General features: G+C 64.0%; 122 protein-coding genes, 1 tRNA gene, 2 pseudogenes and 1 riboswitch (1 of these 126 only partly in view). Of the genes and pseudogenes, 73 read left to right on the plus strand and 52 right to left on the minus strand.

The window, feature by feature from the left end:
* The 4 genes and pseudogenes from CK227_RS17535 to CK227_RS17545 form a co-directional block, all read right to left on the minus strand.
* Window positions 1–222 (minus strand): annotated as a pseudogene (locus tag CK227_RS17535) (DNA polymerase IV); the annotation flags it as partial.
* Window positions 223–381: 159 nt separating this feature from the next.
* Complete coding sequence (locus CK227_RS36230; RefSeq protein WP_143750510.1) at window positions 382–675, minus strand: hypothetical protein; 294 nt, start codon at window positions 673–675, stop codon at window positions 382–384.
* A 334-nt stretch (window positions 676–1009) separates the two neighbouring features.
* A complete protein-coding gene (locus tag CK227_RS36235; RefSeq protein WP_143750511.1) occupies window positions 1010–1747 on the minus strand; it encodes a hypothetical protein in 738 nt (245 codons plus the stop codon).
* A gap of 253 nt (window positions 1748–2000) precedes the next feature.
* Window positions 2001–2225, minus strand: a pseudogene (locus CK227_RS17545) (DNA polymerase IV); the annotation flags it as partial.
* A 189-nt stretch (window positions 2226–2414) separates the two neighbouring features.
* Between CK227_RS17545 and CK227_RS17550 the strand changes: the two are divergent.
* Window positions 2415–3146 carry a thioredoxin family protein gene (locus CK227_RS17550; protein WP_095773743.1) on the plus strand — a complete coding sequence of 244 codons (732 nt, stop codon included), beginning with the start codon at window positions 2415–2417 and terminating at the stop codon, window positions 3144–3146.
* Between the two features lie 67 nt (window positions 3147–3213).
* Here CK227_RS17550 and CK227_RS17555 read toward each other — a convergent pair whose 3' ends face one another.
* The gene (locus CK227_RS17555; RefSeq protein ID WP_095773744.1) at window positions 3214–3636 is read right to left on the minus strand and encodes a helix-turn-helix domain-containing protein; all 423 of its coding nucleotides are present in this window, start codon (window positions 3634–3636) and stop codon (window positions 3214–3216) included.
* Window positions 3637–3747: 111 nt separating this feature from the next.
* On the opposite strand from CK227_RS17555, the gene CK227_RS17560 reads away from it, so the two are divergent.
* From CK227_RS17560 to CK227_RS17580, 5 genes are all read left to right on the plus strand, one after another.
* The gene (locus tag CK227_RS17560) at window positions 3748–4335 is read left to right on the plus strand and encodes a dihydrofolate reductase family protein (RefSeq protein ID WP_095773745.1); all 588 of its coding nucleotides are present in this window, start codon (window positions 3748–3750) and stop codon (window positions 4333–4335) included.
* Window positions 4336–4457: 122 nt separating this feature from the next.
* On the plus strand, window positions 4458–5339 hold the full coding sequence (locus tag CK227_RS17565) for an SDR family oxidoreductase (RefSeq protein ID WP_095804197.1): 882 nt from the start codon (window positions 4458–4460) through the stop codon (window positions 5337–5339).
* 105 nt (window positions 5340–5444) lie between these two features.
* Window positions 5445–6377 (plus strand): alpha/beta hydrolase, encoded by a 933-nt coding sequence (locus tag CK227_RS17570; RefSeq protein WP_095773746.1) that lies wholly within the window; start codon window positions 5445–5447, stop codon window positions 6375–6377.
* A 2-nt stretch (window positions 6378–6379) separates the two neighbouring features.
* Entirely contained in the window at window positions 6380–6910 is a 531-nt protein-coding gene (locus CK227_RS17575) for a dihydrofolate reductase family protein (protein ID WP_095773747.1), read from the plus strand.
* Window positions 6907–7836, plus strand: a complete 930-nt coding sequence (locus CK227_RS17580) for a sigma-70 family RNA polymerase sigma factor (protein ID WP_095773748.1) — start codon at window positions 6907–6909, stop codon at window positions 7834–7836. Before CK227_RS17575 ends, CK227_RS17580 begins: the two co-directional genes overlap by 4 nt.
* 159 nt (window positions 7837–7995) lie before the next feature.
* On the opposite strand, the gene CK227_RS17585 is transcribed toward CK227_RS17580, so the two are convergent.
* Window positions 7996–8910: an alpha/beta hydrolase gene (locus tag CK227_RS17585; protein WP_095773749.1), complete on the minus strand. Its 915-nt coding sequence runs from the start codon at window positions 8908–8910 to the stop codon at window positions 7996–7998.
* Between the two features lie 120 nt (window positions 8911–9030).
* Here CK227_RS17585 and CK227_RS17590 point away from each other — a divergent pair, with 120 nt between their 5' ends.
* Complete coding sequence (locus CK227_RS17590; RefSeq protein WP_095773750.1) at window positions 9031–9933, plus strand: LysR family transcriptional regulator; 903 nt, start codon at window positions 9031–9033, stop codon at window positions 9931–9933.
* A 9-nt stretch (window positions 9934–9942) separates the two neighbouring features.
* Here CK227_RS17590 and CK227_RS17595 read toward each other — a convergent pair whose 3' ends face one another.
* The 4 genes from CK227_RS17595 to ada form a co-directional block, all read right to left on the minus strand.
* Window positions 9943–10686: a 2OG-Fe(II) oxygenase gene (locus CK227_RS17595; RefSeq protein WP_095773751.1), complete on the minus strand. Its 744-nt coding sequence runs from the start codon at window positions 10684–10686 to the stop codon at window positions 9943–9945.
* Window positions 10683–11234 carry a methylated-DNA--[protein]-cysteine S-methyltransferase gene (locus CK227_RS17600; protein ID WP_095773752.1) on the minus strand — a complete coding sequence of 184 codons (552 nt, stop codon included), beginning with the start codon at window positions 11232–11234 and terminating at the stop codon, window positions 10683–10685. Before CK227_RS17600 ends, CK227_RS17595 begins: the two co-directional genes overlap by 4 nt.
* 145 nt (window positions 11235–11379) lie before the next feature.
* Window positions 11380–11589 (minus strand): hypothetical protein, encoded by a 210-nt coding sequence (locus CK227_RS17605; RefSeq protein ID WP_245318165.1) that lies wholly within the window; start codon window positions 11587–11589, stop codon window positions 11380–11382.
* Window positions 11590–11607: 18 nt separating this feature from the next.
* Window positions 11608–12735, minus strand: coding sequence for a bifunctional DNA-binding transcriptional regulator/O6-methylguanine-DNA methyltransferase Ada (gene ada / locus CK227_RS17610; protein ID WP_095773754.1), 1128 nt, complete (start codon window positions 12733–12735; stop codon window positions 11608–11610).
* A gap of 85 nt (window positions 12736–12820) precedes the next feature.
* On the opposite strand from ada, the gene CK227_RS17615 reads away from it, so the two are divergent.
* Window positions 12821–13042 (plus strand): transcriptional regulator, encoded by a 222-nt coding sequence (locus CK227_RS17615; protein ID WP_095773755.1) that lies wholly within the window; start codon window positions 12821–12823, stop codon window positions 13040–13042.
* A gap of 66 nt (window positions 13043–13108) precedes the next feature.
* Here CK227_RS17615 and CK227_RS17620 read toward each other — a convergent pair whose 3' ends face one another.
* A complete protein-coding gene (locus tag CK227_RS17620; protein ID WP_095773756.1) occupies window positions 13109–13801 on the minus strand; it encodes a helix-turn-helix domain-containing protein in 693 nt (230 codons plus the stop codon).
* A gap of 176 nt (window positions 13802–13977) precedes the next feature.
* On the opposite strand from CK227_RS17620, the gene CK227_RS17625 reads away from it, so the two are divergent.
* Together CK227_RS17625 and CK227_RS17630 are read left to right on the plus strand one after the other, a co-directional pair.
* Window positions 13978–14304, plus strand: a complete 327-nt coding sequence (locus CK227_RS17625; protein WP_095774007.1) for a DUF1330 domain-containing protein — start codon at window positions 13978–13980, stop codon at window positions 14302–14304.
* A 121-nt stretch (window positions 14305–14425) separates the two neighbouring features.
* Entirely contained in the window at window positions 14426–14962 is a 537-nt protein-coding gene (locus CK227_RS17630) for a hypothetical protein (RefSeq protein ID WP_179296472.1), read from the plus strand.
* An 83-nt stretch (window positions 14963–15045) separates the two neighbouring features.
* Here the strand turns inward: CK227_RS17630 and CK227_RS17635 are convergent, their stop codons facing one another.
* Together CK227_RS17635 and CK227_RS17640 are read right to left on the minus strand one after the other, a co-directional pair.
* Window positions 15046–16116 carry a phosphatase PAP2 family protein gene (locus CK227_RS17635; protein ID WP_095773757.1) on the minus strand — a complete coding sequence of 357 codons (1071 nt, stop codon included), beginning with the start codon at window positions 16114–16116 and terminating at the stop codon, window positions 15046–15048.
* A gap of 265 nt (window positions 16117–16381) precedes the next feature.
* Window positions 16382–16831, minus strand: a complete 450-nt coding sequence (locus CK227_RS17640) for an ester cyclase (protein ID WP_095773758.1) — start codon at window positions 16829–16831, stop codon at window positions 16382–16384.
* 229 nt (window positions 16832–17060) lie between these two features.
* Between CK227_RS17640 and CK227_RS17645 the strand changes: the two genes are divergently transcribed.
* Complete coding sequence (locus tag CK227_RS17645; RefSeq protein ID WP_095773759.1) at window positions 17061–19160, plus strand: EAL domain-containing protein; 2100 nt, start codon at window positions 17061–17063, stop codon at window positions 19158–19160.
* Here CK227_RS17645 and CK227_RS17650 read toward each other — a convergent pair whose 3' ends face one another.
* On the minus strand, window positions 19161–19352 hold the full coding sequence (locus tag CK227_RS17650) for a hypothetical protein (RefSeq protein WP_179295858.1): 192 nt from the start codon (window positions 19350–19352) through the stop codon (window positions 19161–19163). It lies immediately after the preceding gene.
* A gap of 189 nt (window positions 19353–19541) precedes the next feature.
* Between CK227_RS17650 and CK227_RS17655 the strand changes: the two genes are divergently transcribed.
* On the plus strand, window positions 19542–20267 hold the full coding sequence (locus CK227_RS17655) for a 3-keto-5-aminohexanoate cleavage protein (protein WP_095774009.1): 726 nt from the start codon (window positions 19542–19544) through the stop codon (window positions 20265–20267).
* A 13-nt stretch (window positions 20268–20280) separates the two neighbouring features.
* Here CK227_RS17655 and CK227_RS17660 read toward each other — a convergent pair whose 3' ends face one another.
* On the minus strand, window positions 20281–21795 hold the full coding sequence (locus CK227_RS17660) for an AMP-binding protein (protein WP_245318166.1): 1515 nt from the start codon (window positions 21793–21795) through the stop codon (window positions 20281–20283).
* A gap of 51 nt (window positions 21796–21846) precedes the next feature.
* Window positions 21847–22662, minus strand: a complete 816-nt coding sequence (locus CK227_RS17665) for a p-hydroxycinnamoyl CoA hydratase/lyase (protein WP_095773762.1) — start codon at window positions 22660–22662, stop codon at window positions 21847–21849.
* Between the two features lie 122 nt (window positions 22663–22784).
* Between CK227_RS17665 and CK227_RS17670 the strand changes: the two genes are divergently transcribed.
* Entirely contained in the window at window positions 22785–23249 is a 465-nt protein-coding gene (locus CK227_RS17670) for a MarR family transcriptional regulator (protein WP_095773763.1), read from the plus strand.
* 7 nt (window positions 23250–23256) lie between these two features.
* Here CK227_RS17670 and CK227_RS17675 read toward each other — a convergent pair whose 3' ends face one another.
* The 3 genes from CK227_RS17675 to CK227_RS17685 all read right to left on the minus strand — a co-directional run bounded on the left by CK227_RS17675 (window position 23257) and on the right by CK227_RS17685 (window position 26215).
* A complete protein-coding gene (locus CK227_RS17675; RefSeq protein WP_095773764.1) occupies window positions 23257–23940 on the minus strand; it encodes a YoaK family protein in 684 nt (227 codons plus the stop codon).
* Complete coding sequence (locus CK227_RS17680) at window positions 23937–25070, minus strand: FAD-binding oxidoreductase (protein WP_095773765.1); 1134 nt, start codon at window positions 25068–25070, stop codon at window positions 23937–23939. The genes CK227_RS17675 and CK227_RS17680 overlap by 4 nt, the downstream gene beginning before the upstream one ends.
* Before the next feature lie 149 nt (window positions 25071–25219).
* Window positions 25220–26215 (minus strand): ornithine cyclodeaminase family protein, encoded by a 996-nt coding sequence (locus CK227_RS17685; RefSeq protein ID WP_179296473.1) that lies wholly within the window; start codon window positions 26213–26215, stop codon window positions 25220–25222.
* A 128-nt stretch (window positions 26216–26343) separates the two neighbouring features.
* Here CK227_RS17685 and CK227_RS17690 point away from each other — a divergent pair, with 128 nt between their 5' ends.
* Window positions 26344–26805 carry an Lrp/AsnC ligand binding domain-containing protein gene (locus CK227_RS17690; RefSeq protein WP_095773766.1) on the plus strand — a complete coding sequence of 154 codons (462 nt, stop codon included), beginning with the start codon at window positions 26344–26346 and terminating at the stop codon, window positions 26803–26805.
* 89 nt (window positions 26806–26894) lie between these two features.
* Here CK227_RS17690 and CK227_RS17695 read toward each other — a convergent pair whose 3' ends face one another.
* Together CK227_RS17695 and gcvA are read right to left on the minus strand one after the other, a co-directional pair.
* Complete coding sequence (locus CK227_RS17695) at window positions 26895–27404, minus strand: DUF2867 domain-containing protein (protein ID WP_095773767.1); 510 nt, start codon at window positions 27402–27404, stop codon at window positions 26895–26897.
* Window positions 27405–27569: 165 nt separating this feature from the next.
* Window positions 27570–28469, minus strand: a complete 900-nt coding sequence (gcvA, locus tag CK227_RS17700; RefSeq protein ID WP_095773768.1) for a transcriptional regulator GcvA — start codon at window positions 28467–28469, stop codon at window positions 27570–27572.
* Between the two features lie 127 nt (window positions 28470–28596).
* Between gcvA and CK227_RS17705 the strand changes: the two genes are divergently transcribed.
* Window positions 28597–29301 (plus strand): SDR family oxidoreductase, encoded by a 705-nt coding sequence (locus CK227_RS17705; protein WP_095773769.1) that lies wholly within the window; start codon window positions 28597–28599, stop codon window positions 29299–29301.
* 168 nt (window positions 29302–29469) lie between these two features.
* Window positions 29470–30462, plus strand: coding sequence for an adenosine deaminase (gene add, locus CK227_RS17710; RefSeq protein WP_095774011.1), 993 nt, complete (start codon window positions 29470–29472; stop codon window positions 30460–30462).
* A 38-nt stretch (window positions 30463–30500) separates the two neighbouring features.
* Here add and CK227_RS17715 read toward each other — a convergent pair whose 3' ends face one another.
* From CK227_RS17715 to CK227_RS17725, 3 genes are all read right to left on the minus strand, one after another.
* Window positions 30501–32936 carry an EAL domain-containing protein gene (locus CK227_RS17715; RefSeq protein WP_095773770.1) on the minus strand — a complete coding sequence of 812 codons (2436 nt, stop codon included), beginning with the start codon at window positions 32934–32936 and terminating at the stop codon, window positions 30501–30503.
* Window positions 32937–33096: 160 nt separating this feature from the next.
* Complete coding sequence (locus CK227_RS17720; RefSeq protein ID WP_095774012.1) at window positions 33097–34377, minus strand: cytochrome c peroxidase; 1281 nt, start codon at window positions 34375–34377, stop codon at window positions 33097–33099.
* 67 nt (window positions 34378–34444) lie between these two features.
* On the minus strand, window positions 34445–34927 hold the full coding sequence (locus CK227_RS17725) for an Lrp/AsnC family transcriptional regulator (protein ID WP_095774013.1): 483 nt from the start codon (window positions 34925–34927) through the stop codon (window positions 34445–34447).
* A gap of 108 nt (window positions 34928–35035) precedes the next feature.
* Here CK227_RS17725 and CK227_RS17730 point away from each other — a divergent pair, with 108 nt between their 5' ends.
* The gene (locus CK227_RS17730; protein ID WP_095773771.1) at window positions 35036–35569 is read left to right on the plus strand and encodes an alpha/beta hydrolase; all 534 of its coding nucleotides are present in this window, start codon (window positions 35036–35038) and stop codon (window positions 35567–35569) included.
* A 6-nt stretch (window positions 35570–35575) separates the two neighbouring features.
* Here the strand turns inward: CK227_RS17730 and CK227_RS17735 are convergent, their stop codons facing one another.
* The gene (locus CK227_RS17735; RefSeq protein WP_245318167.1) at window positions 35576–36169 is read right to left on the minus strand and encodes a DUF922 domain-containing protein; all 594 of its coding nucleotides are present in this window, start codon (window positions 36167–36169) and stop codon (window positions 35576–35578) included.
* Window positions 36170–36310: 141 nt separating this feature from the next.
* Between CK227_RS17735 and CK227_RS17740 the strand changes: the two genes are divergently transcribed.
* Window positions 36311–36769, plus strand: a complete 459-nt coding sequence (locus CK227_RS17740; protein WP_245318168.1) for a hypothetical protein — start codon at window positions 36311–36313, stop codon at window positions 36767–36769.
* A gap of 4 nt (window positions 36770–36773) precedes the next feature.
* Here the strand turns inward: CK227_RS17740 and CK227_RS17745 are convergent, their stop codons facing one another.
* On the minus strand, window positions 36774–38147 hold the full coding sequence (locus tag CK227_RS17745; RefSeq protein WP_245318169.1) for a PLP-dependent aminotransferase family protein: 1374 nt from the start codon (window positions 38145–38147) through the stop codon (window positions 36774–36776).
* A gap of 74 nt (window positions 38148–38221) precedes the next feature.
* Here CK227_RS17745 and CK227_RS17750 point away from each other — a divergent pair, with 74 nt between their 5' ends.
* From CK227_RS17750 to CK227_RS17760, 3 genes are all read left to right on the plus strand, one after another.
* The gene (locus tag CK227_RS17750) at window positions 38222–38974 is read left to right on the plus strand and encodes a pyridoxamine 5'-phosphate oxidase family protein (protein ID WP_179295860.1); all 753 of its coding nucleotides are present in this window, start codon (window positions 38222–38224) and stop codon (window positions 38972–38974) included.
* A 224-nt stretch (window positions 38975–39198) separates the two neighbouring features.
* Window positions 39199–39651, plus strand: a complete 453-nt coding sequence (locus tag CK227_RS17755; RefSeq protein WP_095773774.1) for a GNAT family N-acetyltransferase — start codon at window positions 39199–39201, stop codon at window positions 39649–39651.
* A gap of 169 nt (window positions 39652–39820) precedes the next feature.
* Window positions 39821–40990, plus strand: a complete 1170-nt coding sequence (locus CK227_RS17760) for a PLP-dependent aminotransferase family protein (protein WP_179296481.1) — start codon at window positions 39821–39823, stop codon at window positions 40988–40990.
* A 23-nt stretch (window positions 40991–41013) separates the two neighbouring features.
* Here CK227_RS17760 and CK227_RS17765 read toward each other — a convergent pair whose 3' ends face one another.
* Window positions 41014–41268, minus strand: a complete 255-nt coding sequence (locus CK227_RS17765; protein WP_245318170.1) for a hypothetical protein — start codon at window positions 41266–41268, stop codon at window positions 41014–41016.
* Between the two features lie 334 nt (window positions 41269–41602).
* Between CK227_RS17765 and CK227_RS17770 the strand changes: the two genes are divergently transcribed.
* The 7 genes from CK227_RS17770 to CK227_RS17800 all read left to right on the plus strand — a co-directional run bounded on the left by CK227_RS17770 (window position 41603) and on the right by CK227_RS17800 (window position 48151).
* Window positions 41603–42031 carry a VOC family protein gene (locus CK227_RS17770; RefSeq protein ID WP_095773777.1) on the plus strand — a complete coding sequence of 143 codons (429 nt, stop codon included), beginning with the start codon at window positions 41603–41605 and terminating at the stop codon, window positions 42029–42031.
* Window positions 42032–42239: 208 nt separating this feature from the next.
* Window positions 42240–42755: a hypothetical protein gene (locus tag CK227_RS17775; protein WP_095773778.1), complete on the plus strand. Its 516-nt coding sequence runs from the start codon at window positions 42240–42242 to the stop codon at window positions 42753–42755.
* Between the two features lie 117 nt (window positions 42756–42872).
* Entirely contained in the window at window positions 42873–43490 is a 618-nt protein-coding gene (locus tag CK227_RS17780; protein WP_095773779.1) for a C39 family peptidase, read from the plus strand.
* Between the two features lie 34 nt (window positions 43491–43524).
* Entirely contained in the window at window positions 43525–44598 is a 1074-nt protein-coding gene (locus CK227_RS17785; protein WP_095773780.1) for a D-alanine--D-alanine ligase family protein, read from the plus strand.
* A 210-nt stretch (window positions 44599–44808) separates the two neighbouring features.
* A complete protein-coding gene (locus tag CK227_RS17790) occupies window positions 44809–46797 on the plus strand; it encodes an AI-2E family transporter (RefSeq protein ID WP_179296474.1) in 1989 nt (662 codons plus the stop codon).
* 122 nt (window positions 46798–46919) lie between these two features.
* Window positions 46920–47813, plus strand: a complete 894-nt coding sequence (locus CK227_RS17795) for an aminoglycoside phosphotransferase family protein (RefSeq protein ID WP_095774016.1) — start codon at window positions 46920–46922, stop codon at window positions 47811–47813.
* 107 nt (window positions 47814–47920) lie between these two features.
* Window positions 47921–48151, plus strand: coding sequence for a hypothetical protein (locus CK227_RS17800; protein WP_095774017.1), 231 nt, complete (start codon window positions 47921–47923; stop codon window positions 48149–48151).
* 129 nt (window positions 48152–48280) lie between these two features.
* On the opposite strand, the gene CK227_RS17805 is transcribed toward CK227_RS17800, so the two are convergent.
* From CK227_RS17805 to CK227_RS17815, 3 genes are all read right to left on the minus strand, one after another.
* Window positions 48281–49108: a DUF1236 domain-containing protein gene (locus CK227_RS17805; protein WP_095773782.1), complete on the minus strand. Its 828-nt coding sequence runs from the start codon at window positions 49106–49108 to the stop codon at window positions 48281–48283.
* Between the two features lie 377 nt (window positions 49109–49485).
* The gene (locus CK227_RS17810) at window positions 49486–50490 is read right to left on the minus strand and encodes an aldo/keto reductase (protein WP_095773783.1); all 1005 of its coding nucleotides are present in this window, start codon (window positions 50488–50490) and stop codon (window positions 49486–49488) included.
* 180 nt (window positions 50491–50670) lie between these two features.
* The gene (locus tag CK227_RS17815) at window positions 50671–50970 is read right to left on the minus strand and encodes a hypothetical protein (RefSeq protein ID WP_095773784.1); all 300 of its coding nucleotides are present in this window, start codon (window positions 50968–50970) and stop codon (window positions 50671–50673) included.
* Window positions 50971–51242: 272 nt separating this feature from the next.
* On the opposite strand from CK227_RS17815, the gene CK227_RS17820 reads away from it, so the two are divergent.
* Together CK227_RS17820 and CK227_RS17825 are read left to right on the plus strand one after the other, a co-directional pair.
* Complete coding sequence (locus tag CK227_RS17820; protein WP_095773785.1) at window positions 51243–51482, plus strand: hypothetical protein; 240 nt, start codon at window positions 51243–51245, stop codon at window positions 51480–51482.
* 76 nt (window positions 51483–51558) lie between these two features.
* On the plus strand, window positions 51559–52752 hold the full coding sequence (locus CK227_RS17825; RefSeq protein WP_095773786.1) for a PAS domain S-box protein: 1194 nt from the start codon (window positions 51559–51561) through the stop codon (window positions 52750–52752).
* Window positions 52753–52952: 200 nt separating this feature from the next.
* Here CK227_RS17825 and CK227_RS17830 read toward each other — a convergent pair whose 3' ends face one another.
* From CK227_RS17830 to CK227_RS17860, 7 genes are all read right to left on the minus strand, one after another.
* The gene (locus CK227_RS17830) at window positions 52953–53186 is read right to left on the minus strand and encodes a DUF378 domain-containing protein (protein ID WP_019859308.1); all 234 of its coding nucleotides are present in this window, start codon (window positions 53184–53186) and stop codon (window positions 52953–52955) included.
* A 119-nt stretch (window positions 53187–53305) separates the two neighbouring features.
* Window positions 53306–53551 (minus strand): DUF982 domain-containing protein, encoded by a 246-nt coding sequence (locus CK227_RS17835; RefSeq protein WP_095773787.1) that lies wholly within the window; start codon window positions 53549–53551, stop codon window positions 53306–53308.
* A 1080-nt stretch (window positions 53552–54631) separates the two neighbouring features.
* Window positions 54632–55033: a type II toxin-antitoxin system HicB family antitoxin gene (locus CK227_RS17840; protein WP_095773788.1), complete on the minus strand. Its 402-nt coding sequence runs from the start codon at window positions 55031–55033 to the stop codon at window positions 54632–54634.
* A 6-nt stretch (window positions 55034–55039) separates the two neighbouring features.
* A complete protein-coding gene (locus CK227_RS17845; protein ID WP_095773789.1) occupies window positions 55040–55228 on the minus strand; it encodes a type II toxin-antitoxin system HicA family toxin in 189 nt (62 codons plus the stop codon).
* Window positions 55229–55623: 395 nt separating this feature from the next.
* A tRNA-Gln gene (locus CK227_RS17850) sits at window positions 55624–55697 on the minus strand.
* A 37-nt stretch (window positions 55698–55734) separates the two neighbouring features.
* A complete protein-coding gene (locus tag CK227_RS17855; RefSeq protein WP_095773790.1) occupies window positions 55735–56031 on the minus strand; it encodes a hypothetical protein in 297 nt (98 codons plus the stop codon).
* A gap of 331 nt (window positions 56032–56362) precedes the next feature.
* The gene (locus tag CK227_RS17860) at window positions 56363–57265 is read right to left on the minus strand and encodes an alpha/beta hydrolase (protein WP_095773791.1); all 903 of its coding nucleotides are present in this window, start codon (window positions 57263–57265) and stop codon (window positions 56363–56365) included.
* A gap of 160 nt (window positions 57266–57425) precedes the next feature.
* Here CK227_RS17860 and CK227_RS17865 point away from each other — a divergent pair, with 160 nt between their 5' ends.
* Complete coding sequence (locus CK227_RS17865) at window positions 57426–57728, plus strand: hypothetical protein (protein WP_095773792.1); 303 nt, start codon at window positions 57426–57428, stop codon at window positions 57726–57728.
* A gap of 127 nt (window positions 57729–57855) precedes the next feature.
* Here CK227_RS17865 and CK227_RS17870 read toward each other — a convergent pair whose 3' ends face one another.
* The 4 genes from CK227_RS17870 to CK227_RS17885 all read right to left on the minus strand — a co-directional run bounded on the left by CK227_RS17870 (window position 57856) and on the right by CK227_RS17885 (window position 59320).
* Window positions 57856–58101: a DUF982 domain-containing protein gene (locus tag CK227_RS17870; protein WP_095773793.1), complete on the minus strand. Its 246-nt coding sequence runs from the start codon at window positions 58099–58101 to the stop codon at window positions 57856–57858.
* A gap of 26 nt (window positions 58102–58127) precedes the next feature.
* A complete protein-coding gene (locus CK227_RS17875; RefSeq protein ID WP_095773794.1) occupies window positions 58128–58364 on the minus strand; it encodes a DUF982 domain-containing protein in 237 nt (78 codons plus the stop codon).
* Window positions 58365–58473: 109 nt separating this feature from the next.
* Window positions 58474–58935, minus strand: coding sequence for a GFA family protein (locus CK227_RS17880; RefSeq protein ID WP_095773795.1), 462 nt, complete (start codon window positions 58933–58935; stop codon window positions 58474–58476).
* 205 nt (window positions 58936–59140) lie between these two features.
* Entirely contained in the window at window positions 59141–59320 is a 180-nt protein-coding gene (locus CK227_RS17885) for a DUF3606 domain-containing protein (RefSeq protein ID WP_010910426.1), read from the minus strand.
* A gap of 718 nt (window positions 59321–60038) precedes the next feature.
* Between CK227_RS17885 and CK227_RS17890 the strand changes: the two genes are divergently transcribed.
* Window positions 60039–60998, plus strand: coding sequence for a prohibitin family protein (locus CK227_RS17890; RefSeq protein WP_095773796.1), 960 nt, complete (start codon window positions 60039–60041; stop codon window positions 60996–60998).
* Between the two features lie 57 nt (window positions 60999–61055).
* Here CK227_RS17890 and CK227_RS17895 read toward each other — a convergent pair whose 3' ends face one another.
* Entirely contained in the window at window positions 61056–61424 is a 369-nt protein-coding gene (locus CK227_RS17895) for a VOC family protein (RefSeq protein ID WP_179296476.1), read from the minus strand.
* Window positions 61425–61649: 225 nt separating this feature from the next.
* On the opposite strand from CK227_RS17895, the gene CK227_RS17900 reads away from it, so the two are divergent.
* Window positions 61650–62075 carry a DoxX family protein gene (locus tag CK227_RS17900; protein ID WP_095773797.1) on the plus strand — a complete coding sequence of 142 codons (426 nt, stop codon included), beginning with the start codon at window positions 61650–61652 and terminating at the stop codon, window positions 62073–62075.
* Window positions 62076–62134: 59 nt separating this feature from the next.
* Here the strand turns inward: CK227_RS17900 and CK227_RS17905 are convergent, their stop codons facing one another.
* The 4 genes from CK227_RS17905 to CK227_RS17920 all read right to left on the minus strand — a co-directional run bounded on the left by CK227_RS17905 (window position 62135) and on the right by CK227_RS17920 (window position 63379).
* Entirely contained in the window at window positions 62135–62440 is a 306-nt protein-coding gene (locus CK227_RS17905; RefSeq protein WP_010910423.1) for a hypothetical protein, read from the minus strand.
* Window positions 62441–62511: 71 nt separating this feature from the next.
* A complete protein-coding gene (locus tag CK227_RS17910; protein ID WP_095773798.1) occupies window positions 62512–62634 on the minus strand; it encodes a DUF3309 family protein in 123 nt (40 codons plus the stop codon).
* A 56-nt stretch (window positions 62635–62690) separates the two neighbouring features.
* Window positions 62691–62996 (minus strand): hypothetical protein, encoded by a 306-nt coding sequence (locus CK227_RS17915; RefSeq protein WP_095773799.1) that lies wholly within the window; start codon window positions 62994–62996, stop codon window positions 62691–62693.
* Between the two features lie 113 nt (window positions 62997–63109).
* Window positions 63110–63379 (minus strand): hypothetical protein, encoded by a 270-nt coding sequence (locus tag CK227_RS17920; protein WP_095773800.1) that lies wholly within the window; start codon window positions 63377–63379, stop codon window positions 63110–63112.
* A 332-nt stretch (window positions 63380–63711) separates the two neighbouring features.
* Between CK227_RS17920 and CK227_RS17925 the strand changes: the two genes are divergently transcribed.
* On the plus strand, window positions 63712–64125 hold the full coding sequence (locus CK227_RS17925) for a hypothetical protein (protein WP_095773801.1): 414 nt from the start codon (window positions 63712–63714) through the stop codon (window positions 64123–64125).
* The gene (locus tag CK227_RS17930; protein ID WP_095773802.1) at window positions 64118–64453 is read left to right on the plus strand and encodes a hypothetical protein; all 336 of its coding nucleotides are present in this window, start codon (window positions 64118–64120) and stop codon (window positions 64451–64453) included. Before CK227_RS17925 ends, CK227_RS17930 begins: the two co-directional genes overlap by 8 nt.
* Window positions 64454–64555: 102 nt before the next feature.
* Here the strand turns inward: CK227_RS17930 and CK227_RS17935 are convergent, their stop codons facing one another.
* Window positions 64556–64792, minus strand: a complete 237-nt coding sequence (locus CK227_RS17935; RefSeq protein ID WP_095773803.1) for a hypothetical protein — start codon at window positions 64790–64792, stop codon at window positions 64556–64558.
* An 833-nt stretch (window positions 64793–65625) separates the two neighbouring features.
* On the opposite strand from CK227_RS17935, the gene CK227_RS17940 reads away from it, so the two are divergent.
* Entirely contained in the window at window positions 65626–66096 is a 471-nt protein-coding gene (locus CK227_RS17940; RefSeq protein ID WP_095773804.1) for a GNAT family N-acetyltransferase, read from the plus strand.
* Between the two features lie 95 nt (window positions 66097–66191).
* Here CK227_RS17940 and CK227_RS17945 read toward each other — a convergent pair whose 3' ends face one another.
* The gene (locus CK227_RS17945; protein WP_095773805.1) at window positions 66192–66899 is read right to left on the minus strand and encodes a hypothetical protein; all 708 of its coding nucleotides are present in this window, start codon (window positions 66897–66899) and stop codon (window positions 66192–66194) included.
* A gap of 197 nt (window positions 66900–67096) precedes the next feature.
* On the opposite strand from CK227_RS17945, the gene CK227_RS17950 reads away from it, so the two are divergent.
* Together CK227_RS17950 and msrA are read left to right on the plus strand one after the other, a co-directional pair.
* Entirely contained in the window at window positions 67097–68644 is a 1548-nt protein-coding gene (locus CK227_RS17950) for a glycosyltransferase family 39 protein (protein ID WP_095773806.1), read from the plus strand.
* Window positions 68645–68818: 174 nt separating this feature from the next.
* Entirely contained in the window at window positions 68819–69337 is a 519-nt protein-coding gene (msrA, locus tag CK227_RS17955) for a peptide-methionine (S)-S-oxide reductase MsrA (RefSeq protein ID WP_095773807.1), read from the plus strand.
* Between the two features lie 103 nt (window positions 69338–69440).
* On the opposite strand, the gene CK227_RS17960 is transcribed toward msrA, so the two are convergent.
* Entirely contained in the window at window positions 69441–69734 is a 294-nt protein-coding gene (locus CK227_RS17960) for a hypothetical protein (RefSeq protein WP_245318171.1), read from the minus strand.
* Window positions 69729–69842: riboswitch (TPP riboswitch) on the plus strand. (Overlaps the previous gene by 6 nt.)
* On the opposite strand from CK227_RS17960, the gene CK227_RS17965 reads away from it, so the two are divergent.
* The 15 genes from CK227_RS17965 to CK227_RS18045 all read left to right on the plus strand — a co-directional run bounded on the left by CK227_RS17965 (window position 69833) and on the right by CK227_RS18045 (window position 83515).
* Window positions 69833–70441, plus strand: coding sequence for a YkoF family thiamine/hydroxymethylpyrimidine-binding protein (locus CK227_RS17965; RefSeq protein ID WP_095773808.1), 609 nt, complete (start codon window positions 69833–69835; stop codon window positions 70439–70441). Its footprint overlaps the riboswitch before it by 10 nt.
* A 43-nt stretch (window positions 70442–70484) precedes the next feature.
* Window positions 70485–71303, plus strand: coding sequence for an ABC transporter permease (locus tag CK227_RS17970; RefSeq protein ID WP_179295864.1), 819 nt, complete (start codon window positions 70485–70487; stop codon window positions 71301–71303).
* Window positions 71300–72067, plus strand: a complete 768-nt coding sequence (locus tag CK227_RS17975) for an ABC transporter ATP-binding protein (protein WP_095773809.1) — start codon at window positions 71300–71302, stop codon at window positions 72065–72067. The genes CK227_RS17970 and CK227_RS17975 overlap by 4 nt, the downstream gene beginning before the upstream one ends.
* On the plus strand, window positions 72060–73076 hold the full coding sequence (locus tag CK227_RS17980) for an ABC transporter substrate-binding protein (RefSeq protein ID WP_095774019.1): 1017 nt from the start codon (window positions 72060–72062) through the stop codon (window positions 73074–73076). Before CK227_RS17975 ends, CK227_RS17980 begins: the two co-directional genes overlap by 8 nt.
* Window positions 73077–73250: 174 nt before the next feature.
* Window positions 73251–73946, plus strand: a complete 696-nt coding sequence (locus tag CK227_RS17985) for an isoprenylcysteine carboxylmethyltransferase family protein (protein WP_095773810.1) — start codon at window positions 73251–73253, stop codon at window positions 73944–73946.
* Window positions 73947–74500: 554 nt separating this feature from the next.
* On the plus strand, window positions 74501–74665 hold the full coding sequence (locus CK227_RS17995; protein WP_095774020.1) for a DUF3309 family protein: 165 nt from the start codon (window positions 74501–74503) through the stop codon (window positions 74663–74665).
* A gap of 458 nt (window positions 74666–75123) precedes the next feature.
* Complete coding sequence (locus CK227_RS18005) at window positions 75124–75849, plus strand: GntR family transcriptional regulator (RefSeq protein WP_095774021.1); 726 nt, start codon at window positions 75124–75126, stop codon at window positions 75847–75849.
* Window positions 75850–75852: 3 nt separating this feature from the next.
* Window positions 75853–76881 (plus strand): ADP-ribosylglycohydrolase family protein, encoded by a 1029-nt coding sequence (locus tag CK227_RS18010; RefSeq protein WP_095773811.1) that lies wholly within the window; start codon window positions 75853–75855, stop codon window positions 76879–76881.
* Entirely contained in the window at window positions 76878–77855 is a 978-nt protein-coding gene (locus CK227_RS18015; RefSeq protein ID WP_095773812.1) for a carbohydrate kinase family protein, read from the plus strand. Before CK227_RS18010 ends, CK227_RS18015 begins: the two co-directional genes overlap by 4 nt.
* Before the next feature lie 39 nt (window positions 77856–77894).
* On the plus strand, window positions 77895–78956 hold the full coding sequence (locus CK227_RS18020; protein WP_095773813.1) for an ABC transporter substrate-binding protein: 1062 nt from the start codon (window positions 77895–77897) through the stop codon (window positions 78954–78956).
* Between the two features lie 67 nt (window positions 78957–79023).
* A complete protein-coding gene (locus tag CK227_RS18025) occupies window positions 79024–79893 on the plus strand; it encodes an ABC transporter permease (protein ID WP_095773814.1) in 870 nt (289 codons plus the stop codon).
* Window positions 79893–80681 carry an ABC transporter permease gene (locus tag CK227_RS18030; protein WP_095773815.1) on the plus strand — a complete coding sequence of 263 codons (789 nt, stop codon included), beginning with the start codon at window positions 79893–79895 and terminating at the stop codon, window positions 80679–80681. Before CK227_RS18025 ends, CK227_RS18030 begins: the two co-directional genes overlap by 1 nt.
* Window positions 80681–81745 (plus strand): ABC transporter ATP-binding protein, encoded by a 1065-nt coding sequence (locus CK227_RS18035; protein ID WP_095773816.1) that lies wholly within the window; start codon window positions 80681–80683, stop codon window positions 81743–81745. Before CK227_RS18030 ends, CK227_RS18035 begins: the two co-directional genes overlap by 1 nt.
* Before the next feature lie 73 nt (window positions 81746–81818).
* Entirely contained in the window at window positions 81819–83069 is a 1251-nt protein-coding gene (locus CK227_RS18040) for an aconitase X (RefSeq protein WP_095773817.1), read from the plus strand.
* Window positions 83066–83515, plus strand: coding sequence for a DUF126 domain-containing protein (locus tag CK227_RS18045; RefSeq protein ID WP_095773818.1), 450 nt, complete (start codon window positions 83066–83068; stop codon window positions 83513–83515). The genes CK227_RS18040 and CK227_RS18045 overlap by 4 nt, the downstream gene beginning before the upstream one ends.
* A 4-nt stretch (window positions 83516–83519) precedes the next feature.
* Here the strand turns inward: CK227_RS18045 and CK227_RS18050 are convergent, their stop codons facing one another.
* The gene (locus tag CK227_RS18050) at window positions 83520–84548 is read right to left on the minus strand and encodes a LacI family DNA-binding transcriptional regulator (RefSeq protein ID WP_095774022.1); all 1029 of its coding nucleotides are present in this window, start codon (window positions 84546–84548) and stop codon (window positions 83520–83522) included.
* Window positions 84549–84884: 336 nt separating this feature from the next.
* On the opposite strand from CK227_RS18050, the gene CK227_RS18055 reads away from it, so the two are divergent.
* The 11 genes from CK227_RS18055 (at window position 84885) to CK227_RS18105 (ending at window position 96229) form a co-directional block, all read left to right on the plus strand.
* Window positions 84885–86498 (plus strand): extracellular solute-binding protein, encoded by a 1614-nt coding sequence (locus tag CK227_RS18055; RefSeq protein ID WP_095773819.1) that lies wholly within the window; start codon window positions 84885–84887, stop codon window positions 86496–86498.
* Between the two features lie 81 nt (window positions 86499–86579).
* Complete coding sequence (locus tag CK227_RS18060; RefSeq protein WP_095773820.1) at window positions 86580–87440, plus strand: carbohydrate ABC transporter permease; 861 nt, start codon at window positions 86580–86582, stop codon at window positions 87438–87440.
* The gene (locus tag CK227_RS18065) at window positions 87437–88396 is read left to right on the plus strand and encodes a sugar ABC transporter permease (protein WP_095773821.1); all 960 of its coding nucleotides are present in this window, start codon (window positions 87437–87439) and stop codon (window positions 88394–88396) included. Before CK227_RS18060 ends, CK227_RS18065 begins: the two co-directional genes overlap by 4 nt.
* Window positions 88393–89484: an ABC transporter ATP-binding protein gene (locus CK227_RS18070; protein ID WP_095773822.1), complete on the plus strand. Its 1092-nt coding sequence runs from the start codon at window positions 88393–88395 to the stop codon at window positions 89482–89484. Before CK227_RS18065 ends, CK227_RS18070 begins: the two co-directional genes overlap by 4 nt.
* A 1-nt stretch (window position 89485) precedes the next feature.
* The gene (locus CK227_RS18075) at window positions 89486–90547 is read left to right on the plus strand and encodes an ABC transporter ATP-binding protein (protein ID WP_095773823.1); all 1062 of its coding nucleotides are present in this window, start codon (window positions 89486–89488) and stop codon (window positions 90545–90547) included.
* A 35-nt stretch (window positions 90548–90582) separates the two neighbouring features.
* The gene (locus tag CK227_RS18080; RefSeq protein ID WP_095773824.1) at window positions 90583–91668 is read left to right on the plus strand and encodes a Gfo/Idh/MocA family oxidoreductase; all 1086 of its coding nucleotides are present in this window, start codon (window positions 90583–90585) and stop codon (window positions 91666–91668) included.
* 56 nt (window positions 91669–91724) lie between these two features.
* Window positions 91725–92639 (plus strand): sugar phosphate isomerase/epimerase, encoded by a 915-nt coding sequence (locus tag CK227_RS18085; RefSeq protein WP_095773825.1) that lies wholly within the window; start codon window positions 91725–91727, stop codon window positions 92637–92639.
* A 57-nt stretch (window positions 92640–92696) separates the two neighbouring features.
* Complete coding sequence (locus tag CK227_RS18090; protein WP_095773826.1) at window positions 92697–93878, plus strand: aldose 1-epimerase family protein; 1182 nt, start codon at window positions 92697–92699, stop codon at window positions 93876–93878.
* 85 nt (window positions 93879–93963) lie between these two features.
* Window positions 93964–95046 (plus strand): fatty acid desaturase family protein, encoded by a 1083-nt coding sequence (locus CK227_RS18095; protein WP_095774023.1) that lies wholly within the window; start codon window positions 93964–93966, stop codon window positions 95044–95046.
* Window positions 95047–95073: 27 nt separating this feature from the next.
* Window positions 95074–95385 carry a MocE family 2Fe-2S type ferredoxin gene (locus CK227_RS18100; protein ID WP_095773827.1) on the plus strand — a complete coding sequence of 104 codons (312 nt, stop codon included), beginning with the start codon at window positions 95074–95076 and terminating at the stop codon, window positions 95383–95385.
* A 40-nt stretch (window positions 95386–95425) separates the two neighbouring features.
* Window positions 95426–96229, plus strand: coding sequence for a 3-methyl-2-oxobutanoate hydroxymethyltransferase (locus CK227_RS18105; RefSeq protein ID WP_095773828.1), 804 nt, complete (start codon window positions 95426–95428; stop codon window positions 96227–96229).
* On the opposite strand, the gene hutH is transcribed toward CK227_RS18105, so the two are convergent.
* Window positions 96230–97738, minus strand: a complete 1509-nt coding sequence (gene hutH, locus CK227_RS18110) for a histidine ammonia-lyase (protein ID WP_095773829.1) — start codon at window positions 97736–97738, stop codon at window positions 96230–96232.
* Window positions 97735–98736 carry an ornithine cyclodeaminase family protein gene (locus CK227_RS18115; protein WP_095773830.1) on the minus strand — a complete coding sequence of 334 codons (1002 nt, stop codon included), beginning with the start codon at window positions 98734–98736 and terminating at the stop codon, window positions 97735–97737. The genes hutH and CK227_RS18115 overlap by 4 nt, the downstream gene beginning before the upstream one ends.
* Window positions 98737–98855: 119 nt before the next feature.
* On the opposite strand from CK227_RS18115, the gene CK227_RS18120 reads away from it, so the two are divergent.
* The 9 genes from CK227_RS18120 to CK227_RS18160 form a co-directional block, all read left to right on the plus strand.
* The gene (locus CK227_RS18120; RefSeq protein ID WP_095773831.1) at window positions 98856–100289 is read left to right on the plus strand and encodes a DHA2 family efflux MFS transporter permease subunit; all 1434 of its coding nucleotides are present in this window, start codon (window positions 98856–98858) and stop codon (window positions 100287–100289) included.
* Between the two features lie 271 nt (window positions 100290–100560).
* The gene (locus CK227_RS18125) at window positions 100561–101547 is read left to right on the plus strand and encodes an ABC transporter permease (protein ID WP_095773832.1); all 987 of its coding nucleotides are present in this window, start codon (window positions 100561–100563) and stop codon (window positions 101545–101547) included.
* Window positions 101548–101634: 87 nt separating this feature from the next.
* Complete coding sequence (locus tag CK227_RS18130; protein WP_095773833.1) at window positions 101635–102660, plus strand: sugar ABC transporter substrate-binding protein; 1026 nt, start codon at window positions 101635–101637, stop codon at window positions 102658–102660.
* A gap of 75 nt (window positions 102661–102735) precedes the next feature.
* Window positions 102736–104859: an SMP-30/gluconolactonase/LRE family protein gene (locus CK227_RS18135; RefSeq protein ID WP_095773834.1), complete on the plus strand. Its 2124-nt coding sequence runs from the start codon at window positions 102736–102738 to the stop codon at window positions 104857–104859.
* Window positions 104856–105911 carry a hypothetical protein gene (locus CK227_RS18140; protein WP_095773835.1) on the plus strand — a complete coding sequence of 352 codons (1056 nt, stop codon included), beginning with the start codon at window positions 104856–104858 and terminating at the stop codon, window positions 105909–105911. The genes CK227_RS18135 and CK227_RS18140 overlap by 4 nt, the downstream gene beginning before the upstream one ends.
* Window positions 105911–107407: a sugar ABC transporter ATP-binding protein gene (locus CK227_RS18145; RefSeq protein WP_095773836.1), complete on the plus strand. Its 1497-nt coding sequence runs from the start codon at window positions 105911–105913 to the stop codon at window positions 107405–107407. Before CK227_RS18140 ends, CK227_RS18145 begins: the two co-directional genes overlap by 1 nt.
* 325 nt (window positions 107408–107732) lie before the next feature.
* The gene (locus tag CK227_RS18150; protein ID WP_095773837.1) at window positions 107733–108140 is read left to right on the plus strand and encodes a carboxymuconolactone decarboxylase family protein; all 408 of its coding nucleotides are present in this window, start codon (window positions 107733–107735) and stop codon (window positions 108138–108140) included.
* A gap of 239 nt (window positions 108141–108379) precedes the next feature.
* Window positions 108380–109228, plus strand: a complete 849-nt coding sequence (locus tag CK227_RS18155) for a metallophosphoesterase (RefSeq protein WP_095773838.1) — start codon at window positions 108380–108382, stop codon at window positions 109226–109228.
* Window positions 109225–109566 carry the 5' end (the start) of an ABC transporter ATP-binding protein gene (locus tag CK227_RS18160; protein ID WP_095773839.1) on the plus strand. It continues 810 nt past the right edge of the window, so 342 of the gene's 1152 nt are visible here — the first part of the coding sequence; it begins with the start codon at window positions 109225–109227; the stop codon falls past the right edge of the window. Before CK227_RS18155 ends, CK227_RS18160 begins: the two co-directional genes overlap by 4 nt.

Raw genomic sequence — 109566 nt, forward strand, 5'->3', positions numbered from 1 at the left:
GTGGCTGAAATTGCCGCCGACGAAGATCAGTTGCGGGCAAAGCTCGCGCGCCTTGCGCCCCGGCATGCCGCCGCGCACGCCGAAGGCGCGCGCTTCATAGGAGGCGGCGAGCACCACGCCGCCGCCGACCGCGATCGGCTTGCCGCGCAGCGACGGGTCGAGCAGCTGCTCGACCGAGGCATAGAAGGCGTCGAGATCGGCATGGAGAATGGTGGCTTTCATCCCACTTACCTTGCCGTGCTGCAGCATGAGCCGCATCTGTTTTTAGGGTGCTTCCGACGAACAAATAGAGAACAAACAGGGCCTTATGTCAAGCAGAATGGCCATTTTGTTCAAGGTGGATTTGGCACATTGGCTGTACTAGCCAGCGCTGAAGGAAACCTATAACCCGACTAGACTCAACAATCGTCGCCCAGGCTCGGCGCCGACTCCGAGATCCAATTCGATAATGCGCCTGGAGCACAATGCGTTGGCTATCGTTGGATTGGCCTTGCCCAGCAAGGCGTGGATTTCATCCGCGTTTACCGGGAACGTGCTTGGTAATCCAACCATCGCCTCTTCATTCATGAAGAGGCGAAACCCTCCTGAACAGTAAGCTGCTTCTCCGTTCTCAAGTTCGAATACGACGAAGTTTCGCCCGGGGTGCAGATAAATTGTTTTATCATGACGACCCATCTCATGGTTCCGATGGACCGCACCCTGTGTGTCCGAGGCCGAACTCCCAGGACTTTCGGTGCTCATAGGCCAATAATTGTTGACTGAAACGCGAGAAAAATCATCCGCACCGCCAAGGTCAACTTCAAAATTGCGAACGTCATCCCTGCTAGAAACCCCTGCAGGAAGAGAGACTCTGTGAAATATTCCGAACCCTTCGACCGCTAGGCTTCTAGCTCGAAAATTTTCTCCCCATCCAATAGTTAATACTGTCCCGCTGAGGCAACCAAGAGCGAGTGCGGTTGCAATAGCGAAAACCCTGGATCGAGAATTGACAGGGGGCCTGCGCCTCGCCTTAGCTGGCATGGCTCGACCCCGGTTTCAATACAAGCTGAATTTGGTCGCACGTTCTGTAGGATATATTTTCCAGAACTGTCTCATATCGTAAATAGTCGTGATTACTAGAGGTCGTACTAAATGGTTTCGACAAATGATCGCCGTTGGCAGTATTTAATTCAACATCAATTGAAACATTGCAAGAAGATACGCCGGAATTGTCTACAAAAATTTCAATATGATTTTCAGATCCAGGCTTGGTGGTGAAGCTAAATCGATATGGAAGCGAATTAGGTCCGCACTGTCGATAAAAAACGCAGTCTGCATGGGTTCCAAATATTCTAACATTGTTGACAAATACACGAACGTCGCTATACCCGTCATAACGTACAAGAGATATTTGTCCACCATTCACACCTATGTTGTTGGCCTGCTGGAGCCATTTGGCTTCCTCTGTAGACAAATCACGAAAAAACTGATGCTTGAAAGCCTCGACATCGGGAAGCGGGCCTGCGTACAGTCGTAAAGTAAGCCATGCGGAGAGCGACAGGGTGAAAAGAAAAGAAAGAAAAAGTGCTGCAGCGCGAACAAACTGAACCGGTGGTCGATAGGGAATTTCAGCCGGCATAAACGGCAACGTCGCAAGATCCACACCAAAGAGATAGATCGCACCAATGCCAACCGCAGGAGAAAAGCAAAGAGATGCTAATCTCTGCCAATCCTCAATCGGTAGATAGAACAGTGTCGCGCTATCCATCGTTCAAACCTTACCCTTACCACGCTCTTCTAATATACGATTCGCAACGCCATAACTCGGGAAATTTGAATGACATCTCCCTTTCGAATATTGCGCTGATTAGGCTCTTCAGCGAGCGTTGTGGAGCTTCGCCAGCGATTTCAAAAGCTTGTCATGATTGTCGGACTCGATTTGTTGCCTCAAAGTCTATGCCGCGCTGTGAGCACCTCAAGATCTTGTCGTGATCTGCTGTTTGAAAATCAACATGCTGGTGGCTGAAATTGCCGCCGACGAAGATCAGTTGCGGGCAAAGCTCGCGCGCCTTGCGCCCCGGCATGCCGCCGCGCACGCCGAAGGCGCGCGCTTCATAGGAGGCGGCGAGCACCACGCCGCCGCCGACCGCGATCGGCTTGCCGCGCAGCGACGGGTCGAGCAGCTGCTCGACCGAGGCATAGAAAGCATCGAGATCGGCATGCAGGATGGTGGCTGTCGTTTCCATCCGGCTGCATATCCACGTTTGCTGATGGACCGGAACGAATAGAGAACATAACATGTACATCTGTCAAGCGCCATGTCCGCGCCCGCTGTATCGCCTGTGCTCTTCCCGCGAAAATGGCACAGCCAATGTCGGGTCGCGGTTTTCAACAACGTCCTAGAGACGGGCAAACGAGCCTGTCAGCATGGCTGAATGCGGAAGGAGCACGACATGACCGACCACATTATCGCGCCTTACTCGGACTGGTTTGAAGCGCACAAATCGCATCTCGCAAAAGAGAAGGCGCTGACGCGCCAGCGTCAACAACTCGCGGCGGAGCGGCGCGCACTGCCGTGGCTGCGCATCGACAAGCTCTACGAGTTCGACACGACCCAGGGGAGGAAATCGCTGGCCGATCTCTTCGAGGGTCGCAGCCAGTTGATCATTTATCACTTCATGTTTCCGCCCAATGCGGACTATCGCTGCACTGGCTGTTCATTCCTTTGCGACCATATCGACGCCGCCAACCAGCATCTCAGGCATCACGACGTCTCACTGGTCGTCTGCGCGCGCGCGCCTCTCGCCGAGCTCATGGATTTCAAGGCGCGGATGAATTGGCAGTTCGATTGGATTTCGTCATTCGGCAGCGATTTCAATTTCGACTTCCAGGTGTCGTTCACCGAGGACCAGATCAAAGCGGGCAAGGTGCTGTTCAATTTCGAAGAGGTCGTGATGAAAGGCCGGGATCGCGCTGGCGCGACCGTTTTCTACAGGGATGACGATGGCACGATCTACTGCACTTTCCAGGTGCGGAGCCGGGGCGGCGAGAACCTGATCGGGACTTATAGCTATCTCGACCTCACACCCATCGGCCGCAATGAAAACGGGCCATCGCATACGCTGGGCGATTGGGTCCGCCTTCACGACGAGTATGATGGTCGATGATGAACCGATATCGCCGCGCCGTTAAGCCCCGCCTCGGCCTTGCGGCGTCCATCAAGAGCTTCGGCGATCATGTGTTGGCCAGATGCTCGGCCCGCAACGTCGCCTTCATCCGTTCCAGCGCCGGTTCGCCGCCGGCCGCCAGTTCGTCGGCGATGCGGGCGAGCTGATCGTCGGCCTTGCGGTGCTTGCTGCCCCAGGCGCCGAGCGCGGCCAGCACCGGCAACAGGTCGATGCCGGCTTCCGTCAGCCGGTAGATCGCCTTCAGCCCGTGGCTCGGATCGTCGCTGCGGGTGAGGATGCCTTCGTCCTGGAGCGTCTGCAGCCGCTCGGCCAGCGTGCGCGAGGAGATGCCTTCATCCGATTGCAGGAATTCGCGAAAATGCCTTTTCCCGGCGAAGACCAGGTCGCGGATGATGAGCAGCGTCCAGCGATCACCAAGCAGTTCCAGCGACAGGCTGATCGGGCAGCCGGACCTTTCGCGCGTCGACATGTCTATGGTTCCATTTTTAAATCACTTTACTCTTGACATCGTTTTTGCCTCGCGTCAATGGTTCCAAAAGTAAAGCAATTTCCTTCGGGCGGAACAAACGAGGAGACGACGATGAGGAAGCTCATCTTGCAGATGCAGATGTCGGTCGACGGCTTTGTCGGGGCGAACGAGGACCATCGCTGGCAGCTCTGGGAATGGGGCGACGACATCGGCTGGGACGAAGAGCTGAAGCACGATTTCAACACCGTCTTCGCCGGCATCGACACCATCCTGCTCAGCCGCAAGATGGCCGAGGAGGGCTATCTCAGCCATTGGGGCAATGCGGCGAAGAGGTTTCCACGCGATCCTTTCTACGCCTTCGCCCAGCGCATCGTGGAGGCCCTGAAGGTGGTGCCGAGCGACAGGCTGAAAACCTCGCGATGGGGGCGCACGACGGTGGTGAGCGGCGACCTGCCGCGGGAGGTCAACGCGCTGAAGGCGGGCGAGGGGGCTGATATCGCCGTCTTCGGCGGCGCCGGCTTCGCCTCGTCGCTGATCGCCGCCGGGCTGGTCGACGAGTTCCAGCTGTTCATCAATCCGGCCGTGCTGGGCGCCGGCCGCCGCATCTTCGACCAGGGCGGTTTTCGTAGCCTCCGGCTGCTCGGCTCGAAAGCCTATGCCTGCGGCATGGTGGTCAACCGCTACGCCCCGGCGCAGTGAGTGGAGCACGGCGAAGGTTCCTGTCAAAAAACCGTTTGGGCAGAATCCTTTGCCCTCGTCTCTTCGTCTTCAAGGTGCGGTCGCCGGCGTGGCGGCCGCTTCAATTCCAGACGGAGATGACGATGATCCTGGTGACAGGCGCCACGGGGATGAACGGCAAGGCGATCATGCGCGAGTTCGCGCGGCAGGGGCATGAGGTGAGGGCGCTGGTGCGCGATCCCGACCGGGCGTCAGCGGCAGGGCTCGGCGGACTTGCCGGCGTCGAACTGGTCGCGGGCGACATGCGCCGGGCGGAAACGCTGGGCGCGGCACTTGATGACATCGACCGCGTGCTGATGATTTCGACCGCGGCCGACGACATGACGGAAACGCAGTGCCGCTTCATCGATTCCTGCAGGCAGGCCGGTGTCGCGCATGTGGTGAAGTTCTCCGGCGCCGAATCCAACATCGGCTACGACGCGACGAAGTTCCGCTTCACCCGCATGCATGAGGAGGTCGAGCGCTATCTGGAAGGGGCCGGCATGGCATGGACGCATCTGCGCCCCAGCCAGTTCATGCAGGTGTACCTGCGCGACGCGCCGACCATTGCCGCCGAGGGCGCATTCCATCTCGCGCTCGGCGAGACCGAACTGTCGCCGGTCGATGTCGAGGATATCGCCAAGGTGGCCTTCCGGCTGCTGCGCGATGGTGGCCATGAAGGCGAGAGCCTCGATATGACCGGGCCGCAGGCGCTGACGATGAGCGATATCGCCGTGCTCATATCGCAGGCGATCGGCAAGCCGGTTCGCTATGTCGACGTCAGCCCCGCAGAGCGGCGGCGCAACCTGCTGGCCAGCGGCGTTCCGGCCGGCTTCGCCGATGCGCTGGACGAACAACTGGCCGAGCGGTTGCGACGGCCGAAATCGCGGGTGCACCTGGCGACGCACGACATGTTCGGCGTGCGGCCGACGCCATTCCTTGAATTTGCCCAACGCCACGCCGCGATGTTTCGGGGTGAGGGCTAGCCGGGGCGGAAAAATCGTCCGCGGCGACGTATCCTTTTTGTCGGCCCATCCGTCTTTGCTTCTCGAAAGGTCGCGCGGTCCGCGATCCGTAACCAGGAGAGCATCATGGCGAGCATCGAGAGCGAGGCAAACAGGAACCACTACGCGGCGATCGCCGCCAATGCCGGCAAAATGGGTCCGCAGGCGTTCGTCGAGTTCAACGATGCCAGTTGGACGGCGCTGACCGGAGAACCCGGCGGCGTCGACTATATCGAGGTGGATGCCGGCGGCGTGCCTGCGTTGTGGGCTGTGCCGAAGGGCGCCGACGAGCGGCGCGTGCTGTTTTATGCGCATGGCGGCGGCTTCGTCGGCGGCTCGATCTACACCCATCGCAAGCTGGTCGGCCATCTGGCCAAGGCCGTCGGCTGCCGGGCCTTGCTCTATGGCTATCCGCTGGCCAGCCAGGCCAAGTATCCGGCCCAGCTCGATGCGGCGATGGCCGCCTGGAGCTGGCTCATCGACCAGGGCTTCGACACCAGGCGGATCGTGCTTGCCGCGGATTCCTGCGGCGCGGTGCTGACCTATGGCGTCCTGCAGCGGCTGCGCGCGCAAGGGCGGCCGCTGCCGGCCGCAACGCTGATCATCTCCGGCTGGTTCGACATGGCGCTGACCGCTGCCAGCTATGAAACCAACCGCGAAAAGGATCCCTTCTTCGCCAAGGGCGGCGTCGACTGGCTGGTGACCAACTTCATCGGCGACCGCGACCGGCTGGATCCGGAGGTCAGCCCGCTCTATGCCGATTTGAGCGGCTTTCCGCCCGTCTTCCTGCAGGCCGGCGCCGATGAGACGCTGGTCGACGAAAGCCGCATGTTCGCCGAGCGCGCGCGGCAGGCTGGCGTCGAGACGCGGCTCGACGTCTTCGACGACATGCTGCATTCCTTCCAGATGATGGCCGGCCGGGCGCCGGAAGCCGACGACGCGATCGGCCGCCTCGCCGCCTGGGTGCGGCCGAGGTTGGGGTTGCCGGCTGCCGGGAAGACCGGCGAAAAGGCGGCGTGAGCATGCGGCGGCTGGTCGTATCGAGTTTTGTCTCGCTGGACGGTGTCGTTGAAGGACCGATGGTGTGGGCGTCGCCCTTCTTCGACGGGCAGAACCAGGCGCACGCCTTGCAGGCGTTGTCCTGCGTCGACTTCTTCCTGCTCGGCCGCGTCACCTACGAGATGTTCTCGGCGCGCTGGCCTGACCTCAAGGGGCCCTACATGGACCGCATCAACGGCATGAAGAAGCTGGTCGCCTCGACGACGCTGAAATCGGTAGGCTGGAATGCCACGCTGCTTGACGGCGACGTCGCCGAATCACTCGCCGCGCTGAAGCGGCAGCCGGGCGGCGACATCTTGAAATACGGAGTGTCGCAACTTGACCGCACGCTGCTTTGCGCCGGGCTGGTCGACGAGTATCATCTGTCGATCGTGCCGACCCGCGTCGGGCACGGCAAGCGTGCCTTCGAGGATGTCGGCTCGATCAGCCTCGATCTGGCCGGCACGCATCGCTTCGACAATGGCGTGGTGACCCTGACCTATGTGCCGCGATGAACCAGCAGATCCGCAATCCCCCTGAGACGAGGCAAGGCATCGAGCTGCGACTTGACCCCGAAGGCCTGTTCGACCTTCGCTACCGGGCGTTCCTGGAGACGGTCTCGCATCTGCGCGTCCGTCTCCACCGCTATTGCGCTCGCATGACCGGTTCGGCTCTCGACGGCGAGGACATCATGCAGGAGGCGCTGTTCGACGCCTATCGCAAGATCGGGCTGCTCGACGATGCGCAGGCGCTGCGGCCGTGGCTGTTCCGCATCGCGCACAACAGGTGCATCGACTTTATCCGCACCCGCCGCACGCGGCTCAAGGCCGAAGCAGGCTATGCCAGCGATGAGATCGTGCTGCCCGTCGAACCCGCCGGTGCGGGCGCCGGCCGCGCCGTCGAACGGCTGGTGGTGCACCTGCCGCCGAAGGAGCGCGCCTGCGTGCTGCTCAAGGATGTCTTCGACCATTCGCTGGAGGAGATTGCCGGCCTGGTCGGCTCGACATCGGGTGGCGTCAAGTCGGCGCTCAATCGCGGCCGGGCCAAGCTCGCCGCCTTGCCGGCGCAACCGGTCGCGGCACCCAGGCACGACCCCGAACTGGAGCGGCTGCTGAGCCGCTATGTCGAGCTCTTCAATGCAAGGGACTGGGACGGGGTGCGGGCGCTGACCAGCGCCGACGCCCGGCTGCGGGTTTCGGACTGCTACAATGGCCTGCTCTCCGACTCGCCCTATTTCGTCGAGTATGAGCGTGGCGAGCCCTGGCGCATGCGGCCGGCTGTGGTCCAGGAGGAGGCAGTGCTGGTCGTCGACAGGCTCCATGGCGAGCTCTGGCGGCCAGCCTATTTCGTGCGCATCCATGCCGACGGCGGTGTCATTGACCGCATCGCCGACTATTATGCCTGCCCGTGGATCCTGGAGATGGTGGCTGCCGAAGGATGATGGATTTGTCCGGCAGTGTCTTCTCGCTGGGATCGGCTTTCCCGCTTATTTCACCGAGTCGGCGGCCGCCAGGATGAGATCGGCCGCTTTGCGCGGTTTGGAGAGCATGGGGACATGGCTGGTCGCAAGCTCGGTCACCTTGGTGGCGCCGGGCGGTTGTTACCTGGAGAGGAAATCGGTGATGAGCTTGACCGTGGCATCCGGGTTTTCTTCCATGATCCAATGGCCGGATGCCGGCACGATGGCGCCCGTCACGTCCGACGCGACGAAGCGCAGTGTATCGGCCTGTGTCGTGCCCGCCGATTTCTCCGCGCCGGCCGCCAGCACCGGCATGGGCAATTTGCCGCCGGTGGAAAGCATCGCCTGGTTGTCGATGGCGTCCTGATCGAATGCCTTGAACTGTTCGAAGGCGTCATGCATGGCGTGCGGCCGCGCATAGAGTTTTGCGTAGTGGGCGCGCGTCGCCTCGTCGATCTTCTTCGGGTCGGCCGACAGTTCGTTGTAGAAGCGGTCGAGGTAGATGCGCTCGCGCCCCGCGACCAGGCGCTCCATGTCGGGGCCCCGGAAGTTGAAGTGCCAGAGCAACGGGCTTTGCTTGATCTTGTCCCAGTCACCTATGCCAGGCAGCGGTGCGTCGATGACGACCCATTTGGTGATGCGCTTGGGATATTGCGCGGCCAGCGCATAGCCGACCATGTTGCCGATATCGTGCGTCACCAGCTCGGCCTTGTCGATCTTCAGCGCATCCATCACGCCGGCGATGTCGCCCGCCTGGTTCTTCTTGGTGTAGCCGCTGTCCGGATGCGCCGAAAGGCCCATGCCGCGCAGGTCCGGCACAACCACCGTGTGATCCTTCATCAGCTTTATCGCGACCGGCGCCCACATGTCGCCGGTGTCGCCGAAGCCGTGCAGCAGCACCACCGCAGGCCCTTGGCCGCCGACGCGTACATGCAGGCTGGTGCCGTTGGTCTGGATCGTCTGCGTCTTGAAGCCGGTCGGAAACGGGATCACGCGCGCCGAGGCCGGAGCGGCGAATGACAGCAGACCAAGCACGATGACCAAAGGACGAAACATGACGGATTACCCCGAGCTTTTGCCGCCGCCACATGTATCGCGGTCTTTCCGACTATGGCACCATGCCCTTGGTTTCGTTAGGCGTCGATCGCCTGATTGTGAATTCGGGGAAGCCGAACAATGCTAAAGCTTGAAGCCGCCGCCGCGTTTGTCGCCGTCACGGAATCCGGCTCGATCAGCGAGGCGGCCAGGCGCATGGGCCTGTCCAAGTCCGTCGTCAGCGAGCGGCTGTCGGAACTCGAGCGCAGCCTCGGCACGAGGCTGCTGGACCGCACCACCCGCAAGCTCTTCATCACCGAAGCGGGGCGCGGTTTTTACGAGCGCGCCAAGCGCATCATGCAGGAGGTGGCCGATGCGAGAGCCGAGATCGCCGAAGATCGCGGCGAACTCGCCGGACCGCTCAGGATATCGGCGCCGACCAGTTTCGGCATCCTCCATCTCGGCCCGGCGCTGTATGGCTTCCTGGCCAGGCACCCGGGGATCGAACTGACGCTTGATGTCGACGATCGTTTCGTCAGCATGGTGGCCGATGGCTACGATGCCATTGTGCGTCACGGGCCGGTCGTCGATGGCGGGCCGGTCATCGTCAAGAAGCTGGCTTCCAGCCGTCGCTTCCTGGTGGCATCACCGGACTATATCGAGCGGTTCGGGCGGCCCGCGACCACCGACGACCTGAAACGCCACAAGGGCGTCATCTATTCCATCCGCGGTGCCGCCGACTGGCGGTTCAAGATTTCGCGGCGGCTGGTGACGATCCGCCCGCAAACCGCGTTGCGCGTCAACAACGGGATCTTGATGCGCGACGCCGCGCTTGCCGGCCTCGGCCTGGCGCTGCTCCCTGCCTATTTCATCCGGACCGAGATCGCCGACAAGCGATTGACGGTCATCGATGTCGGCGCCGAACCTGAAGGGGCCACCATCTATATCGCCTGTCCCGAGGACCGGCGCGGATCCGCCAAACTGCGTGCGCTCACCGCATGGCTTCGCGATGCCTTTGGCGATCCGCCCTATTGGGAGGCGTGAACCGGCACCTCATTTCGCATCGTGAAAGATGATGCCGACCGTGTGGCGCATGCCTGAGCGCAGGCGGCTGACTCCGTGGCGCAGGTTGACGCGGTAGTTGCCTTTCGTTCCCTGCACCGGCCGGTTGTGGACGGCGAAGGCCACCGCGTCGCCCTGGCGCAAGGGCACCACCTCGACCCGGCTCTGCATGCGCGGCCGCTGTTCGGTCAGCGCGAATTCGCCGCCGGTGAAATCCTTGCCCGGTTCGGAGAGCAGGATCGCCACCTGCAGGGGAAAGGCGAGATCGCCATAGAGGTCCTGGTGCAGGCAGTTGAAGTCGCCGGGGACATATTGCAGCAGAAGCGGCGTCGGCCTGACCTGGCCGGCGGCATGGCATTGTTCCAGAAATTCGACATGCGTGGCGGGGTAGCGCAGGGGGATCGCCATGCGCTCGTTCCAGCGGTTGGCGACCTCGGCCAGCCTGGGATAGAGCGCGCTGCGCAGGCCGCCGAGCTGGTCCGGCAAGGGATAGCGGAAGTAGCGGTATTCGCCCCTGCCGAAACCGTGCCTGGCCATGTGGATGTGGCTGCGGAAATGCTGTTCCTGGGGGTAGAGGCCGGCGATCTGCCGGCACTCTTCGGGCGAGAGCAGCTTTTCCATCACCGCGCAGCCGAAGCCGTCGAGCTCGGCGGCCAGTGCCGGCCAGTCGTATGCGGCAACGCGCACCTCGGCGGCCTCGACCACCGAAGTGGCAACCTTGGCGTGGGCGTTCATATCGCGGCCTCCTTGTCGAGCAGAGCGCGCTTGCGTTCGATGCCCCAGCGGTAGCCCGACAGCGTGCCGTCGGCGCCGACAACGCGGTGGCAGGGAATGCCGAGCGCGATGGCGTTGGCGGCACAGGCGGTTGCCACGGCGCGCGCGCCGTTCGGCCGGCCAAGGCGCCGGGCAAGCGCGGTGTAGGTGATGGTGGCGCCGCAAGGGATGGCGTGCAGCACCTCCCACACCCTTTGCTGGAACGGCGTGCCGTGGCGCATGTCGAGCGGCAGGTCGAGGCCGGCGCTGGGCGTTTCGATGAAGCGGGCTATCGCCGCGAGATCATCGTCGAGAGCGCCCTTGTCTTCGACCAGCACCTTGCCGGGAAAGCGGTCGGCGAGGTCCTGCTCCAGCGCGTCGGCGTCGGAGCCGATCAGGATGGCGCAGACGCCGATCGGGCTGCGCGCCGCCAGGATCTTGCCGATCGCGGATTGGCCGACGGCGTAGGCGATGGTGTCGAGGGTGGCTATCGCCGCCGGTGTGGTTATTTGGGTTTGCAAGAGGTTCATTGCCCTGACTCCTTTGTCTGTGCCGGAACCCTACAGAGGCGGCTTTCCTCGCTCACTCCGGTGCTTGCTTTCAAATTCAAATCGCCTGTGTGAAGACCACCGTCGTCGCGTTCTGTAGAGCGCTGACTTTTGAACAGTCTACATGTCACGCGACACGAATGACGAAGAGTTCGCCGAGCAAAAACACCTCGCCTGACAACAGCCGCAGCTCGATCTCGCCACTCGCAGTGCGGCCCCATTCGGCCATACCGGCATCGACCAGCTTGCCGATGGCGGCCAAGACCTGTGACTTCGCGTCGATGGCGGCACCGTTGGCGATCTCGATGTTCGCACCGGCGGCGGAAGACCTTGCCATCGTACGCATCGCCGGTCGTTACGCCCGCGAAGACCGGTAGGCCCTGTCGGCGGCCTTCGCCGATCCGCCGGCCTCGCGGTCGAGCAGCGCGCGCTTGCGTTCGGCGCCCCAGGCGTAGCCGGACAGGGCGCCATTCTTGCGGATTACGCGGTGGCAGGGAATGGCGACCGCATGGGCGTTGGCGGCGCAGGCGGCGGCGACGGCGCGGGTTGCCCTGGGCGCGCCGATGCGCTCGGCGATCTCGGCATAGGAAACCGTGCCGCCGACCGGGATGTCCTGCAGGGCTTGCCAAACGCGCTGCTGGAAGGCGGTGCCGCGCACGTCGAGCGGCAGGTCGAGGCCGAGCCGTGGGGCCTCGACGAAGCCGACGACGCGGGCAACCAGCGCCTCGTAGTCGCGGTCGCCGCCGATCAGCCGCGCCTTGGGGAAACGGTCCTGCAGGTCGCGCACCAGCGCGTCCGGATCGTCGCCGAGCAGGATCGAGGCGACGCCCCTGCGGCTCGACGCGACCAGTATGGCGCCGAGCGAGGTCTCGCCGACGGCGAAGCGTATGTCCTCATTGGCGCCGCCCGCACGGTAGCGCGTCGGCGTCATGCCGAGCATGCCGGTGGATTTCTCGTAGAAGCGCCCGCTCGAATTGAAGCCGGCATCGTAGATCGCCACCGTGACGCTGGCGCCGTCCTCGAGACCTCGGCGGACCCGGGCGGCACGATGCGCGGCGGCATAGTCCTTCGGCGTCAGCCCGGTGATTGCCTTGAAGACGCGGTGGAAATAGCCGGCGCTGCGCCCGGCGGCATCAGCCAGTTCGGCCAGCGACGGCTCTTCCTCGCTCTGTTCGATCCTGCGGCAGGCACCGGCGACCATCGCGGCATTGCCGGCCCCCAGCGAAGGGCCATCCGGATTGCAGCGCCGGCAGGCGCGAAAGCCGGTCGCCTTCGCCTGGGCCAGCGTGTCGTGCAACTGGACATTGACCGGATTGGCGCGGCGCGACGGGCAGGAGGGCCGGCAATAGACGCCGGTCGTCGCCACCGAATACCAGAATTGCCCGTCCGCCGATTTGTCGCGCGCGGCAATGCGCGCCCAGCGCGGGTCATCAGCGACCGGCAGCGGCGTCGATTTGAGGTCTTTGGCGAGAGTGATGAACATGCCGCATTGAAGCCGCTGGAAGACGGCCCCGCCACCCGTTTCCTGCCAACAAAGAATATGACAAGATCGACCCGGAGGAGGTGCGATGGAAAACATTCGATCCCTTAAGACCGAAGCCGATTACGATTGGGCGATCGCCGAAATCACAAGATATTTCGACAACGAGCCGGAGGTCGGCTCGCTCGATGGTGACCGCTTCGATGTTCTCGCGACCCTGATCGAGGCATATGAGAACAAGCGCTACCTGATTGAGGCATCCGATCCCGTTGACGGGTCGCGTCCAGCCGGATTCAAAGACTCGCTGTAAGCCTTTGTTTTCGCGGCATGCCCCCAAAACCGATGCGCGTTTTGTGGGCGGCATGAACCGATTCTCCTACGCCGCCCGCTTTGGCTCCACCGCGAACGGGCTGAGCCCGAGCCAGGTCTGCATCTTCTTGCCGATAGCCTGGTCGCCGGTCAGGGAAACCTTCGCGCCCGCCTTCTCGACGGTCAGCAACCCCATCCAGATCGCCGTCATCGTGTGCAGGTCGGTGGAGACGTAGAGGTCGACATCGAAGCCCGGATCGTACCAGCACAGGTCGACCTCGCCGTGCTTTTCGACGATCAGCCACCACGAGCGTTTGGACGCCGGGAGATCCAGATACAGAAATTGTATCACCGTGCGTCCTTCGGGGAGCGGCGAGGGGTTCAGGTTGCGCCGCATGTCCCACATCAGCAGCGACGGATCGAGGTTCTTGAGCGACAGCCGGGACTCGACCCATTTCTGTCCCCAAAAACCCATCGCCTCGACGACGGGGCGCAGATCGCGGCCGGCCTCGGTCAGCCGGTAGTCGAAGATCGCTTTCTCGCCCGGCACCTCCTTGCGCTCGACGATCCCCGCCAGCTCGAGTTCCTTCAACCGTTGCGACAGAAGGGTCGGCGACATTTTGGGGACGCCGCGGCGCAGGTCGTTGAAGCGGGTCGAACCCGCCACCAATTCGCGCATCAGCACCATCGTCCAGCGGGTGCACAGCACCTCGGCGGCCATCGATAGCGGGCAGAACTGCTTGTATCCGTGCTGGGCCATGATCGGTGCACCTCCCTCGAAGCTGGCCGAACATTAGGCCTTCATGAATGAAGCGGCCAGTACGGAAACTGTACCGCCCCAGTACAGATCGCGGACTGGTTGGCGAGGGGCCGGCCATGCGAGCCCTTTGGCCGGTCGCACGGGATAGCCCTGTGCGCCGCAACCAGGAGACGACCATGACTGCTTACGTTATCGCGGACATCAAGATGAAGGATCCGAAATGGGTGCCGGGCTACGCGGCCTCGGTGCACGACATCGTCCACAAGCATGGCGGCAAATATCTGTCGCGCAGCGGCAATGTGAAGACGCTTGAAGGCAAGCCGCTCGACACCACGCTGATCGCCCTGATGGCGTTCCCGTCGGAAGCGGCGGCACGCGCGTTCACCAACGATCCGGCCTATGCGCCTTTCGTTTCGGCGCGTCAGGGCGGCAGCGACAGCCGCTTCCAGCTGATCGACGATACCGATCTGGCCGGAACGATCCCGTATCTGCCGAAGGGATGATTCTTCCCGGCAGTCGTCACATCGATTTCGGGACCTCCAAGCAGCAACAGCCACAGCGCTTGCCTGCCGGGCCGCCGTATTTTCGGCGGCCGGCCAGCTGTGCTTTTTCAAGAAGAATGGAATGGACATGATATCAACTCTTCGCAACAGGCTCGTCATGGCGGGGGCCATGATGGCCGTCTGCGCCTCCTTCGCACAGGCGCATCAGGAAGCGGCCGGAGCCGCGTCCGGCCCCAATCCACTGGCCGACAAGGTGCGGGCCGCCAACAGCCGGTTCCTCGACGTCAAGGCGGCGACGGCCGAGGGCTACGCGCCCATACCCTGCGCCAGCGGCATCACCGGTGGCGCCATGGGCATCCACTACGTCAACGGCCAATACCTGAAGGACGACAAGATCGACATCGCCCGTCCCGAGGCCGTGATGTACGAGCCGATGGCCGACGGAACGCTCAAGCTGGTGGCGGTCGAATACATCACCTCGAAGGGGCCGGCGTCGCTGGACGGCCAGCTGTTCAACTTCAACAGCGCCCCCAACCGCTATGGCCTGGGTGAATTCTACGAGCTGCATGTCTGGGCCTGGAAGGGCAACCCGACCGGCACCTTCGCCGACATGAACCCGAAAGTGTCGTGCGAACACACGATGGCACCGAGCCAGTAGCCGGCAAGGTCAGGCGGCGGCAATGCCGCCTGATCTCTACCGAGAGACGGCGGGGTGGTTCGCCTGGCCTCGGCCAGGCCCGGTCATTGCGGTGCCGGTTCGGGCAGAGGCAGGCGCGTCCCGACGGTATCGCGACTCGCCTCCGGCAGAACGAAACGCCCGGTCAGGTACCAGATTAAGGATACGACAAGGATCGAAAGGTAGCCGTCCACGGCATAGTGCCAGCCGGTGTAGACCGAGCCGAACAGGATGAGTGCGGCGAAGGACCAGCCGGCGACGGTCCAGCGGCGGCCGAAGCCGCTCAGGAACAACGCGTTGAGCGTGACGAAGGCGACATGCATGCTTGGCATGGCTGAAATGCCGCCGCCCAGTTCGGGGCGGCCGCTTGTGTAGGCTGTGAGCAGATAGCTGGCATACATATGGACCGGCGCGGCGTAGCCGTTCCGCGCCAGGGCGGTCTGCAACCCGGCAAACCGGTCGCCACCGTAGAACTGGTCGTGAAATATCGGGCCGGCGGAAGACAGCGCCATGGCCAGAACGGTGCCGCACAGGATCGTGGTCAGCGCGAGCGCCCACAGATAACGCAAACGCGCTGCCGGGTTGTTCCAGAAGGCGACGAACAGCAAGGTGCCGAACCATTGCACGTGCCAGCCATATCCGTAGCCGATGAAGATGACAGCCGAAATGCGTTCGGGGACGACGCGGTGCACCCATGTCCAGGGATCGGCGCCATGCAGCCCAACATCAAGCTCCGCCAGTATGCGGTCGGCATAGAATGGCACGATGTCGGGGATGGCAATCTTGAAGGCAGTGAAGGCGGTAATGCCGAGAAAGGACAGCAGGATCACCGGTGCGGCGCCCAGCCAGCGCTGCCTGAGCATGTCGAGCATGAACCGCGTCGGGCTATGCCTGGCAAATGTCAGCGCCATCACGCCGAGGCCGGCCGCAAGAAGCATAGGCAGGAAGACGACGAATGGCTCCGCGTAGGATTGCGCCAGGTGCAGATAGCGGCCCGGCTGCAGGCAAAGCGCGGCCAGAGCATAGGCCAGGCACAGGGCGGTCAGCATCCACCCGCTCCTGGTCGCGGCGATGTCCAGGTCAAAAACGCCAAGCGGCCGGCGCTCGCCGTTCCGCTGCGCGGTGTGCGCACTCATTGAGGAAGACCCGCCAACTGCCCAAGCATTAACAGGGGTATTTCGCCGATGAAGTATTACCATTCAATTACACTTTGGGTTGATAAAAAATACAAATATTGGATGGTTATATTTCTTCCCTTTCCGTCAAGGATTCGTTGACGAAGATGTCATCGTCGAATGCAGAAGGAGCGACCGCGCCGAAGCGGTTTCCAAACCCGAAAGGTTGCCGGGCTTCGGCCGCAGTCGAAGCGGGCCACCGCCTGGCCGGCGATGGCCCTGTGGATCAGGCGGCCCTGATCAGGCCGAGATGGGTCAGCGCGGCGACGCCGTCGTCGAGGCCGATCTCCTCGACGATCCTGCCGTCGATCACTTTCAGCACCGTGGTGCCGGTGAAGCGCATGGCGCGGCCGGTAGCGGCAGGCAGCGAACCGGCGAGGAAATCGCCGAAAGCCGGGCCGGTATGCGTGCCGCCGCCCTCCCACTGGCCGACGACGTAGTCGCCCTCGGCGATGAGATCGGCGGTGGCCCAGAAGTTGAGATCCGGGAAGGCGGCGCGGAAATCGGTCATGAAGGCCTTGATGTCGTCTCGGCCCCGGCGCGGCTCGTGCAGCGAATATTTGAGCAGCATGTCGGGCGCGGCGATGTCGTCGACGACGGACAGGTCGCAGGTTTCACCCCAGAAGTCGGTGAACCATCTGACGACGACGGCCTTGTTGTCTTCCTGTTTGGTCATTGGGAGCGTCCTTTCGTGTTTGGCTGGGGTCATCCGTCGTGTCGCCGACGACCTGAGCCATCCGTAGGACCATCGGGGGAGCGCAAAACTCCGGTTCTTGCCGGCCAATCGAAAGACGGGGCGCCGCGAAATATTGCAGGCGGGAAGGCATGCCTGCCGCGTCCCGGTAACTGTTTCTTCTCTGGTTTTGTCGCAGATTGCCCGCAGGTGGAGCAGGCGAAAACAGACGATGACGGGTCAGGACAAGAAAAGCCGCAATGAAACGTTCTGGGCCACGGCCCTGGAGCGGGCCCATCTTGGCGTCTGGGACTGGGATCTTGCGACCGGCGACTGCTTCTATTCAGCGACCTGGGCGCGGATGCTGGGTTATGATGAGAGGGAGCTTGCCAACACCAGCGACCTGTGGCTGCGGCTCGCCCATCCCGACGACCGCGAGCGGGCGCTGGCCAGCGGCGACCGCCACATTGCCGGACAGACCGACGCCATCGAGACGGAACTGCGGCTGAAGCACAAGCAGGGCCACTGGGTGTGGGTGCTCGACCGCGGCGGCATCGTTGAGCGCGACGCGGACGGGAAGCCGGTGCGACTGATGGGCGTGCAGACCGACATCACCAAACAGAAGACGGCCGAAGCCGAGCTCGAACAGGTCAATGTGCGCTTCCGCCTGGCGCTCGCCGCCAGCGGCACCGGCATCTGGCACCACGACATCGCCACCCACAAGAGCTATTGGGACACCCGCACCAGGGACATATTCGGCCTCGTTGCCGACACCGACGAGGTGACGGCCGACCTTTGGCACACCTATCTGCATCCCGACGACAAGGAAGCCACCGAGCGCGCCCACCAGCCGCCGCCTGGCTCAAGCGGCGTAACCGCCTCGCAATACCGCATCATCAAGCGCGACGGCGAGATCCGCCATGTCGAATCGCTGGTCCGCTTCATCGCCGCCGCGGGTGCCGCCGGCCAGATCCTCGGCACGGTGCGCGACATCACCGAGGACAAGCTGCGCGAACAGGAGCTGGCGTTTGCCGCCCGCCACGACGCGCTGACCGGCCTGTGGAACCGCGCCGCCTTCGACCGGCTGCTCGCCGAGCATATCGCGGCGGGTGCGCCGCTGGCGGTGTTCTATGTCGATCTCGACTACTTCAAGGCGCTCAACGATTTTGCCGGCCACGCCGCCGGCGACATGGCACTGAAGAGCGTTGCCGCCGGCATCCGCGCCTGCCTGCAGCCATCGGCGCATGCGGCGCGGCTCGGCGGCGACGAATTCGCGCTGCTGGTGCCGCATTGCGACGCAGCGCAGGCCGAGCGGCTGGCTGGGGCCATACTGGCGGCCGTGCGCGGCGCCGATCTGGGCTCTGCCGCGGCCGCGCGGCGGCTCGCGGCAAGCATCGGCATCGCCATCGTCAACGACCGGGTGACCACGGTCGCCGATGCGCTGGCCTGCGCCGACGATGCCTGCTACGCGGCCAAGGCCGCCGGGCGCGATCGCTTCGCGGTGTTTTCGGCCGAGGCCGCCACCGGCGGCCTCAACGCGGCGCGGCTCGCCGCCGACACGGTCGACGCCATGGAGGACGGAAGGCTGAAACTGTTCGGCCAGGAGATCCACCGGCTGGGCCGGCCCTGGCAGGAAAACCGCGATGTCGAGGTGCTGGCGCGGCTTGTCGGGCGCGGCGGCAAGCTGATTCCGCCCAGCGAATTCATCCCGGCGGCGGAGCGTTTCGGCATAGCCGCCAGGCTCGATCGCTGGATTATCCGCACCGCGCTGTCGCGGCATGGCGCGGCGATGAAGTCCGGCGCGATCACGCTTGGCTTCAACCTGTCGGCGCAGACGCTGAGCGATCCGGGACTGTGGGACTTCGTCGACAGCATCATCGAGGAGACTGGGGCGCCGCATTCCGGTATCGGCTTCGAGATCACCGAAACCGCCGCCGTCACCAATTTCGATGCCGCCGAGACGTTCGTGCGCAAGGCGCGCGAGCGGCGCTGCAAGGTCAGCCTCGACGATTTCGGCGCTGGCATGAGTTCGTTCGAATATCTCAGGCGCTTTCCGGTCGATGCCATCAAGATCGATGGCTCCTTCATCGAGCACATGGCCGAGAGTCGCTTCGATCGCGAGATCGTCTCGGCCATATCAGGCATTGCCCGCAGCGTCGGCTGCGCCGTCGTGGCCGAGAAGATCGAGCAAGCCGAGACGCTCGTCATCCTGCAGGCGATGGGCGTCGATTTCGGCCAGGGTTTCCTGCTGCACCGGCCCGAGCCGCTGGAGCGGATCGTCGCGCCCGCCATCGGGCCGGTAACCGCAGCACCGGCCCGCAAGGCGTCCTAATCAGATTTGCCGCACCATCGCTTGCGGAAATTCCAGCACAGCGGTCTCGGGTCGCCTGTGCTGGGCTTCCGCCACCGTCTCGATCAGGAGGTCGAGGGCCTCGCATGCCGAGCGGCTCGTCTCGTCATTGCCGCGCAGATAATGATAAGCGCGTTCGAGATGGATGCGGGCGGCTGAAAAATCGCTGGTCAATGGTTCCCTCCATGATCCCGCCCTAATTTATCTTGGCCGGCCCGGCGGAATTTGGGGTAAATATCCACAGGCGGTTTTTATTCAAATGCCGATTGATCTTGGCCGCGCTGTCAGGAGAGGCAGCGCGCAGCGCTTTGCCCTGCCTTGTCGGGCGGCTAGACTGCCACCTCCTTGTGCGAGGTGATATTCATGATCGTCCAGGCCTGCATCAACGGCGCGCGTCCGCGCGACTTTCATCCGAAGCTGCCGCTGACGGCGCAGGCCATGGCCCGCGATGCGGCTGCCTGCGTCGCGGCCGGTGCCGGCGAACTGCACATCCATCCGCGCGACCCCGATGGGGGTGAAAGCCTGGCCGCCGTCGATGCGACGGTGCTGGCCGTGCGCGGGGCCTGCCCAGGCACGCTGGTCGGTGTGTCGACCGGCGCGTGGATCGAGAACGATGTCGCGCGCACCCGCGCGGCGATCGCCGGCTGGCGCGAGCTGCCCGACTATGCCTCGGTCAATCTCTCCGAGGCCGACGCGCCCGCCGTGATGGAGCTGCTGCGCCAGCGCGGCGTCGGCATCGAGGCCGGGCTCGCCACGATAGAAGACGCCGAGCGGTTCGTGGCGCTCGCCGATCACGACCGGGTGCTGCGCATCCTGATCGAAATCGACATACCGGACCTTGTAGCGGCACTCGCCGAGGCAAACGGCATCGCCGCCGTGCTCGAGCACGCCGAAGTGCGGCGGCCGATCCTGCTGCATGGCGTGGACGCCACCGTCTGGCCATTCGTCGAGCTGGCGCGCCAAAAGCGGTGGTCGACGAGGGTCGGGCTGGAAGACGGCAAGACGCTCGCCGATGGAATCGTGGCCAATGACAATGCGGAAATCGTCGCGGCGGCGGTGGCGGTTTTCCGCTCCGCGTCCGCCGGCTGACCTGCGGTCTGCCTCAGCTCCGCCGGCGGGCCGGTGCCGTCCACGCGCGCAAAATGTGTTTCTGGATCTTGCCGGATGCGGTGCGCGGCAGCGTATCGGTGAGCAGGAACTCTTTCGGCACCTTGAAGCGGGCGATGCGCGCGCCGCAATGGTTTGCCAGATCGGCCGGATCGACGACGCATCCGGGTTTCACCACGACGAAGGCGCGCCCGACTTCGCCCCAGCGCGCGTCAGCGACGCCGATCACGGCGGCTTCGGCGATGCCGGGATGGTCGAGCAACACGGTTTCGATTTCGACGGGATAGATGTTTTCGCCGCCGGAAATGAACATGTCCTTGCGACGGTCGACGAGGGTGACGAAACCTTCCTCGTCGCGCCGCGCGATGTCGCCGGTGCGGAACCAGCCATCGGCGGTGAAGGCGCGCTCCGTCTCTTCCGGCCGGTTCCAATAGCCTGGCGTGATCGAGGGGCCGGACAGCCATATCTCGCCGGGCTCGCCGGCCGCGACGTCGCGGCCATCGTCGTCGACGAGGCGCAGGCTGATCGTCGGCGCCGGCAGGCCGGCCGAGCCTGCCTTGCCGGCGATGCGGTCGGCCTCGACCGGCATGCCAAGCACCGTGCCTGCCTCGGTCATGCCGAAGCCGTCGGCCATGCGCACGCCCTGGGCCAGCCACCATCTGATATCCGTGGCCGGGTTGGGCGCGCCGCCGGTGAAGATGGCGGTGAGCGCGGTCCAGCGCGACGGCGTGAAGTCGGGATGTTCACGCAGCATCCTGGCCATCTGCGGCACGCAGAAATAATGGGTGACGCCAAGAGCCGGATCGGCGAGGCGGCGATTGGTGGCGCCGGCATCGAAGCCGGGCGAGATCAGCACGGTGCCACCCTGAAGCAGCGTCGGACGCAGGCTGGTGATGAGGCCGATGACATGAAACATCGGCGCGTCGCAGAGGAAGACGCTGGCATTGCCGACGCGGCCCAGCACGCCGAAATTGACCGCCGTGGCGAAAGCGTTGCGCTCGGTGACGATGACGCCCTTTGGCCGGCCCGACGTGCCCGATGTGTAGAGGATGATCGACGGCGCATCGTCAGCGGGCAGGGGACGGCGCGGCGCCGGCGTCTCTGCCTCGACCGCCATCGCGAAGGCGGCGACATCGACAGGGATGCAGCGCCCGGGCAATGCCGCCTGCAGGACGGCGTCATGCAACAGCAGCACCGGATCGCAATCGGCAAGGATCGCCTGCTGTTCGGCACTGGCAAGCCGCCAGTTGACCGGCACGAAGATGGCGCCGAGCCGCATTGCGGCCTGCTGCAGGATCAGGAGATCGGCGCTGTTGCGGGCAAGCGCGGCGATCCGTTGCCCGGGCTTCACGCCGTAGCCGGCTTCGAGAACGCCAACGGCTCGCTGGATGGCTTCGTCAAGCGCGGCATAGGTCCAGTGCCGGCCGGAGGCCAGGTCGACGCAGGCAACACGATCCGGCTGCGCGCCGGCATGCAGGGCCACGGGGTCTGAAATCGTCAAGGCCGGCATGCGCATCTCCTCCCAGATTGCGTCGGTGGCTCGTGTCGTCGGCTTATCGCGTCATCTGGCCTTGTCGTAAGCCCCGAGGCCCGGCTTGTAGCTCTTTTCGTCGATGAACTGGCGGATGCCTTCCTTGCGGCCCTCATTGTCGTGGGAGTTGGCCGCCTCCTGGGCGCGGACCAGATAGTCCTCGGCATTGTCGTAGGTCATTTCGCTCACGCGGCGGATGGCGTCCTTGGTTGCCTTCAGCGCGATCGGGTTCTTCTTCAGAAGGATGTTGGCAACCTCGGTGACCCGTGTCTTCAACTCAGCCAGCGGCAGGCTTTCATTGACCAGCTTCCAGGCGGCGGCCTTCCTGCCGTCGATCAGTTCGCCGGTCAGCGCGTGATACATGGCGTCACGCATCGACAGCAGGTCGACAACCACCTTGGTGGCGCCGCCGCCGGGCAGGATGCCCCAGTTGATCTCGGACAGGGCGAACTGCGCCTCGTCGGCGGCGAAGGCGAGATCGCAGGCGAAGAGCGGGCCATAGCCGCCGCCGAAGCACCAGCCATTGACCATGGCGATGGTCGGCTTGCCGTACCAGCGCAGGCGCCGCCACCAGCCATAGGCTTCGGATTGCGCCTTGCGGACGGCGCCGAGCCCCTTGGCTTCGGTCTCGCGGAAATACTCCTTGAGGTCCATGCCCGCCGACCAGGCGCTGCCTTCGCCCGACAGCACCAGCACGCCGACATCGTCGCGGTATTCGAGTTCGTCGAGAACCTCCATCATGCGCCGGTTGAGCGTCGGGTTCATGCAATTGCGCTTGTCCGGCCGGTTGAAGCGCACCCAGGCGATGCCGTTCTCGACGTCGAAGGCAACGGTCTCATCGGTCATGGTCGGTCTCCTCCCGTTCCACCACTGCTATGGAAAATTGCTATGGGGCATAGCTATCTTGATTGCTATGTCGCATAGTCTTTTTCGCTTGACAAGAGCCGGCATCGCGGCGATCGGTTGGCATGGACGAAAACCAGCCTCACACCGTGCCGGAAATGATGTCCGACGACGCGCTCGATGCGCAGATCGGCTACAATCTCAAGCGTGCCTCGGCTTTCGCGCTCAATGATTTCACGGTCGAACTGACCGAGGCGGGCCTGCGCCCGGTGACCTATGGCATGCTGGCGCTGATCGATGAGCGGCCAGGCATCCGCGCCGCGGAACTGTGCCGTCTCCTGGGCATGAAGAGCGCCAACATGGCGCCGCTGCTGGCCGAACTGGAAGAGCGCGGGCTGGTCGAGCGCGACGACCATGCCGAGGACAGGCGCGTGCGGATACTGACCCTGACGCCGGCGGCCAGACAGGCGATGCCGGGCTGGCGGCGACAAGTTCGCCGGCACGAAGACAGGTTTCTGCAAAGGCTGACGAAGAAGGAGCGGGCGACGCTGCTGCGCCTGCTGCGCCTGATCTGGACGGACGAAGGTTGAGGGCTGCCTATTTGGCTTCGCCGTCCGGCGCTGAAAGCCGCAGCAAGAGGGCGAGCAGCGCGATCACTGGCGGGACGATGAAGCACCAGACATTGGCGTAGGCAAAGCCGAGGGCAGCGGCCGCGCAGCCGGCGGCGAAGACGGCGACCGCCGCCGCCATGCGCCGCAGGCGGGCAATGAGCGCCGGGCGGGCTTCCGGGGCCGTGCCGCCGATGAGATCGGCGAGGTCGATCATGATCTGGGTGGTGGTGCCGGTCATCAGCGTCGAAGGCGGGGCGGCCGCCAGATGGACCCGGTGCACCGCGTTCTGGATCGCCATGGCGGCGACCAGCACCATGCCGGTGACGATGGCGGCCGCGCCGTCACCACTGGCGAAGGGACCAAAGCGGATCGCCAAGGCGGCGCCGACGACGAGCAGCGCCAGTTTGGTCGCCAGCAGCACTCCGAGCGCCTGATGTCCGCGCCGGCGCAAATGCTCGCCGGCCAGCCGGGTCAGGATGACGACGATGCAGAACACCGGGAGCGCCAGCAGCTTTGCCAGCACGCCCGAAATGCCGAGCACCAGCGAGGCGCCGAGGGTGACGAAATTCCCGGTCACGTGCGCGGTGAACAGGCCCTGCAGCGCCAGGAAGCCGGCCGTGTCGACATAGCCGCCATTGAGGCTCAGCAGCAGCGGCAGTGCTGGTTTCATGGCGTCGTCGCCGGGACCAGGAAACGGTCGGGCGCCAGCGCCGCGGCGGTGACGCCGAGTGCCGTGACATCCTCCGGCAGGGGCTCGCCGCGCATCAGCGCCGCGCCCAGCCTGGCCAAGGTCAGCGACACCTGGAAACCATAGCCGCCCTGGCCGCCGAGCCAGAAGAAGCCAGGCAGGCGGGGGTCGAAGCCGGCGACCGGCGTGCGGTCCAGCGCGAAGGTGCGCAGGCCCGCCCATGGCGTCGACGGACGGCCGATGCGCATCGACGTCGCCTGCTCGATGCGGTCGACGGCGATGGCGACATCGATGTCTTCCGGCCAGGCGTCGCAAGGCTCGGAATCGGTCTCGTCGGCGAGCGAGCCGATCAGCCTGCCGGCATCGGGTTTGAAGTAGAATTGTTCGTGCAGGTCGACCACCAGCGGCCAGCTGGCGATGTCGGTGCCGGCGGGCGCATCGAACAGGAAAGCGGTGCGGCGTTTCGGCTGGAAGCCGAGGCCGGAGAGCCCAGCCAAGCCAGCGACGACATCGACCCAGGCGCCGGCGGCGTTGACGACGATGTCGGCCGGATAGACACCGGCGCTTGTCTGCACGCGCAGGCCGCCGCCGCCGGGCGAAATGGCGCGCACCTCCTCGCCGGTGCGAATTGCGCCGCCGCCGGCCTTCAGCGCCGAGGCGCAGGCCGCCAGCATCTTGCCGGTGTCGATATCCACGGCGTCCGGCTCATAGACGCCGCCGCAAGTGGCTTCAGTGGCGATGGCGGGAACCAGCGCGTGGAGCTCGGCCGCCGACAGGCGACGCACGCTGGGCACCAGCGCCTGCAATTCATCGGCCAGCTTGTCGATCGCGGCGCCGTCGCCTTTCCAGCCGACATGCAGCGCGCCGCGCCGATGGGCGACGAAGCCGCCCTCGACGATTTGCTGCCGGCTGGCCAGCGTCAGCGCGCGCACCAGCCGGTTGCCGTAGGTCTCGGTGAACAAAGCGGCGGAGCGGCCGCTGGCGTGGTAGCCAAGATGCGGCTCGCGCTCGAGGACGGTAACGGAGGCCCAATCCCGCACGGCCGCCGCAAGCGACAGGCCGGCAATGCCACCACCGATGACGACAATTTTTCTGGGAGGATTCGACTGCATCAAGCAGTCGTAAAAATGATTTCGTATCCAGTCAAACGGCGCGACCTTCCCTCGGTCGTTCGCACGGCCATTGCTTCCTGTTCTACGGGGGGAGAAATGGCCGGCGGGGCGATGAGGGCAGCGCCGGCTCCGACGATCGACAGCGTCCTCTACAAGGTCACAATCTGCCCCAGTCCTCGCCGCACCGCCTCGCGATAAGCGAGATCCGCCGCCACCAGATCCTCCATGGCGACACCCATGGCCTTGTAGACGGTGATCTGGTCGGCGCTTATCCTTCCCGGCCGCAGTCCAAGCAGCATCTCGCCAAGCTCGGTTCCGGTTTGCGGATCGATGCCATCGAGTTCGCAAGAGCCAACCGGAGTAGGCGCGAAGGCGTCCCTGGTCTCGACGAACAGGCTGGCCCGGTCGACAAGTTCGACCGGCAGCTCGCCGCCGGGTGGTGCCACGCCCACCGACGAGACATGCGTGCCGGGGCGGAGCCATTCGGCCGAGATCACCGGCTGATAGGAATGCGTTGCCAGGCACACGACATCCGACGAGCGCACCGCGGCCTCGAGATCGCTGACGGCGACGACGCCCGGATGCAGCGCTGCCAGCGCCCGCGCGTCCGCGAACTCCTTCGAGGCGACGCGGATCTCGGTGAAGTCCCGCACCAGCGGCAGAAGGTGCAGGTGCTGGCCGGCCTGCACGCCGGCGCCGACCACCGTCGCGACCCTGGCGTCGCGGCGGGCCAGTTCCCGCACCGAGAGCACGGCCGAGCCGGAGGTGCGCACGGCGGTGATATAGGTGCCGTCCATGACGCAGACCGGCATGCCCGTTTCCGGGTCGAACAGATGGATGGTGGCGAGATGGCTGGGGATCGCCCGGGCTATGTTGCCTTCGAAGACGTTGACGATCTTCACGGACAGATGCATGCCCGCCATCCAGGCCGGCATCGCCAGCGAATAGCCGGCCCGCGGAATGTCGAGCTGTGGCCGCGCCGGATTGACGATCTCGCCGCGGGACAATGCCTTGAAGCCCTCCGCCAACGCATCGAGAAGCCGACGCAGGTCGATGCATGTTCTCACCTCGCCTTCGCTCAGGATGAGCACGGCCGTGTCGCCCTTGGTAAGGGCATTGCGGGAGGTCCGTATGGTCGATGTCATGGGATTTGCCTTGGTCGGGTTGCGTTGCCCGCCAACGGTATTGCCACTCGATGGTGCGATGAAATATGCTGTTTTCGCGATTTTTGCGTGATAATCGCGCTATCTGTGGTCAGAAAGTGTGAATTCAAATGGACGATCTCGACCGCATCGACCGCTCGCTGTTGCGCTTGCTGCAGGAGGATGGCCGTCGCACGACGCTCGATCTGGCCCGCCGCGTCGCCCTGTCGCCGACCGGGGCGGCGCAACGCATCAAGCGGCTGTTCGCCGAAGGCTTCATCCGGGCGGTGCGGGCCGTTCTCGACCCGGCCCGGATCGGGCAGGCACAACTCGTCTTCATCGAGGTGCGGCTCGATCATACGGCGCCGCATGTCTTCGACCGTTTCGCCGAGGCGGTCATGCGGGCGCCCGAGATCATCGAATGCCAAATGGTGGTCGGCGGCTTCGATTATCTGGTCAAGGCGCGCATCGCCGACATGGCGATGTTCCAGGATTTCCTGCAGCGGGTGATCCTGCCGCTGCCCGGCGTCAGGGAGACGCACACCTACGCCTCGATCGCCAATGTGAAGCCGGACGCGTTGCTGCCGATCTAGGACGTGGACTTATTGGCGCCGAACCGTAGCCTGGACGCCATACGCCCGAAAGCAGACGTAGCGAATCTGGTCCGGCCGGCGGCGCGACCTCACAGCTCGGCTGGCCAGCCCGATCGCTCGGCTCGACGCAAGGACGATTTTACGATCAGGCGATGGAAAGGCGCAATTCCCGCGATATAGGCCCGCCCTCCCAAATGATTGAAGGTCACGACCGTTGTGGCGACAAGCCGGCGGCACAAAGCGGACTCTTCAACCAAGACGGACAAACGGAAGTCGAGATGGCGATCGTCCTCGCCAAGAATAATCTCATGACGCCGCCGATCGTAGACCCGAAAGAAATCAATCCTGTCGGTAGCAACGTCATCGCGCAACTCAGACGATGTCTTAAGACCAAACCCCGCAACCAAGGTGTCCCTGAGAGCTATCAGCCAGCCAACCCACCGCGCCTGACCCATCAGCATATGGGCGGCGAGGCGTTCGGCGTCGCCCGTCGCATGGCTCGGCAGATCGATCGCGAATGCGTCAGCGAAGCCTGCCTCGGCATAGAGCGGCCTAAGCGCGGAATGTTGCGGCAAATCGACTCGAGCAACGCGTGTCATGGATGGTCCGCCCCGGACTGAATGGAAGCGAAGAGGTGGTGCACTGCAATAGCACGAACGGGCTCTCCATCAAACGTATCAAGGAACTTCTGCTGTTGACCCTTCCGCGACCTCGGGCAACGTCCGCTCTTCCGCGGTCGGCAAGCTGCTAAGTGAGTACACGCCCTAGACCGGCGGCCGTTCCCCCGCGTCCAGCAGCCATTGCCGCACGGCCTGTGTCGGTTCGGGGTGGCGCTGCTTTCGCGGCATCACGACATGAAAATCCTGCGTGCCGCGCATTTCGCAGCTGACCGGCTGGACCAGGCGGCCGGCGGCGAGGTCGGCGGCGACGAGGAAGCGGCTGGCCAGTGCTATGCCCTGGCCGGCGATGGCCGCGTCGATGGCGAGGCTGGTCTGGTTGAAGCGCATGCGCTTGAGCTCGGCCGTCATCTTCAGGCCGACTGCCTTTTCCATGAATTCGGGCCACAGATTGTGCGCGTCGTGCAGCAGGACGTGATGCTGGATTTCGGCCGCGGCGATTTCGGCTGCGCCGGCCGGCAGCAGGGCCGGGCTGCAGATTGCGATGATCTGCTGGGGAAACAACAGGTCGACGATCAAGCCGGCGCCGAAAGGCGGGCGGCCTTGCCGCACGGCGATGTCGACGCCGTCGGCCTGGAAACTCGACAGGCTCTCGCTGGCCAGCACACGCAGGTCGACCAGCGGATTGTCGGCCATGAAATCCTGCAGCCTTGGGATCAGCCATTTGGTGGCGAAACTCGGCGTCACGCTGATCGTCAGGCGTGCCGGCGCGGGACGCAGCAGCAAGGTTGCCTCCGAGATCAGGTCGAAGGCGCGGCGGATGTTGGGCACATAGGCGCGGCCCTGATCGGTCAGCGCCAGGCCGCGCGGCAGCCGCTCGAACAGTTTCGTGCCGAGATGGGTCTCCAGGCCGCGAATGTGCTGGGCCACCGCGCCTTGGGTCACGTTCAACTCCTCGGCGGCGACGCGGAAGTTGAGATGGCGCGCCGATGCCTCGAAGGCGCGCAACGCATTCAGCGGCGGCAGGCTCAGGAAGGCTTCAGGCATGCAGGAGTTTTTCTACTGGTTGATTTCAGGCATTCTGGTTCGAACCGAGCGGCAGAACCAGCTATATCACCGTTCAAATCCCGAAAACACCGGTTGCGGTGCCCGCCAACCCTGAGAGGAAAATCCAATGAGTGTAGAAAAAGTGGCTGTTGTCGTGGCCGGCGGCAGCGGCATGGGGGCGGCGGCGGCCAAGCGCCTGGCGGCGGATGGGTTCAAGGTCGCCATCCTGTCGTCCTCGGGCAAGGGCGAGGCGCTGGCCAACGAGTTGGGCGGGCTCGGCGTCACCGGCTCCAACCAGTCGAATGACGACCTGCAGCGCCTCGTCGACCTGACGCTGGAGCATTTTGGCCGCATCGACGTGCTGGTCAACAGCGGCGGCCACGGGCCGCGCGCGCCGATCCTGGAGATCACGGACGAGCAGTGGCGCACCGGCATGGACGTCTATCTGATGAACGTCATCCGGCCGGTGCGCATCGTGGCGCCGCAAATGGTCAAGCAGAAGGGCGGCGCCATCATCAACATCTCGACGGCCTGGGTCGCCGAGCCGAACGCGATGTTCCCGACTTCGGCCGTGTTCCGCGCCGGTGTGACCGCCTACACCAAGATCTTCGCCAACACTTATGCATCAGACAATGTGCGCATGAACAATGTGCTGCCCGGCTGGATCGACAGCCTGCCGACCGTCGAAGAGCGCCGCGACAACGTGCCGATGCAGCGCTACGGCACGATGGAGGAGGTCGCCGCGACGATTGCGTTCCTGGCGTCCGAGGGGGCGGGCTATATCACCGGCCAGAACATCCGCGTCGATGGCGGTGTTATCCGGGCGCTGTGAGGCGTCGACCGGGCATGGGTTCCTCGCCTCCAGGGAAGTGGGCGAGGAACGAGGTTCGGGGAGGCGCTGCCATTCTCGCGGCCGATGCGCAATTCTTTCAATCATTTCTTGAAGCCGGCACCAGCCGTTTCATGGTTTGATGATTCCGGCCAAGAGGGGGAGGCGCCATTGACCGACTTCATCGGATTGCCGAAAGCCGAGGTGCACATCCACATCGAGGGCTGTTTCGAGGCCGACGATGTGATCAGGAACTGCCAGCAAGCCGGCATTCCGCTGCGGGCGCCGCGCGACAGGCTTTTCGAAGCCCATGATCTCAAGAGCTTCCTCGAGATGCTCGACTGGTTGTGCGGGACTTTTCGTACGCGCGAGCAGCTCGCCACCACGGCCTACAAGTTCGCGCAGCGCATGGGCCGAAGCGGCGTGCGCTACGCCGACGTCATCGTCAATCCGACGCACTGGCCGCACTGGCACAAGGACGTTGCGGGGATGATCGACGCGTTCGACGCGGGTTTCGCGGCCGCCGAACAGGATGGGCACCCGCCGGTCGGGCTTTGCGTCAGCCTTCTGCGCACCCAGTCGGCGGCGGAGGCGTTCGAGCTGGTGGAGTTGCTGGGCGGGATCAGGCACAGGCGTGTCGTCGCCCTGTCGATCGACGGCAACGAAGCGGCTGCCGGCCGCACCGGCCCGCGCTTTGCCGAGGCGTTTCGCCGGGCCGGCGCGGCGGGTTTGCGGCGCACCGTCCATGCCGGCGAGTCGAGCGGCCCGGAAGGTGTTCGCGACGCCATCGACCTGCTGGGCGCCGACCGCATCGACCACGGCGTGCGGGCGATCGAGGACCCGGAACTCATCGACTTGCTGGCGCAGAGGCAGATTCCGCTGGGCATCTGTCCGGTCTCCAATCTGGCGCTCGGCGTCTATCCGTCGCTTGCGCAACATCCGATCGATGCCTTGCGCAAGGCCGGTGTCCCGGTCTCGATCAACACCGACGATCCGTCGCTGCTCGGCACCACGCTCGAAGCCTCCTACGCGGCCTGTGCCGAGGCTTTCGCCTGGGACGACGAAACCATCCGCCAGCTCGCCGCGACATCGGTGCAGGCGAGCTATGCCGACCCGGCGCTCAAGGCGCGGATCCTGACCGATCTGGCGGCCTGGCGGAGCTAGGGGCCGCTGCCGATTTCGCCATCGTGCCGTCTGGCAGATTACGCGGTCAGGGCTTCCGGCTGGTCGAAAAGCGCATGAAGCTCGGAGACCGGCATAGGGCGGCCAAAATACCAGCCCTGGACATCCGTGCAGCCATTCTCCTTGACCAGCCTGTACTGGTCCTCGGTCTCGACGCCTTCGGCGGTCGTCGTCATGCCAAGTGTGGTGCCGAGTTCGGCGACGGCCTTGACGATCGCCCGGCTTTCATTGCTCTCGCACATCAGGCTGACGAAGCTGCGGTCGATCTTGATGCGGTTGAACGGGAACGACCTGAGATAGCTCAGCGAGGAATAGCCGGTGCCGAAATCATCCATGGCGATGGAGATGCCGAGGTCGCGCAGGCTGTACAGCGTGTTCAGAGTGTTTTCGTTGTTGGCCAACAGCACCGACTCGGTGATCTCCAGTTCGAGCCGTGACGGCAGCAGGCCTGACGCGGCGAGCGCCGCGGCAACCTGAAGCGACAGCCCCTGCTGTTTGAACTGGGCCGGCGAAAGATTGACCGCAACCTTGACGGGCTGGGGCCATTTCGCGGCGTCGGCGCAGGCACGCCGCAAGATCCACTCGCCAAGCGCGTCGATGGCGCCTGTCTCCTCGGCCAATTGGACGAACTCCGACGGCGCCAGCAGGCCGAGGCGCGGATGGTTCCATCGCACCAGCGCTTCGAAGCCGGTGAGCTGCGAGGTCTTTGCGTCGTGCAGCGGTTGATAATGCAGGACGAACTGTTCGTTCTTCACGCCGAGCGCGAGTTCGGATTCGAGCTGGCGCCGCTCCTGCAGTCTTGCGTCCATTCCCGGCTCGAACGACCTGCAGGTGCCGCGGCCCTCCATCTTGGCCTTGTACAAGGCAAGGTCGGCATTGCGGATAAGGGTTTCCGAATTTCGCCCGTCGTCGGGAAAAACGGCGATGCCGATGCTGCCGCCGATGTTGATCTTGTGGCCATGGATGGAGAATTCGTCGGACAGGGCATGAATGACGCGGCTTGCCAGCACGCCGGCCTCGTCGTTGCCGTCGAGCAGGAGCTGAAGGATGACGAACTCGTCCCCGCCAATTCTGGCCACCATGGCGGTTTCGCCGGCATGGTGTTTCAACCTTTTCGCCACCGCCCCGAGCAGCTCGTCGCCGACCGGATGGCCGAGCGTGTCGTTGACCGGCTTGAAACGGTCGAGATCGACGCAATGGACGGCCAGCTTCTCGTCGTCCCTGAGGCTTCGCAATGCCTCGTCCATCGTGTCGGCCAGGAGGCCCCGGTTGGGCAGGCCGGTGAGAATATCGTGCGTGGCGAGATGCTGAATCTGGGCGGTGCGTTGCTCGACCCGACGCTCAAGGGTCTCGGCGGCCTCGACCTGCATCGTCATCGTGCGCCCGATCGCGTACCAGCAGGTCAGCGCCAGCAGCGTGACCACCGCGACCGCCGCATAACCGGCCAGCTCGAATTCACGCACGGACTGGACGTCCAGGTTGTCGTCGAAGCGGCTGTTGGGGAACCCGGCCCAAAGACGCCATGCGCTCCTGGGATCGTTGAGCGAGAGCGGGATGACTTCGGAATAGATCAGATTGGGGTCGGCCGCCGTGAAGGCACGGGAATCCGCCGCCAAGGCTGTCGACATCTTGTGCTGGTCGGATTCAAAGCCGTAGCCTGAATTGACGATGACATAGTCACTGCCCGGCAATAGTTTCCGCAGCGCCGAGGTAAGCATGATCGCCGAAACGGAGCCGCGCAGGCTGCCGTCCTGGCCGAAGACAGGGACCGAAAGGATGAAGCCTGAGCGGTCGGCATCATTGCCGGTGTGGATGAAATCGGTGTTGTCGCAGGTGATGAGCTCCTTCGTGCCGATGATCGGTACGTTCAACCCGTCGATGGCGCTCGAATTCGGATAGTTCGTCTTCAGCCAGGCGAGCTGTTTGGCCAGCTCATGGTATTCATAGGTCTCGACCTCTTCCGGGGGGCGGATCAGGGCATTCTCGTCCAGCTTCGCCTGTTTGGCGCCGCCAGCGGCATCAGATCTCGCCTTGGCATTCACGATCAACTGGTCGAACTGGAGGATCGGCTCCTCGGGCTTGCCGGTCACCGTATCGAAGCGGTCCGGGTCGAAATCCAGCGGCAGGAAGTAGACCTCGGAAATCGAGACATTGTTGGCGAGGTTGTTGTAAATCTGCTGGATCGTCGCGCGGCCCTCATCGCCAAGGTTCGTGCCATGCCGGTCGAGGTTACGCACGCTCGGCAGATAGCTCAGGGTGCGCACATTCTCGTAGACGGCCCGCAAGGCGTCTTCGACGGTCTTGGCGGCCGCTCTGGAAGCTGCCTGGGAGTTCTCGACATAGCGCTCCTTGGCCAGCGCGAAGTTTCGCTGGGCATCGATGTGCAACGCCGCCAGCGTCGCCGCCCCGGTCAACAGGATCACAACAAATCCGGCCGCTCGCCTGAATGCGTTCATCTGCGTCCCACCATCGAGTGACGAGGAATACCGCAAGGCGGTTTAGGAAGCGCTAATGGGATATGTCTTTCTTTACCGGTCCCAGGCATTGCGGCGCGTCCAATCCGGCAAGATCGAGGCACCTTCTTTTCACCGGCGGACAGGCACCGGGCAAGGCGGTTCAGTTCGCTGGCCCCGCCCGCTGGTCGGCGTCTGTGAGCGTGCCCAGGAAGGCGACGATGTCGTCGATCTCGGCGTCCTGGAGCGCCGGTCTGTCGCCGGGCTTCTTGCCGTCGAAGGGCGGATCCTGATTCAAGTTTCCCCAGTAAGCCTTTGGCAGATCGTCATATTTCCTGACCGTGCCGTCGGCATTCCTGGGGTACCAATGGCTGGGATCGGTGTCGCGGCTGGCGTAGAAGGCGACCGCGTCGCGCAGCGTGTGGAAGGCGCCATTGTGGAAGAAACTCTTGCGCAGCGCGACGTTGCGCAGGGTCGGCGTCCTGAACAGGCCGCAATATTCGGTCCGCGCCTTGAAGTCGGTGCGCAGCGGGCCGCACAGGCCGAGATCGGCATAGGCCGGGTCGGCATTGGCCGGAATGGCGGCATTGCGCGGCACGGCGATGGCGATCAGGCCGAAATCGGTGAATTGCGGCGGCTCGCCGTCATTGGCCGGTTCGCTGAGATGGCAGCTGGCGCAATTGCCTTTGGTCTCGTCCTCGAACAGCGCGCGGCCGCGCAATTCCTGCGCTGTCAGTTGCGCCTTGCCGGCGAGGAAGGCGTCGTAGCGGCTGGAATAGGGATAGAAATCGGCAGCGCTCTGCTCGAAGGTGCCGAGCGCCTCGGCGGCCGCGTCGAAGGCATCGCGCGCGCGGTCGAACACGTCGTCGCCGAAGGCCGCCTTGAAGTCGCCGGCATAGGCGGCCTTACGCAAGGCCGCGGCGACGGCGGCCTCATCCTTGTTGGCCATCTCGAAGGGCGAGAGCAGGGGGATTTTCGCCTGGTCCTTGCCATGGTCGGCGCGGCCGTCCCAGGTCAGGCCGCCGGTCGGGCCATTGTCGACGCTCTCGTCGCCCTCGTCCTCGGAATCGTAAAAATGCTCGGTGAAGGCTGGCGCCGCCTGGAGATAGCGCAGCGACGGCACGGCGCGCACGCCCGGCCGGTCGAGGTTTGCACCGCCCATCTCGACGGGTGCCGCAGACGCCGGACCGAAGGCATGGTGCGCGTCATGGCAAGACGAGCAGGCCTGCCTGCCGGAGGCTGAGAGAGCGGGATCGAAGAACATTTTGCGGCCAAGCGCGGTCAGCGCCTCGGCTCGGGCGAAGGCGTCGGCGCGCGATAGCGGGCCGGGGTGGACGCTGCCTGGTCCGGCGCGGACAAGGCTTGCCGGCAAAGCGATGGCAAGGCCGAACAACGATGCGGCCGCGGCCGCGATCATCAGGCGTTTGCCTCGTCCTGTCGTCATGAGTTCCAGGTCCATTTCGCTCAGCAGTTAGGTTCCCACTGCAACGGATTGATGACTGGTTCGGCCCTCACGAAACCGTGTTCGCGCGGATCAGCTCGCGGCCGATCGGCTTTGGCGTCTCGCTGCGCAGCACCAGCGCCGTGGTGACGGCGCCATGGCGCGCCACGGCGTCGACGATGGTTTCAAGGTGGGCGGGCGAGGGCACCACCACTTTCAGGATGAAGCAGTCCTCGCCGGTCAGCCGGTGCACCTCGGTAATCTCGGGCATTTCGGCGAACTGCTTCAGGCAGGGGCGGATGTGTTCATGCGTGGTGCGCACGCGGATGATGGCCATCATGCCGAGGCCAAGCGCGGCGGGGTCGATCACCGCGGTGTAGCCGGCAATGACGCCGCGCTCCTCCAGCCGTTTGACGCGCTCGGAGGTTGCCGGCTGCGACAGGCCGACCCGGCGGCCGAGCTCGGATATGCCGATGCGGCCGTTCTCCTGCATGGCCTCGATGATGGCGATGTCGGTCGGGTCGAGCGGCGCGCGCTCATCGCTGGTCTTCATGGTCACCTTGAATCCATCGGCGAGGATATGACTTTTCCGATGATTTCCCATTCCCGATGCCAGCGCAAGCCGCCACCATGCAGCTGCGATCGATAGGAGCAAGGCGACATGACGTATTTCATCATCCTGCCGGGCAGCGGCGGTTCCGGCCCGGCGCATTGGCAATCGCGCTGGGAACGCGCCGATCCGGCGATGCGGCGCTTCCAGCCCTCAAGCTGGGATCTGCCCGATTTCACCGACTGGCTGGCGGCGCTGGAGGCTGCCGTGATCGCGGCGCCCGAACCACCTGTCTTGGTCGCGCACAGCCTGTCCTGCCTGCTTGTCGCGCATTGGCAGAAGATTTCGCAAAGGCCCGTGAAGGCGGCCTTGCTGGTCGGCGTTCCCGATCCGGCGTCGGCGGTCTTTCCCGGATATGGCATGGCCTTCGCGCGGATTCCGCAGGGCAGGCTGCGCTTTGCCTCGCTGGTGGTGACCAGCACGAACGACCCCTATGGCTCGCAGGAGTATGCCGAGGCGCGGGCGACGCAATGGGGCAGCCGCCTGGCCGTGATCGGGCCGCTCGGCCACATCAATGCCGAAAGCGGCCTGGGCGACTGGCCGGAAGGTCTCAAACTTCTCGACGGTCTGGTTTGCGAGGCTTGAGGGCGCTCAGCCGCCATTCACCAAGGCAAGGATAAGCTTCTGCAGATTGCCGCCCGGGCCGAGTTCGACACGGTCGAAATCGCGGCTGGCCTGGCGCTGCGCCTGCGAGAGCGCGGACAGGCGCTTGGTCATCTCGGCGCGGATCTTGCTGCATTTGGCGTCGTCGGCGACCGTCAGGCCGACGGTCGCGGCCTCGATCTTGCGCACCATGTCGACAATGGTGGCGCCATGCACCTTCTCATGGGCGCTGACGCCGGCGAGGAAAACCTCCCAGTTCTTCTGGATGGCAGGCGGCAGCGGCGCGGAGGGGCTGGGCAAGGTGTAGGTGATGATCAATTTCGGCTTGGCCGACACCAGCACGCAGGCTCCGGCCCGCGCCTGATAGTCCCTGGTCCAGGTCAGCTTGAAATTGGTGTGGGCGATGGCGCGGGCGACGCCGACATTCGGCCCGTTCTCGCCGATCGAGCGATAGAGCTCCGGCCCGGACTGGCCCGAAATGGCGTAGGTTTCGACCTTCTCGACCGGCTTCCATTGCGCATGGGCGGTGACAGGCAAGGCCACCAGTGCGGCCAGCAGAAGACACAGGCGAACTCTCGACACAACGCTCTCCAAGGCGGGACCGACCTTGCCACAACGGGCAATGCCACCGGCTCGCTTTTCCTATATGCTGCCGGCGGACGCCGCAATTGTCAGGGGGAACTCATGAGAGCTGGATATTTCGTCGTCGCCGGTGCCGTGGCTATGCTGCAGGCCGCGCAGCCGGCTTTTGCCGCGTCGTGCAGCGGCTGGGGCGCGAAGATGGAGGAGGACGAGGGCGGCAGCGTGCTGACCGCCTCGGTCTGCGGCGGACCAAAAGGCGACGCGCATCTGATGCTGGCCTGTTTCGACAAGCCGGTGCTGAGCTTAGACCTCGGTGCCAGCGGCCAGCAACTCGAGCCCGGCCTCAGCGGCGCGTTCGATTTCAAAGCCGACGGCAAGACGGTGACCAGGACGCTGCAGCTGGAGGCCATGTACAATTACTTCGTGGTGGACCTGGCCAAAGCCGATCCGCTGCTCGATCTGCTGCGGGGGAAGGGGGATGTGACGGTCAGTTCGGCCAAATATGGCGCGAACAGTTTTCCGCTGAAGGGTTCGAAGGGGGCCATCGGCAAGGTGCTGGCGCAGTGCGGGAAGGCGAAGCCTGCCGCTGATGCGGATTGAGCGGTTACCGCATCACTCCGCCCAATCGCATCGTCGCCCCCCTCAATTCCTCATCCGAAAACCCGGAAAAGCCCAGCACCAGGCCATGCTTCGGCGCGCCGTCGATGAACATCGCGGACAGCGCTCGCGCGCCGACGCCCACCGCCTTCGCCGCCTCGACGATCGCCGTGTCCGGCCCGTTGCCCCTGAGCATCGCCATCAGGTGCAGCCCCTGTTCGGGCACCGTCACATCGAGCCTGTCGCCGCAATGCGCCTGCAGCCCCGCCACCAGCACGTCGCGCGCGGCTTGCACGCGGCGGCGCACGCGCCTGAGATGCGCGGCGAAGTGGCCTTCGTTCAACAGGTCGGTCAGCGCGCCCTCGGCCAGCGTCGAAGGGTAACGGTCCGAGCGCGCCCTGATCGCCATCACGGCATCGAGCAACGGTTCCGGCACCACGACATAGCCGATGCGCAGGCCGGGGAAGAGGACCTTGGAGAAGGTGCCGAGATAGGCGACGCGGCCCGCGCCATCCATGCCCTGCAGCGAGGTCAGCGGCGGGCCGGCATAGCGGAACTCGCTGTCATAGTCGTCCTCGATGATCCAGGCATCGTTGCGCCGCGCCCAGTCGAGCAAGGCGAGGCGACGGCGCATCGTCATCGTCACGCCGAGCGGATATTGGTGCGAGGGCGTGACATAGGCCGCGCGTGCCTTTGGGCAGAGACGTTCGCCGATCTCGGGATCGAGCCCTTCGGCATCGACCGGCACGGCGACGATGCCGGCGCCGCTGCCGGCCAGCACGGCATGCGCCATGGGATAGCAGGGGTTTTCCAGCCACACGGCATCGCCGGGGCGTAGTGCCGCGCGCGCCAGAAGGTCGAGCCCCTGCTGCGTGCCCGAGGTCAGGAGGATCTGGCCGGCGTCGCAGCGCACGCCGCGCGCGGTCCTGAGATAAGTGGCAATCGCAGTGCGCAGCGGAAGGCCGCCGCGCGGATCGCCATAGCGGAAATGTTCGGGGCCGGGGCGGGCGAGGTGGCGCGACAGCAGGATGCGGAACAGGTTCAGCGTGCGCGGGTCGGACACCGCCACGCCAAGGCCGCAAGGCAGCGAAGTGGCGGCGTCGATCTCTGGCGGGCGCGCCTTGGCCAGCGTTGTCGGCAGATATGGCACGTCGGGCGCCACGAAGGTGCCGGCGCCGACCTTGGCCACGGCAAAGCCTTCCGAGATCAGCATTTCGAAACAGGCGACCGCCGCCGAACGCGACAGGCCGAAACGTTGCGCAAGGTCGCGGGTGGTCGGCAGCTTGGCGCCGGCGGCCAGCGCGCCGGTCTCGATCAGCCGCCTGAGTGCGGTGTAAAGCTCGCGGCTGCGCGGGCCGTCGCCCGGCAGGACCGGGATCAACGCCGACCAATCCGGCGGATTGGTCTGAATTTTATCTCCCTGATTGGTTCTTTTATCGACCAATGCCATGGCGCATGGTTGGCAGACAACAGCCGAGGATGCAAGCCGTGAACGACGTCTCCGCCAGCTTTCCGACCACCAGCCGCAATCGGGTCAAGCGCCTGCATGAGCGCGGCAGCTACGACCATGCGGCCGTCTTCGCGGTGCTGGATGCCGGGCTGCTCTGCCACGTCGCCTACACGTTCGACGGCCAGCCCTATTGCACGCCCACCATTCACTGGCGCGAGGGCGACATGCTCTACTGGCACGGCTCATCGGCCAGCCGCATGCTTCGCCAGCTGCGCGGCGGCACGCCGGCCTGTCTCACCGTGTCGCATCTCGACGGGCTGGTGCTGGCGCGCACCGGCTTCAACCATTCCGCCAACTACCGCTCGGCGATGTGCTTTGGCACCGCGCGGATTGTCGATGAGCCGGAGGAAAAGATGAAGGCGCTGGCCGGCGTCGTCGACCGTTTCTATCCCGGCCGCAGCGAAACCTTGCGGCCGATCTCGGCGCAGGAAGCCAAGGCGACGATGGTCATCGGCATGCGCATCGAGGAGGCTTCGGCCAAGGTGCGCGCCAAGGGCGTCGGTGACGACGAGGAGGATTACGGCCATCCGGTGTGGGCCGGCGTCATCCCGGTGCGGACGGTGATCGGCGCGGCCGAGCCGTGTCCGAGGCTGATGAACGGAGTTGAGCGGCCGCAGAACCTGGCTGGATACGCCGAGGGCGAGAGGCTGGATCAGGCGCTGATAAAGGCGCAAAGGGTGTATGAGGGCGAGGAGTAACTAGCGCCTCTTCCTTCTCCCCTTGCGGGAGAGGGTGGCCTTGCGGGAGAAGGTGGCCTCGCGAAGCGAGGTCGGATGAGGGGTGTTCCAGGGAGTGCCGACGCCTCACTCCGCTGGAACACCCCTCATCCGTCTCGGCGCTGCGCGCCGATCCACCTTCCCCCACAAGGGGGGAAGGAAGAAGCAGCCTTGCCGCCACCACTGCCTCGCGCTATCCCGGCGCCATGATCACCTTCCGCAAGGCGCAAGCCTCCGACCTGCCGGCAATCGTCGCCATGCTGGCCGACGATCCGCTGGGCGCCGCCCGCGAGGATGCCTCGTTGCCGCTGGCACAGGGCTATCTCAATGCTTTTGCTGCCATCGATGCCGATCCCAACCAGCTGCTGGCGGTGGCCGTGGACGGAGCCGAGGTGATCGGCACGTTGCAGATCACCTTCCTTGCCGGGCTGTCGCGCAAGGGCGCCTGGCGCGGGCAGATCGAGGCGGTTCGGGTCGCCGGCCATCGGCGCTCGGGTGGCATCGGCCGGCTGATGGTCGAATGGGCGATCGATCAATGCCGGTCGCGCGGCTGCGGCCTTGTGCAACTGACCACCGACAAGGGGCGGGCGGACGCGCATCGCTTCTATGAAGACCTCGGCTTCACCGGCAGCCATATTGGCTACAAGAAGAGCCTTTAGGCGCATCCGTTCCGCCCCTCCGGCGACTGGCGTATAGCGGAAGGCTTTCAGGCACTATTCAAATTGCCGGACAAAGCGGATATAGGTCAGCTACATTGACCTATATGAAAATCGTCTGGGGAGGCGTGACTTGACCCTTTTGAACCTGTTGGCTTCGCGCTCGTCGCGCATGAAGGCCTCCGAAATCCGCGAACTCCTGAAGCTGCTCGACCAGCCGGACATTATCTCCTTCGCCGGCGGCATTCCCGATCCGGCGCTGTTTCCGGCCGAGGCCATCCGCGATGCCTATGCCGAGGTGCTGGGCGGTGCGGAGGCGGGCGCGGCACTGCAATACCAGGTGTCGGAAGGTTATCTGCCGTTGCGGCGCTGGATCGCCGGGCAGATGGGCACGCTCGGCGTCGCCTGCGACGAGGCCAACATCTTCATCACCTCCGGCTCGCAGCAGGCGCTGGATTATCTGGGCAAGCTGTTCCTGTCGCCGGGCGACACGGCGCTGGTGACATGGCCGACCTATCTCGGCGCGCTGCAGGCGTTCAACGCCTATGAGCCACGCTATGATCGGCTGCGGCCGGAAGGCGGCAACATGACGCCGGACGCCTATCGCGCGGCGGCGGCCGCAAATGGCGGCAAGGTCAAGTTCGCCTACTTGGTGCCCGACTTCGCCAACCCGACCGGCAACACGCTGGACAGGACGCAGCGTGAAGCGGTGCTCGACCTTGCCGGCGAACTCGACATCGCCGTCATCGAGGACGCCGCCTATCGCGCCCTGCGCTATGACGGCGAGGGCGTGCCGCCGATCCTGGCGCTCGATTGCGCGCGCGCAGGCGGCATCGACAAGGCGCGCACGCTCTATTGCGGCTCGTTCTCGAAAATCCTGTCGCCGGGCATGCGTGTTGGCTGGGTGTGCGCCCCGCGCCATGTGGTGGAAAAACTGGTGCTGATGAAGCAGGCTTCCGACCTGCACAGCCCGTCGATCAACCAGCTGGTCATGCACCGCGTCGCCGAATCCGTGTTCGACGGCCAGGTCGACAAACTCATCGGCGCCTATCGCGAGCGCCGCGACGGCCTGCTCGGCGCGCTCGAAGCCAACATGCCTGACGGCGTGACCTGGAGCCGTCCGGAAGGCGGCATGTTCGTCTGGGCGACATTGCCCGAAGGGTCCGATGCCACCGAACTCCTGGCGCGGTCGGTGAAGGAGGCGTGCGTCGCCTTCGTGCCCGGCATCGCTTTTTACGCCGATGGCACCGGGCGCAACACGCTGCGGCTGTCCTTCACGCTGGCCGACCGCCGCGCGGTGACCGAGGGCATTCCACGGCTGGCGGCGCTGCTGAAGCGGTAGGCCGGTCGCGGAAGGCGGCATTTCTACGCCGTCACGGTGACCAGGTGCCTGAGTATCGCAAGCCTGGTGCGCGCCAGTTTGCGGAGCGGTTTTTCAAAATCTTCCTCGCCGGTCTCGACGACGAAGACCAATGTCACGAAGTCGAGCATGAACTCGTCCATTGCCGTGGCGACCGCGTGCGACTTGCCCTTGAAGTGCCGCAGCAAGGCGTTTGCCTCCTCGACATCGCCGGCCCCGGCGCTGTCGATAAGCGCTTCCAGTCTCTCAAAACAATCCAATCGTGGTTCCTCCCGCCGCGCCACGAAACTCCGGTTTGATCGGAAAGTTCCCGTCAGGAGAATTTTCTCCCGAAAAAAGATCGGGGTGGAACCTCTTCAGCCGACAGGTGTTCCTAGGTGTCTGATCCCCCGCAGACATCTGAAGGCCTGGTCAACGAGGCCTTCCAAAGCCCGCCGGGTTCCCCTCTCCGGCGGGCTTTTCATTTGCAGAGGACCGAAGGGCGGGATTTTCGGCGGCGACGCCGGAAGGCAGCGGCTGTCAGTAGCCTGCGCCCGCCCGCATTGACGGCGCCCCAAGCGAATTTAGATTTGGAACATTGCGAGGAGGATTTTCGTGGAAACCCAGGAACTGCATCGCGGCCGGCTCATCGACCACATCCAGCTGGTGGTAAGGGATCTCGCCGCCAGCCGGCGTTTCTACGAGGCGGTCTTGCAGGTGCTCGGCGTGCCGATCGGCGGGACTGGCAAGGATTATTTCTGGTCCGATGAGCTGTTCATCTCCAGCGCCGACAGCCGGGCAGCACTGGGAAAACTCACTGGCCGTCACCATCTGGCCTTCCAGGCCAGGGACCACGCGATGGTCGATGCCTTCCACAAGGCCGGGCTAGCGGCCGGCGGCACGGACAATGGCGCGCCGGGCGAGCGGCCCTATCATCCCGGCTATTACGCCGCCTTCCTGCTCGACCCCGACGGCAACAACATCGAGGCCGTCCATCACGGTGCGCATACGCGCAGCGTCGCTTCGGTGAAGATCACCTTCTAGGGGCTTCCATCGAACGCAGCCGCGGCCACCGCCGGCGGCATTTTGCGCGCCTGCTGGCCCAACGGGGATTGACGGCGTCCCGTCGTTGCCAGGTCGCTGGCCCCAATGCTAACCGTGCAAAGGCGGTTGGAATCGGCGTCCAGGCAAGGTACGCCCTAAATTTCCACTGGACCGAGACATCCTTTCCCATCGTGGAGAAATATATTTCATGCAAAAATCGACCAGGGCAATCTGCGCCGCCACGCTTTTACTTGCGGGCGGAGCCATCTTGCCGACAAGCATATTATCAGTTTCTTATATTTCATCGGCGCAGGCTCAGGAGGAATATCTTCCGACCAAGAAGGACTTTGTCGGCAAATGGAAGCTCAGCGGCTCAGCCATCCGCCCGCCGCGCGACATGAAGGATGCGCCGACGCCCGAACAGGAAGCGGCGGCCGCCGCGTTTCAGCAGACGGTGACCGCCTTCTACGGCGCGTTCGACTATCTGGAGATCACGGCGGACGGCCGCTACAATTTCCATCAGCCGGGTGACGCGGCGTCGGGCGCCTGCGTCTGGTGCGGAACCTGGTCCTTCAGCAAGAGCTCGCTGTGGCTCAAGCTGGACACGGCGCCCAGGCTCGACATCTACGCCAAGGACGGCGACATCCAGATGACCTACACCGCCGAGCCCGACGAGAAATCGAAATACGCCTGGCTGGTCTTCGGCTGGACGAAGGCCGAGTAGGCCGGCGGCGCCGCGCGGCGTTGCCCGTCAGGGCTTTCGGTGTTCGGGGGCCTAAGCGGCTTTCCAACGATCTCGAATCTCGTATACGAGATCGTGCCAGCTATCCGAGAAATCCGTATGAACCCGTTGCCTGGAGCGGTGCCGTTTTTCAGCCAGTGGGAAACGCCTGACATGACGCTGGCCGTGCTCGCCGATGGCGCCGAAGTGGCGCTGCGGCGCGATCCGCTATGGCAAGGGTCGGGCGCGAAAAGCCTCGACGAATACGCGGTCTGGGCCGCCAACATCTGCGGCATGGCGTGCCTGAAAATGATCCTGGCAACGCGCGGCGAGATCGTGCCGACCATCGAACTGGCCAGACGCTGCACCGTATATGGCGGCTATGTCGTCAACGAAGGCTCGATCAAGGGCCTGATCTACGCGCCCTTCGTCACCTTCGTGCAGGCGGAATTCGGCCTGGAGGCGCAGGTGATGACCAATGTCGCGACGTCGGACATTCCGGCGATCCTCAGGCAGTCACGCTTCTTCATCGCCTCGGTCAGCAGTTCGATCCGCTGGCCCGAGCGCGAGCCGCCGTCGAAGGGCGGCCATCTGGTGCTGGTCACCGCGGCGTCGCAGGACGGTTTTCGCTTTCACAACCCATCCGGCCATACCAGCGCCACACAGGCCAACGCAGTGTTGGCGCCAGCCGATTTCGACCGTTTCTTTGCCAATCGCGGCATTGCCGTCACAATTTGATTTCGAGGGATTTCGATGAAGAACAGGCTTTTCAATGAAGGATAGGATCAGGGTCGCCATCCTCTATGGCGGGCGCTCGGCCGAGCATGACGTGTCGCGGCTGTCGGCCGCCAATGTGCTGAAGGCGATCGACCGGACGCGCTACGAGGTGGTGCCGATCGCCATTTCCAGGGAGGGCAGGTGGTTGCTGCAGCCTTCGTCCGAGGCCGGCGCCGACGGGGCAGGGGCTCCGGTGTCGGAGGATGGTATGGAGGTCGCGCTGCTGCCCGGCGGCAAGGGCCGGCTGATGGCTCTCACCAAGAATGGCGAACAGCCTGACCCCGTCGATGTCGTCTTTCCCGTGCTGCACGGGCCGTTCGGCGAGGACGGTTCGGTACAGGGCTATGCCGAGGTTGCCGATGTCGCCTATGTCGGCTGCGGCATCCTGGCTTCCGCCGCCGCCATGGACAAGGATGTCGCCAAGCGGCTGCTGCGCGAGGCCGGGCTTGCCGTTGCCCGCTCGGTCACCGTGCTGAGAGGCGATGTCGGTTCGTTCCAGGAGATTGCCGGGGCGCTTGGGCTGCCTTTCTTCGCCAAGCCAGCGCGCCAGGGCTCGTCCTTCGGGGTGAGCAAGGTGCATGACAGGGATGGCTTCGAGCAGGCGGTCGAAACGGCTTTGCGCTATGACAGCAAGGCGCTGATCGAAGAGTTCGTCGACGGCCGCGAGATCGAGTGCTCGGTGCTGGAGCGGGCCGACGGCTCGCTGACGGTTTCGCTGCCGGGCGAGATCATTCCCGCCGGCAAGCATGGCTTCTACACCTATGAGGCCAAATATCTCGATGCCGACGGCGCGCTGGTCAAGGTGCCCGCCGATGTCCCGGCCGATGTCGTTGCCAGGACGAGCGAGATGGCCGCGCGGGCTTTCCGGGCGCTCGGTTGCGAGGCCATGGCGCGCGTCGACTTCTTCCTGCGCGCCGACGGTTCGCTGCTGGTCAACGAGGTCAACACGCTGCCCGGCTTCACCGACATCTCGATGTACGCCAAGGCGCTTGCCGCGGCCGGCATCGGCTACAGCAAGGTGATCGACGTGCTGATCGAGCACGCGCTGGCAAGGCACGGGGCGCGCTGATCGGCTCCGTGCAGCGTCACGCCAGGCTTGCCGTCCGCCCTGCGGCGTGAATCCCGACGAGCGGATAAAATCACTTCTTTCCATTGCCTCCGGCCGCAGGGAACATACTGACCCGCCCGGAATTGAAGGGTAACCAGCGGTCTGCCGGCAAATGTTGCACGCCGGCTCAATATGTCAGACCATGGCCGCTGGCAGGGGGAGAGACAGCAAGTGGCGGCCAATCGTCGAAACGGGACGGCGTCCGAGGCGCATGGGCTGGACGATATTCTTTCGGCCGCCGCGCCCCGTCCGCGAACCGCATTGCCCAATGTGGCGACCACCGTGACGACGGTGGCTGCGCTGTATTTCGGCCGCGAGGTGTTCCTGCCGATCGCGATCGCGCTGCTTTTGACCTTCGCGCTGGCGCCTTTGGTTTCGGCGCTCAAACGGGTCGGCATTCCCCGGATCGCTGCGGTCATCGCCAGTGTGCTCGGCGCCTTCGCGGCCCTTGCCCTGTTCAGCTTCGTCGTCGCCACGCAGGTCAGCGAGCTGGCGCAGAACATTCCGGTCTACCAGACCAACATCCTGGCCAAGATCCGCTCGCTCAAGGAAACCGGCGTCGGGGGCGGGATCATCGCCAGGTTGAGCAGCGTGGTCGAGCGTGTCGGCCAGGAGATCGACAGGCAGGACGCCACGCTGCCGGCCGCCACGCCCGACAAGCCGCCGCGCGAACCGGTGCCGGTCGAGATCGTTGCGCGTGAAAGGCCGCTCGAAGTCCTGCAGAACATCGTCGGTCCGCTGATCAGCCCGCTGGGATCGGCTGGACTGATCGTCGTCGTCGTCATCTTCATGCTGCTCGAGCGGGAGGATTTGCGCGACCGCTTCATCCGGCTTGTCGGCTATGGCGACCTTCACCGCACCACCGAGGCGCTTCAGGATGCAGCCAAGCGCGTGGGCCGCTACCTGCTCATGCAATTGGTGGTCAACATCCTCTACGCCATACCGATTGCGATCGGGCTGTGGATCCTTGGCATTCCCAATGCGCTGTTGTGGGGCCTGCTGGCGCTGGCGCTGCGGTTCGTTCCCTATATCGGTCCGGCCATCGGCATGCTTTTGCCGCTGTTCCTGGCGCTTGCCGTGGCTCCCGGCTGGTCGCTCGTGTTGTGGACGGCGGCCCTGTTCGTGGTGATGGAACTGGTCACCGGCAATGTCGTCGAGCCCTGGCTGTACGGCTCGCGAACCGGGCTGTCGCCGCTGGCGATCATCGTCGCGGCGATCTTCTGGACGTGGCTGTGGGGGCCGCTCGGGCTCGTCCTGTCGACGCCCCTCACCGTCTGCCTCGTGGTGCTGGGCAGGCACGTACCGCAGTTTGAATTCCTCGACGTGCTGTTCGGCAACGAGCCGGTGCTGGAACCGCATGCGCGGCTGTACCAGCGGCTCCTGGCCGGCGACCCGGACGAGGCCACCGATCACGCGGAGGAAATGCTCGAGGAAAAATATCTGGTCGAATTCTACGACAAGGTGGCTGTTCCCGCCCTTTTGCTGGGCGAGCGCGACCGTGTGCGCGGCGTCATGGGCGACCTGCAAAGGCGGCAGGTGGCGGCCAGCGCGCTCGCGCTGGTGGCCAATCTCGAAGATGATGCCAAGGAGGAGGCGGCCGAGGACGAAAGCCGGCATGTGGCCGGGGAAGGGGGCGAGCCCGGCGATGCCGCCGCCGAGGACGAGGCCGAGCTGCCCGACGGCAGTGGCCTATCGGTGCTTTGCGCCGGCGGGCGCGGCGAGCTCGACGACGCCGCCGCGGCGATGCTGGCGCAAGTGCTGGAGGTCCAGGGAGCGACCGTGTCGAAGGCTGACTTCGTCGACATGGAACCCGCCGGCATCCGCCATCTCGAGCTCGAGACAGTCGACACGGTGGTGGTCGGCTTCCTCAACCGCGATTCCGTCAAGCATGCCCGCTTTCTGGTTCGGCGGCTGAAGCGCGCGAAGGCGGCGCTTCGGGTGGGCATCGTGTTCTGGTCGGAAACCGGCAACGGAGACAAGGAAGCGGCGGCCAAGCTCGCCCAGGACATCAACGCGGATTTCGTCGCCCACGGCATGGTCGACGCCGTGACCGGCGCGCTGTCGAACGAGCCGCCGGTGGCGCTGAAGCTCGTCGCCAAACGGCGCATGCGCCGGCCGCGCGCCGCGCCAAGGAAGGTGCCGGCCGCGGCGGCGGGCTAGGGGCAGAAGCCGATCGCCGCGAGCGCTGGTTCGACCTACCGGTAAGGGCGCTTATAGTGGCTTTGCGCCGCATCCCGGTCGTCGGCGCCAGCGGATCATGCCCGGCAGGACGAGAACACATGATGCATGACGATCAGGTGGATATCGACATCGATATCGCCCGCCAGATGATCGACGATCAGTTTCCCCAATATCGTCATGAGCACATCACCTCGGTCGGATCGTCGGGAACCGTCAACGCCATCTTCCGCATCGGCTCGAAGAGCGCTGCGCGCTTCCCGCTGCGGGCGATGAACCCTGCCGAATGCGCCGATATGCTTCGGTCGGAGGCCGCTGCCATGGTCGAGATCGGCGAACATTGCCTGTTTGCGACGCCACGCCCGATTGGGCTCGGCGAGCCCGGTCCTCGATATCCAATGCCATGGGCATTGCAAACGTGGATCGAAGGCGAGGTTGCCACGCCGCACGGGCTAAGTGGATCGACGATGTTCGCGCTTGACCTTGCAAGCCTCGTGGCATCGTTGCGCAAGGCGGACACACGGGGCCGGCGCTTCGACGGGCAAGGACGTGGCGGACATCTCCCCGATCATGACGATTGGATGGCTGTCTGCTTTGAAAACAGCGATGGCCTGCTTGATGTGGCCCGACTGCGCGATTTGTGGGCCCGGTTGCGGGAGTTGCCCGCCGCCGGGCCTGTCGTGATGAGTCACAAGGACCTTATCCCGGCAAACCTTCTCGTGCAGGGCGAGCGTCTTGTCGGCGTGCTTGATGGCGGCAGTTTCGGGCCGGCCGATCCGTCGCTGGATCTGGTGGTGGCGTGGCATCTTCTCGACCGCGAGCGAAGGGCGGCCTTTCGCAGCGGCCTTCAGGTCGAGGACCTCTTATGGAAGCGCGGTGCTGCCTGGGCGTTCCAGCAGGCCATGGGTCTCGTCTGGTATTACCGTGGCACCAACCCAGCCATGAGCGCGCTGGGGCGCAGCACGCTCGCTCGCATTCTCGACGATCCTGACATCTGAGCTCTGGTTGCCGGCGGCGAGCCAGAGCTAAGTCGGGTCTGTCGGAACATTACGCTCCGCCAACGCGTTTCATGATCCTGCAATGGACGTTTTTTTGGAGGCTGAACATGCGCAGCTTCGAACTGGTCGATCTGCTTTACGTGGTCGAGGCCTGCAAGCACGACCGCGTGGTCGGAAATTTTGTCTCGATGGCTGAAGGCGTGGAAGAGTTGCGGGTGCTGACCGGCGATTTCGTGTCACCGGACGATGTGGTGGCGAACGCCCTTTCCAAGGTAGCGCTTGCACGAGGCTGCCCGGTTTTGTTCGACGAACAGGCAGGCGCTGAAATCCAGCTTTGACGTCCTGGCGGCTAGATCCCCGGCCTTGTCCCCGAACACGGCAGCCTCCGCCCACAATTGATTCAACGGCAGATCTCATGGAAACGCCCGCCACCTGGGTGTGCGGGCGTTTCAGAGCGTTGGCCCAAGTCAGGTCAGGATAAGGACGATCTTCAACGTGTCTGGATCGACTATGACGATCCGACCGTCGGCCAATACGAAATACTCGTAGCTTTCATAGGCCGGAACAATCTTGACGATGCGCGCCGGCAGACGATGCAGCCGGATCTTGTGCCGCGGAACTTCGATGCCGACCGAAATGTCGAAATCGACATTGGACACCGGCTCGACCCGGGTCTCCTTGATGACCTGGGTGATCTGGGTTTTCTGTTCGACCGTCACATTGCTGATAGAGGCAGTCGAACCCTGATCAGTCTGTGTCGAGGTCTTGCCCTGAGCCTGCTGATCGGTGGCCGCATTTGCCTCGCCCTGGGCCTGCTGGTCGGTCTGGACCTTGGCCTTACCCTGAGCCTGCTGATCGGTGGTCGCATTTGCCTTGCCCTGGGCCTGCTGGTCCGTCTGGACCTTGGCGTTGCCCTGAGCCTGTTGATCGGTGGTTGCATTTGCCTTGCCCTGGGCCTGCTGGTCCGTCTGGACCTTGGCGTTGCCCTGAGCCTGTTGATCGGTGGTCGCACCTGCCTTGCCCTGGGCCTGGTCGGTCTCGACCTTGGCCTTGCCCTGAGCCTGCTCGTCGGTCTTGGGCTTCGGGTTGCCCTGGGCCTGCTGGTCCGCCTTGGCCTTGGCCTTGCCTTGGGCCTGCTCGCCCATCTTCATCTTCGAGCCTTTTTGACAGTTGGCCGCGCCGGCCGCGCAATTGGCGTCACCGCCCGACTGAGTTTCAGCCGGCTGTGTCTGAGCCACCGCGGCACCGCATCCGATGCCGAGCGCGAGCATGCTGGTGATCAACATATGCTTCATGGGAGGTCTCCTCGAAAGCATCAGTCCCTTCGCGGGATAAACCTCGACGAAAAAATTTCGTTCCAGGCGAATTGGCAAAAGCGACAGGCGGAAATTTGAAGGAACAACCCACATCCGAGGGCGTTGCGGCGGGAGCCCGACTTCAGTGATCCAAGCCCATCCGGGCCCGCCGCTTCCCCGTGGCGGGCCCTGCCGCTCCGATCTTCGACCGACGGTTTGCGACAGCAGAATGTCTGTCCGGCCATTCCTTCGCGGGCAGCTGCCATCGTCGGGCTGGGAGGCTTTGAGCCATCACCAATGGACTTCAGCGGCAGACTGCCGAGGAGAAAAGCATCCGCTTCCCGTATTCAATGCCGCTTGCGATGAACGCCCTGGAGCTACCGATCGACCATCGCCATGCCGCGCTCGCCATAGCGCGGGCCAGCGATTTTTCCCGGCGCCAGCGCCTCGTCCAGTGCGGCCATTTCGGCGGCGTCGAGTTTCAGCGAGGCGGCGGCGATGTTCTCCTCCAGGTATTTTCTGCGCTTGGTGCCGGGGATCGGCACGATATCGACAGCGAAATCGCCGCCTTTGCCGAGCAGCCAGGCCAGCGCGATCTGTCCTGGCTTGACGCCCCGGGCGGCCGCGATGTCGCGTACCGTGCCGGCCGCATCGACATTGGCGTCGTAATTTTCGCCCTGGTAGCGCGGGTCGTTGCGACGGTAGTCGCCTTCCGGATAATCCTCGGCGCGCTTGACATCGCCGGTGAGGAAGCCGCGGCCGAGCGGCGAGAACGGCACCAAGCCGATGCCGAGTTCCTTGAGCAGCGGGATGATCTCCGGCTCCAGATTGCGTTCCCACAGCGAATATTCACTCTGCAGCGCCGAGACGGGAAAGACGGCATGCGCCCGGCGGATGTTGGCGCCACCTGCCTCCGACAGGCCGAAAAAGCGCACCTTGCCCGCGGCCACAAGCTTGCCGACCGCGCCGGCGACATCCTCCATCGGCACGTCAGGGTCGACGCGGTGCTGGTAGAGCAGGTCGATATGGTCGGTGGCGAGCCGGACGAGCGAGGCTTCCACAACCTCGCGGATATGCTCGGGCCGGCTGTCGACGCCGCTGAGCTGCTTGCCGTTTTCGATGCGGAAGCCGAATTTGGTGGCGATCGTCACCTGGTCGCGCTTGCCCTTCAGCGCCCGGCCGAGAAGTGCCTCGTTGGTGTGCGGGCCATAGACCTCGGCGGTATCCAGGAAGGTGCAGCCAAGTTCGATCGCGCGATGCAGCGTGGCGATGGACTCGGCCTCGTCGGCCGGGCCGTAGGACTGGCTCATGCCCATGCAGCCGAGGCCGATGGCCGAGACTTTCAATCCCTGGCTGCCGAGTTTTCGTGTCGCGAGGGTCATGGCTGCGCTGCTCCGGTTGGGGTTTGCAGCACCATATAGAGCACGCGCCCAATTCCCATAGGTGTGCAGCGCTGTCTCAACCGACTGTGATCAAGGGTGCCGGGCGCCAGGCAGGCCCAGGCCGGAGCCAGTCCGAATGTTGGAAGCGACGCCGCGACCGGGCGCGGCGTCAGGGCGACATCACTGGATCGAGGCCGGCTGCGAAAGAACGAGGGGGCTGATCGCCCGTTCCTCACCCTCGACGTTTCCAGACAGCGCCAAACCGCTGCTCATGGAGTCGAATTCGATTGCCGCGCCAAGCAGTTGGGCAGCCCGCAGGACCAGATATTCAATGTCCTCGAGGGCGACATTCTCGGCCAGATTCATGATCCTGACCTGCTCGGCCGTCACCGTGATGTTGACGATGCCGGCCGTCTTGAATGCCCTCTCGACCGCTGCATTGACGTCATCGTGCAAGCGCATGGAGTAATCGTAGCGCATCGAAACCTCCCAAAGGGAACGGTTTTCTGTTCAGGTTGAAGCATGCGCTCGGGGTATCGGTCTGGCAAGTGAAATCTGAAAATATACAAATAAAATCAGTTGGTTAGTTAAATTACAGGAATGCGTATCAGGCGTTCGATGAGCATCATGCGTTTGATGTGCGGAGGCCTCACTGGCCGGTCTTGACGCATAATGGGGGTCACCATACTTATAAGCTGAATGAGCTAGATGCTAACTCACCGTGTTTTTAGTCCTGAGCGAGGAGCGCGCACATGGCTGAACTGGAACGTCCGGAACGGCTGCAGATCATGCTCACCACGGACGAATTGGCGGCGCTGGAAAACTGGCGCTTCGAAAAGCGCATGCCGAGCCGCTCGGCAGCGGTCCGGGAGCTGCTGCGGCGCGGCCTTTCCTCGGACGGGTTCCTGACGGCCGAGCAGGGGGTCAAGTCGCAGGAGTTCGGCGTGCTGCCCGACGGCGACGGCAAGACGGGCGATCGGCCGTCGGAGTGACGCTGGCTTCATCCGTGGCGCGCCGCATGCGAATTGCGGCCGGGGAGATTGTCTTGATCCGCTCGCGCACTACCTCATGCCGATGAGCGAAATCGTGGCGGCGACGGCGGACATCGCAACAAACAACCAGAAACAGGACGCGACTGCCGACGCACGGCTCGCGGCCATCGTCGATTCCTCTTTCGATGCCATCATCAGCAAGGATTTGACCAGCATCATCACGAGCTGGAACCTGGCGGCCGAACGCATGTTCGGCTACACCGCCGAGGAAGCCATCGGCCAGTCGATCCTCATGCTCATCCCCGATCACCTCAAGAGCGAGGAGACCGAGATCATCAGCAGGGTTCGCAGTGGCCAACGCGTGGCGAGTTATGAGACGACGCGGAGGCGCAAGGACGGCGCGCTTATCTCCGTCTCGCTGACGGTTTCGCCGATCAGGAACGCCAATGGCGAGATCGTCGGCGCCTCCAAGATCGCCCGCGACATTTCCTCCGCAAAGGAGAGTGAGCGCCGGATCAGGCTGCTGATGCGGGAGGTCAACCATCGCGTCAAGAACCAGTTCGCGGTCATCCTGTCGATGGTCAGGGAGACGAGCAGGCGCTCGAGCGACCCGCAGGAGTTCGAGGAACTGATCCGCGCCCGCATCATGGCGCTTTCGCGTTCGCATGATCTGCTCGTCACCTCGGAGTGGGCCGGCGCCAGCCTGTTCGACCTGATCCAGGAACATCTGAAACCTTTCGGCCGCGAGGAGCAGATCCTGCTCTCCGGCCCGGTCCTGACGCTGCAGTCGAATGCGGTGCAGAATCTCGGCATGGCTTTCCACGAGCTCGGCACGAATTCCTCCAAATATGGCGCGCTGGGCAGCGAAGACGGCAAGGTCGAGATCACCTGGACAATCGGCTCAAGCGACCAAGGCCCCGGCACCCAGGGCTCCGGCACCCAGGACTTGGGCGCCAAGGACTTGGGTGCCAAGGACTTGGGTGCCAGTGACTTGGGCACCAAGAGTGTCGGTGCATCGGACGGACGCGACTTCCAGCTGCTCTGGACCGAGACGTCCACGCCCCCTCCGGAGCGCGAGGAGAGCGCGCGCAAGGGGTTCGGCACCGTTGTCCTGCAGCGGGTGGCGCCGCAGTCGCTGGGCGGTTCGGCTCAACTGGAGCGCTCGCCCGGCCGTCTCAGCTGGCGGCTCAGTGCACCTCTGGCATCGATCATCGTGCCGCAAGCCGGTGTCGAAGCCGACGACGGCGCAGCGCAGGGTTTCGGCATCTGAACGTCCCGTATCCCCCGTAAGAGGAGATTGGCGTCGGCGTCGTCTCTCCGTCAGGCAACGGCAGGGTTTTGACTGCCACTGCCATCGCGGCACTGTTCAAGATCAGCGACAATCAGGCGATGCGCCTGGAACTGCCCGCCAAAGGCCGTTGTGCTCAACCGGGACGGGACGGCAGGTTTTCCGCCGCCCCGGCTTGCCGGTCACCGGTGATGCGGGAGATGCCTTTCGGCATCGACTTCCCCAACGGTGAAGCTCTGGAAGCCCGGCATGAGCTGCCAAATGGCTGCAAGGCCTATGATCAGATAGGCCAGGCGGGCCAGCATGGCGCCCCCAAGGACCGTGCCGATTACGTCATAGCCGGTCACCCCCATGGACAGCCAGTTGAGACCGCCAAGGATGATGAGGGCGAGAGTGACGAGGTTCATGATGCGCATAAACGCCTCCTGATGTTGCCTGACGAAAAGACGTCCGTAAAAAAACGCTTGCGGTTTCAGACGGTTCCGTCGATCACGAAATTGTGAATGAGGGTTGCGATCCGTGAATACGGCGCGGCCTACTCGACCAGTATATGCGCCTCGCGCGCGGCCTCGACCAAAGCCTCCCTGGCGATATCGGGAGGCACGTCGCCGCTTGTCGCGCGGCGGCAGGCGCGTAGCGCGGACTGATGTTTCAGGCTGCCGGCGTCGCGCCAATGTGTCGTCAACAATTCGATCGCCTGTTGTGTATTGGACAAGTGGCGGGTGGCGCCGGCCACACCGACCGAAACCACCACGGGCTTGGAGAACCACGCAGGTTGCATTGGAACCTCGACAAGGTTGCTGATGCAAAACGCGCGTGTCGGCCCAAAGTTTCACCGGTTCCAATCACTGGCGCGTGAGGCTGGGCTGTGGCGGCACCCTCGAATGTTCGCTCGGGTGCACGATCCGCGGGCTCCCTAGATCGAAAGCGGAACGCGTTCCCCGATCCGCGGCACTGGCTGGAAAATAGCGTCGGTAGCGCACCGTAAAGCACGCCTGGTAACTGTTGATTCAACCATTGCTGGTATTTTGTATGGTGTGGTAGCGGCTCCGGCAGTGCAACAGGGGCCGGGTTGCCGGAGCCGCCTACGCGGTCCGGTTGGGGTTTGACCGCGCTGTTCCAAAATAGGACAGCGCGGTCAACGATTCGTTAAAATCCAAAATGTCTAATTAAGTTTGCGCTAATTGAATGGCGATTTTAGCGCGACGGGAAACCGGCATTCGACGGGCTGATGGAACATTAGTCGTTTCTAATTGTTTGTGTTTGTCGGCAGGGCGGGGGCATTCCCTGCCGAAGATCGGGTTTCCGATCGGCCCGCGCGCCTCTGGCCGAGAGCGCGGGCTTTTATCCCTCAGGCGGCCCGGTACACCTCTGGTTGGGGTAAGCAGCGCACCGGGCCTAACCGGCCTGGGGCGGCTGCCGGCTGGCTATGTATGCGGCACGACCAATGCAACTGAAGCATTCAAATGAAGGAATGTATATCGCGATTGGATAAATTAACGGAACGTCCAATGGACGATACCGGAACCAAAGCGGTTACATCAGACCTTTGCGTGAGGGCCATGGGACCTTGGTCCCCATGGCAAAGCCCGCCACGGGAGCGACCCGCAGCAGGCTTTCGCAGTGGCTATGTCCCGAAGGAATCGACCGCTTGTGATTGCACTGTGACCCACATGGCCGCGTTGGCCTATGGTGTGATCGCGGAAGGCAGCTTGGGGCTCGCCCACAAACACGGATTTTGCGCTCCCCGATCAGGGGACCGCAAGGCGCGGCTGCACCTTGCGTTGCCGCCGCCGCCGGAGATCGTGCCATCTTGCCGAAGCGCTGGAGGCGTCGCTGCGGGAAAGCGTCTCGCGATCCTTTAGGTCGCCTCAAGCTCCATGGCCCTTTGAGCTGCCTTCGCGATAAAGCCGGATCGGGTATAGCCGTGCGCCTCAGCAAAGGCATCAATCCGGCGCAGAACATCTTCAGGGAGCGTGACGTTCACCCGGACAGCTTTTTTGGCCTCGGTCTTCACCGCTACCAAGATTGCAACGCCGTCTCGATTGGTGGCGTCGGCCATGACATCTTCCAGGCTGGAAGGTTCTGGAATCGCCTCGCCATCTTCCACAAGCCCTTCGATGTGGAAGGCAAGCGCTTCCTCCGCCATAGCGCGAGCGTCATCTAGATCGGCGCCGGCGGTGACAACGCCGGGAAAATCGGGGAAGGACACGCCGAAGTCGCTGTCGGCGTCCTTATGGATCAGTCCGATATACTGCTTCATGTCTCTCTACCTCAGTTTCAGACCGGACTGACGTTCAATGCTCCGCAAAGTTCCCAAAGGGATATCCCTTTTGGGGTGCGGGACCGTGACCCTGCCGGCTTTCTTCTTGTGTTTGAATTGTGCATGACTGCCCTTTCGAGCGACTTCGTACCAACCGTCGGCCTCCAAGGCCTTGATAACGTCCGCACTTTTCATGTGTATAAATACACACTGGGTGCGAAAGATGCAACAAAAATGAAAGTCAGCCTTTCAAACCGTTGCCTTAGATCGACGCATCATAGGCGTCGAACTCAGCCAGAACCGGCGCCGGCCGCGCCAATGCGGCTGGGGAAAGCCGTTTGCGCGGTTGTCGAGCCACCGGTCTAGGGTGGTGTCGCAAATCCCGTAGCGTCGACAAACTGCAGGCGTATCGATCTCGCGCCGCGGCTTCATGATCCAGGACATCAAGTTTCCGAAGATGACGGAACAGGTTTGAGTTGGTCGTGTCCAAATGCTCGCGCCCTGCAGGCCAGCGTTCGCCTGATACGGACACGTTTATCGCTGGATATCAGACGATTTCGGTCGAGACCGCACCAAACCATTGACAAGATTGGTTCCCGCTCATGGGCTCGAACCACGATTCACGCCTTCAAAGGGCGCTGTCCTACCATTAGACGAAGCGGGAGAAGCTCCGATGCTTATGCCGTCAGGACGGCGAGGCGTCAATTCGGGAAGTTGTCGACCGGCTCTTCGCAGCGATAGACCGGGCAGTGCCCGTCGCGCGCCGGGATATAGGCCGACATCGGCACTTCCGGCCAGTCGCATTCATTGCCGAACTGCCTGACATAGCGGTCATAGGTGTCCGGTCCCGTGGTCAACACCACGGCGCGACGGCTCTGGATCATCGCCCGGATCTCGGCGCAGCTCATACCGCGGCTGTCGGGGCGGGCCTCGGCCAGGCTGGTCGCGGCGAGCACGGAGCCCAAGGTGATCAACAGGACAGGAAGGCGAGCGGGCATGGCGGCTCCTCTTTGGTTCGGGGTGCTGCATTGTCCCATAAAACCCATCATGTGTCCGCCCGTTCCGCGACGGGCCGCGTATTGCGCGGGGCAAGAGGCGGCGCGAGGCCACCCGCGCAAATCAGGCATCGCGCATTGCTGGTCATGGATGGCAGGAAGCCTTACGAAACGCCGCAATGGTGGCCCGGAAACGAGGGTCCCGAAGCCATGCTGTTCCTTCCGCGGCGGACGCGACCACTGCTTTGAGGCGTGCCCGCAAAGGACCGATCCGCCTGCTGCCCCATCGCACGATGCGGAGAACCGTGCTGGCGCCTCCGGCAAGGTTGACCCCCTAGGCCCCACCCGGTTCGCCGAAGAAGTCCGCCAATGCCCGAGCGGTCTGTTGCGGCGCCTCCTCGGGGAAGAAATGACCGCCGGGCATGGCCCGTCCGCGGACGTCATCGGCCCAGCCTCGCCAAAGAGCCAGCGGCCCGCCGTCGCCCGCGTACCAGTCGGCAAGCGCACCTTGCCCGCTCCACAGCGCCAGCACCGGACAGCGGATACGCCGGCCGGCGGCCTTGTCGGCATGGTCATGCTCGCGGTCAAGCGTCGATGCCGCGCGGTATTCCTCGCAGATGGCGTGGATGTGGGCGGGATCGCGCAAGGCATCGATGTAAGCCTGGCGGACCTCGGGCGGAAACGTTGACGGCGACGACCCCCAGCCGCCGAGCGCGTTGTCGACGACCGCCTCGGCGGATCCCCGCAGCATCAACTCCGGCAAGGGCTCGGGCTGCGCCAGCAGTGACCAGGGCCAATAGCCCTGTGCCAGCCTGGCGTCGGCCCGATCCCATGCGTCGGCCGTTGCGACGATGTCCAGAACCGCAAGCTTTTCAACGCGGCCGGGATGATCGAGGGCCATGCGGTACGCCACCCGCCCACCGCGATCATGGCCGGCGACCATGAAGCTGCCGAAGCCGAGTTTGGCCATCAGGGCCGCCATGTCGGCGGCCATGGTCCGTTTGGCATAAGAGGCGTGAGCGCTGTCGGACGACGGGCACGCGCTGGCGCCATAGCCGCGCAGGTCGGCGCAGATGACGGTAAACCGCTCGGCCAAGGCCGGCGCCACGTCGCGCCACATCAGATGGGTCTGCGGAAAACCGTGCAGGAGCAGCAGCGCCGGACCGTTGCCCGCACGGCGGAAAAATATGCCGGCATCGCCGGTATCGATTTTTATCGACTGAAAATTGCCGAACATGGTGGTGCCTCCTTTCCGGCAACGGCCGGAGGCCGGATTTGGTTGCGGGCGGTCGCGTCGGAGCGCCGACCTTTGTTCGCCAACCTTTCGGGCGGTTGGGCGTTGTCCCTGCGAGGCAGGCTGCCGCCGCGGGCGGCCGTCAAAGCAAAAGGAGGCTCAGATGAAAAAACCTCTGGCCATCGCGTCGCTGTTGCTGGCCCTGGCCGTGCCGGCGGCGGCACAGACGGATCAGCAGCAGGGCACCAACAACCCGACTCCGCAGGCCGACAAATGCCGGGTCGAGCCGGATCAAGGCAAGCAGCAGCCAGGTGGCGGCAATCTGAGCGAAAAGCTCAATGATTGCGGCGGGGTGCTGAAGCCGCCGGCCACCGGCGACCAGGGCATGGCGACACCGGCGCCCGACGTGGGCAAGACACCGGTGATCAAGCCGGGCCAGGTGCCGGCTCAGCCGCAGGCCAAGTAGAAAGCCAGGCGCCGAAGAATTTTGGGTTCGAAACCTCTCATCCGATCGTGGATGGCGATCTGCTCCGCAAAAATAGGTATCGGCAGCAACAGAAAAGCAGGCGAGGGGCACCGCCTGCATTTCTGGGTTAGCGAACCAGCACGCCGGCATGATCGCACAGCGCCGTAAAGGCTTCCTGCGCCTGCGCCGTGCCGTCCTTGTTTTCCAGCGCCGCTTCGACCTTTGCGCGCGCGGCCTGGTAGAAGGGACCGCGGCTGGCTTGCGGCCAGTCGATCAGGACTTCACTGGCGTCCTGAAGGGTCGCCACCTCACGGATTGTGTCCGAGCCATGCGGCTTGATCCGCACCGGTGTCGTCAGCATCACATCGGCCATTGCTCTTCCCGCCTCTGGTTTTTCCACTATTGGAGGATGCGGGCTTCGCGCGCGGCGTCGATCATCGCCCGCATCGCCTTTTCCGGCGGTGTCCAGCCGTCCAGCGCATCGCGACAGCAGCGCAGCGCCGCCTGATATCGCCGGCCTCGGCCGGCAGGCCAGTCGCCCAGGCATTCCAGGCCCTCCCAGGCGCTACGCACGATGCGTTCACGCTCGGGGGCGAATTTCAGGCGGATCGGTCGGGGAAAAATCTTGTCGTTCAACTGACGTCTCCGTGGCATGTCGCCCGACACTGACCGCGGTTGTGGACAACGGCACTTGTGAGGGGCGCCGGATAACGTCGTCGACAAGGGAGGGTTCCAGGCCCGAAGATCAATTTTCAGTCTGCGCGACGGCGTCGGACAAAGGCCTCGGTGGCGGCGGAGCGGCGTCTTCGGGCGCCGGCCCGTCAAAGGGCCGGTCATGCTCGAATTGTTCGGTGCCGGGCAAGGCGTGCAGCCAGGTCTCGCGGCGGCTGATCCACAATTCATATTGCGGCTCCAGGTCGGTCGGCGCGACGTCGAGGCTGCCGAGCATCACCTCGACTTCACCGTCGCCGACCCAGGCGACGCGGCTGCCGCAGGTCGGGCAGAAGCTGCGCGTGCCGTAGGAGGCGACTTCGCCCGATGTCTCGAAGGCGTCGCGCGGCCATATCGCAAAGGCCGAATAGGCCGAGCCGCTGGCCTTGCGGCAGTCCTTGCAGTGGCAAAGGCCGACGCGTGTCGGCTGGCCGATGATGACGAAATGCACGCCGCCGCACAGGCAACTGCCGGTTCTGCGTGTGGTGTCGGACATGATCGCGGCCCTCCGGTCTGGCTTTCGTCAGTCTGGCACGCCAAGGGCCGGGCGGAACAGATGCTGGCCATTTCGTTGGCCAGAAACCGGGAAAAATCCCGTTCGCACCGCCGACCGGGCTGGTGCTCCCGACCCGGCCGATGCGGCCCGCAACATCCTTCAACGCAATGCCGGCGAAATGGTTGCGGCTCGCGGCCGCCCCCGCCTATCCGCGCGCGGCCATGTGGTTGTCGAGCTTCTTACGCGACGGGCCGTAGCGCTTGATGATGGTCTGGGCTTCGCTCTGCGGGATGCCGTATTTGCGCGCGAAGGCGGCGACCTCGTAGGTCTCCTCGCTCGAAACCAGCTTGCGGTCCTGCTTGATCTTCGTTTTGTCGTCGGGCATGGCGTGCCTCGCTTTCTGTCAGCCGCACGGTCGCGGGGCATCAGTATATAGGATGCCGCGATCAGACATAACAGCGATCGGCGCTGCTGGTTCCAAGGCAGATGGCGGACAGAAGCCTGCCCGACGCGGATCGAGGCTGTCAGGCCGATGCAGGGGCGGGGCCCGCGGCATGGGGATCGGCCTCGCCGCATTCGGCGCAAGCAGCGCTGGCGCCGGGGCAGCCGCGCTGATGCGTGCCGGCGGGACAGCAAAGCCCGTTGGAGCTTGTCCAGCGAGGGCATTGGAAAACCTGCCCGGTGCCGCCACAGCCATTACACTCGAGGACTGGTGACCGGACCAGATAGGACCTCGTCCTGAACCTGACGCTCGCGCCCAAAACTCACCCCCAAAATGGTTGCACCGGACATGCCTGTACATTAGCCAAAGCTAACAATATCACGTCGCGGGTTACGGACAAGTTTCGGGATCGCTATTTGTTGGTGAAAGCTGGCGCCAAGTGCCAAACGCGTTGGCTGGGTTCAACCGCCTGGCAGCACCATAAATAGGAACGCCGACGCGGCCGGTCGCGATCGCATCCAGCGGCCCCATACCATCAGCAGGCAAACCGAAATAATCTGATTTCACTGGCGCGGGCGGCCGAGGCACTCCACATCTGAGCAATCTTGCCTCCATGATTCCGCGCAATCGCGGGATCGGGCAATGACAACGGGGGTTGGCAATGACTGACACGCAAGGCAATTCGAACCGTGCCCTCCAGCACGGGGCCGTGGGCTCGCGCTCGATCGGCAGCGGCATCGTCGCGCTGGCCATCGTGCTGGCGCTGATCGGTGCCGTCATGGGGTCTTGGTACACGATCGACCAGGGTGACCGCGGCGTGCTGTTGACCAATGGCGCGTTGAGTTCGGTCGTCGATCCGGGCCTGCATTTCAAACTGCCGTGGTTGCAGAGGGTCGAGAAGATCAGCCTGCGCCAGCAGGTGTTGAAATGGGGCTGCGAGAACCAGAGCGATTGCGGCAATCTGCCGGCCATGCAGGCCTATTCGCGTGACCAGCAGCCGGCCGACATGCGCGTCACCGTCAATTTCCACGTGCCGGCGGCCGAGGTCTCGAACGTCTACACCAATTACGGGTCGATCGAGGCGCTGGCCGACCGGGTCATCGCCCGCAAGGCGCCGCAGGAGATCAAGACGGTGTTTGGCCAGTACGACGCCGTGTCGGTGATCCAGAACCGCGCCAAGTTCAACAAGGATGTCGCCGACGCCATCTCGTCGGTGACCGACGGCCCAGTGATGATCGACAGCGTCCAGGTCGAGAACATCGACTTTTCCGACGCCTATGAGCAGGCGGTCGAGGCGCGGATGACGGCGCAGGTGGAAGTGCAGAAGCAGGAACAGAACCTGCAGCAGGAAAAGATCAAGGCCGACATCGCGGTCACCCAGGCCAAGGGCCGTGCCGACAGCGTCAAGGCGGAAGCCGAAGCCAGCGCCTACAAGACCAAGATCGAAGGCGAGGCGACGGCCGAAGCGATCAAGGCGCGCGCCGCAGCGCTCGCCAACAATCCGCTGCTGGTCGAACTGACCAAGGCCGAAAAATGGGACGGGCAGTTGCCGAAGTCGATGATCCCCGGCTCGACGGTGCCGTTCCTCGAACTCAGCACGCCGGCGCCGGTGGCGAACTGAGGTCCAAGCGAGGCAACGAAGAAACCAATGATGATCCCGAACGGGCTTCGGAAGGGATCATGCTCTTGGTTCAAAAAGTTCGACCACGTTGCCGGACGGGTCCTCGCAAAGGATCTGGCGACCGCCGGGGCCATCGACGATCTCGTTGCGGAACGGCACGCCGGCATCGCGCATCCGGGCGGCGAGCACCGGCAGGTCTTGCACCTCGATGACGATGCGGTTCCAGCCGCCGGGCTGCGGCGTGCGGCCATCCGGCATCGGTCTCGCCGCCGACGCCATCGGGCCGGCGAGCCAGAACGTCAGGTCGTCGCGCTTCAGGATGGCCATCGCCGGGCCGAACTGCTGCCGCAGCGCGAACCCCAGATGGCTGGTGTAAAATTCTATCGCCAACTCGATATCGCTGACGAGATACCGGACCGTCGCCATAGGCTGGCTCTCCTCACAAACTGATCACGCCCCCTTTGCGAGGGTAGCTTTCGGGGCAGGTCGCGGCAAGGTTCCCGGCCCGGCGACGGCGCCCGTCCGTCAGCGCCGGACCGGCGACGGCGTCCGTCGCGGCCGCGCTTGCGGACAAAAATTCAGGCCGGTGTCGGAACTGCACGACGTCGCTCGTCCTTGGGTCGATATCCATTGCAACCCTGGAGAGACAAAATGCCGGACATCACTCAATCGCCGTGGCAGACCGCGGCCCTTCTCATCGCCCGCCTGGTCTTCGCCGCCATGTTCCTGATGGGGGTGGTCTTCAAGTTCATGGACATGGGCGCCACCGCCGGCTACATCGCCGCCGCCGGCTTCCCGTTTCCGCTGTTTCTGGCGTGGTGCGCCGCGATCCTCGAGACGCTGCTGGTGATAGCCTTCCTGACCGGCGCCCTCCTGACCCCGGCGGCGCTGGTCGCGGCAGTCTATGTCACCTTCCTCGGCTTTGCCTTCCACGGCCCGTCGCACTGGGCCTCGAACCAGGCCGAGTTCGGCGCCTTCATGTCGCATTTCCCGTTCGCCGCCGGCCTGCTCTTCGCCGCCGTCCACGGGCCGGGACGGACGCTGGCGCTGAACCTTGGCTGGCCGGGCAAGGCTTGAGACGAGCTACAAGATCGGAGGAGTTCGCCGTTTGCGTGAAACGGTGAACTGCCCGGGCCTCACAGCTGATCGTTATAGGGCTCCTTCATCTGGCCGACCATGCGGGCCAGTTTCGAGAAGGACGGCATGTCGGCCTCCGGCTGGCACTGGTTGGCGAGTTCCAGCAGCCGGATCGGAAAATTGACGGCGTCGCGGCTCGACGCCGACATGCCGTTGGATCGCTCCTCGCCGGTTTCACTGGCCTCGGCCTTGCGCAGCGCGATGTCGATCTCCTCCGATGTCAGCACCCCCTTGCGAACCAGGACGTGGTTGATCGACGCGACGGCCATCAGCAGGCCTTCGAGTTGCAGATTGGCGACGTTCATGGGGTTCCCTCCATTGACCAAAGGGGAAACGCACCAGCGGCGTTTCCGATCCGAAGCCAGGCGCGGACGCGTCAGATCCTGTCGGAGAACAGCACGACCACCAGCAGCAGGATCGCCGCAGCTGTCCCTGTAGGCCGCCAGGCCCAGCCGCGCGAGCATGGCCAGACCGGGAACACGCCGACCAGGACCAGCATGACGGTGATGATGGTGAAGGCGCCGGGGATACCAATCCGCCGGATGCGGGCACCGGCTAGCCCTTCCGCTTCAGATAATCACCCAGCGGAATGTCCGGCGACTTGGTCTTCCACGGCGTCGATGCCTTAAAGTCGGCCGCCTGAAGTTTCGCTTCGTCGGCGTCGCGCAGTTCGCCTGTCATGCCGGCGACGGCGATCTTGGCGCCATGGCGGCCCTGGCGATTGGACCGCGCCTTGAACAGCGGAATGGCCTTGCGCTTCGACTTGTTGTTCTCGCCATAGGCATCCCTGCCATCGCGCTCATAGGAGAGTTCCTTGTCCGCCGGCGGCGAACGCTGCTCGCGACCTTTTTGATCTCCCACGGTAACGCGCTCCGATCCCGATAGCTGACTATAGACCGAATTCTCATGTCACCGCAAAACGACCCTGATTGCTTGTGTTGCATTGAGGTGTCCACGTGAAGCGTCCGAGGCGCCTATTCCTGCGTCAGGCGCTCGCCATATTCGCGCCACACCGCCTTGACGTCCAGGCTGCCGAGGCGCGGGATCGACGGATCGCCGCAGGTGATGGCGACGGCGCTGATGTCGTAGTTGGGGTAGGCGTTGGCGACGAAGCGGATCGCGTCGCCAAGCGAGTTCACGCGGATGATCGGATCAGCCTGGCCCTGACCGGTGCTGCGCACACCGGAAACCGTGGCTGGAGCATGCCGCATCCTGAAGACGGATGCCATGGCTGGTCTGTCCATCGCCCTCTCCTGCAAGGCCGTACGACGCGAATCATTCCATGAGCTTCTTCTGATGGTCCCACAGCTGCCGGCTGATGAAAAGCCGGCTATCCGGTTCGGGTTTCGGCGACGGCGCGGGGCTTGATCGAGAAGGAGGCTTGAGAGGTTCCATGATCTAGGAATTTTTTCCTTGACCGGGTGAGGGCAGCCATGCTACATATTTGTCCATGGTGCTGATTTGCGCCAACGACCCGCCGCCGAGGCGGGTTTTGTGTTTCTGGCGCCTTGGCAGCCGCCGGCCGCCAACTTTGTATGCTGGCGGGCCGTAGGGCGCGACCTTTGCGGGAAATCCAATGAGCCAACGCTACGCCACGATCATCACCGACGATGACGGTCGCGAAATCGTCAGCGCCATCGGCGCGTTCGAGGGCGCGCCGCCGAAGGTGCGGTTGGGGCGCGTCGAGCCGGTTGCATCGGGCGTGCTGATTGGCATGGTGCGGGATGCTGGAGGTGGCTTTGGTTTTTCCCAGGCCGGCATTGGCGGCCACGCCATGGGTCTCGTCCTGGCGCGGCTCAGGGCGCAGGCCAGCGTGGCAAAACGCGCCAGTGCGCCAGAACCCGCCGCGACCGCAAAGCCGAAGCGCGCGAAGAGGGCCAAGGTGGCGAAAAGGAAATCCCGCGCGAGGAACCCGGCCAGATCGGTGCCGAAGACCGGCTTGGCGGCTTGCGCAAACGCAGCCAGCACCATGGATCAAGTCGATGGCTGACGAAGCCGCCGCCGGGCCGGCGCGCCGCATGACAAAGCCGGCAAGGCGCAAGCCCGTCGCCAGGGCTGCCTTGGCGCCGAAGACTCGCGCGACGCGGACGAAGAAGACGCTGGGCGATGACTTTCTCGCCGCCTTGCGGGCCGATTTCCGCGCGCATGGCGCCGGCGTCATCGCCGAGGTGCGGGCCGACAAGCCCGACCAGTATCTGAAGATCGTGCTGTCGGTGCTGCCCAGGGATTTCGATGCCGCCATCAACCATCTGGACGCCTTTTCGGATATTCTGTTCGAGGTGATCGTGCAGAAGTTCAAGTCGGCGACGGAAGACTGAAAGGCCGCCGAAGCGGGCTTTCGCATTTCCGATGGTTGCTTCATGAGGCAGGCTGCACTGCGAGAACGCGCTGATGGCTGCGCAGCCCGATATATGTGCCTCTCAATGGAATCTGGTTTTGAAGACGCGAAAGACCTCGCACCAGAGGCGGAAATCGGCCAGTCGCCCGGCGAAGTGTGCTTCCATGGCGCAGTAGGCCGCTGCGGTCTGCGCTTCCGGCCCATAGAGCTCGATTGCGGCAATTACTGCATCGTTGGGATCGGCAAAATCTGAAAGCCTCAGTGCCGCGCCATTGTCTGTCCGGAGCATCGAGCAATACCTTCTGTTCAGCGCCTTCATGCCGCATATGTGGCGCAAATCATGCCTGCGGCCCAGCGGCTTGGTTGCTAGTGGGGACTGGCAGCGGAAGGCCACTGGGCCTGACCGGCAGGGCCTTGAGATGGCAGCGCCGACTGGTGAAGATATTTGCACCCCTGCTCTTATCAGCGAAACGTGCGAACGAAGGAAGGGCGAGGCGCGCTGGCTGCGGCCGGCGGGTTTTTCGACAGCTGCTCGCTCCTTGAAAAACCGCGATTCAATTAGCTCCCGCTGAAATCGCTCCGAAACGCCTTTTTCGGGGCGGAATGGGGCACCAATCGAATGATGCGCTGGCCTCCCGTATCATTGCAAAATACATGGCCGGCATCATTGGGGAAACCGAACTGATTTCGATCTCCAGGCAACCATGTTGAGCCAAATCGCTCGTCGATCGCATGTCGCCGGTATTCGGAACGGAAACAGGCTTCGCAGCTTCTATCTGAGCGAAGCTTGTTGAGGCAGGGCCTAATGTTCAGTGACAAGGAAACCCGATTATTAGAGGCTGGGCTGTTCATGGCGGTGCCGCTCTCAATCCTCATCGCGGTCTTGGTGGTTAGCCTTACGTTTGGCTGGTTTGGGTGACGGATTGCACGCGGCGGGGCGCGATCGACGGCCAGTATCTTCACGTTCATTCCTGCCTACGAAGGCTTGCCGTGCGTCCGAGAATTCGCGCCTGACGGCTCGATCGAGCCAATGCCCGCCTCGGCCCGCGCCGAGGCGGGCTTTTTGCGTTTGTGGCGCCCGCCCGGCCACTGCTATATCCCGATGAAAGGTTGCCGAACTCGCGGCGGCGTTGATCCAGCCCGGGGTTACGGATGCAGATTGAACGATATGATGGGGACCGCGAAATACTGCTGCCGCTGTTTGCCCTTGCCGACGATTCCCCCACGCAGGTTTCCAGCTATATCGATGAGGGCGAGGTGCTGGTCGCGCGAGAGGGCAACAGGATCATCGGCCACGTGCAGCTCATCGAGACAGGCGAGGGCGGTGTCTTCGAGCTCAAGAGCCTGGCGGTCCGTCCGGCAAGACAGAGCGAGGGGCTGGGGCGTGCCCTTGTCGCGGCGGCGGTCACCCGCTGCCGCGAGCGTTACGGCCGGCGCCTGATCGTGTCGACCGCGGCGGCCGATATCGGCAATTTGCGATTTTACCAAAGACAGGGCTTTCGAATGTCTCGCATCGTGCAGGATGCCTTCGGGCCATCGACCGGTTACCCCGAAGGCTTGCTTGTGAACGGCATTCCGCTGCGCGACCAGGTGGTTTTCGAACGCGATCTCGGCGCGGATTGAGGGTGAGATCGTCGACCTCGCGCTCCAGCTTTGGGCGCAAACCATCCGATAGCCCGCTCCGGTTCGCCGGGCGGGCTATTTTCGCGTTTCTGGGCCTAGGCGAGGATGTTGACTGCGCGGGCGGCGACCAGTGCGATCGTCAGTAGCGATATCATCGACTCGGCCATCATCAAAAGCTTGGCGCGCTGCGACAGCGGCAAGGTGTCGGTCGGCGAAAATGCCGTCGCATTGGTGAAGGCGAGGAAGAAATAATCGACGAAGCCCGGCAGCCAGTCGCGGATCTCGCGGTCGTTCAAGGTCATTTGCGGGAACAGGAAGTCGGAATGGGCGCGATTGACGAGGCCGCATGTCGGCGGCCCGCCGCGGTCCGTGCTCCAGAACCACAAGGCAAAGACGATGACGTTGGTGACCCAGATGTTGAGCGCGTCGATCAGCAGCGTCTGGCCGCTGGAGCCGGCATGGCCCGCCAGCAAGGCGCGCACCAGGAACACCAGCGAACCACAATTCATGACGCTGACGACGCCGGTCATCACCAGCGCCGTCCTGCGGATGATGACGCGAAACCGGCCGACCAGATACCAGTGCTCCTCCTCGACCGCTTTCTGGCTGGCGACCTGTGTCCAGGCGGTGGCGACGGACAGGGGCACGAGCAGGGCGGCCTCCAGCGCCGGCGCCAGCCAGCGCGGGCCGAACGAAAGATCGTTGATCACCAGGAGCTGCAAACAGATGATGACGAGGACAGCCGCACGTGCCAGCCAGAAGTCGAGCGCGCGATGGTGGATGACGGCATGGTGGTGACGCATCGATATCAGGGATGTTCAGACAGGACCAAATGGGCGGGTGTTCTGCCGGGGGAGGGCAGCGGAGCGCCGAAATTCCTGCCCAATCTTGGTTTTGCAATGGCTTGCAAGTATACTTTTTCGTAAGCTTTGATTATGGGGACTGTTCGGCAAACCGGACGATGTGATTTAAGCGCCGCATGGTGGGAATAAACGACTCCATGGATGGTTGGGCGCCGGCGGGGCTGACTTCCGCCGGCCTCGACTCGTCATCGGTATGGCCCGGCCTGCTCCGCCATCCCTGGTATTTGCTGGCGCTTTTGTGCCTGGTGCAGATCCTGTGCTGGACGGTGGCGCCGGCACTGATCGATCCCGCCCCGCCCGGCGATGTGGTGGAAGGTTTCATGTGGGGCCGCGAATGGGTGCTGTTGACCTACAAGCACCCACAGCTTCCAGGCTGGCTGCTCGAAACCAGCCATCTTCTGACCGGATCGTTCCGCTGGCCGCAATATCTGGTTGCCCAGCTGACGATCTCGTCGACCTTCGTCCTGGTCTACCTGCTGGCCCGCGACATGCTCGGGCAAAGCCGTGCGCTGGCCGCCGTGCTTTTGATGCCGTCGCTCTATTTCTTCGGCTGGCCGACCCCGCAATTCAATCATGACTACGCGCAGATGCCGTTCTGGGCGGCCATCTGCTGGCTGCTCTGGCGCGCCGGCCGTGGCGGCGGGCCGGGCTGGTGGCTGGCGCTTGGACTGGTGTCGGGCGTCGGGCTCTATGCCAAGTTCTCCACCGGCCTGCTGCTTGCCTTCGGCGCGCTCTGGCTGTTGCGCGACGCACGCGCGCGCAGCCGGCTGGCGACGCCCTGGCCATGGCTCGGCCTTGCCGTTTTTCTCGCCGTTGCCACACCGCTGGCCATCGCGCTCTACCGCATCGATTTCCTGCCGCTGACCTATTTCGCCGCCCGCGACCAATGGGTGGCCGAACACCGGGCGCGCCTTTATTACATAGGTGTCCAGATGGCCGGACTCTCCGGCCTTCTTCTGGTGCTGGCAATATCAGGCCTGCTGCGGCGCTCGCCCGCCCCCGAAGTGCCCGTCGAGCGCAGCATTCTGGTCTATCTCGTGTGGATGGGGCTCGGCCCGGGGACCCTGATCATGGTGGCCTCGTTGTTCATTGGCACCGGCGAGTCCTGGGGCGCGCCGATGTACAATCTTGTCGGTGTCACGGTGCTGGCCTTCCTCGGCCACCGGCTCGGCGCCATCGAGATGCGAAGGCTGGCGATCTGCGCGTTCCTCTGCATCGTCACCGTGTCGGGCGCCTATGCTGCGCTGCGCTGGACGGGCTGCAATGTGCGGGGGCGCTTGGATGCCGTCTGCTGGCCGGCGGAGCCGATCGCGGACGAGGCCGAGGCGGTCTGGCACGCGGCGGCGCCCGGCCGGCTCGACATTGTCGGCGGCGATACCCAGGTGGCCTTGCTGGCTGGCCTCAATGCCTATGACAAGCCGTCGATCTTCACCGATCTTGACACCCGGTTGGCGCCCTGGATCACCAGGCAGCGCTTGCGCGACCACGGCATGCTGATGGTTTGGCGAGGACATGGCGTGCCGCCGCAGTTGCGGACATGGCTGGGCAACCTCCCGGTCAAGACCGTTCTTTTCAATTGGTCGCGCACGGCGCCGCCTTTGGCAATCAGCTTTGCTGCCATTCCGCCGGGCACGCTCTATCCGCAGCTTGCCGTCGACAGCCCGACCCGGCATCTGCCCAACTGAAACGGTTCGATCCCCGATCGCGTCGTGATATCGTTCGTTCATGGCCGCGTTGTTTCCACGCGACTGGACGAAGCGGACGACAATGCCCATCTATTGGGAAATCCAATTTTGTCTGCGCAATTCCGGGCGGGAAACGCTCGCATGAGCTGGAATTGCTTTTTGAGGAGACGTGACATGGCGACTTCGACCGAACGCGCAGTGCTTGCCGGTGGCTGTTTCTGGGGCATGCAGGATCTGATACGGCGCTATCCCGGCGTCATCTCCACGCGCGTCGGCTATAGTGGCGGCGATGTGGCCAACGCCACCTATCGCAACCACGGCACCCATGCCGAAGCCATCGAGATCAATTTCGATCCGGCAGTGATCAGCTATCGCACGCTGCTGGAGCGCTTTTTCCAGATCCACGACCCGACGACGCGCAACCGCCAGGGCAATGATGTCGGGTTGAGCTACCGTTCGGCGATCTACTATACGAGCGACGAGCAGAAGCTCGTCGCCGAAGATACCATTGCCGATGTCGATGCCTCCGGCCTGTGGCCAGGCAAGGTCGTCACGGAAGTCGCGCCGGCCGGTGCCTTCTGGGATGCCGAGCCCGAGCATCAGGACTATCTGGAGAAATATCCAAACGGCTACACCTGCCACTTCGTCAGGCCGGGCTGGAAGCTGCCGGTTCGCGAGAAGGCCGCATCCTAACGATTGGGCAAAAAGCATCGTTGGGAATGATATCGAAAAGCCGCCGGATGTCCGGCGGCTTTTTCAGTTTGGGCAATCACTTACTTGCCGCAGTTGTTGTCGTTCACGGTGGGGCCGTCGCGTTGCCGTTGGCATCGGACTGCGCGCCTTGCGGATTGGTCGGGCAATTGCGATCCGCATCGGAGTTCATGTCGCCCGGCGCGATGGTCGTGCTGTTGGTAATTGCCGGATCGACCGTATCGGGCGAAGCCGGCGTGCTCGGGTCTACAGTCACTGACCGGCCGCTGCCGCCGGACCCATCCATGGCGTTTGCGGTGTTGCTGGTGCAACGCTTTTGGCCCGGTGCGCTGAAAAAACGGCTTCCCCTTCCGTTGGAATGGTGCTTTAACGCGCTCATCCACAGGGGTGCTCCGTACGGTCGGGGCTGAGACGGGGGCGGCAAGCCCACAGACCCTAGAAGCTGATCTGGGTAATACCAGCGGAGCGAGGCGGGCGATGTTTTCAGGCGCACAGATTTCCCTTTATCCCATGGCCGACGATTTCGTCGGTGTCATCTTGGGCGCGCTCGGCGCGCTCGACCCCTACCGGGACAGGCTCCGTATCGAGACCGACGACATCTCGACCTTGCTGGTCGGGCCACCCGAAGTGTTGTTCCCGGCGCTGCGCGACCTGTTCGTGGCGGCGGCGCGGAGCGGCAAGCATTGCGTGCTGTCGGCCGCCATTTCGCGCGGCTGTCCCGGCGAGCCGGACGATCCGATCTGCCGCTCCGACGCGTTTGGCGGGCCTGTCGGGCCGCTCGGGCCGCGCAAGGAAGCCGCCATCACCGCCGTGCGCAATGCTGCTGCCACCGGCCAGCCGGCGGCGGCGCAATTCTCGCTCTATGTGATGGGCACCGGCGACCACATGGATGAGATCTATGGCTGCATCGATTTCCTGAAACAGTCCGGCGTCTACGATCGCTCCAAGAACTTCTGCACCAAACTGCGCGGCGATACCGGCGCGATCTTTTCGGCGCTGAATGAAGCCTTCTGCCGCTTCGGGCCGGGCGCCGGCCACGTAACCCTTGACGTCACGGTTTCCGCCAACAGCCCCACCGCTGTCTGAACAGAACGCGCCTTCGTCGCGCGGCCGTCAAGGTTATCCTCTCTTGGTCTCATCGTCGTCAAGCCGCCCGCGGCAGCTCGCGGGTCTCTTCGCCAAGGCAGCACCGGCCGTGATGTCGGTCGGGTTGCTGCTCGTGGCCTGGGAACTCTACGCAAATTATTCCGGCATCAAACCGACGATCCTGCCGGCGCCGTCGCGCGTCTTCGAACAGGCAATGCTCAATCGCGAGGCGCTGATCGACAACGCCATTCCCACCATCCGCGCCACGCTGATGGGCTTTGCCTGCTCGCTCGGCGCCGCTTTCGCGCTGTCTATGCTGGTCGACTTCTTCCAGCCGCTGCGGCGGGCGCTGTTTCCTGTCTTCATCGTCAGCCAGACCTTGCCGCTGGTGGCCATCGCGCCGCTGGTGGTGTTGTGGTTCGGCTTCGGTTTGACGCCGAAGATCATGCTGGTGGCACTGGTCACCTTCTTCCCGATGCTGGTGGCTCTGGTGCAGGGCTACGAGGCGACCGAGGTGGAGATCGGTCAGATGCTGCGCGCCATGGGGGCAGGGTGCTGGCGTGTCTTCGTGCTGGCGCGGCTGCCTTCGGCACTGCCGTATTTCTTCGCCGGCCTGCGGATATCCATCACCTATGCCGTGGTCGGCGCCATCTTCGCCGAATATGCCGGTGCGGCCAAGGGACTAGGCATCTACATGCTCAACGCCAAGAACAATTTCCGCCCCGATCTGGTGCTGGCCGCGGTCGGCGTCAGTGCCGCACTCACGCTGATCCTGTTTGGGCTGACGGCGCTCTTGCAGCGCCTCGCCATGCCCTGGGAACGGATCGACCGCCAGCCGGCAGGGAAGGGGCCGGGGCGATGAGCCGGCTCGAATTGCGGCATGTGCGCAAGGCGTTTGGCGGCCTCGACGTGCTCGCCGACATTTCGCTCAGCGTCGGTGCCGGCGAATTCGTCTCGATCCTTGGGCCTTCGGGTGCCGGCAAGTCGACGCTGTTCCAGCTTCTGACGGGTGCCGAGCATGGCGAAGGCGAGATGTTGTTCGACGACATGCCGCTCGACGACCATGGCCGGCATTTCGCATTCATGCCGCAGCGCGACGCCCTGATGCCGTGGCGGCGCATCCTCGACAACACGACACTCGGGCTGGAAGTGCAAGGCGTCGGACGCCAGGCGGCGCGGGCGCGGGTCGCGCCGCTGCTTGCCGAGTTCGGGCTTGCCGGCTTCGAGCGGCATTTTCCGGCACAGCTTTCCGGCGGCATGCGCCAGCGCGCGGCGCTTTTGCGCACCGTGGTGCAGGAGCGCGACATGCTTTTGCTCGACGAGCCGTTTGGCGCGCTCGACGCACTGACCCGCGCGGCCATGCAGCGCTGGCTCGAGCAGATGTGGCGGCACCATCGTTGGACGGCGCTGCTGATCACCCATGATGTGCGCGAGGCGGTGTTCCTGTCCGACCGCATCTATGTGCTGTCGGCGCGCCCGGCCCGTGTGCTGCGCGAGATCACGGTGCCCTTGCCGCGTCCGCGCGATCCGACCGGCGCCGCCGCGCAACAGGCCGGCGCACTCGAGGCCGAGATCCTCGACATCTTGCTCAACCCCCAACCATCCAAAGGACATGACCATGACTGATCTGACACGCCGGCAGGCTTTGCTGCTCACCCTTGCCAGCGGTCTTCCGCTGATCGCCGGAGCGAGCCGTGTCTTCGCCGCCACGCAAAAAATCACCGTCGCGCTGGACTGGACTGTCAACACCAACCACATCGGGCTGTTCGTCGCCCGCGACAAGGGATTTTACCGCGAGGCCGGCCTCGAGGTCGACATTTTGCCCTACAGTGATACCGGCGCCGGCACGCTCGTCGCCAACCGCGTTGCCGATTTCGGCATCAACGGCACCATCAGCCTGTTCACCCAGAAGACCGCCGGGGCCGACTTGAAGGCCGTCTACGCCGTGGTGCAGTCGGAAACCGGCCGCGTGGTCTTCAATGCGGCGCGCAGCGAGATCAAAAGTCCGAAGGACCTTGACGGCCTGACCTATGGCGGTTTCGGCAGCGCCTGGGAAAACGCACTGATCTCGACCATCATCCGCCATGACGGCGGCAAGGGCAATTTCGAAGGGGTGACGCTCGGCACTTCCGCCTATGAAGCGCTGGCCAATGGCTCTGTCGACTTCACGCTCGAAGTCTCGACCTGGGAGGGCGTCGAGGCCGAACTCAAAGGCATCAAGCAGCGCAGCTTCGTCTATGCCAACTACGGTGTGCCCGACGAGCATACGACGCTGATCTCCTCGAGCGAAGCCTATCTCAAAGCAAACCCGGCACTGGCGTCGGCTTTTATTCAGGCAACGCGGCGCGGTTATCAGTTCACCATCGATCATCCAGCCGAAGCCGCAGCGCTGCTGATCGCCGCCAACAAGGATGCCTTGACCAGTCCGGCGTTGATCGAGGCGTCGCTGAAGGCGCTGATCGACGGGCATTATCTGCGCGCGAAGAACGGCGCCATCGGCACGATGGATCCGGCCAAGATGGACGCCATCGGCGACTATCTCTTCAAAGCGGGCATCTTGCGCGACGCTGATGGTAAGATCCTGACGCAGCGCCCTGATTTCACGAAGTATTTCGTAAATCTGAATTTGGGATGAGGCTGGACAAGCATCACCCGGTATCGGACGGCCTGTTCCGTTAGGTTCGCATGCGGGGGGCGTCCCGCACCCGCATGCTTTCGCAGGAGTTGTCCCGTTTGATGCCGATCCGATCGTCCCGGTTAACCCCCCGGCAATGGTTGCGTGCAATGGTCGCTTCGAGGGATCATCGGGGTGTTTGCGTTGCTCACGTCAAAAAGTGAAGCGTTTTCGCATAATAATGAGGGCGGATTTTTCTCCGCGGCGCGAAAGCGTGACATACTGGTCGATCTGCGCGAAGGCTTTTTTCGCCTCTGTGCCCTGGCCTGCGCGGGGCTGTTCGTCTATCGCGGCATGTCCCAGCTCGTGGAGGACCCGACCCGGATCAACGCCGCGCTGGTGGCGATTTCCGAGATCCTCACTTTCACCTGGCTGCTTCTGTCGCGGCGTCCGGTGACGCGTGACTGGAATCCGCTTACGGTCGTCGTCTCCGTGACCGCCAGTTTCGGTGTCGCGTTGATCAGCCTCCAGCCTGGCATAGCGCTTGTTCCGGTCTATTTCGCCGCGCCGCTGCAGTTTGTTGCGCTGTTGTTCGTCATCTGGGGCAAGATATCGCTTGGCCGTTCCTTTGCCATCCTGCCTGGCAATCGCGGCGTGATGACGGGCGGCGCCTACCGGATTGTGCGGCACCCGATCTATGCCGGCTACCTCGCCGGCCATGTGCTTTATCTGCTGTCGGCCTTTTCCTTCCACAACCTCGCTGTCTATGCGGTAATCACCTACATGCAGCTGTATCGCATCCTGCGCGAGGAGGCCCTTTTGGCCGCCGAACCGGAGTATCGCGCTTACATGGAACGTGTGCGCTACAGGCTGTTCTACCGCCTGTTTTAAGGGCAGGATTGTCGATTGAAGAGGCTGGGGTCCGCGATCGGTCGGTCGCCATACCGGTCCGCGCGTCGGCATTGGTGGCGGAACCAATCCAAGCAATCCGTCCAGCTCGAGCAATCCCTCGTACGCGAGCAATCCCAATCATCCAAGCCTGCCGGGCGTCGTGGCCCAGATGTCCAACAGCCAGGTGGCGCGCATGAAGAAGCGCTGTGTCGACGTGCTCAGCAGCGAGGGCAGCTATGATCGCGACCTGCGTCAGCTCTGCCTTTTGATCGCCCGTCGCTGAAGCCAGGGGCGCCAGGAATCGACGTGCCCAATCGGCGTGAACCTTTTTGACGGTCTGACCTCCGGCCGTTCGGAAGCCCGTCTCTCGGGCGGGCTTCCCGCGTGTCGGGCGCTGTCAATTCCTACCCCGTATCTGTCGGGGTATCGGATCCTTCCTTCGCCGGCGAACATTAGGGGCGGAACGGTAAGGCGGCTCGAACGTTCTCATTTTCGAAACACCGCAAGTGACGGTGTTCGAAACCGGCGCACCAGCGCCCACGGGAGCGGGAACCATGACCTTAGGCACAATACTCATCATCCTTCTTGTCCTCGCGCTGCTTGGCGGCTTTAGCGGGCTCGGCGGCGGGCCGTTTTATGGAACCGGCTACTATGGCGGCGGCGGGCTCGGGCTTGTGCTGCTGATCATCATCATCCTCGTCGTACTAGGGCGCATCTAGCGGCTTACAAGCCGCCGGGATGATCGCAATCCCGTGACCATGTCGGGGCCGAGGCGCACCGGATTGTGATGCAAGCCAGCCGGCTTGTGATCCGCCGTCACGCGGGACTGGCGTATGGTGATTTCGGTCCACACCCCCCGTGGAAACAAGAGGAGAGGGTCCCCCCCTTCATCCTCCTCCAAGGCCCGCCCCGGTATCCCGGAGCGGGCATTTTGCCGGGGAGACGCTTGTGCCGTCGGTGTCGCTGATGGTTCCACCCGGGCTTCCAGCTGTCTGACCAACGCCTCGACGAAGGCTGGCCGGAGCCCTTGCTCGGCACGTCATTGGCGATCTTGCTGACGCCATTGTCCGAAACAGGCAATTTCCAGTCGCTGCCTGGGGTCTCGGCATCGCATTGACAGGAGGCTTACAGCCATATATTGAACAGGACTATACAGGTTCATTGAACAGGTATGCATATGAAGCGGCGCATGGTTCAACTGTCTCCCGGAACGGGCAAGCCCGAGCAGATCGCGACCGTTCTGGAACATGAAATCCGCTCCGGCGTGCTCGGCTTCGGAGACCGCCTGCAAAGCGAGAACGAGCTCGTCCAGCGCTTCTCCGTCAGCCGCAACACGGTCCGCAAGGGCCTCGAGGAACTGTCCAGCCGTGGGCTGATCACCACCAAGGTCGGCATCGGCTCCTTCGTCACCTTCGACGGCAAGCCGGTCGACGACGCGATCGGCTGGTCGCGGGCGCTGGCCAATGCCGGCGCCAATGCCGAAACGAGGACGCTGCGGCTGGAGATCATCGAAGACGCCGATCTCGCTGCCTTGCTGGAGATCGAAAGCCCCTTCTTCATCGCCGTCGACCGTGTGCGCACCAATGCCAGCGATGGCCACGCGATTTCCATCGAGCGCAGCCGCCTGCCGCTGTCGCCGGAGCTTGAGGATGTGCCGCTGCGCGGCCTGCGCGAAGGATCGCTGCACCAGACGCTGCGCGGCGCCGGCCTCATCCCCGACCATGGCGAGGAATGGGTCGGCATCGAGATGCTCAACGCCGAGGACGCGGCCATCCTGGGTTGCCCGCAAGGCACGCCCTTCCTGCGCGGGCGGCGGCTGACGCGCGCGGCCGACGACCGGCCGATCGAATATGTCACCAGCCTGCTCAATCCGGCGCATTTCGCGCTGCATATGAGGTTCTGAGCGATGCCGGACACGCTTGATCGCGCCATGGGCGCGCTTGTCGGCGGGGCGCTGGGAGACGCGCTCGGCATGCCGACGCAGCTCCTGTCGCCGGCGCGCATCGCCGAGCTCTACGGCCGTGTCGACGATTTCGTCGCGCCCTTCGCCGAGCATCCCGTGTCGAAGGGATTATTGGCCGGCACAATTACCGACGATACCGAACAGGCGCTGCTGCTCGGCCGCATCCTGGTTGTTTCAGGCGAGCGCTTCGACCACACGCGCTGGGTCAACGCGCTGCTCGACTGGGAGCGCGAGGTCAAGGCGCGCGGCAGCTACGATCTGCTGGGGCCGTCGACCAAGCGCGCCATCGACGCCATCAACAAGGGCGTGCCGGCCGAGGAAGCGGGGCGCACCGGCGACACCAATGGGGCTGCCATGCGCATCGCGCCTGTCGGCATCATGATGCCGCTGGGGCCGCTCGACGCGTTCGTCGCCAAGGTGGCCGAGACCTGCCGCGCCACGCACAACACCTCGATTGCCATAGCCTCGGCCGCAGCGGTCGCGGCGGCCGTCAGCCGTGGCGTTTCCGGCGGCGACTGGCGCGCCGCCTCCGACAGTGCCGTCGCGGCGGCGAGGCGAGGGGCGACACTTGGCCATTGGGTGACCGGCGGCGACATCGCCTCGCGTATCGTCTGGGCGCAGGATCTGGTGCGCGGCAAAGTGGCGGGGGATGCGATCCGGCTGATCACCGACCTGGTCGGCACCGGCGTTGCCAGCCAGGAATCGGTTCCGGCCGCCTTCGCTGTGCTGGAAGTCGCCGGGGGCGATCCCTGGCAAGCGGCTGTGATCAGCGCCAATCTCGGCGGCGACACCGACACGATCGGCGCCATCGCGGCCGGTATGGCCGGCGCCTGCACCGGCTTTTCACTGTTGCCGCAGCAGCATATTGCCAGGCTTGTCGGCATCGACATGTCAGAGGTGCGCGCGCTTGCCGCCGATCTCGTGGCGGCAAGGGTGGCCAAGACCGGGTTCGGCAAGGACGCGGCCGAATGAGCGGGCGCCTCGTCCATATCGGCAGCGCGGTGGTCGACTATGTCTACCGCATCGACGCCTTGCCCGCGCCGGGTACCGAGAAGACGGCATCGAGCTTTGCCCAGGTCGCCGGCGGCGGCTTCAACATGATGGTCGCGGCCTCCCGCACCGGCATGACAGTGGTGTTCGGCGGCCAGCTCGGCAGCGGGCCGAACGGCGATTTCCTGCGCGCCGCCTTCGCCGCAGAAGGCATCGAGACACTGACGCCGCCATCGCTTGCGATGGACAGCGGCAATTGCGTCGCCATGATCTCGAGCGATGCCGAGCGCACTTTCGTCTCGTGGCCGGGGGCAGAAAGTGTGCTCACCCTCGACATGATGGCGCCCGTATCGGTGGCGCCGGACGATTGGGTGTTCACCTCTGGCTATACGCTGAGCTATGCGGGAAGCCGCGACGCGCTCACAGACTGGATCGAGGCGCTTCCTGCGCAAACGCCGTTCGTCTTTGACCCGACGCCGATCATTTCGGACATTCCGCGCCGGATCCTGTCGCGAGTGCTTGCCCGCACCACCTGGCTCAGCTGCAACGCGGCGGAGGCCGCCGACATTGCCGGCTCCGGTGACGTCGAGAGCCTGGCGGCGCGGCTGCTCGCCGACCATTGCCCCCGGGCCGCCGGCGTCGTCATCCGCTCGGCGGCCAAGGGCTGCCATATCAGGCTGGCCGACGGCATGGCGCAGACCATTACCGGCTTCAAGGTCACGGCAGTCGACACCAACGGCGCCGGCGACACCCATATCGGCGCTTTCATTAGTGCGTTGGCGCGCGGTACGCCGCCCTTCGAGGCGGGGCGTTACGCCAATGCAGCGGCGGCCATTTCGGTCACCCGCCATGGCGGCTCATCGGCGCCGACCGATGCGGAAATCCAGATTTTCCTGAGCCAGGCCGCCGCGACCGGCGCGCCGGGCCAGAACCAGAAGGCCCATCAGACAGCCTGACAAGCCCCGCCAAGCGGGCAAACAATGAGAGGAACCGACATGCGCATGCCAAGATTGACTGCCCTGCTGACGGCGACTGCCGTTTTCACCACCGCACTCACGCTGGCCGCCAATGCCGCAGAAGTGCATGTGCTCAACTGGAAAGGCTACGGCGCCGACGAGCCCTGGGCGGTCGCCGCCTTCGAGAAGGCGACCGGCAACAAGGTCGTCAACGACTTCTTCAATTCCGAACAGGAAATGCTGACCAAGATCCGGACCAATCCGGGGCTTTATGACGTGGTCATGATCAACGCCGCCTTCAACGACCAGGCGATGGCGGAAAAACTGATCCAGCCGATCGATACGTCGAAATTGCCGAACTATGCCGACATCAGCAAGGATAAGGCCGGTTCGCCGATGCTCGACCATGACGGCAAGGTCTATGGCGTGCCATGGGTGTGGGGCCTGACCGCGCTCGCCATCAATGAAAAATCCTTCGACAAGCCGCCGACGTCGATCGCCGAAATGTGGGATCCCAAGCACAAGGGTCGCGTCGTCATTCGCGACGACGCCGTCGAGGCGGTGCAGTTCGGCGCTATCGCCACCGGTCAGAACATCAACGACATCAAGGATATGGATGCGGTCAAGACGAAGCTCACCTCGCTGATGCCGCAGATCAAGACGTTCTGGAGCTCGGAGAACGACTGGAACCAGATGGTCGCCTCCAACCAGATCGACATCGGCACCTATTGGAGCGGCTCGGCCGATCGCGCCAAGACGCATTTCAAGCTGCCGGTTTCGCTGGTCATTCCGCAGGAGGGCGCCGTCGCCTGGCTGGATGCCTTCTCCATTCCTGTCGGCTCCAAGAATGTCGAGGGCGCGCAGGCCTTCATCAACTGGATGATCGACCCGAAATTCTACGTCGAATGGGTCACCAAAGTCGGCGCCCCTGTGTCCGCCAACACCAAGGCCGTCGCGGCGCTGCCTCAGGATGCCTTCAACCGCAAGGTGATGGGCGATCCAGAGGTCGCCAAGCGCATCCAGTTCCAGGCGCCGATCACCGATGCCCAGCGCGAGGCCTATCTGGCGCTCTGGCAGCAGCTCAAGGTTGACGTGAAATAAAACGCACGTCCGAACCAGCCGGCGGTTCGCGCCGGCTGGTCCTTTCAATCCTGGGGAGGAGGGTGGCATGGCGGCACAAAGCGCGACCGCATCGCGCAGCGGGTTGAGATCGGCTCTGCCGCTGCTGGCGCCGGCCTATATCTGGCTGACGGTGGCGATCTTCCTGCCGCTGTCGGCCATGGTCTTCTTCTCCTTCATGACCGACTTGCCGCTGTCGGGAAAGCCCTGGGCTTTCACGCTCGGCAACTATGCCGCCTTCTTCTCGCAGAGCCTTTATCTCACGCTGCTGCTCGCCTCGCTGCGCCTCGGCCTCGAAGTGACGCTGTGGTGCATCGTCATCGGCTATCCCGCCGCTTACGTGCTCGCCAAGGTGCTGAAGGGGCGCAGCCGCGAAGCGATCTTCTTGCTCGTCATCCTGCCGTTCTGGTCGAACGGGCTGGTGCGCATCTTCTCCTGGGCGATGGTTTTGCGCGAAGGCGGCATCCTCGATACGGCGCTGAACGCCGTGCTGCCGTTCAAGATCAACATCGATCTGATGTATTCCTACCCGGCCGTCATCATCGGGCTGGTGCACTCCTACGTGCCCTACATGGTGCTGACCTGTTATCTCACCTTGCAGGCGATCGACGACTCGCTGATCGAGGCCGGGCGCTCGCTCGGCGCCTCGCGGCTGCAGGTGCTGAAGCGGGTGATCATTCCGCTGTCGATGCCGGGTCTAGTGGCCGGTGCCGCGCTCATATTTGTCCCCGTCGTCGGCTCGTTCATGGAGCCGCGCATCCTCGGCGGGCGCACCGGCACCTTCTACGGCACCGTGATCGAGGACCAGTTCGTCGCCGTGTTCAACTGGCCGCTGGGGGCGGCATTATCCTTCATCCTGCTCGCCGTCGTGCTGGTCATCCTGGCGATCGCCTCGCCGGTGCTGCGGAGGGCTGCGTGATGGCGACGACCCGCATCCTGGAAGGACTTGGCCGGCTGTACATCGGGCTGCTGCTCGCCTTCCTCTATCTTCCCATCATCATCATGGCGCTGATGTCGTTCAACGTCTCGCCCTTCTACCAGCTGCCGTTCGAATGGACGACCGAATGGTACGCCTCGCTGTGGCAGAACGACCAGCTGATTGCCGCGACCTGGAACAGCCTGGAGATCGCAATCCTCACCACCATTATCAGCGTGGTGCTCGGCTCGGCGGCGTCGCTGGCGCTCTTCCGCTACGAATTTCGCGGCAAGAAGGTCCTGCAGGCGCTGCTCTTCCCGCCGATCGCCATTCCCTGGCTGATCACCGGCACGGCGATGCTGATCTTCTTCTTCGGCGTCGGCATCGGACGCGGCCTGTTCGCCATTCTGCTCGGCCATGTCGCGCTGGCGTTGCCCTATGTCATCGTCGTCGTCTCGGCGCGGCTGCAGACCTTCGCGCCGGAACTGGAGGAGGCGGCGCGCTCGCTCGGCGCCAATCAGTGGCAGGTCACAGTTCGTGTCACGCTGCCCTGGATCATGCCGGGCGTCATCGCCAGCGGGTTGTTTGCCTTTGCCGTGTCGTTCGACCAGTTCGTCGTGTCCTACTTCCTGTCGACGCCCGGCCAGACGACGCTGCCGGTCGAGATCTATGCCGCGATCCGCAAAGGGTTCACGCCCGAGATCAATGCTGTCTCGACCATCATCATTGTCGTGTCGATGGCGCTGATGCTGCTCACGGCGCGCTTCTTCAAATTCGGCGGAGAGAAATAATGGCCGGCGTGCAGGTATCTGATGTCTCGCGCAGTTTTGGCGCGCACAAGGCGCTGGACGATGTCTCCATCGACTTCGCCGATGGCGGCTTCTATGCGCTGCTCGGTCCGTCGGGCAGCGGCAAGACCACGTTGCTCAGGCAGATCGCCGGCTTCGATTTTCCTGACTCCGGCCGCATTTCCATCGGCGGCGAGAGCGTGGAGCGGGTGCCGGTCGAGAAGCGACGCATCGGCATGGTGTTCCAGAACTATGCACTGTTCCCCAATATGAGCGTCGCCGACAATGTTGCCTTCGGCCTTTCGGTGCGGGGCGAGGCCAAGGCGGTTATTGCGACCGAAGTGCAGCGCGCGCTCGACCTTGTGCAGTTGGGCAAGCTCGGCGGCCGCCGGCCGCACCAGCTCTCCGGCGGCCAGCGCCAGCGCGTGGCGCTGGCGCGCGCCATCGTCACCAAGCCGCGCGTGCTGCTGCTCGACGAGCCGCTCGGCGCGCTCGACAAGGCGCTGCGCGTCGACATGCAGATCGAATTGAAGCGCATCCAGCGCGAGATCGGCATCACCACCATCTTCGTCACCCACGACCAGGAAGAGGCGCTGACGATGAGCGATCGCATCGGCATATTGCGCGACGGCAGGCTGGTGCAGGAGGGGCCGCCGGAGGAGATCTACGATCGGCCGAGAAGCGAATTCGCCGCCACCTTTCTCGGCGACGCCAACATTTTTCGCGGCGATACGACCGGCAACGGCATCCGCCTGCAGGATGGTACGGCGATTGCCGCAGGCGCGGGTGCGACGCTTGCCGCCGGCGCCAAGGCGAGCTGCGCCGTGCGGCCCGAGCGCATCCGGATCGGCACCGATGCCGGGGCTGTGGATGGCGATGCGAACATGCTGAAGGGCCAGGTTTCCAAACGCATCTTCGCCGGCAACAACAGCACCTATTTCGTCGAGCGTGCCGGCCAGACACTGAAGGTGATCGTGCAGAACACCGGCGCCGACAGGCTGGCGGAAGGGCAGGATGTGGTGCTGCGCTGGTCGCCGGAAAGCACGGTGCTGATTGCTGCGACCTGATCCTCGCTCCGGCTCTTGCCAGACGGGGGACAATAGGGAACAGCATAGCCGGGCATAAGTCCGGAGCATTCCGATGACGCTGGAATTGATGGCGCGTGACCGATCCATGCTCGACGGCGAGCAAGGCCCGTCGGCAGCCGCCGCCATGAAAATCCTCGTCGCGTTCTCCAACGCCATCGGCGCATGCGGCCTGCTCGACATCAGCGGTGCCCATATCGACGGCTGTCTCTATCACGGCAAGGCCGGGCTGGATTTCGTCGAACGGCTGGTCGAGGGCGGCGGGCGCGTGCAGGTGCCGACGACGCTCAATGTCGGCTCGTTCGACCTCATCCATCCGGGCATGGTGAAGATGCCGGCGGCGGAAGAGGTGCCGGCGCGGCGGCTGATGAAGGCGCATCTGGAGCTTGGCTGCCAGGCGACCTTCACTTGCGCGCCCTACCAGACCCGGTTCCGGCCTGAATTCGGCCAACAGATCGCCTGGGGCGAATCCAATGCCATCGTCTTCGCCAATTCGGTGATCGGCGCGCGCACCAACCGCTATGGCGACTTCATCGATTTGTGCTGCGCCATGACCGGGCGCGCACCGGCCTGGGGCCTGCATCTCAGCGAAAACCGGCGCGGCCGCATCCTGTTCGAGCTGGACATCGTTGAAGCCGAACCGAGCGACAGCCTGTTCGTCGGCGTCGGGCTGATCGTCGGACAAGTCAGTGGCGACCGCATTCCGGTCATTGCCGGCCTGCCGCGGCCGCGCGACGAGGATCAGCTCAAGGCGCTTGGCGCGGCGGCCGCGACGACCGGTGCCGTGGCGTTGTTCCATGCGGTCGGCATCACGCCGGAGGCCAACATGCTCGACGAAGCGTTTCACGGCCACGCGCCGGATGAGACGATCCGCATCACCCGGGCAGATATCGATCATGCGTTGTCCAGATTGTCCGGAGTGGCCGACGGGGCGCCGCTTGCCGCAGTGTCGCTGGGCACGCCGCATTTCTCGCACGAGGAGTGGACGCGCCTGTTGCCGATGCTGCGCGAGGCAGCGCCGGGCAAGGGCATCCCGATCTATGTCAACACCGGACGCGCGACGCTGACGCGGTTGCAGGAGGAAGGCGCGCTGGCCGGCATGGAGGCATTCGGCCTGATCCCGGTCGCCGACACGTGCACCTATGTCACCTCCATCCTCGAGCGGCTCGACGGCGTGGTGATGACCAATTCCGGCAAATGGGCGCATTACGCGCCGGGCAATATCGGCGTGACCGTCGCCTTTGCCGAGATGAGGGATTGCATCCGCTCCGCAGCGGCCGGACATGTCGTGCGGGGTGCCTCATGACGCAACCCGTTGTAAAGGACGCCGTCGATCGGCTGGGCACTTTTCAACTCGCCGGTGAGGCCGATGGCCCGGCTTTGGTGTTCTCACAGCCGCTCAGTTTCTGGGGTGGCATCGACGCCGAGACGGGGGAAATCATCGACCATTCGCATCCTGGATTGGGCCAGAATGTCGCCGGCAGGATACTGGTCATGCCAAGCGGGCGAGGGTCATCCTCCTCATCCTCCGTCCTGGCCGAAGCGATCCGCCGGGGTACGGCGCCGGCTGGCATTCTTCTGGAGCGGCCGGATCCGATCCTGGCGGTGGGGGCGATCGTAGCGGAGTTTCTGTACGGGAAAAGTATGCCGCTGGTGGTGTGTGATATTGGCGGGATCGTTTCCTGTGATCGGTTAGCCATCCGCACTGGCACGGATGGCCAGGCGGTCATAAGGGCTAAAACAGAAAGCTAGCCGCTCAAATCTCCGGGATGTTTTCCTTGAAGATCACCTGCAGCCTTGGCTGGTGCAGCTCATAGGGTAGTCCCCGGACCGCCTGGGTCAGAGTGTTGAGCGCCTCACGCGCCTCGACGCGCGGGTTCTGGTCGATGACCGCATCCAGCGTGCCGTCGAGCAGAAGGTCCTTGGTGCCGTCCGTCACCTCATGGCCGAGGAAGACCATCGATTGCGCACGGCCGCGTTCCTTGAGCGCGCGGGCGATGCCGGTGTTGCCGGCGCCGACATTGTAGATCGCGGCGAGATCGGGGTGCCGGTCCAGCAGTGCTGATGCTTCAGAATAAGCCTTTTCGCGATCATCGAGCATTTCGCGCATCTCGACGATCTCGAGATTGGGGGATTCCTCGGTCAATATGTGCCGGAATCCCATCTCGCGTTCCTCATGGCCGCGATAGGAAAGCGAGCCTGCGAACAGCGCCACCTTGCCGGGGCGCTCCGGCCCCATGAAACGGTTGAGCAGATAGCCGGCCAGCCGCCCGGCGGCGCGGTTGTCGATGCCGATATACGCGACCCTCGGCACATGCAGGATGTCGGAGGCGATGGTCACCACCTTGACGTCGTTGGCCGACAGCGAGCGGATCGCCTCACGCACCGTCGGATGGTCGAGCGCGATGACGCCGACGCCTTGCGTCTGTCCGCGCAATTCCTGCAGCAGGCGGGCGAGCCGGTCGGGGTTGAAACCCTCTATGGTGGCGATGTGGACATCGAGATCCGGGCGCGCCAAGGCCTGCGCCTCGATGTGTCGGTGCAGCATCTTGATGAAGGAATTGGTGCCGGCCGGCAGCGCGAAGTCGAGCCGGATGACCTCGCCGGGCGAGGGCCGGGGCGCTGCTCCGTTCGGGCCTTCGGCTATGTAACCGAGACGCTGCGCCATTTCGAGCACGATCTCGCGTGTGCGCGTCCGCACGCCGGGACGGTTGTTGAGCACGCGATCGACGGTGGCGGCGGAAACGCCGGCTTCCCGGGCTATGTCGGTCAGGGTGGAACGCACGTCTTTCATCTCCTCAACGCATCAGGATCACGCAATGCCGACTGTCTGCCGTCGGCGATTCTGATGGGAAATGATGTATCCGGCCTTGGCCGATGCGCAAGCCGTCGGGCTAAATCAGGTCGCCCGGCACGGCTATTCCGGAATGGGAAGGCACATTTCCCATCAAATCGAGGCATCAGGAGTGGTATGTGGACCTTGGTACGACGCATTTCCTCGCCTCATTGCGATGTTATGAGGTGTTTTGATTATTTATGATGTTGACAGTCTTCCGATCCTGCCGTCAATATCCCTCATGGGCTCGTGGAGGAAACATGGAGCCCTGAGGGAGGAATTCCAATGTCTGATCTGATCCGCATATCGCGGCGCCGATTGCTGGCGTCCGGAGGAAAGTTGGCGGCGTTCGTGGCAGCGGCCGGTATCGCGCCGCAATTCATTCGTCCCGGCCGCGCCTTTGCGGCCGACGCGCTGGCGCCTGGCATGATCGGCGGCCCGACCGGCTTCGAGGGCGCCGAGCGTTACCAATACGGCGCCGACACGCCGGAAGGCCGTGCCATCGAGGCGGCCAAGTCGCTGAAGGGCGCGGGCAAGGCACCTGCCAAGATCGTGCTCGGCCTGTCGGACGGCTCGATCGGCCAGCTCACGCAGCCTTTCCCCGCCGGCGCGCCGTCGATCAAGGAACTGTGGGAAAAGGAAACCGGCATTCCGATCGAGATCGTCGGCCTGCCGAACGGCCAGGAATTCACCAAGACGATGCAGGATATCTCCACCAAGGGTGGGGCCTATGACATTTACTCGACCGAATGGAACCGCCTCGGCGATCTCGCCGAGACCGGCGGCATCGCCAAGCTCGACGACTTCGTTGCCCAGTACAAGCCCGAGTGGGATGATCCCAAGACCGGCTATGTCGACGGAGCCAAGGGCGTATCACTGCTCAACAAATATCGCGGGTCGAACTATGGCGTGTCGCTGGACGGCGACTTCCAGACCTGGGTCTACCGCAGCGACCTGTTCGGCGACGCAGTCGAGCAGAAGGCGTTCAAGGACAAATACGGCTACGATCTGGCGCCGCCAAAGACCTGGAAGCAGCATGGCGACATCGCCGCCTTCTTCCAGCGCCCGGACAAGGGCCTGTTCGGCTCGACCGACCTGCGCAACCAGGGCTGGGGCTATACCAACTGGTACCAGCGCTATGTTTCGATGGCTTCGCCCAACCAGTTCCTGTTCGGTGACGACGGCAAGCCGCTGATCAATTCCGAGCATGGCATCGCCGCCACCAACGAATATGTCGGCTCGCTCGCCCATCACTCGCCGGATGCGATCTCGTGGGGCTGGCCGGAGCAGTACGGCAATTTTGCCAAGGGCGGTGCGGCGATGACCTGTGCCTTTTCCAACCTGCCGAAATTCCTCGACAATCCCGGTAACAAGGATTCGGCTGTCACCGGCAAGATCGGCTCGATGCTGCCGCCCGGCCGCGAGATCGACGGCAAGCTGATCAGCCGCTCCGTTCTGTGGTTCTCGCTGACCGGCATGGTCTCGTCGCAGTCGAAAAACCAGGAGGTCGCCTACCTTCTGCTGCAATGGCTAGGCTCCGCCCGCATCTACGCCTGGATGAGCGCCAATCCCGGCGGTTATCTGGATCCGTTCCGGCTGTCGGATTTCTCCGATCCGCTGGTGCGGCAGACCTACCACGCCTACCACATGGACGTGGTGCGCGAGACGGTCGCCCGCACGGTGCCGACCATCAACTATCCCGGCGCCACCGCCTTCCACAATGCGCTGGACGAAAACCTCATGGCCTCGCTGACCAAGGCCAAGACCGCTGAACAGGCAATGGCCGACACCGAGACCGAGTGGAAGAAGATCGCCCGGCGCATCGGCGAGGACAAATTGCTCGAAGCCATCAGGACCAACAAGGAGGCCTGGCCGACCGTTCTCGATCCGATCAGCTGATCCGTATCCCTGGATCGAGCCGGAGGGGAGGGGCGAAAGCTCTTCCCCTCCGCACTCAACGCCACCAGCAAAAGCAGCCAGATGAAGCGTTCCGTACCTTTCGAGATATTTCGTTATGCCGCGATCCTCGCGGCGATGGCGGTGACGCTGGTGCCGATCCTGTGGATGGTGTCAATGGCCTTCAAGCCGATCGCCGAATGGTCGGCGACCGGAGCCGACCTGAGATGGTGGCCGAAGAACCCGACACTCAGCAATTTCCAGTTCGTCTTCGGCGAATCCACCAACAGCCTGATCGTGGCGCTCGACCGCACGGCGCTGAAACCGATCCTGTCGTCGCTGCTGTCGGCGGTGTTCGGCACGGCCATCGCCATGTCGGCGGGCACGGCTGCTGCTTATGGCCTGTCGCGCTTCGGCTCGGGGCAGAACCTGCCGCTGGCGCTGATCCAGTTGCGGTTGTTTCCGCCGATGGCGGTGATGATCCCGGTGATGATCATGTGGGCCTTCCTGAATTTTACCGACAGCTGGTGGGGACTGGCGCTGATCTACGGCATCGTCACCTTGCCGTTCGCCTTCTGGCTGATGAAGACCTTCTTCGACGACATGCCGCGCGAGATCGAGGAGGCGGCGCTGGTCGAGGGCTGCTCGCGGCTGCGCGTCTTCACCCGCATCACGCTGCCGATGATGCGCGCGCCGCTCGCTAGCGCTGCCCTGTTTGTCTTCATCCTCAATTGGTCGGACTATCTGATCGCGCTGCTTTTGACGACGCGCGAATGGGTGACGATCCCGGTCTATATGGCTTCGCTATCGTCCTCGATGACCGGCCAGCTCTATGGCGCCAAGGCAGCGCTCGGCCTGATCGCCGCCGTGCCGCCGGTTATCATGGGCATCGCCATCCAGCGCCATCTGGTGCGCGGGCTGACCTTTGGGGCGCTCAAGCAATGAGCGCGGCGACCGTGACTGTTTCGGAGGACGAAATGGGTGCCGCCCGTGCGAAGCCGGCCCTGCGCGACGAGGGCGCGCGACTGGGCTTCCGGCTGACGCTGCCGGCGCAGATCCTGGTGCTGTTCATCTCGGCCTTTCCGCTCTTGATGCAGCTCTACATCAGCGTCACCGACTGGTCGCCGCTTTCGGGCCTCGGCTGGTGGAATGCCTGGGAGATGTGGAACAGTTTCGCCAACTACACCGACCTTGCCGCCGACGCCCGCTTCTGGAGCGCACTGAAGCGCACGGCGCTCGTCATGATCGTCTGCGTGCCGGCGGAGTTCCTGCTCGGCCTAGGACTGGCAACACTGTTCGCGGACGATTTTCCCGGCAAGCGCATCTTCTATTCGATCCTGCTGATGCCGATGATGGTGGTGCCGGCGGTGGCCGGCTACATGTTCTTCATGCTGTTCCAGTCAGGCGGCCCGGTGAACGACATCCTGTCCGCCATCACGGGCACATCAGTCACCATCGCCTGGCTGTCGGAACCCACGCTTGCGCTGATCGCGGTGATGATCGCCGATATCTGGCAGTGGACACCGCTGATGTTCCTCATCCTGCTTGCCGGCCTGGTCGGCGTGCCGGAGGACCAGATCAAGGCGGCAACGCTGCTTGGCGCCAACCCATGGCAGCGCTTCGTCACCATCGCGCTGCCGAAGATGAAGACCATCATCATCATCGCGCTGGCGATCCGCGTGATCGAGAACTTCAAGATATTCGACACGCTCTACATCATGACCGGCGGCGGCCCTGGCGTCGCGACCGAAACGATCTCCGTCTACATCTACAAGGTCACCACGCAGGACCTGATCTGGGGCTATGTCGCGGCGATCGCGCTGGCCATCCTGATTGTGCTCTCCATCGTCGCCGTGTTCGCCATCAAGCGTATGGCGCGGGCAAGGCAGGTGGCGGCATGAGCGCGATCCAGCTGCGCAACCTCACCAAGACATTCGGCGACTTCACTGCGCTGAAGACCATGGACCTCGACATAGCAGACGGCGAGTTCATGGCGCTGCTCGGGCCATCCGGTTGCGGCAAGTCGACGACGATGAACATGATCGCCGGCATGGAGGAGCCGACCAGCGGCAGGATCCTGTTTGGCAAGCGCGATATGGCCGGCGTGCCGATGGGACGGCGTGGCGTCGGCTTCGTGTTCCAGAACTATGCCATCTTCACCCATATGACGGTGCGCCAGAACCTGGCCTATGGGCCGAGAATGCGGGGCGCCGCCAAAGCCGAGATCGACCGCCGCGTCGGCGCCATCGGCGAGCTGCTGCAACTGACGGCGCTGCTCGACCGCAAGGCCGACCGGCTGTCCGTCAACATATTGCAGCGCGTCGCGATCGGCCGTTCGGCGATCATGGAGCCGGCGATCTTCCTGCTCGACGAGCCGCTCTCCAATGTCGACGCGGCCTTCCGCTCTGTCATGCGCACCGAGCTGAAGCAGCTGCAGCGCCAGTTCAGGCAGACCATGGTCTATGTCACCCACGACCAGCTCGAAGCGATGACGATGGCCGATCGTATCGCCGTCATGGATCATGGTGTCCTGCAGCAGGTCGGCACGCCGCTCGAAGTCTACAACAATCCGGCCAATGTCTTCGTCGCTCGCTTCATCGGCGCGCCGGGCATGAACCTGCTCCACGGTAAGCCGGCGGAGAGCGATCGGGGCCTTGTCATCGATCTCGGGCTGCTGGGCATCACGCCGCCGTTGCCGGAGGAATTGGCGGCATACTTGCGCGGTGCATGTGGCGACGTGCTCTACGGCTTCCGGCCGGAGCAGGTGGCTTTGGCGCAAGACGGGCATGGGCTCGCCATGCCGGTCACCTTTGTCGAGCGCATCGGTGCGCGCACCATCGTCCATCTAGGCCAAGGCGATGGCGCCGTGAAGGCGGTGTTCGACAATGATGTCGGGCTGTCGATCGGACAAACCGCGGTCGTCGCGCCGGCGGCTTCGTCCGTGCGCATCTTCGATGCGGCTTCCGGCGTTGCGATGAAGGCGGGTTGAGATGGCTGACATCGTTTTTCGCAATGTGACCAAGCGCTACGGCAACACACTCGCTGTCGACGATGCCTCGTTCATCGTCAACGATAACGAATTCTTCTGCTTCTTCGGGCCGCCACTGTCCGGCAAGTCGACGATCCTGCGCCTGGTGCTTGGACTGGAGAGGCCGGACGCCGGCGAAATCCTGATCGGCGGCAGACCGGTCAACGCGGTGTCGCCGGCCGATCGCAATGTGGCGATGGTGTTCCAGAACCTCGCGCTGTTCCCGCATATGAGCGCGCGCGACAATGTCCGCTTCCCGCTGGTCGCGCGCAAAGTCGCCGAGGCCGAGATCGAAAGGCGGGTGGCCGATGTCGCGGCCAAGCTGCATATCGGCCACATCCTGCACAAGCCGCCGGCGCAGCTCTCGGGCGGCGAGCGGCAGCGCGTGGCGATCGCGCGTGCGCTTGTGCGCGACCCGAACGCCTATCTGATGGACGACCCGATCTCGGCGCTCGATGCGCGGCTGCGCGAGGAGACGCGTGTCGAGCTGAAGCGCATCCAGCGCGAGCTCGGCAAGACGCTGATCTATGTCACCCACGACCAGGAAGAGGCGATGTCGATCGCCGACCGCATCGCCATACTGGACAATGGCAAGATCAGGCAGATCGGCGCGCCCGCCGAGATCTATGACCGTCCGGCGAGCACCTATGTGGCGCGGCTGCTCGGTTCGCCCATGATGAATATACTGAAATCCGCACGGGGCGAGGGCGGCGTCGAAGCCGCCGAAGGCACAATCCGGATTGCCGACAAGGCTGCCCCCGTTGATGCCGTCGAGATTGGGCTCAGGCCGGAGGATATCAAGGTCAGGCCGTGGGCGGATGGCGGCCAGGGCCGGCCGGCGCGGGTGTTCGAGGTCGAGCCGCTTGGTGGTTACACCGTCGTGACACTCGCCGCCGGGCAGGCGCGGCTGAAGGCGCTGTTGCGCGGCCAGCCCGACATCAAGCCCGACGCCATGGTGGCGATTTTCTGCGAGCCCGCCCGCGTGCATTATTTCGGGCAAAGCGGAGGCGCGCTGGTGAGATGATTGCAGCCGCGAGGACAGAATTTCGGGAGGAAGACATGGCAGGCAAAGGCTTCGAGCCGGATGTGAAGATCCGCACGAAAGAATACAGGATCGGCTGCGTCGGCGCCGGCATGATCATGGCCGAGTGCCATCTTGCCGCCTACAAGGAGGCCGGGTTTCCGGTCGTTGCGATCGCCTCGCGCACGCGGCCGAATGCGCAAAAGGTCGCCACGCGCTGGGGGATCCCGACCGTGCACGACACGCCGGAACAGCTGATCGAGAATGCAAACGTCGAGATCATCGACCTGGCCTTTCCGCCCGACCTGCAGCCGGCGCTGATTCGCCACGCGCTGAAGCAGAAGCACATCAAGGCGATCCTGGCGCAGAAGCCCTTGGCGCTGTCGGTCGAGGAAGCCGTCAAGCTGCGCGACGAGGCGGCGAAGGCCGGCAAGGTCCTCTCGGTCAATCAGAACATGCGCTACGACCAGTCGATGCGCGTCCTGAAGCAGATTATCGACAGCGGCGCGCTGGGCGACATCGTCTTCGCGCAGATCGACATGCACGCGATCCCGCACTGGCAAACGTTTCTCGAGGATTACGACCGGTTGACCCTCGCCAATATGAGCGTGCACCATCTCGACGTGCTGCGTTTCCTGTTCGGCGATCCCGATGAGATCACGACAGTCACGCGGAAAGACCCACGCACGACATTCGACCATTTGGATGGCATCACCGTCTCGACGCTGCGTTTCCCGTCCGGCGTGCTCGCGGTTTCGCTGGAGGATGTCTGGTCCGGTCCGCGCCAGGAAGGCTACAAGGACGACCAGCACATCAACTGGCGCGTCGATGGCACCAAGGGTGTCGCCAAGGGCACGATCGGCTGGCCGACGGGCGCTGCCTCGACGTTGACCTATGCTTCGGCCGAGACCACTGGCGGCGAATGGGTCAGCCCAAGCTGGGAGACGATGTGGTTCCCGCATGCCTTTATCGGCGTCATGGAGCAACTGCAGCACGCGGTGAAGACCGGTACGCCGCCGGCGCTGTCCGTCGCCGACAACGTCAAGACCATGGCGCTCGTCGAGGCAGGCTACCGCTCGATGGCATCGAGGCGCACGGTCAAGCTTTCCGAAATCGCTATCTGATCACCGCAACTGAAACACCAGATAATTGAATCGCTTACAGGGAGGAATTCAAGATCATGATGCAGGCAGGCATTTTTACGGGCTATTTCCCGTACAGCCTCGAAGAGACGGCGAAGAAGATCCGCGGTCTTGGTTTCAACACGGTGCAGCTCGACCTCCACTTCAAGGATGTCGACCTGTCGGCCGGGCAGATCACCAAGGACAAGGCCAAGAAGGTGCGTGATGTTTTCCGCGACCACAACTTGCCGGTCTGCTGCGTGTCGGGCTACACCAACATCATCCATCCCGACAAAGCGGAGCGCGACAAGCGCGTGGGCTATCTCAAGGAGATCATCCGCAACGCTCGCCATTTCGGCTCGCCTTACGTGATCTCGGAGACCGGCACCTACAACACCGAGTCCGACTGGGTGCATCACCCCAAGAACAAGACCGAGGAGGGGTTCGAGGAATGCCGCAAGGTGATCGCGGACCTCGCCCAGACGGCTTACGACCACGGCGCGGTGTTCCTGCTTGAAACCTATGTCAACAACGTCGTCGGCTCGGTCGAGGAGACGGTGAAGATGTTCGCGCAGGTCGACCATCCCGGCCTCGGCCTGTTGATGGACCCGACCAACTATTTCGAGACGCACAACATCGACAGGATGGACCAGATCCTCAACCAGGTGTTCGACACGCTGACCGACAAGATCAAGATCGCGCATGCCAAGGACGTCAAGCGCTCGGGCGACGACAAGTCGGAGAAGCACGCCGATATCGGCGACGCCGATGCGATGGAAAGCCACACGTTCCGGGGCGTCGGTGAGATCGAGTTGCCGGCGCCTGGCCTCGGCTCGCTGAACTACGACCTCTACCTCAAGCGGCTGGCGGAAAAGCACCCGAACATCCCGGTCATCATCGAGCATCTGTCGGAAGACGACGTGCCGCGCGCCAAGAAATTCCTCGACGGGAAGTTCCGCGCCAACGGTCTGTGAAGGCCGTTAGTGCCGCCGATTGAAGGGACGACAGTGCAGTGAAGAAGCGGCCGTGACATGGTAGAGCTTTACGGCAAGACGCTGTCGCGAAGGCAGGTAGCGGAGCGCTCCGGCCTGCTGTCGCAATTCGCCGGTGTGCGGCTCATGACGCTTGGCGACGGCGTGGAGCGCGGCATCCGCATGTTGGAGTTCCGCACCGGCTCGGGCCTGCGCTTCACCTCGCTGGTCGACCGCGCACTCGACATCGCCGATTGCGACTTCAAGGGCCAGGCGATCGGCTGGCATTCCCCGAGCGGCTTCCGCCATCCCGGGCTGCACGACTATGAGGGTGAAAGCGGGCTCGCCTGGGCGCGCTCCTTTTCCGGCCTGCTCGTCACCTGCGGCCTCGACCACATATTGGGCCGCGAAGAAGTGCCGGCCGAAAACTACAACTACCCCGGCAAGAAAACCATCATCCATTCGCTGCACGGTCGCGTCGGCACCATCCCGGCGCGGCTAACCGGCTATGGCGAAAGCTGGGATGGCGACCGCTGCGTGCTGTGGGCCGAAGGCATCGTCCAGCAGTCGGCCGTGTTCGGCGAGGACCTGCATCTCATCCGTCGTATCGAGGCCGATGTCGGCGGCAACGAGGTCCGGCTTTTCGACCGTGTCGTCAACCATGGCTTCAACCGCACGCCGCACATGTATTTCTACCATGTCAATGTCAGCCATCCCTTACTCGACCAGGGCTCGCGCTATCTGGCGCCAATCCGCGACGTGGTGTGGGCCGGTCATGCCGGCGAGCGCTACGAGGCGCAGAAGGTCGGCTACCGCACCATGCCGGAACCGCGATTGGGGTTCAGCGAGCAGGTGTGGCAGCATGAGATGGGCGCCGACGCAAAGGGCGAGGTGCCTGTTGCCGTGGTCAACGACCGGCTCGGCCTGGGCTTCGAAGTGGTGACGCGCAAGGATCAATTGCCTTGCGCCTATCAATGGCAGAATTTCCAGGCCGGCCAGTATGCGCTGGGCATCGAGCCTTCGACCCATCATGTGCTTGGCGATCTCGCCGCCCGCGACCGCGGCGAGATGATCTGGCTGGAGCATGGCGAAGCCCGGGCCTATAACACAGTGTTCCGGGCGCTCGACGGTGCTGGTGAGATTGCCGCGGCCGAAGGCAGGATCGCGGCCATCGCCCGCCAGCCCGAGCAGGATTATCCTCAGCCCTCCGGCAATTTCCCAAGCCTGGCGGGCAAGGCGTGAGCGCAACATTTGTCCCAAGCAAGCCCTCCGGCCGGCGGACCGGATTGCCAGCGGTGCATGACGATTGGAGGTCGATGTGACGACGATGGCAAAAAAGCGCGATTACAGCCTGGTCGGCGAAAGCACGCGCAGGGCGATCGAGACCGGCCTGGCCTCGGCTGAATGGTATCACACCGACGTGCCGCGCAAGGCGATGAAGGAATTGATGCAGCGCTCGGACGGTCCGGCGATCCGCGACACCGTCATCTGGCTCGCCGCCATCGTCGGCTCGGCGGCTGGCATCGTCTGGTTCTGGGGCTCGTGGTGGGTGGTGCCGTTCCTGTTCGTCTATGGCGTGCTCTACGGCTCGTCGAGCGACTCGCGCTGGCACGAATGCGGCCATGGCACGGCCTTCCGCACGCGCTGGATGAACGATGTCGTCTACCACATCGCCTCCTTCATGCTGATGCGCAATCCCGTGCAATGGCGCTGGAGCCATGCCCGCCACCACACCGACACCATCATCGTCGGCCGCGACGCCGAGATCGCGGTCATGCGCCCGCCGGACCTGTTGAAGGCGGCGCTGGCCTTCACCGGCATTCTCGATTTCCGTTATTCGCTGCCGACGCTGGTGCGCCAGGCCTTCGGCAGCCTGTCGGAGGAGGAGAAGAGCTACATCCCCGAGATGGAACAGCACAAGGCTGTCGTCGCCGCCCGCTGGCACATGGCCGTGTACATTGCGACGATCGCTTCCGCGATCGCGCTGGGGTCATGGATCCCGTTGGTGCTGGTCGGCCTGCCACGCCTTTACGGCACCTGGCACATGGTGACGACCGGCCTGCTGCAGCATATTGGGCTGGCCGACAATGTCGTCGACCACCGGCTCAACACCCGCACCGTCTACATGAACCCGATCAGCCGCTTCATCTACTGGAACATGAACTACCATGTCGAACATCACATGTTCCCGATGGTGCCGTATCACGCGCTGCCCAGGCTGCATGAGTTGATCAAACACGACCTGCCGGAGCCGAACCCGTCGATGTGGCATGCCTATCGCGAGGTCTGGCCGGTGCTGCTCAGGCAGCTGAAATACGAGGATTCTTATCTCAAGCGCGAACTGCCGCCGACGGCCAGGCCCTATCGCGGCGAGTTCCACGAGGTCGATATGTCGGCTGCGGCCGAATAGCGATCGCGAATTTTGCAGGAGACCGAGATGGCCGATTGGGTTGAAGCGTGCGCGGTGGATGATGTCGAGGAAGAGGATGTCATCCGCTTCGACCATGGCGGCCGCACCTTCGCGGTCTACCGCTCGCCCGATGGCGAGTTCTTCGCCACCGACGGCTACTGCACGCATGAGAAGGCGCATCTGGCCGACGGGTTGGTGATGGACGACATCATCGAATGCCCCAAGCACAATGGCCGCTTTAATTACAAGACAGGTGCCGCCAAGGGCGCGCCGGTCTGCGTCAATCTCGTGACCTATCCGGTGAAGATCGAGGCCGGTAAGGTGATGATCCAGATTTGACGCGCGGCAACCGATCCAGCATCACAAAGGGGACGCTTTAATGAGCCGAAAGAGACCGACCGTCGCCGATCTGCGGGCGATGAAGGGCAAGCGTCAGCTGACCATGCTGCGCGTGCTCAACCTGGATGAGGCGGAGGCCGCCGAGCGGGCAGGGGTCGATATCGTCTCGGTGCCACCCGAATTGGTGCTCAACCCGCAATATCGCGATGCCGCGCCCAGCCTGTTCACCATGCCGGGCGAGAATTTCTTCGAGATCGGCACGGCGGATGATTTCGTGCGCTGGGCCTTCCGGCTCTACAAGGCAAGCGCCGACGCGGTCTATTGCAGCGCCGGCTACGCCACCATCAAGCGCATGGCGGACGATGCCATCCCCGTCATCGGCCATGTCGGCCTCATTCCGTCGCGCGCCACCTGGACCGGCGGCTTCAAGGCGGTCGGCAAGACGGCCGACACAGCCATCCAGGTTTTCGAGGCGGTGAAACAGCTGGAGGCCGCCGGTGCTGTCGGCGCCGAGATCGAAGTGGTGCCGGTCGAGGTGGCCAAGGCGATTTCCGAGCGCACCTCGCTGATCATGCTGTCGATGGGGGCGGGGACCGGCTGCGACGCGCAATATCTGTTCGCCGACGACATTCTCGGCCAGAACCGGGGCCACATGCCGCGTCACTCCAAGGTCTATCGCAATTTCGCCGCCGAGTATGACCGGCTGCAGGCGGAGCGGGTGGCGGCGTTCTCCGAATATGTCGCCGACGTCAACAGCGGCGCCTATCCCGAGGACAGGCACGTCGTGCGCATGGACCCGGCCGAGCTCAGCCTGTTCATGAAAAGGGTAGACGCAAAGAGCTGATTATTCGATTTCTTTGCTGACCGCCGCAGCGCCTTGCCATGCTCCGTCGGTGAGCATGGCGTGGAGCACCTCGGCGTCGATCCCCAGCGGCCGGTCGTCCTTCAGCATCGATACATGCGCGCGCACCGCCGCATAGATCGCGCCAGTGCGCGGCGCCAGCGTCAACCCTTCACGCAGGTCGACGGCCTGGGCGGCGGCCATCAATTCGAAGGCGATCAGCCGCCGCCACAGCGCGATCATTCCGGCGCATTTCGAAACGGCGAGGGGCGACTGGGTCGCATGGTCCTCGACGCCTTCCGAAACGGGCAGGAAGTCGAGCATCACCGGATTGGCCTTGTGGCGGATGGCGGCCAGGATCGATGTCGCCGTCTTCTGCAGCGGCACGAAACCGGCCGAGGCGCCGCCGATGGGCGACAGATATTTGGTCAAGCCGTTGCGGCCCGAACCGGTGAGCTGGATGAAGCGGGCAACGCTGGCGGCGGCGCATTGCGCGATGGCCAGGCCGAGCGTCTCGAAGGCAAGCGAGAGTGAGGCCGTGTGGAAATTGCCGGTCGACATCACCAGTTCATCGTCGCCGATCACCAGCGGGTTGTCGGCGGCGGCGTTGAGTTCGATCTCGACAGCACTCTTTGCCTGGCCGATTGCCTCGATCAGCGCGCCGTGGATCGACGGCATGCAGCGGATCGACAACGGGTCCTGAATGGTCGTGGGCGCCGGCATCTCGTCGCGGGCGAGAAGGTCGTGCAAGGCCTTCGCCGCCTCCTGCTGTCCGGCCGCCGGCCGCGCCATCTGCAGGCGCGGATCGAGGATGGTGCGGTTGGCGCCAAAACCTTCCATGGTCAGCGCGCCGGCCTGCTGCTGCTGGGCGAGCGCCGACAGCGCATCCGTGATCGCGAGGGCGCCGCTGCCGGCGGAGACGGCCGAGGCGTTGATCAGCGACAATCCATCTTTTGGCGCCAGGCTGATCGGGGCGAGGCGCGCCATTATCAGCGCCTTGGCCGCCGGCATACGCCGGCCCTGATAGTCGGCTTCGCCTTCGCCGATCAGCAGGCGAGCAAGCGCGGTCATCGGCACGAGGTCGCCGGCGCCGATCGAGCCGAGCGACGGCATCACCGGATGGACGCCGGCATTGAGCGCGTCGACCAGAGCAACGAAGACCATGGGCGACAGGCCGGAGCCGCCGGCCGACAGCATCGAGGCGCGGGCGACCATGGTGGCCCGCACGGCCTCTACCGGCAGAGTTTCACCGACCGCGCCGCTGCGGCCGTGCAGCAGCTGGCGCTGGAAGGCGCTGGCGTCGCCTTCGACGGAGGTGCCAAGATTGGCGCCAAGCCCGGTGTTCAGGCCGTAGATCTGCTGGCCTGAGGCGGCGGCCTGGTCGAGCACTTTTCGCGCCTTGTCCAGCCGGCCGATGATGTCGGGTCCGATCTCTACCTTGCGCGCCTGGCGGGCGACGGTGGCGACATCACCGACGCTGACGCCGGCTCCGGTGAGGACCAGCGCGCTCATGCGAAGCGCAGCCTCTGGCCGATGCCTCTTTCTCCTGCCTTGGCGAGCATCGCCTTGCCCAGCGCAATGTCGGAGAGCGACAGGCCGCGATGCCAGAACAGGATGGTCTCGTCGTCGCTCTGCCTGCCCGGCTTGAGGCCGGCGGCGATCTGGCCGAGCTCGGCATGCAGCGTTTTCTCGCTGAGCCGCCCGGTCTCGACATGAACGCGTAGCGAGCCGAACTTGCCGCCCTTGCACTGGCCCCAATCGTCGACGACCATCTTCTCCATGATGTCGGTCAGCGACAGCTCCACCGCGCTCATCGTGCCATAGGGCACGACCAGCGCACCGGGCTTGATCCATTCGGTCTTGAGCAGCGGTTGTGGCTCCGGCAGCCGTGAGGCCTCGACGACGATGTCGGCGCCCTCGACGCAGCTTTTCCAGTCGGCTACGGCCGTGACCGCCTTGCCGAGATGGGCGGAGAGCTTGGCGGCAAAGCCGTCACGGCTTTCCGGGCGGCGCGAATGGACGCGGATTTCATCGAAGTCGAACAGATGGTCGAGCAGCCGCACGTTCCAGTAGGCGGTGCCGCGCGCGCCGACATGGGCCAGGACCTTCGAATTCTTGCGCGCCAGATGCTTGGCGCCGATCGCGGTGACCGCACCGGTGCGCATGTCGGTAATGACGGTGGCGTCGAGAATGGCGCGCGGCGTGCCGGTGCGTGGATCGAACAGATTGAGGATGCCGAATTCGGAGGGCAGGCCGTGCAGATAGTTGTCGACATAGTCGCCGACGATTTTCACGCCCGCCGTGTCGAGCGGCGCCACATAGCCGCGCAAGACATTGAAATGGCCGTGGAAGGATGGGTCCGGTTCGAGATGAACGCGCGGCTCGATCACCGTCTGGCCCTTGCCCTGGGCGACAAGGCCAGCCTCGACTGCCGCGATGACTTCGCCATCGGTCATGGCAAGCGCTTCAATGTCGAGGGCATTGAGATAGTCGATATAGATGGGCTTCATTTTGCGCGCGCACTTTCCTCGATCACCCGCGCATCCCATAGCAGGCCGCGACGCGACACGAAAGTTTGTTGCGCCGTGTCTGGACGCCGCCGGCTAAATGCTGTTCAAACCGGACCGAAATGACTGCCATTCCCGAGACCGAGACCTTGCCGGAAACGGCCACCAATGCACGGCGCGTGGCGCTAATCGTTGCCATCGCCTTCTTCATGCAACTGCTGGATTCGACGATCATCTCGACCTCGCTGCCGCAGATGGGCCAGTCTTTCGACGTGCCGGCGGTGGCGATGAGCATCGGCATCACCGTCTACATGCTGACCATGGCGGTGTTCGTGCCGCTGTCGGGCTGGCTCGCCGACCGTTTCGGCGCGCGCAACATTTTCCTCTTGGCCATCGCGCTGTTCACGCTGGCCTCGCTCGCCTGCGGTTTCTCGCAAAATCTGACCGAATTCGTTGCCGCACGTGCCGTGCAGGGGCTGGGTAGCGCGCTGATGACGCCGGTGGGCCGCATTCTCGTCCTGCGCAATGCGTCGAAATCCGAGCTGCTCAACGCCACCGCGCTGATCACCTGGCCGGCGCTGTTCGCGCCGGTGGTCGGTCCGGTGCTTGGCGGCTTCATCACCACCTATCTATCCTGGCACTGGAATTTCTTCATCAACATCCCGTTTGGGCTGATCGGGTTGGCGCTGGTCGCCCGCTTCATCCCGGGCGATCGCGAGGCGGACCCGAAGCCGCTCGACTGGCCGGGATTTTTCCTGACGTCGCTCGGGCTCGCCTGCCTGCTCTACGGTCTCGAGCGCATCGCGCATCCCGAGGATGGCGTGCTGCAGACCACGGCGCTGATCACGGCGGGTGGCGTCATCGGCTGGCTGGCGGTGCGGCATCTGCGGCGCGCTCCGCATCCGCTGCTCGACCTCTCCTCGTTCAAGGTGTTGACCTTCGCCATCTCGACGCTTGCCGCTGGCACCATCTTCCGGGTGGCGATCAACGCCACGCCGTTCCTGCTGCCGCTATTGTTCCAGCTCGGCTTCGACCTCTCGCCTGTCGATGCCGGCCTGATGATCCTGGCCTATTTCCTCGGCAATCTCGGCATGAAGACGGTGACGACGCCGACGCTGCGGCGTTTCGGTTTCCGCCCGGTGATGGTGGTCAACGGCATCATCGCCTCGGCCTCGATCATGGCTTGCGGGGTGATCTCGCCGCAGACGCCGCAGGCACTGGTGGTGGCGCTGATGCTGATCGCCGGCCTGTCGCGCTCGATGCAGTTCACCGCGCTCAACACGCTGGCCTTCGCCGATATCGACGCCGCGCAGCGAAGCTCGGCGGCGACGTTGTCCTCGATGCTGCAGCAGGTGGCGATGCTGTTCGGCGTCGCCATGGCGGCGGCGATCCTCAACCTGTCGCAGATCGCCAGGGCGCAACCGTCGCTCGACCTCGTCGATTTTCGAATCGCCTTTTTCGTGATCGGCGCCATCGGGCTGGTGGCGGCGCTGCGTTTTCTGGTGCTGCCGCCAACTGCGGGCGCCGAGGTTTCCGGCCACGCGCCGGGGAATTGAAAATCGGATTTTCTCGCCTGATGCGGAGATAAATTCCGCCTCATCCTTTCGCCTTGATGCGGCACTTTCGCGAATGGCTGCGATGGCGAAATCGATTGCCAAAAATGCAGGAGTTTCCGGGCATTGCGCCAGTTTTGGCAATCGATGCGTCCACTCGGCGAATTTCGGCGTAAGGCCGCGTTCTGAACGCGGATTCGTTTGACGAACTAGCGCAGAGCCGATTAGCTTTTGCTTTCGGGATGGCAGCGCTGCCATCGGGGCGAATGCAGACATGAATGCGATCGGCTGGCTAAATCTCAGGAGCCTGAATCAGGAAGGCATTGTCTTTGCCATCGCAGTGGTGCTGTTTGTTGCAGCTGCCATCGGCCTGCCGGGCTTCATCGACGCCAACAACCTCGTCGCCATCGTCAGGTCGGTGTCGGTGTTGGGCATATTGGCGCTAGGCATGGCGGTCGTCATCATCGGCCGCGGCATCGACCTGTCGGCAGTGGCGATCATGGCGATGTCGGTTGCCTGGTATCTGCAACTGCTCAACACCGGAACCTCGGACGGGCTGGCCTTCGCCTATGTGCTGGCCGGCGTGCTCGCCATCGGCCTGCTCAACGGCTTTCTCGTCGCCTATGCCGACGTGCCGGCGATCTTCGTGACGCTGGCGACCGGCTCCTTCGTCTTCGGCTATGTGCGCTCGCAACTGATCACGCAGGACGCCGTGCCGGTGCCGCAGGGCCATTGGGTCGAGCTGCTTGGCGGCCTGCGCTTCCTCGACATCCCGATCGAGGTGTTCGTCTTCGCCGGGCTGGCTTTCCTGTTCTTCCTGTTCCTGCGCTACACCAAATGGGGCCGCTACATCTATTTCGCCGGCGACAATCCGGTCGCCGCGCGCAACATCGGTATTCCGGTGCGGCCGATGCTGGTGCTGCGCTACGTGCTCTCCGCTTTCGTCGCGCTGATCGCCGGCCTGCTGACCGCGGCCAGCCTGCATTCGATCAACACCCGCGTCGTCAATTCGACGCTGCTCTACGACATCGTGCTGGTGGCGGTGATCGGCGGCATCGGCCTGTCGGGCGGCAGGGGCGGGGTGCGCAATGTGCTGGTGGGGGCGGCGCTGATCGGCATCCTGCTCAACGCCATGACCATCATCGACATTCCGCTGCTCTACCAGAACCTGATCAAGGCGGCGATCCTGCTTGGGGCCATCATCGTCGACGGCATCATCAATCCGCGCGACGAACAGACCGCACAACAAGGCGACATTTAGAGCAGATGGGCTAGCCCATCTTGCTCGGGGTACCCGGCGCGATCGCGACGATCGGCCGGCAATGAAAACCGAACCAGAGGACGTGACATGAGACTGATCAAGACACTTATGGCCGCCGCAACGGCGCTCGCCGTTACCGCCTTCGTGGCGCCGACCTTCGCCGCCGACGATCCGGGTCCGGCGGCCTACGCACAGGCGCTCAAGGGCAAGCGCGTCATGCTGGTGCCGCTGGCGATGGGCTTCGATCTGGCACAAGGCTGGGCGCACTATCTGAAGAAGGAGGTCGAGGCCTGGGGCGGCACGTTCGAGACGCGCGATCCAAACTGGGTGGTCGATGCCGGCGCGCAGGCGATCACCGACGCCATCTCGTCGGACACCAGGCCCGACGTGTTGATCATCCACGCCCCGGACCTCAACTCCTATTCCAAGCTGATGAAGAAGGCGCAGGCCGCCGGCACCTATGTGCTTCTGGTCGACAACCCCGCCAACTTCCCGGCCGACGCCTTCGTCGGCAGCGATTGGGACCGGCTGGGCCAGCTCGAGGCCGAAGCGGCGATCAAGGGCTGCGGCGAAAACTCGTCGAAGAAAATCGGCCTGGTGCAGGGCGACCAGGCGAACTCTTCCAGCCTCTACCAGTATGCCGGCATCATGAAGGTGCTGGACAAGCATCCCGACTTCAAGGTGGTGGCCAAGCCCGACTCCAACTGGGACGCGACGACCTCGCGCAACGTGACGACGACGATGCTGCAGCAGAACCCGGACATCTGCTCGATCATCGATTTCTGGGATGGTGACGCCACCGGCGCATCCGCCGCGATCCGCGACGCCAAGCTCGACGGCAAGGTGTTCCTGGTCACCACCGGCGGTGGCGAAAAAGCCGCGGATTGCGACAAGCTCGCCGACGGCACCTATGGCGCCGTGGTGATGACCGAGCTTGCCCGCCAGTCGGGCGACATGAACGCCATCATCAAGTTCCTGCTGCAGAGCGGCCAGCCGGCCGGCACCTCGCACACCTACATCTACACGCTGGAGAAGGCGACGACCAAGGCCGACCTCAAGCCCGACAGCTGCTGGGATCTGAAGGCGCTGCAGGCCGAAGCGGCGGCGAAATAAGCCACGCCGTCGAACAGACTCCATGAGGTGGCCGGATCAGTTCGGCCACCTCTTTCTCTTGAGCAGCGGCAGCCAATGTCCTTTCGCGAACGCCTCCAATCCTGGCGCTACAATCTCGTGCCCGACCATCTGATCGGCGAGATCCTGACCAAACGCTGGACCGACAACGCCATTCCCTTCCTGGCGCTGGTGGTGACATTGGCGACCTTCGGCTCGATCATTCCGGGCTTCTTCAAGCTGAATGCGCTGCAGGAATCGACCCGCCAGCTTGGCGAGTTCTCCATGGTCGTCACCGGCATGACGGTGGTGATGCTGGGCGGCGGCATCGATCTGTCGGTCGGCTCGATCTTCGCGCTGTCCTGTTTCTCCGCCGTCTATGTCTTCTTCATCCTCGAACAGTCGATCTGGTTGGCAATGGCCGCCTCACTCGCCACCGGCCTGATCTTCGGCGGCATCAACGGCTACCTCGTCGGCTACCTCAGGCTGCGCGCCTTTCTCACCACGCTGGTCACCTTCATCTTCGGCCGGGCACTATTCGACATCTTCGTCACCACCTATGCCGCCGACGTGCAGCTTTCGACCGCCACCTCGGATGTGCTCGACTTCATCGGCGACAGCACCTTTTGGGGGCTCTCTGTCTCGGTCTGGCTGGCCATTGTCCTGGCCATCGTCACCCATATCGCGCTGATGCGGTCGCGGCCCGGCTGGCATGTGCTGGCGGTCGGCGGTTCCCGGCGCTCGGCGCACAATGCCGGTATCCGCGTGCGCCGCACCGTGTTCATGACCTATGTCTTCTCCGGCTTCTGCGCCTCGATCGGCGGCTTTCTCATCGCCTGCCGGCTGAGCGGGGCAGGGCCGGGCACCGGCCTCAACCTCGAAATCATGGCGCTGACGGCGGCGGTGGTCGGCGGCGTCAGTCTGGGCGGCGGGCGCGGCTCGGTGATCAAGGGACTGATGGGCGCCATCATCGTCTTGACCATGACCAACGGGCTGATCCGACTGGGCTACGGCACCGGCACCAACCAGATGGTGCTCGGCATCATGCTGGCGGTGGCGGTGACCATCGACATCCGCTGGCTGAAGAACCGCCACAAGGTGCTGAACGAAGTCTATGTCGCGCCGGTCTACCTCAAAATGGGCGAGACGCAGTCGGCGGTGCCGGGCTCCGGCACGCCTTACGAACTCGACAACCGGCTGTCGGCGGCCGACCATATCGGGCTTGGCGAACTGGAGGGGCCGGAGGATGTCATCCTCGACCGCGACGACCATCTCTATTGCGGCACCCGCCATGGCGAGATCGTCCGCTTCTTCGCGCCGGACTATGTCAGGTCGGAAGTGTTCGCCCATATTGGCGGCTTCCCGCTGGGCCTGGCCTTCGACAAGTCAGGCAATCTGATCAGCTGCGTTGGCGCCATGGGGCTCTATTCCGTCTCGCCGCAGCGGGAAGTAAAACGCCTGTCGGCCGAGACCGCGCGCTCCTGGACCTCGATCGTCGACGATGCGCGGCTGCGCGATCCCAACGATTGCGACATCGCTCCCGACGGGCGCATTTATTTCACCGACTCGACCAAGCGCTACGACGCCCATGATTGGGCGCTGGACTCGATCGAGAACCGCGCCACCGGGCGGCTGCTGGTCTACGACCCCAGGGACGGGTCGACGAAGACCCTGCTCGACGGCTACCGCTACACAAACGGCGTGTGCATGGCGCATGACGGCAAATCGCTGTTCTTCGCCGAAAGCTGGGCCTGCCGCGTGCATCGCTACTGGCTGGAAGGGCCGAAGGCCGGCACCGCCGAATGCGTCATCCGCGACATGCCGGGCTATCCCGACAACATCAACCGCGCTTCCGACGGCAATTACTGGATGGCGTGGCTCGGCATGCGCACGCCGAGCTTCGACCTGTCGCTGCGCCATCCCGACATGCGCAAGCGCATGACGCGCCGGCTGCCGCAGGACGAGTGGCTGTTTCCCAACATCAACACCGGCGGCGTGGTGAAATTCAACCAGAAGGGCGGCATCGTCGAGGCGCTGGGCGACCTTTCCGGCGCCGCGCATCCGATGGTTACCTCGATGCGCGAACACAAGGGCTACCTCTTCGTCGGCGGCATCCTCAACAACCGCGTCGGCCGCTACAGGATTTCAGGCGCCGATCCGAACTGGACCAGCCCGGCTTCCTATTGGGGAGCAAAGCCATGATCCTTGATCCGATCCTGGACATGTTTCGCGGCAAGGCGGTCACCATCCCACCGCTGGATGGCGCTTTCCGGCCCAACACGCGGCTGGACGATGCATCGTCGTTTGCCGAGCTGAGCGAGCCTGACAATCTACTGGCCTGCGGTGATCGGCTGCTCGCCTCCAGCGGCAACGCAGTCTATTCGCTTGCCGCCGGAGCCGAGCCCAAGGTGATCGAGACCTTTCCGTCGCCCATCACGGCGCTGGCCGGGTCGCCATCGGGCGAACTCACGGTGGCACTGGAAAGCGGCAAGCTGCTGGTATCAGGCAAGGAGCTTTCGCTGCCGGCTGATCTCAGCTGCATCACAGCACTTGCCTATGCCGAAGACGGCACGCTGTGGCTGGCCAATGGTTCGGCCGAACATGCGCCCTCGCAATGGGCGGCCGATCTGATGAAGAAGGGTGCGTCCGGTTCGCTTTGGAAACGCGACGCGACGGGCCGCGAATTCCGCAAGGTGGCCGGCGATCTCGCCTTTCCCCATGGGCTCCACCTAATCGGCAGTGACGTGCTGGTCAGCGAAAGCTGGCGCCATCAGCTCATCCGCTTCGACGGCGCTGCGGGCAGCCGTTCAACCGTGCTGACGCATCTGCCCGGCTATCCCGCGCGGCTTTCTCCGGCCGGCGATGGCGGCGCCTGGCTGGCGCTGTTTGCACCACGCAACCGGCTGATCGAATTCGTTCTGCAGGAAACGCACTACCGGCAGGATATGATCGACCAGGTGCCGCCGGCCTACTGGATCGCGCCGGCGCTGGCCTCCAACCGCAGCTTCCTCGAGCCGCTGCAGTGCGGCAGCATCCGCACCATGGGCATCCACAAGCCGTGGTCGCCGAGCCGCTCCTACGGCCTGGTGGTCAGGCTCGACGCAGAGATGCAGCCGCAATTCAGCCTGCACAGCCGCGCCAACGGCACACGCCACGGCATCTGCAGCGTGACGGAAAAGGCCGGCCGGCTGTTCATCGCCTCCAAGGGCGGCGACCGCGTTCTGGCTGTCGACCTCGCTTCGGGAGGTTTTTGATGGAACCGATCGTCCGTCTGGAGAACGTCACCAAGAACTATCGCGGCGTGTCCGCGGTCAAGAATGTCAGCTTCGACTTGCGCAAGGGCGAGATCCACGCGCTGCTCGGCGAGAACGGCGCCGGCAAATCGACGCTGACCAAGATCATCGCAGGGGTGGTCGACGCCACCTCCGGCAAGATGTTCCACAAGGGCAGCGAGATCGCCTATGCGTCGCCGCACGCGGCTCTCGAGGCCGGCATCGCCATGGTGTTCCAGGAAACCAGCCTGGTGCCGTCGATGACGGTGGCGCAAAACCTCTATCTCGGCACTGAGAAATTCCTCAACCGGCTGCGCGGAACGTATATTTCAGCACAGCAGTTCCTGCAGTCCCTGAATTTCCCCGTCGATCCCAACGCCATGGTGGCGACGCTGGGCGCGGCCAAGCGGCAGATGGTCGAGATCGCGCGCGCTGTCCACCACAATGCCGAGATCATCATTTTCGACGAGCCGACGGCGACGCTGACGCCGGAGGAAAAACGCCACTTCTTTGCGCTGATCCGTCGGCTCAAGGCGAGTGGCGTCTCCATCGTCTTCATCAGCCACGCGCTGGAAGAGGCGCTTGCCATTGCCGATCGCATCACCGTTTTGCGCGACGGCGAACTGGTCATCACCGACGACACGTCGGCCTTCGACCGCGACAAGATCGTCGCGGCCATGGTCGGGCGCACATTGTCGGGGCAGATCTACCGTCAGCGCGACGAGGCCAGACTGCGCAAGGCCGGCAAGAAGGTGCTGTCGGTGCAGGACATTTCGATGAGCAATGTCGTGCGCAACAATTCCTTCTCGATCTTCGAAGGCCAGATCACCGGCGTGTTCGGGCTGATCGGTTCCGGCCGCACCGAGACCTTCAAGATCGTGTCGGGCATCTACAAGCGCGATTTTCTGCGCGGCGGCGCAATCGAGCTCGACGATCGGCCTGTGCGCTATCTCGTGCCGAGCGAGGCGGTGGCCGACGGCATCGTCTACGTCACCGAGGACCGCAAGAGCGAAGGCATCTTCGAGACGATGGGCATTGCCGAGAACCTGTTCGGCGGGCTGCTCGCCGCAGGCCGCGAAAAGGCCTGGGTGATCAACCAGCAGGAGATGCGGCAGCTTTCCGCCGAATGGACGAAGACGCTCAACATCAAGGCGATCAACGACAATGCCCGCGTCGTCGAACTGTCCGGCGGCAACCAGCAGAAGGTGGTGATCGGCAAGGGGCTGGTGCAGCAGCCGCGCATCGTCATCTTCGACGAGCCGACGCGTGGCGTCGATGTCGGCGCCATCGCCGAGATCCATCAGATCATCAATCGGCTGGCCGATGAGGGATTGGCCGTCGTCGTCATCTCGTCCTACCTGCCGGAGATCATGAACCTGTCGGACCGGATTCTGGTGTGCCGACAGGGCCGCATCGTCGAAGAGTTTTCGCCGGCGGAGGCGACGGAGGAGAAGATCATGTACGCGGCGGTGCATTAGGATGCTGGCTGGTGGGCACTTTGACAATTGGCCGAATCGTCCGTCCCTTCGTCATCCACGGGCAAAGCAAGGAGCGAAGCGACGCGGCGCAGACCCGAGGATCCATGCCGGGACTCCTGAGCGTTGCAGCGATTCAGAATTCTGCTCCGCTGCACACTCCGATAGACGTCACGGAATGGATCCTAGGGTCTGCGCGACGGAGCTTCGCTCCTGCTTCGCCCTAGGATGACGAAGCTAGGGGCGCCGACCTGCAAAAACTGAATCATCCAAGACGATTGCCTGCAATTGCTCATGACATGATTCAATTCACACGAAAGGAAACGCCATGGCCACCACAAGACTCCTCAGCGATGCCGAGGTCGAAAAAATCCCGGCGGTGAAGGCCGTGTTCGACGATATCCGGGCGACGCGCAAATCGGATTTCGTCAACAATTTCTGGCGCGGGCTGGCCAATGATCCGGCGTCGCTGAAGCGGGTGTGGGAACAGCTGAAGGCGGTGATGGTGGCGGACAGCGCCATCGATCCGCTGACCAAGGAAATGATCTACATCGCGGTGTCGACCGCCAATGGCTGCTCCTACTGCGTCCACTCGCATACGGCGGCGGCCCGGGCCAAGGGCATGACCGACGCACAGCATGGCGAACTGATCTCGATCATCGGACTGGCGGGCCAGACCAACCATCTGGTGACGGCGATGCAGATCCCTGTCGATCCGCAATTCGAGGTGAAGTGAGCTTTTCGCGCGCCGTCACAAGATTGTGAGCGCGGCCAATGTGTCGCGCACCGGCGGTAAGCGGCTGAAATCTTTTCGGTTTCCGCGTTGCGGCGCGTGCCTCCAGCGCTCTTCGACGACCGTTGCCTGCAATTGCGCGGTTTATCCCGGCCGCTGTTAAGGAAGTGACATGGAACGGCACTAAGGAAGCCCCATGCGATGCCGCTTGCCTGGGGCGCGGCTCGTATGGTGGAGCCGGCATGAAAATCGTTCAGATTACAGACACCCATTTCAGTCCGACCAAGCCGCATTTCAACGGCAATTGGGCACCGCTCGCCGCCTGGATCGAGCAGAGCGGCGCCGACCTTGTCATCCACACCGGCGACCTCAGTGTCGACGGTGCCGACAAGGATGACGATATCGCCTTCTGCATGGATCTGATGCGGGAAATCTCCGCGCCGATGTTGCTGGTGCCCGGCAATCACGATGTCGGCCACCTGCCGGGTTCGTTGCAGCCGGTCAATGCCGGGCGCCTTGAGCGCTGGCGCCGGCTGGTTGGGCACGACTACTGGATGGAGGATGCAGGGAGATGGCGCCTCATCGGCCTCGACAGCCTGCTGATGGGCTTCGACGATGCGGAGGACGAGGCGCAGTTCGACTGGCTGCGCACCGTGCTGGAAAGCCGTGGCGGCCGGAGCATCGCCCTCTTCGCCCACAAGCCGCTGTTCGTCGATGCGCCCGGCGAGGGCGACACCGGCTACTGGAGTGTCAGGCCGGCGCAGCGCCAGCGCCTCTACGATCTGATCGCCGCGCACGATGTCGCGCTGTTCGCAAGCGGCCACCTGCACCGGGCATGGCAAGGCCACTACGAAAACACGTCGCTTGTATGGGGGCCGCCGGCCGCCTTCGTGGTCGGTGACATGGAGCGCGACATGCCGGGCGAACGGCTGCTTGGCGCCGTCATCCATCAACTCGGGCATCAATTCGGCGACACCGTCGCCAGCGAGATTGTCGCCATACCCGGCATGACGGCTTACGTCCTCGATGACGTGGTGGCCGAGGTCTATCCGCACGAGGCGCACAAGGTTCGAAAGCGGGTGGCGTCATGAGCGCGCTATCGCTTTGCGGGCTGAAAAAATCCTTTGGTGGCAACGCCATTCTGAATGGCGTTAGCCTCGATGTCGAAGCCGGCGAATTCATCGCGCTCGTCGGCCCTTCCGGATGCGGCAAGAGCACCTTGCTGCGCATCCTGGCGGGGCTCGACCATGCCGACAGCGGCGACATCTTCGTCGGCGGCAAGGACATGTCGCCGGTCGCCGCCGCCGACCGCAACATCGCCATGGTGTTCCAGTCCTACGCGCTCTACCCGCATCTGACGGCGGGGCAGAACATCGCCGTGCCGCTCGCCATGAAGCGGCTGAGCCGGTCGCAGCGCCTGCCGCTGGTC

The organism is Mesorhizobium sp. WSM4308 (genome assembly GCF_002294905.1).
Classification (GTDB): Bacteria; Pseudomonadota; Alphaproteobacteria; order Rhizobiales; family Rhizobiaceae; genus Mesorhizobium.

Bases quoted from the DNA above. Each gene is read 5' to 3' on its own strand.
- CK227_RS36230 (WP_143750510.1), bottom strand. From the start codon at position 675: ATGGGTCGTCATGATAAAACAATTTATCTGCACCCCGGGCGAAACTTC.
- CK227_RS36235 (WP_143750511.1), bottom strand. From the start codon at position 1,747: ATGGATAGCGCGACACTGTTCTATCTACCGATTGAGGATTGGCAGAGA.
- CK227_RS17550 (WP_095773743.1), top strand. From the start codon at position 2,415: ATGCGGAAGGAGCACGACATGACCGACCACATTATCGCGCCTTACTCG.
- CK227_RS17555 (WP_095773744.1), bottom strand. From the start codon at position 3,636: ATGTCGACGCGCGAAAGGTCCGGCTGCCCGATCAGCCTGTCGCTGGAA.
- CK227_RS17560 (WP_095773745.1), top strand. From the start codon at position 3,748: ATGAGGAAGCTCATCTTGCAGATGCAGATGTCGGTCGACGGCTTTGTC.
- CK227_RS17565 (WP_095804197.1), top strand. From the start codon at position 4,458: ATGATCCTGGTGACAGGCGCCACGGGGATGAACGGCAAGGCGATCATG.
- CK227_RS17570 (WP_095773746.1), top strand. From the start codon at position 5,445: ATGGCGAGCATCGAGAGCGAGGCAAACAGGAACCACTACGCGGCGATC.
- CK227_RS17575 (WP_095773747.1), top strand. From the start codon at position 6,380: ATGCGGCGGCTGGTCGTATCGAGTTTTGTCTCGCTGGACGGTGTCGTT.
- CK227_RS17580 (WP_095773748.1), top strand. From the start codon at position 6,907: ATGAACCAGCAGATCCGCAATCCCCCTGAGACGAGGCAAGGCATCGAG.
- CK227_RS17585 (WP_095773749.1), bottom strand. From the start codon at position 8,910: ATGTTTCGTCCTTTGGTCATCGTGCTTGGTCTGCTGTCATTCGCCGCT.
- CK227_RS17590 (WP_095773750.1), top strand. From the start codon at position 9,031: ATGCTAAAGCTTGAAGCCGCCGCCGCGTTTGTCGCCGTCACGGAATCC.
- CK227_RS17595 (WP_095773751.1), bottom strand. From the start codon at position 10,686: ATGAACGCCCACGCCAAGGTTGCCACTTCGGTGGTCGAGGCCGCCGAG.
- CK227_RS17600 (WP_095773752.1), bottom strand. From the start codon at position 11,234: ATGAACCTCTTGCAAACCCAAATAACCACACCGGCGGCGATAGCCACC.
- CK227_RS17605 (WP_245318165.1), bottom strand. From the start codon at position 11,589: ATGGCAAGGTCTTCCGCCGCCGGTGCGAACATCGAGATCGCCAACGGT.
- ada (WP_095773754.1), bottom strand. From the start codon at position 12,735: ATGTTCATCACTCTCGCCAAAGACCTCAAATCGACGCCGCTGCCGGTC.
- CK227_RS17615 (WP_095773755.1), top strand. From the start codon at position 12,821: ATGGAAAACATTCGATCCCTTAAGACCGAAGCCGATTACGATTGGGCG.
- CK227_RS17620 (WP_095773756.1), bottom strand. From the start codon at position 13,801: ATGGCCCAGCACGGATACAAGCAGTTCTGCCCGCTATCGATGGCCGCC.
- CK227_RS17625 (WP_095774007.1), top strand. From the start codon at position 13,978: ATGACTGCTTACGTTATCGCGGACATCAAGATGAAGGATCCGAAATGG.
- CK227_RS17630 (WP_179296472.1), top strand. From the start codon at position 14,426: ATGGACATGATATCAACTCTTCGCAACAGGCTCGTCATGGCGGGGGCC.
- CK227_RS17635 (WP_095773757.1), bottom strand. From the start codon at position 16,116: ATGAGTGCGCACACCGCGCAGCGGAACGGCGAGCGCCGGCCGCTTGGC.
- CK227_RS17640 (WP_095773758.1), bottom strand. From the start codon at position 16,831: ATGACCAAACAGGAAGACAACAAGGCCGTCGTCGTCAGATGGTTCACC.
- CK227_RS17645 (WP_095773759.1), top strand. From the start codon at position 17,061: ATGACGGGTCAGGACAAGAAAAGCCGCAATGAAACGTTCTGGGCCACG.
- CK227_RS17655 (WP_095774009.1), top strand. From the start codon at position 19,542: ATGATCGTCCAGGCCTGCATCAACGGCGCGCGTCCGCGCGACTTTCAT.
- CK227_RS17660 (WP_245318166.1), bottom strand. From the start codon at position 21,795: ATGCCGGCCTTGACGATTTCAGACCCCGTGGCCCTGCATGCCGGCGCG.
- CK227_RS17665 (WP_095773762.1), bottom strand. From the start codon at position 22,662: ATGACCGATGAGACCGTTGCCTTCGACGTCGAGAACGGCATCGCCTGG.
- CK227_RS17670 (WP_095773763.1), top strand. From the start codon at position 22,785: ATGGACGAAAACCAGCCTCACACCGTGCCGGAAATGATGTCCGACGAC.
- CK227_RS17675 (WP_095773764.1), bottom strand. From the start codon at position 23,940: ATGAAACCAGCACTGCCGCTGCTGCTGAGCCTCAATGGCGGCTATGTC.
- CK227_RS17680 (WP_095773765.1), bottom strand. From the start codon at position 25,070: ATGCAGTCGAATCCTCCCAGAAAAATTGTCGTCATCGGTGGTGGCATT.
- CK227_RS17685 (WP_179296473.1), bottom strand. From the start codon at position 26,215: ATGACATCGACCATACGGACCTCCCGCAATGCCCTTACCAAGGGCGAC.
- CK227_RS17690 (WP_095773766.1), top strand. From the start codon at position 26,344: ATGGACGATCTCGACCGCATCGACCGCTCGCTGTTGCGCTTGCTGCAG.
- CK227_RS17695 (WP_095773767.1), bottom strand. From the start codon at position 27,404: ATGACACGCGTTGCTCGAGTCGATTTGCCGCAACATTCCGCGCTTAGG.
- gcvA (WP_095773768.1), bottom strand. From the start codon at position 28,469: ATGCCTGAAGCCTTCCTGAGCCTGCCGCCGCTGAATGCGTTGCGCGCC.
- CK227_RS17705 (WP_095773769.1), top strand. From the start codon at position 28,597: ATGAGTGTAGAAAAAGTGGCTGTTGTCGTGGCCGGCGGCAGCGGCATG.
- CK227_RS17715 (WP_095773770.1), bottom strand. From the start codon at position 32,936: ATGAACGCATTCAGGCGAGCGGCCGGATTTGTTGTGATCCTGTTGACC.
- CK227_RS17720 (WP_095774012.1), bottom strand. From the start codon at position 34,377: ATGACGACAGGACGAGGCAAACGCCTGATGATCGCGGCCGCGGCCGCA.
- CK227_RS17725 (WP_095774013.1), bottom strand. From the start codon at position 34,927: ATGAAGACCAGCGATGAGCGCGCGCCGCTCGACCCGACCGACATCGCC.
- CK227_RS17730 (WP_095773771.1), top strand. From the start codon at position 35,036: ATGACGTATTTCATCATCCTGCCGGGCAGCGGCGGTTCCGGCCCGGCG.
- CK227_RS17740 (WP_245318168.1), top strand. From the start codon at position 36,311: ATGCTGCAGGCCGCGCAGCCGGCTTTTGCCGCGTCGTGCAGCGGCTGG.
- CK227_RS17750 (WP_179295860.1), top strand. From the start codon at position 38,222: ATGGTTGGCAGACAACAGCCGAGGATGCAAGCCGTGAACGACGTCTCC.
- CK227_RS17755 (WP_095773774.1), top strand. From the start codon at position 39,199: ATGATCACCTTCCGCAAGGCGCAAGCCTCCGACCTGCCGGCAATCGTC.
- CK227_RS17760 (WP_179296481.1), top strand. From the start codon at position 39,821: ATGAAGGCCTCCGAAATCCGCGAACTCCTGAAGCTGCTCGACCAGCCG.
- CK227_RS17775 (WP_095773778.1), top strand. From the start codon at position 42,240: ATGCAAAAATCGACCAGGGCAATCTGCGCCGCCACGCTTTTACTTGCG.
- CK227_RS17780 (WP_095773779.1), top strand. From the start codon at position 42,873: ATGAACCCGTTGCCTGGAGCGGTGCCGTTTTTCAGCCAGTGGGAAACG.
- CK227_RS17785 (WP_095773780.1), top strand. From the start codon at position 43,525: ATGAAGGATAGGATCAGGGTCGCCATCCTCTATGGCGGGCGCTCGGCC.
- CK227_RS17795 (WP_095774016.1), top strand. From the start codon at position 46,920: ATGCATGACGATCAGGTGGATATCGACATCGATATCGCCCGCCAGATG.
- CK227_RS17800 (WP_095774017.1), top strand. From the start codon at position 47,921: ATGCGCAGCTTCGAACTGGTCGATCTGCTTTACGTGGTCGAGGCCTGC.
- CK227_RS17805 (WP_095773782.1), bottom strand. From the start codon at position 49,108: ATGAAGCATATGTTGATCACCAGCATGCTCGCGCTCGGCATCGGATGC.
- CK227_RS17810 (WP_095773783.1), bottom strand. From the start codon at position 50,490: ATGACCCTCGCGACACGAAAACTCGGCAGCCAGGGATTGAAAGTCTCG.
- CK227_RS17815 (WP_095773784.1), bottom strand. From the start codon at position 50,970: ATGCGCTACGATTACTCCATGCGCTTGCACGATGACGTCAATGCAGCG.
- CK227_RS17820 (WP_095773785.1), top strand. From the start codon at position 51,243: ATGGCTGAACTGGAACGTCCGGAACGGCTGCAGATCATGCTCACCACG.
- CK227_RS17825 (WP_095773786.1), top strand. From the start codon at position 51,559: ATGCCGATGAGCGAAATCGTGGCGGCGACGGCGGACATCGCAACAAAC.
- CK227_RS17830 (WP_019859308.1), bottom strand. From the start codon at position 53,186: ATGCGCATCATGAACCTCGTCACTCTCGCCCTCATCATCCTTGGCGGT.
- CK227_RS17835 (WP_095773787.1), bottom strand. From the start codon at position 53,551: ATGCAACCTGCGTGGTTCTCCAAGCCCGTGGTGGTTTCGGTCGGTGTG.
- CK227_RS17840 (WP_095773788.1), bottom strand. From the start codon at position 55,033: ATGAAGCAGTATATCGGACTGATCCATAAGGACGCCGACAGCGACTTC.
- CK227_RS17845 (WP_095773789.1), bottom strand. From the start codon at position 55,228: ATGAAAAGTGCGGACGTTATCAAGGCCTTGGAGGCCGACGGTTGGTAC.
- CK227_RS17855 (WP_095773790.1), bottom strand. From the start codon at position 56,031: ATGCCCGCTCGCCTTCCTGTCCTGTTGATCACCTTGGGCTCCGTGCTC.
- CK227_RS17860 (WP_095773791.1), bottom strand. From the start codon at position 57,265: ATGTTCGGCAATTTTCAGTCGATAAAAATCGATACCGGCGATGCCGGC.
- CK227_RS17865 (WP_095773792.1), top strand. From the start codon at position 57,426: ATGAAAAAACCTCTGGCCATCGCGTCGCTGTTGCTGGCCCTGGCCGTG.
- CK227_RS17870 (WP_095773793.1), bottom strand. From the start codon at position 58,101: ATGGCCGATGTGATGCTGACGACACCGGTGCGGATCAAGCCGCATGGC.
- CK227_RS17880 (WP_095773795.1), bottom strand. From the start codon at position 58,935: ATGTCCGACACCACACGCAGAACCGGCAGTTGCCTGTGCGGCGGCGTG.
- CK227_RS17885 (WP_010910426.1), bottom strand. From the start codon at position 59,320: ATGCCCGACGACAAAACGAAGATCAAGCAGGACCGCAAGCTGGTTTCG.
- CK227_RS17890 (WP_095773796.1), top strand. From the start codon at position 60,039: ATGACTGACACGCAAGGCAATTCGAACCGTGCCCTCCAGCACGGGGCC.
- CK227_RS17895 (WP_179296476.1), bottom strand. From the start codon at position 61,424: ATGGCGACGGTCCGGTATCTCGTCAGCGATATCGAGTTGGCGATAGAA.
- CK227_RS17900 (WP_095773797.1), top strand. From the start codon at position 61,650: ATGCCGGACATCACTCAATCGCCGTGGCAGACCGCGGCCCTTCTCATC.
- CK227_RS17905 (WP_010910423.1), bottom strand. From the start codon at position 62,440: ATGAACGTCGCCAATCTGCAACTCGAAGGCCTGCTGATGGCCGTCGCG.
- CK227_RS17910 (WP_095773798.1), bottom strand. From the start codon at position 62,634: ATGCTGGTCCTGGTCGGCGTGTTCCCGGTCTGGCCATGCTCGCGCGGC.
- CK227_RS17920 (WP_095773800.1), bottom strand. From the start codon at position 63,379: ATGGACAGACCAGCCATGGCATCCGTCTTCAGGATGCGGCATGCTCCA.
- CK227_RS17925 (WP_095773801.1), top strand. From the start codon at position 63,712: ATGAGCCAACGCTACGCCACGATCATCACCGACGATGACGGTCGCGAA.
- CK227_RS17930 (WP_095773802.1), top strand. From the start codon at position 64,118: ATGGCTGACGAAGCCGCCGCCGGGCCGGCGCGCCGCATGACAAAGCCG.
- CK227_RS17935 (WP_095773803.1), bottom strand. From the start codon at position 64,792: ATGAAGGCGCTGAACAGAAGGTATTGCTCGATGCTCCGGACAGACAAT.
- CK227_RS17940 (WP_095773804.1), top strand. From the start codon at position 65,626: ATGCAGATTGAACGATATGATGGGGACCGCGAAATACTGCTGCCGCTG.
- CK227_RS17945 (WP_095773805.1), bottom strand. From the start codon at position 66,899: ATGCGTCACCACCATGCCGTCATCCACCATCGCGCGCTCGACTTCTGG.
- CK227_RS17950 (WP_095773806.1), top strand. From the start codon at position 67,097: ATGGATGGTTGGGCGCCGGCGGGGCTGACTTCCGCCGGCCTCGACTCG.
- msrA (WP_095773807.1), top strand. From the start codon at position 68,819: ATGGCGACTTCGACCGAACGCGCAGTGCTTGCCGGTGGCTGTTTCTGG.
- CK227_RS17960 (WP_245318171.1), bottom strand. From the start codon at position 69,734: ATGAGCGCGTTAAAGCACCATTCCAACGGAAGGGGAAGCCGTTTTTTC.
- CK227_RS17965 (WP_095773808.1), top strand. From the start codon at position 69,833: ATGTTTTCAGGCGCACAGATTTCCCTTTATCCCATGGCCGACGATTTC.
- CK227_RS17975 (WP_095773809.1), top strand. From the start codon at position 71,300: ATGAGCCGGCTCGAATTGCGGCATGTGCGCAAGGCGTTTGGCGGCCTC.
- CK227_RS17980 (WP_095774019.1), top strand. From the start codon at position 72,060: ATGACTGATCTGACACGCCGGCAGGCTTTGCTGCTCACCCTTGCCAGC.
- CK227_RS17995 (WP_095774020.1), top strand. From the start codon at position 74,501: ATGACCTTAGGCACAATACTCATCATCCTTCTTGTCCTCGCGCTGCTT.
- CK227_RS18005 (WP_095774021.1), top strand. From the start codon at position 75,124: ATGAAGCGGCGCATGGTTCAACTGTCTCCCGGAACGGGCAAGCCCGAG.
- CK227_RS18010 (WP_095773811.1), top strand. From the start codon at position 75,853: ATGCCGGACACGCTTGATCGCGCCATGGGCGCGCTTGTCGGCGGGGCG.
- CK227_RS18015 (WP_095773812.1), top strand. From the start codon at position 76,878: ATGAGCGGGCGCCTCGTCCATATCGGCAGCGCGGTGGTCGACTATGTC.
- CK227_RS18020 (WP_095773813.1), top strand. From the start codon at position 77,895: ATGCGCATGCCAAGATTGACTGCCCTGCTGACGGCGACTGCCGTTTTC.
- CK227_RS18025 (WP_095773814.1), top strand. From the start codon at position 79,024: ATGGCGGCACAAAGCGCGACCGCATCGCGCAGCGGGTTGAGATCGGCT.
- CK227_RS18030 (WP_095773815.1), top strand. From the start codon at position 79,893: ATGGCGACGACCCGCATCCTGGAAGGACTTGGCCGGCTGTACATCGGG.
- CK227_RS18035 (WP_095773816.1), top strand. From the start codon at position 80,681: ATGGCCGGCGTGCAGGTATCTGATGTCTCGCGCAGTTTTGGCGCGCAC.
- CK227_RS18040 (WP_095773817.1), top strand. From the start codon at position 81,819: ATGACGCTGGAATTGATGGCGCGTGACCGATCCATGCTCGACGGCGAG.
- CK227_RS18045 (WP_095773818.1), top strand. From the start codon at position 83,066: ATGACGCAACCCGTTGTAAAGGACGCCGTCGATCGGCTGGGCACTTTT.
- CK227_RS18055 (WP_095773819.1), top strand. From the start codon at position 84,885: ATGTCTGATCTGATCCGCATATCGCGGCGCCGATTGCTGGCGTCCGGA.
- CK227_RS18060 (WP_095773820.1), top strand. From the start codon at position 86,580: ATGAAGCGTTCCGTACCTTTCGAGATATTTCGTTATGCCGCGATCCTC.
- CK227_RS18065 (WP_095773821.1), top strand. From the start codon at position 87,437: ATGAGCGCGGCGACCGTGACTGTTTCGGAGGACGAAATGGGTGCCGCC.
- CK227_RS18070 (WP_095773822.1), top strand. From the start codon at position 88,393: ATGAGCGCGATCCAGCTGCGCAACCTCACCAAGACATTCGGCGACTTC.
- CK227_RS18075 (WP_095773823.1), top strand. From the start codon at position 89,486: ATGGCTGACATCGTTTTTCGCAATGTGACCAAGCGCTACGGCAACACA.
- CK227_RS18080 (WP_095773824.1), top strand. From the start codon at position 90,583: ATGGCAGGCAAAGGCTTCGAGCCGGATGTGAAGATCCGCACGAAAGAA.
- CK227_RS18085 (WP_095773825.1), top strand. From the start codon at position 91,725: ATGATGCAGGCAGGCATTTTTACGGGCTATTTCCCGTACAGCCTCGAA.
- CK227_RS18090 (WP_095773826.1), top strand. From the start codon at position 92,697: ATGGTAGAGCTTTACGGCAAGACGCTGTCGCGAAGGCAGGTAGCGGAG.
- CK227_RS18095 (WP_095774023.1), top strand. From the start codon at position 93,964: ATGGCAAAAAAGCGCGATTACAGCCTGGTCGGCGAAAGCACGCGCAGG.
- CK227_RS18100 (WP_095773827.1), top strand. From the start codon at position 95,074: ATGGCCGATTGGGTTGAAGCGTGCGCGGTGGATGATGTCGAGGAAGAG.
- CK227_RS18105 (WP_095773828.1), top strand. From the start codon at position 95,426: ATGAGCCGAAAGAGACCGACCGTCGCCGATCTGCGGGCGATGAAGGGC.
- hutH (WP_095773829.1), bottom strand. From the start codon at position 97,738: ATGAGCGCGCTGGTCCTCACCGGAGCCGGCGTCAGCGTCGGTGATGTC.
- CK227_RS18115 (WP_095773830.1), bottom strand. From the start codon at position 98,736: ATGAAGCCCATCTATATCGACTATCTCAATGCCCTCGACATTGAAGCG.
- CK227_RS18120 (WP_095773831.1), top strand. From the start codon at position 98,856: ATGACTGCCATTCCCGAGACCGAGACCTTGCCGGAAACGGCCACCAAT.
- CK227_RS18125 (WP_095773832.1), top strand. From the start codon at position 100,561: ATGAATGCGATCGGCTGGCTAAATCTCAGGAGCCTGAATCAGGAAGGC.
- CK227_RS18130 (WP_095773833.1), top strand. From the start codon at position 101,635: ATGAGACTGATCAAGACACTTATGGCCGCCGCAACGGCGCTCGCCGTT.
- CK227_RS18135 (WP_095773834.1), top strand. From the start codon at position 102,736: ATGTCCTTTCGCGAACGCCTCCAATCCTGGCGCTACAATCTCGTGCCC.
- CK227_RS18140 (WP_095773835.1), top strand. From the start codon at position 104,856: ATGATCCTTGATCCGATCCTGGACATGTTTCGCGGCAAGGCGGTCACC.
- CK227_RS18145 (WP_095773836.1), top strand. From the start codon at position 105,911: ATGGAACCGATCGTCCGTCTGGAGAACGTCACCAAGAACTATCGCGGC.
- CK227_RS18150 (WP_095773837.1), top strand. From the start codon at position 107,733: ATGGCCACCACAAGACTCCTCAGCGATGCCGAGGTCGAAAAAATCCCG.
- CK227_RS18155 (WP_095773838.1), top strand. From the start codon at position 108,380: ATGAAAATCGTTCAGATTACAGACACCCATTTCAGTCCGACCAAGCCG.